The sequence below is a fragment of the Aquabacterium sp. genome, from assembly GCF_036273115.1.
Classification (GTDB): domain Bacteria; phylum Pseudomonadota; class Gammaproteobacteria; order Burkholderiales; family Burkholderiaceae_C; genus Aquabacterium.
In genome coordinates, this window is sequence record NZ_DASUIN010000024.1 from 56601 (window position 1) to 169155 (window position 112555).

At 60.1% G+C, this 112555-nt stretch carries 110 protein-coding genes and 1 tRNA gene (2 of these 111 only partly in view); 49 read left to right on the top strand and 62 right to left on the bottom strand.

Features of this window, described 5'->3' with window-relative positions:
• Positions 1 to 366 carry the 5' end (the start) of a metalloprotease PmbA gene (gene pmbA, locus VFW72_RS10430; RefSeq protein WP_329674232.1) on the bottom strand. The gene continues 1020 nt to the left of window position 1, outside the view, so only the first 366 of its 1386 coding nucleotides appear in the window; its start codon is at positions 364 to 366; its stop codon lies beyond the left edge, outside the window.
• 41 nt (positions 367 to 407) lie between these two features.
• Between pmbA and yjgA the strand changes: the two genes are divergently transcribed.
• Both yjgA and mog read left to right on the top strand, forming a co-directional pair.
• Positions 408 to 1007, top strand: a complete 600-nt coding sequence (gene yjgA, locus VFW72_RS10435; RefSeq protein WP_329674233.1) for a ribosome biogenesis factor YjgA — start codon at positions 408 to 410, stop codon at positions 1005 to 1007.
• Positions 1004 to 1594, top strand: coding sequence for a molybdopterin adenylyltransferase (gene mog / locus VFW72_RS10440; protein WP_329674234.1), 591 nt, complete (start codon positions 1004 to 1006; stop codon positions 1592 to 1594). Before yjgA ends, mog begins: the two co-directional genes overlap by 4 nt.
• A gap of 11 nt (positions 1595 to 1605) precedes the next feature.
• On the opposite strand, the gene sigJ is transcribed toward mog, so the two are convergent.
• The 5 genes from sigJ to VFW72_RS10465 all read right to left on the bottom strand — a co-directional run bounded on the left by sigJ (position 1606) and on the right by VFW72_RS10465 (position 5231).
• Positions 1606 to 2538, bottom strand: coding sequence for an RNA polymerase sigma factor SigJ (sigJ, locus tag VFW72_RS10445; RefSeq protein ID WP_329674235.1), 933 nt, complete (start codon positions 2536 to 2538; stop codon positions 1606 to 1608).
• Complete coding sequence (locus tag VFW72_RS10450) at positions 2535 to 3077, bottom strand: hypothetical protein (protein ID WP_329674236.1); 543 nt, start codon at positions 3075 to 3077, stop codon at positions 2535 to 2537. Before VFW72_RS10450 ends, sigJ begins: the two co-directional genes overlap by 4 nt.
• A gap of 1 nt (position 3078) precedes the next feature.
• Positions 3079 to 3507 (bottom strand): hypothetical protein, encoded by a 429-nt coding sequence (locus VFW72_RS10455; protein WP_329674237.1) that lies wholly within the window; start codon positions 3505 to 3507, stop codon positions 3079 to 3081.
• Positions 3508 to 3583: 76 nt separating this feature from the next.
• Positions 3584 to 4378 (bottom strand): serine O-acetyltransferase, encoded by a 795-nt coding sequence (cysE, locus tag VFW72_RS10460; RefSeq protein ID WP_329674361.1) that lies wholly within the window; start codon positions 4376 to 4378, stop codon positions 3584 to 3586.
• A gap of 109 nt (positions 4379 to 4487) precedes the next feature.
• Positions 4488 to 5231 (bottom strand): RNA methyltransferase, encoded by a 744-nt coding sequence (locus VFW72_RS10465; protein WP_329674238.1) that lies wholly within the window; start codon positions 5229 to 5231, stop codon positions 4488 to 4490.
• A gap of 212 nt (positions 5232 to 5443) precedes the next feature.
• On the opposite strand from VFW72_RS10465, the gene VFW72_RS10470 reads away from it, so the two are divergent.
• The 3 genes from VFW72_RS10470 to VFW72_RS10480 are packed head-to-tail and all read left to right on the top strand — an operon-like array spanning position 5444 to position 9974.
• Positions 5444 to 6427, top strand: a complete 984-nt coding sequence (locus VFW72_RS10470; RefSeq protein WP_329674239.1) for an inositol monophosphatase family protein — start codon at positions 5444 to 5446, stop codon at positions 6425 to 6427.
• A gap of 38 nt (positions 6428 to 6465) precedes the next feature.
• Positions 6466 to 9150, top strand: coding sequence for a DNA mismatch repair protein MutS (mutS, locus tag VFW72_RS10475; protein WP_329674240.1), 2685 nt, complete (start codon positions 6466 to 6468; stop codon positions 9148 to 9150).
• Positions 9147 to 9974 carry a proteasome-type protease gene (locus VFW72_RS10480; RefSeq protein ID WP_329674241.1) on the top strand — a complete coding sequence of 276 codons (828 nt, stop codon included), beginning with the start codon at positions 9147 to 9149 and terminating at the stop codon, positions 9972 to 9974. Before mutS ends, VFW72_RS10480 begins: the two co-directional genes overlap by 4 nt.
• Here VFW72_RS10480 and VFW72_RS10485 read toward each other — a convergent pair.
• The 3 genes from VFW72_RS10485 to VFW72_RS10495 are packed head-to-tail and all read right to left on the bottom strand — an operon-like array spanning position 9955 to position 12931.
• Positions 9955 to 10680, bottom strand: coding sequence for a 1-acylglycerol-3-phosphate O-acyltransferase (locus VFW72_RS10485; protein ID WP_329674242.1), 726 nt, complete (start codon positions 10678 to 10680; stop codon positions 9955 to 9957). The genes VFW72_RS10480 and VFW72_RS10485 overlap by 20 nt on opposite strands.
• A 12-nt stretch (positions 10681 to 10692) precedes the next feature.
• Positions 10693 to 11784 carry an iron-sulfur cluster-binding domain-containing protein gene (locus tag VFW72_RS10490; RefSeq protein ID WP_329674243.1) on the bottom strand — a complete coding sequence of 364 codons (1092 nt, stop codon included), beginning with the start codon at positions 11782 to 11784 and terminating at the stop codon, positions 10693 to 10695.
• The gene (locus tag VFW72_RS10495) at positions 11777 to 12931 is read right to left on the bottom strand and encodes an acyl-CoA desaturase (RefSeq protein WP_329674244.1); all 1155 of its coding nucleotides are present in this window, start codon (positions 12929 to 12931) and stop codon (positions 11777 to 11779) included. Before VFW72_RS10495 ends, VFW72_RS10490 begins: the two co-directional genes overlap by 8 nt.
• A gap of 162 nt (positions 12932 to 13093) precedes the next feature.
• Here VFW72_RS10495 and rocD point away from each other — a divergent pair, with 162 nt between their 5' ends.
• The 8 genes from rocD (at position 13094) to VFW72_RS10535 (ending at position 20789) form a co-directional block, all read left to right on the top strand.
• The gene (gene rocD / locus VFW72_RS10500; protein ID WP_329674245.1) at positions 13094 to 14317 is read left to right on the top strand and encodes an ornithine--oxo-acid transaminase; all 1224 of its coding nucleotides are present in this window, start codon (positions 13094 to 13096) and stop codon (positions 14315 to 14317) included.
• A 60-nt stretch (positions 14318 to 14377) separates the two neighbouring features.
• Complete coding sequence (locus VFW72_RS10505) at positions 14378 to 16021, top strand: CTP synthase (RefSeq protein ID WP_329674246.1); 1644 nt, start codon at positions 14378 to 14380, stop codon at positions 16019 to 16021.
• A 44-nt stretch (positions 16022 to 16065) separates the two neighbouring features.
• Entirely contained in the window at positions 16066 to 16920 is an 855-nt protein-coding gene (gene kdsA / locus VFW72_RS10510) for a 3-deoxy-8-phosphooctulonate synthase (protein WP_329674247.1), read from the top strand.
• Between the two features lie 89 nt (positions 16921 to 17009).
• On the top strand, positions 17010 to 18293 hold the full coding sequence (gene eno, locus VFW72_RS10515; RefSeq protein ID WP_329674248.1) for a phosphopyruvate hydratase: 1284 nt from the start codon (positions 17010 to 17012) through the stop codon (positions 18291 to 18293).
• Between the two features lie 73 nt (positions 18294 to 18366).
• Positions 18367 to 18684: a cell division protein FtsB gene (gene ftsB, locus VFW72_RS10520; RefSeq protein ID WP_329674249.1), complete on the top strand. Its 318-nt coding sequence runs from the start codon at positions 18367 to 18369 to the stop codon at positions 18682 to 18684.
• Positions 18684 to 19367 (top strand): nicotinamide riboside transporter PnuC, encoded by a 684-nt coding sequence (gene pnuC, locus VFW72_RS10525; protein WP_329674250.1) that lies wholly within the window; start codon positions 18684 to 18686, stop codon positions 19365 to 19367. The genes ftsB and pnuC overlap by 1 nt, the downstream gene beginning before the upstream one ends.
• Positions 19364 to 20029: an ATP-binding protein gene (locus VFW72_RS10530; RefSeq protein ID WP_329674251.1), complete on the top strand. Its 666-nt coding sequence runs from the start codon at positions 19364 to 19366 to the stop codon at positions 20027 to 20029. Before pnuC ends, VFW72_RS10530 begins: the two co-directional genes overlap by 4 nt.
• Positions 19992 to 20789, top strand: a complete 798-nt coding sequence (locus VFW72_RS10535) for a pseudouridine synthase (RefSeq protein ID WP_329674252.1) — start codon at positions 19992 to 19994, stop codon at positions 20787 to 20789. Before VFW72_RS10530 ends, VFW72_RS10535 begins: the two co-directional genes overlap by 38 nt.
• On the opposite strand, the gene VFW72_RS10540 is transcribed toward VFW72_RS10535, so the two are convergent.
• Both VFW72_RS10540 and VFW72_RS10545 read right to left on the bottom strand, forming a co-directional pair.
• Positions 20731 to 21711 carry an Hsp33 family molecular chaperone HslO gene (locus VFW72_RS10540; protein WP_329674253.1) on the bottom strand — a complete coding sequence of 327 codons (981 nt, stop codon included), beginning with the start codon at positions 21709 to 21711 and terminating at the stop codon, positions 20731 to 20733. The two genes, VFW72_RS10535 and VFW72_RS10540, sit on opposite strands and share 59 nt — an antisense overlap.
• Complete coding sequence (locus tag VFW72_RS10545) at positions 21708 to 22262, bottom strand: gamma carbonic anhydrase family protein (RefSeq protein WP_329674254.1); 555 nt, start codon at positions 22260 to 22262, stop codon at positions 21708 to 21710. The genes VFW72_RS10540 and VFW72_RS10545 overlap by 4 nt, the downstream gene beginning before the upstream one ends.
• Before the next feature lie 118 nt (positions 22263 to 22380).
• Here VFW72_RS10545 and VFW72_RS10550 point away from each other — a divergent pair, with 118 nt between their 5' ends.
• From VFW72_RS10550 to VFW72_RS10565, 4 genes are all read left to right on the top strand, one after another.
• Positions 22381 to 22938 carry a peroxiredoxin gene (locus VFW72_RS10550; protein WP_329674255.1) on the top strand — a complete coding sequence of 186 codons (558 nt, stop codon included), beginning with the start codon at positions 22381 to 22383 and terminating at the stop codon, positions 22936 to 22938.
• A gap of 27 nt (positions 22939 to 22965) precedes the next feature.
• Positions 22966 to 23742 carry a peroxide stress protein YaaA gene (yaaA, locus tag VFW72_RS10555; RefSeq protein WP_329674256.1) on the top strand — a complete coding sequence of 259 codons (777 nt, stop codon included), beginning with the start codon at positions 22966 to 22968 and terminating at the stop codon, positions 23740 to 23742.
• A gap of 17 nt (positions 23743 to 23759) precedes the next feature.
• Positions 23760 to 24599 carry a 2OG-Fe(II) oxygenase gene (locus VFW72_RS10560; protein WP_329674257.1) on the top strand — a complete coding sequence of 280 codons (840 nt, stop codon included), beginning with the start codon at positions 23760 to 23762 and terminating at the stop codon, positions 24597 to 24599.
• Positions 24600 to 24717: 118 nt separating this feature from the next.
• Positions 24718 to 24903: a hypothetical protein gene (locus VFW72_RS10565; protein WP_329674258.1), complete on the top strand. Its 186-nt coding sequence runs from the start codon at positions 24718 to 24720 to the stop codon at positions 24901 to 24903.
• A gap of 103 nt (positions 24904 to 25006) precedes the next feature.
• Here the strand turns inward: VFW72_RS10565 and VFW72_RS10570 are convergent, their stop codons facing one another.
• Complete coding sequence (locus VFW72_RS10570) at positions 25007 to 26368, bottom strand: DEAD/DEAH box helicase (RefSeq protein ID WP_329674259.1); 1362 nt, start codon at positions 26366 to 26368, stop codon at positions 25007 to 25009.
• A 296-nt stretch (positions 26369 to 26664) separates the two neighbouring features.
• On the opposite strand from VFW72_RS10570, the gene dnaX reads away from it, so the two are divergent.
• Genes dnaX through VFW72_RS10590 form a run of 4 tightly spaced genes read left to right on the top strand, consistent with a single transcriptional unit; the run spans position 26665 to position 30104 of the window.
• Positions 26665 to 28710, top strand: coding sequence for a DNA polymerase III subunit gamma/tau (dnaX, locus tag VFW72_RS10575; RefSeq protein ID WP_329674260.1), 2046 nt, complete (start codon positions 26665 to 26667; stop codon positions 28708 to 28710).
• A gap of 49 nt (positions 28711 to 28759) precedes the next feature.
• On the top strand, positions 28760 to 29086 hold the full coding sequence (locus VFW72_RS10580; RefSeq protein WP_329674261.1) for a YbaB/EbfC family nucleoid-associated protein: 327 nt from the start codon (positions 28760 to 28762) through the stop codon (positions 29084 to 29086).
• Between the two features lie 22 nt (positions 29087 to 29108).
• Complete coding sequence (gene recR / locus VFW72_RS10585; RefSeq protein ID WP_329674262.1) at positions 29109 to 29696, top strand: recombination mediator RecR; 588 nt, start codon at positions 29109 to 29111, stop codon at positions 29694 to 29696.
• Positions 29697 to 29711: 15 nt separating this feature from the next.
• Positions 29712 to 30104, top strand: a complete 393-nt coding sequence (locus tag VFW72_RS10590) for an MAPEG family protein (RefSeq protein WP_329674263.1) — start codon at positions 29712 to 29714, stop codon at positions 30102 to 30104.
• A gap of 81 nt (positions 30105 to 30185) precedes the next feature.
• Here the strand turns inward: VFW72_RS10590 and VFW72_RS10595 are convergent, their stop codons facing one another.
• Both VFW72_RS10595 and gloB read right to left on the bottom strand, forming a co-directional pair.
• On the bottom strand, positions 30186 to 31889 hold the full coding sequence (locus VFW72_RS10595) for a transglycosylase SLT domain-containing protein (protein WP_329674264.1): 1704 nt from the start codon (positions 31887 to 31889) through the stop codon (positions 30186 to 30188).
• A gap of 2 nt (positions 31890 to 31891) precedes the next feature.
• Positions 31892 to 32671 carry a hydroxyacylglutathione hydrolase gene (gene gloB, locus VFW72_RS10600; protein ID WP_329674265.1) on the bottom strand — a complete coding sequence of 260 codons (780 nt, stop codon included), beginning with the start codon at positions 32669 to 32671 and terminating at the stop codon, positions 31892 to 31894.
• On the opposite strand from gloB, the gene VFW72_RS10605 reads away from it, so the two are divergent.
• Together VFW72_RS10605 and rnhA are read left to right on the top strand one after the other, a co-directional pair.
• Positions 32670 to 33518: a class I SAM-dependent methyltransferase gene (locus tag VFW72_RS10605; protein ID WP_329674266.1), complete on the top strand. Its 849-nt coding sequence runs from the start codon at positions 32670 to 32672 to the stop codon at positions 33516 to 33518. The two genes, gloB and VFW72_RS10605, sit on opposite strands and share 2 nt — an antisense overlap.
• Positions 33519 to 33529: 11 nt before the next feature.
• Positions 33530 to 33964 (top strand): ribonuclease HI, encoded by a 435-nt coding sequence (rnhA, locus tag VFW72_RS10610; RefSeq protein WP_329674362.1) that lies wholly within the window; start codon positions 33530 to 33532, stop codon positions 33962 to 33964.
• Between the two features lie 18 nt (positions 33965 to 33982).
• Here rnhA and VFW72_RS10615 read toward each other — a convergent pair whose 3' ends face one another.
• The 12 genes from VFW72_RS10615 to queF form a co-directional block, all read right to left on the bottom strand.
• Positions 33983 to 34531 carry a GNAT family N-acetyltransferase gene (locus tag VFW72_RS10615; protein ID WP_329674267.1) on the bottom strand — a complete coding sequence of 183 codons (549 nt, stop codon included), beginning with the start codon at positions 34529 to 34531 and terminating at the stop codon, positions 33983 to 33985.
• Complete coding sequence (gene mobA / locus VFW72_RS10620; RefSeq protein WP_329674268.1) at positions 34518 to 35117, bottom strand: molybdenum cofactor guanylyltransferase MobA; 600 nt, start codon at positions 35115 to 35117, stop codon at positions 34518 to 34520. Before mobA ends, VFW72_RS10615 begins: the two co-directional genes overlap by 14 nt.
• A 6-nt stretch (positions 35118 to 35123) precedes the next feature.
• Positions 35124 to 36191 (bottom strand): GTP 3',8-cyclase MoaA, encoded by a 1068-nt coding sequence (gene moaA / locus VFW72_RS10625; RefSeq protein ID WP_329674269.1) that lies wholly within the window; start codon positions 36189 to 36191, stop codon positions 35124 to 35126.
• 5 nt (positions 36192 to 36196) lie between these two features.
• Positions 36197 to 37006, bottom strand: a complete 810-nt coding sequence (locus VFW72_RS10630; RefSeq protein WP_414638790.1) for a C40 family peptidase — start codon at positions 37004 to 37006, stop codon at positions 36197 to 36199.
• A gap of 132 nt (positions 37007 to 37138) precedes the next feature.
• Complete coding sequence (locus VFW72_RS10635; RefSeq protein WP_329674270.1) at positions 37139 to 39121, bottom strand: ABC-F family ATP-binding cassette domain-containing protein; 1983 nt, start codon at positions 39119 to 39121, stop codon at positions 37139 to 37141.
• The gene (prmB, locus tag VFW72_RS10640; protein ID WP_329674271.1) at positions 39118 to 40020 is read right to left on the bottom strand and encodes a 50S ribosomal protein L3 N(5)-glutamine methyltransferase; all 903 of its coding nucleotides are present in this window, start codon (positions 40018 to 40020) and stop codon (positions 39118 to 39120) included. The genes VFW72_RS10635 and prmB overlap by 4 nt, the downstream gene beginning before the upstream one ends.
• The gene (gene dapE / locus VFW72_RS10645; protein ID WP_329674272.1) at positions 40017 to 41171 is read right to left on the bottom strand and encodes a succinyl-diaminopimelate desuccinylase; all 1155 of its coding nucleotides are present in this window, start codon (positions 41169 to 41171) and stop codon (positions 40017 to 40019) included. Before dapE ends, prmB begins: the two co-directional genes overlap by 4 nt.
• Before the next feature lie 12 nt (positions 41172 to 41183).
• Complete coding sequence (locus VFW72_RS10650; protein ID WP_329674273.1) at positions 41184 to 42365, bottom strand: PilT/PilU family type 4a pilus ATPase; 1182 nt, start codon at positions 42363 to 42365, stop codon at positions 41184 to 41186.
• Positions 42366 to 42429: 64 nt separating this feature from the next.
• The gene (gene dapD / locus VFW72_RS10655) at positions 42430 to 43248 is read right to left on the bottom strand and encodes a 2,3,4,5-tetrahydropyridine-2,6-dicarboxylate N-succinyltransferase (RefSeq protein WP_329674274.1); all 819 of its coding nucleotides are present in this window, start codon (positions 43246 to 43248) and stop codon (positions 42430 to 42432) included.
• Between the two features lie 25 nt (positions 43249 to 43273).
• Complete coding sequence (gene dapC, locus VFW72_RS10660) at positions 43274 to 44503, bottom strand: succinyldiaminopimelate transaminase (RefSeq protein WP_329674275.1); 1230 nt, start codon at positions 44501 to 44503, stop codon at positions 43274 to 43276.
• Positions 44500 to 45201 carry an energy-coupling factor ABC transporter permease gene (locus tag VFW72_RS10665; RefSeq protein WP_329674276.1) on the bottom strand — a complete coding sequence of 234 codons (702 nt, stop codon included), beginning with the start codon at positions 45199 to 45201 and terminating at the stop codon, positions 44500 to 44502. The genes dapC and VFW72_RS10665 overlap by 4 nt, the downstream gene beginning before the upstream one ends.
• A gap of 57 nt (positions 45202 to 45258) precedes the next feature.
• Positions 45259 to 45753 (bottom strand): preQ(1) synthase, encoded by a 495-nt coding sequence (queF, locus tag VFW72_RS10670; RefSeq protein ID WP_329674277.1) that lies wholly within the window; start codon positions 45751 to 45753, stop codon positions 45259 to 45261.
• A gap of 180 nt (positions 45754 to 45933) precedes the next feature.
• On the opposite strand from queF, the gene smc reads away from it, so the two are divergent.
• The 4 genes from smc to VFW72_RS10690 all read left to right on the top strand — a co-directional run bounded on the left by smc (position 45934) and on the right by VFW72_RS10690 (position 53321).
• Complete coding sequence (gene smc, locus VFW72_RS10675) at positions 45934 to 49449, top strand: chromosome segregation protein SMC (RefSeq protein WP_329674278.1); 3516 nt, start codon at positions 45934 to 45936, stop codon at positions 49447 to 49449.
• Positions 49450 to 49462: 13 nt separating this feature from the next.
• A complete protein-coding gene (locus tag VFW72_RS10680) occupies positions 49463 to 50509 on the top strand; it encodes a cell division protein ZipA C-terminal FtsZ-binding domain-containing protein (RefSeq protein ID WP_329674279.1) in 1047 nt (348 codons plus the stop codon).
• Positions 50510 to 50523: 14 nt separating this feature from the next.
• Positions 50524 to 52650, top strand: a complete 2127-nt coding sequence (gene ligA, locus VFW72_RS10685) for an NAD-dependent DNA ligase LigA (RefSeq protein ID WP_329674280.1) — start codon at positions 50524 to 50526, stop codon at positions 52648 to 52650.
• Positions 52651 to 52712: 62 nt separating this feature from the next.
• Positions 52713 to 53321, top strand: coding sequence for a MarC family protein (locus VFW72_RS10690; RefSeq protein ID WP_329674281.1), 609 nt, complete (start codon positions 52713 to 52715; stop codon positions 53319 to 53321).
• On the opposite strand, the gene VFW72_RS10695 is transcribed toward VFW72_RS10690, so the two are convergent.
• Both VFW72_RS10695 and VFW72_RS10700 read right to left on the bottom strand, forming a co-directional pair.
• The gene (locus tag VFW72_RS10695; protein ID WP_329674282.1) at positions 53296 to 53679 is read right to left on the bottom strand and encodes a DUF2237 domain-containing protein; all 384 of its coding nucleotides are present in this window, start codon (positions 53677 to 53679) and stop codon (positions 53296 to 53298) included. The two genes, VFW72_RS10690 and VFW72_RS10695, sit on opposite strands and share 26 nt — an antisense overlap.
• A gap of 24 nt (positions 53680 to 53703) precedes the next feature.
• A complete protein-coding gene (locus VFW72_RS10700; RefSeq protein ID WP_329674283.1) occupies positions 53704 to 54135 on the bottom strand; it encodes an NfeD family protein in 432 nt (143 codons plus the stop codon).
• Positions 54136 to 54292: 157 nt separating this feature from the next.
• Between VFW72_RS10700 and VFW72_RS10705 the strand changes: the two genes are divergently transcribed.
• Complete coding sequence (locus VFW72_RS10705) at positions 54293 to 56557, top strand: arginine/lysine/ornithine decarboxylase (protein ID WP_329674284.1); 2265 nt, start codon at positions 54293 to 54295, stop codon at positions 56555 to 56557.
• Here VFW72_RS10705 and VFW72_RS10710 read toward each other — a convergent pair whose 3' ends face one another.
• From VFW72_RS10710 to VFW72_RS10750, 9 genes are all read right to left on the bottom strand, one after another.
• Positions 56558 to 58234 (bottom strand): tetratricopeptide repeat protein, encoded by a 1677-nt coding sequence (locus VFW72_RS10710; RefSeq protein ID WP_329674285.1) that lies wholly within the window; start codon positions 58232 to 58234, stop codon positions 56558 to 56560.
• Positions 58235 to 58320: 86 nt separating this feature from the next.
• Positions 58321 to 58941: a HAMP domain-containing sensor histidine kinase gene (locus VFW72_RS10715; RefSeq protein ID WP_329674286.1), complete on the bottom strand. Its 621-nt coding sequence runs from the start codon at positions 58939 to 58941 to the stop codon at positions 58321 to 58323.
• Between the two features lie 5 nt (positions 58942 to 58946).
• Positions 58947 to 60587 (bottom strand): tetratricopeptide repeat protein, encoded by a 1641-nt coding sequence (locus VFW72_RS10720; RefSeq protein WP_329674287.1) that lies wholly within the window; start codon positions 60585 to 60587, stop codon positions 58947 to 58949.
• A 150-nt stretch (positions 60588 to 60737) separates the two neighbouring features.
• Positions 60738 to 61874, bottom strand: a complete 1137-nt coding sequence (gene dnaJ / locus VFW72_RS10725; protein ID WP_329674288.1) for a molecular chaperone DnaJ — start codon at positions 61872 to 61874, stop codon at positions 60738 to 60740.
• 94 nt (positions 61875 to 61968) lie between these two features.
• Positions 61969 to 63909, bottom strand: a complete 1941-nt coding sequence (gene dnaK, locus VFW72_RS10730) for a molecular chaperone DnaK (RefSeq protein WP_329674289.1) — start codon at positions 63907 to 63909, stop codon at positions 61969 to 61971.
• A gap of 111 nt (positions 63910 to 64020) precedes the next feature.
• Positions 64021 to 64602 (bottom strand): nucleotide exchange factor GrpE, encoded by a 582-nt coding sequence (gene grpE, locus VFW72_RS10735; protein WP_329674290.1) that lies wholly within the window; start codon positions 64600 to 64602, stop codon positions 64021 to 64023.
• 60 nt (positions 64603 to 64662) lie between these two features.
• Positions 64663 to 65052 (bottom strand): RNA-binding S4 domain-containing protein, encoded by a 390-nt coding sequence (locus tag VFW72_RS10740; protein WP_414638792.1) that lies wholly within the window; start codon positions 65050 to 65052, stop codon positions 64663 to 64665.
• 62 nt (positions 65053 to 65114) lie between these two features.
• On the bottom strand, positions 65115 to 67160 hold the full coding sequence (gene mnmC / locus VFW72_RS10745; protein WP_329674292.1) for an FAD-dependent 5-carboxymethylaminomethyl-2-thiouridine(34) oxidoreductase MnmC: 2046 nt from the start codon (positions 67158 to 67160) through the stop codon (positions 65115 to 65117).
• Between the two features lie 44 nt (positions 67161 to 67204).
• Entirely contained in the window at positions 67205 to 67987 is a 783-nt protein-coding gene (locus tag VFW72_RS10750; RefSeq protein WP_329674293.1) for a 3-hydroxybutyrate dehydrogenase, read from the bottom strand.
• 93 nt (positions 67988 to 68080) lie between these two features.
• On the opposite strand from VFW72_RS10750, the gene VFW72_RS10755 reads away from it, so the two are divergent.
• The 3 genes from VFW72_RS10755 to VFW72_RS10765 all read left to right on the top strand — a co-directional run bounded on the left by VFW72_RS10755 (position 68081) and on the right by VFW72_RS10765 (position 71482).
• Entirely contained in the window at positions 68081 to 69052 is a 972-nt protein-coding gene (locus tag VFW72_RS10755; RefSeq protein ID WP_329674294.1) for an alpha/beta hydrolase, read from the top strand.
• Positions 69053 to 69061: 9 nt separating this feature from the next.
• On the top strand, positions 69062 to 71353 hold the full coding sequence (locus VFW72_RS10760) for a bifunctional (p)ppGpp synthetase/guanosine-3',5'-bis(diphosphate) 3'-pyrophosphohydrolase (protein WP_329674295.1): 2292 nt from the start codon (positions 69062 to 69064) through the stop codon (positions 71351 to 71353).
• A gap of 52 nt (positions 71354 to 71405) precedes the next feature.
• Positions 71406 to 71482, top strand: a tRNA-Val gene (locus VFW72_RS10765).
• Positions 71483 to 71661: 179 nt separating this feature from the next.
• On the opposite strand, the gene VFW72_RS10770 is transcribed toward VFW72_RS10765, so the two are convergent.
• From VFW72_RS10770 to VFW72_RS10845, 16 genes are all read right to left on the bottom strand, one after another.
• The gene (locus VFW72_RS10770) at positions 71662 to 72075 is read right to left on the bottom strand and encodes a GNAT family N-acetyltransferase (RefSeq protein ID WP_329674296.1); all 414 of its coding nucleotides are present in this window, start codon (positions 72073 to 72075) and stop codon (positions 71662 to 71664) included.
• A gap of 16 nt (positions 72076 to 72091) precedes the next feature.
• Positions 72092 to 72583: a hypothetical protein gene (locus VFW72_RS10775; RefSeq protein ID WP_329674297.1), complete on the bottom strand. Its 492-nt coding sequence runs from the start codon at positions 72581 to 72583 to the stop codon at positions 72092 to 72094.
• Positions 72580 to 73785, bottom strand: coding sequence for an exo-alpha-sialidase (locus VFW72_RS10780; RefSeq protein ID WP_329674298.1), 1206 nt, complete (start codon positions 73783 to 73785; stop codon positions 72580 to 72582). The genes VFW72_RS10775 and VFW72_RS10780 overlap by 4 nt, the downstream gene beginning before the upstream one ends.
• A 121-nt stretch (positions 73786 to 73906) precedes the next feature.
• A complete protein-coding gene (locus tag VFW72_RS10785) occupies positions 73907 to 75013 on the bottom strand; it encodes an SDR family oxidoreductase (protein WP_329674299.1) in 1107 nt (368 codons plus the stop codon).
• A 164-nt stretch (positions 75014 to 75177) separates the two neighbouring features.
• Positions 75178 to 75432 (bottom strand): hypothetical protein, encoded by a 255-nt coding sequence (locus tag VFW72_RS10790; protein WP_329674300.1) that lies wholly within the window; start codon positions 75430 to 75432, stop codon positions 75178 to 75180.
• A gap of 89 nt (positions 75433 to 75521) precedes the next feature.
• Entirely contained in the window at positions 75522 to 77723 is a 2202-nt protein-coding gene (locus VFW72_RS10795) for a response regulator (protein ID WP_329674301.1), read from the bottom strand.
• Positions 77724 to 77853: 130 nt separating this feature from the next.
• Positions 77854 to 78234, bottom strand: a complete 381-nt coding sequence (locus VFW72_RS10800) for a hypothetical protein (RefSeq protein ID WP_329674302.1) — start codon at positions 78232 to 78234, stop codon at positions 77854 to 77856.
• The gene (locus VFW72_RS10805; RefSeq protein ID WP_329674303.1) at positions 78219 to 79244 is read right to left on the bottom strand and encodes a hypothetical protein; all 1026 of its coding nucleotides are present in this window, start codon (positions 79242 to 79244) and stop codon (positions 78219 to 78221) included. Before VFW72_RS10805 ends, VFW72_RS10800 begins: the two co-directional genes overlap by 16 nt.
• Before the next feature lie 28 nt (positions 79245 to 79272).
• Positions 79273 to 79989 carry a hypothetical protein gene (locus VFW72_RS10810; RefSeq protein ID WP_329674304.1) on the bottom strand — a complete coding sequence of 239 codons (717 nt, stop codon included), beginning with the start codon at positions 79987 to 79989 and terminating at the stop codon, positions 79273 to 79275.
• 169 nt (positions 79990 to 80158) lie between these two features.
• Positions 80159 to 80557: an alternative ribosome rescue aminoacyl-tRNA hydrolase ArfB gene (arfB, locus tag VFW72_RS10815; protein ID WP_329674305.1), complete on the bottom strand. Its 399-nt coding sequence runs from the start codon at positions 80555 to 80557 to the stop codon at positions 80159 to 80161.
• A gap of 143 nt (positions 80558 to 80700) precedes the next feature.
• Positions 80701 to 81201, bottom strand: coding sequence for a hypothetical protein (locus tag VFW72_RS10820; protein WP_329674306.1), 501 nt, complete (start codon positions 81199 to 81201; stop codon positions 80701 to 80703).
• Between the two features lie 752 nt (positions 81202 to 81953).
• Entirely contained in the window at positions 81954 to 82577 is a 624-nt protein-coding gene (locus VFW72_RS10825; protein WP_329674307.1) for a cold shock and DUF1294 domain-containing protein, read from the bottom strand.
• Positions 82574 to 82828, bottom strand: a complete 255-nt coding sequence (locus VFW72_RS10830) for a DUF4282 domain-containing protein (RefSeq protein ID WP_329674308.1) — start codon at positions 82826 to 82828, stop codon at positions 82574 to 82576. Before VFW72_RS10830 ends, VFW72_RS10825 begins: the two co-directional genes overlap by 4 nt.
• 326 nt (positions 82829 to 83154) lie before the next feature.
• Positions 83155 to 83700: a hypothetical protein gene (locus tag VFW72_RS10835; RefSeq protein WP_329674309.1), complete on the bottom strand. Its 546-nt coding sequence runs from the start codon at positions 83698 to 83700 to the stop codon at positions 83155 to 83157.
• 218 nt (positions 83701 to 83918) lie between these two features.
• Positions 83919 to 84833: an EcsC family protein gene (locus VFW72_RS10840; protein ID WP_329674310.1), complete on the bottom strand. Its 915-nt coding sequence runs from the start codon at positions 84831 to 84833 to the stop codon at positions 83919 to 83921.
• A 234-nt stretch (positions 84834 to 85067) separates the two neighbouring features.
• Positions 85068 to 85868, bottom strand: coding sequence for a DUF3800 domain-containing protein (locus VFW72_RS10845; protein WP_329674311.1), 801 nt, complete (start codon positions 85866 to 85868; stop codon positions 85068 to 85070).
• Positions 85869 to 86160: 292 nt separating this feature from the next.
• On the opposite strand from VFW72_RS10845, the gene phaR reads away from it, so the two are divergent.
• On the top strand, positions 86161 to 86766 hold the full coding sequence (gene phaR, locus VFW72_RS10850) for a polyhydroxyalkanoate synthesis repressor PhaR (protein WP_329674312.1): 606 nt from the start codon (positions 86161 to 86163) through the stop codon (positions 86764 to 86766).
• Here the strand turns inward: phaR and VFW72_RS10855 are convergent.
• A complete protein-coding gene (locus VFW72_RS10855) occupies positions 86749 to 87354 on the bottom strand; it encodes an arylesterase (RefSeq protein WP_414638793.1) in 606 nt (201 codons plus the stop codon). The two genes, phaR and VFW72_RS10855, sit on opposite strands and share 18 nt — an antisense overlap.
• Positions 87355 to 87435: 81 nt before the next feature.
• Here VFW72_RS10855 and VFW72_RS10860 point away from each other — a divergent pair, with 81 nt between their 5' ends.
• A complete protein-coding gene (locus VFW72_RS10860) occupies positions 87436 to 88116 on the top strand; it encodes an ABC transporter ATP-binding protein (protein WP_329674314.1) in 681 nt (226 codons plus the stop codon).
• A gap of 30 nt (positions 88117 to 88146) precedes the next feature.
• Positions 88147 to 88887: a 23S rRNA (guanosine(2251)-2'-O)-methyltransferase RlmB gene (rlmB, locus tag VFW72_RS10865; protein WP_329674315.1), complete on the top strand. Its 741-nt coding sequence runs from the start codon at positions 88147 to 88149 to the stop codon at positions 88885 to 88887.
• Between the two features lie 12 nt (positions 88888 to 88899).
• Here the strand turns inward: rlmB and VFW72_RS10870 are convergent, their stop codons facing one another.
• The 5 genes from VFW72_RS10870 to bfr form a co-directional block, all read right to left on the bottom strand.
• On the bottom strand, positions 88900 to 90120 hold the full coding sequence (locus VFW72_RS10870) for an MFS transporter (protein WP_329674316.1): 1221 nt from the start codon (positions 90118 to 90120) through the stop codon (positions 88900 to 88902).
• A gap of 23 nt (positions 90121 to 90143) precedes the next feature.
• The gene (locus tag VFW72_RS10875; protein ID WP_329674317.1) at positions 90144 to 91151 is read right to left on the bottom strand and encodes a D-2-hydroxyacid dehydrogenase family protein; all 1008 of its coding nucleotides are present in this window, start codon (positions 91149 to 91151) and stop codon (positions 90144 to 90146) included.
• Between the two features lie 63 nt (positions 91152 to 91214).
• Entirely contained in the window at positions 91215 to 91778 is a 564-nt protein-coding gene (locus VFW72_RS10880) for a hypothetical protein (protein WP_329674318.1), read from the bottom strand.
• Positions 91779 to 91902: 124 nt separating this feature from the next.
• Complete coding sequence (locus VFW72_RS10885; protein WP_329674319.1) at positions 91903 to 92133, bottom strand: (2Fe-2S)-binding protein; 231 nt, start codon at positions 92131 to 92133, stop codon at positions 91903 to 91905.
• Between the two features lie 106 nt (positions 92134 to 92239).
• A complete protein-coding gene (gene bfr / locus VFW72_RS10890; protein ID WP_329674320.1) occupies positions 92240 to 92716 on the bottom strand; it encodes a bacterioferritin in 477 nt (158 codons plus the stop codon).
• 296 nt (positions 92717 to 93012) lie between these two features.
• Between bfr and carA the strand changes: the two genes are divergently transcribed.
• From carA to VFW72_RS10910, 4 genes are all read left to right on the top strand, one after another.
• Complete coding sequence (gene carA / locus VFW72_RS10895; protein ID WP_329674321.1) at positions 93013 to 94191, top strand: glutamine-hydrolyzing carbamoyl-phosphate synthase small subunit; 1179 nt, start codon at positions 93013 to 93015, stop codon at positions 94189 to 94191.
• The gene (gene carB, locus VFW72_RS10900) at positions 94184 to 97459 is read left to right on the top strand and encodes a carbamoyl-phosphate synthase large subunit (protein ID WP_329674322.1); all 3276 of its coding nucleotides are present in this window, start codon (positions 94184 to 94186) and stop codon (positions 97457 to 97459) included. The genes carA and carB overlap by 8 nt, the downstream gene beginning before the upstream one ends.
• Positions 97460 to 97632: 173 nt before the next feature.
• On the top strand, positions 97633 to 98109 hold the full coding sequence (gene greA, locus VFW72_RS10905; RefSeq protein ID WP_329674323.1) for a transcription elongation factor GreA: 477 nt from the start codon (positions 97633 to 97635) through the stop codon (positions 98107 to 98109).
• 21 nt (positions 98110 to 98130) lie between these two features.
• Positions 98131 to 98583: a DUF4149 domain-containing protein gene (locus VFW72_RS10910; protein WP_329674324.1), complete on the top strand. Its 453-nt coding sequence runs from the start codon at positions 98131 to 98133 to the stop codon at positions 98581 to 98583.
• Here VFW72_RS10910 and VFW72_RS10915 read toward each other — a convergent pair whose 3' ends face one another.
• Positions 98584 to 99051, bottom strand: a complete 468-nt coding sequence (locus tag VFW72_RS10915) for a YhbY family RNA-binding protein (protein WP_329674325.1) — start codon at positions 99049 to 99051, stop codon at positions 98584 to 98586.
• Positions 99052 to 99068: 17 nt separating this feature from the next.
• On the opposite strand from VFW72_RS10915, the gene VFW72_RS10920 reads away from it, so the two are divergent.
• From VFW72_RS10920 to glmM, 4 genes are all read left to right on the top strand, one after another.
• Complete coding sequence (locus VFW72_RS10920) at positions 99069 to 99743, top strand: RlmE family RNA methyltransferase (protein ID WP_329674326.1); 675 nt, start codon at positions 99069 to 99071, stop codon at positions 99741 to 99743.
• 226 nt (positions 99744 to 99969) lie between these two features.
• Positions 99970 to 101874, top strand: coding sequence for an ATP-dependent zinc metalloprotease FtsH (gene ftsH / locus VFW72_RS10925; RefSeq protein WP_329674327.1), 1905 nt, complete (start codon positions 99970 to 99972; stop codon positions 101872 to 101874).
• Between the two features lie 75 nt (positions 101875 to 101949).
• Positions 101950 to 102792 (top strand): dihydropteroate synthase, encoded by an 843-nt coding sequence (folP, locus tag VFW72_RS10930; protein ID WP_329674328.1) that lies wholly within the window; start codon positions 101950 to 101952, stop codon positions 102790 to 102792.
• Between the two features lie 50 nt (positions 102793 to 102842).
• Positions 102843 to 104174, top strand: a complete 1332-nt coding sequence (gene glmM / locus VFW72_RS10935; protein ID WP_329674329.1) for a phosphoglucosamine mutase — start codon at positions 102843 to 102845, stop codon at positions 104172 to 104174.
• A gap of 74 nt (positions 104175 to 104248) precedes the next feature.
• On the opposite strand, the gene VFW72_RS10940 is transcribed toward glmM, so the two are convergent.
• On the bottom strand, positions 104249 to 104752 hold the full coding sequence (locus VFW72_RS10940) for a fasciclin domain-containing protein (protein WP_329674330.1): 504 nt from the start codon (positions 104750 to 104752) through the stop codon (positions 104249 to 104251).
• A 238-nt stretch (positions 104753 to 104990) separates the two neighbouring features.
• Here VFW72_RS10940 and pstS point away from each other — a divergent pair, with 238 nt between their 5' ends.
• The 7 genes from pstS to phoR all read left to right on the top strand — a co-directional run bounded on the left by pstS (position 104991) and on the right by phoR (position 111702).
• Positions 104991 to 106025 (top strand): phosphate ABC transporter substrate-binding protein PstS, encoded by a 1035-nt coding sequence (pstS, locus tag VFW72_RS10945; protein WP_414638791.1) that lies wholly within the window; start codon positions 104991 to 104993, stop codon positions 106023 to 106025.
• A 185-nt stretch (positions 106026 to 106210) separates the two neighbouring features.
• A complete protein-coding gene (gene pstC / locus VFW72_RS10950; protein ID WP_329674365.1) occupies positions 106211 to 107170 on the top strand; it encodes a phosphate ABC transporter permease PstC in 960 nt (319 codons plus the stop codon).
• A complete protein-coding gene (pstA, locus tag VFW72_RS10955) occupies positions 107167 to 108024 on the top strand; it encodes a phosphate ABC transporter permease PstA (RefSeq protein ID WP_329674331.1) in 858 nt (285 codons plus the stop codon). Before pstC ends, pstA begins: the two co-directional genes overlap by 4 nt.
• 39 nt (positions 108025 to 108063) lie before the next feature.
• Positions 108064 to 108849, top strand: a complete 786-nt coding sequence (gene pstB / locus VFW72_RS10960; RefSeq protein WP_329674332.1) for a phosphate ABC transporter ATP-binding protein PstB — start codon at positions 108064 to 108066, stop codon at positions 108847 to 108849.
• A gap of 51 nt (positions 108850 to 108900) precedes the next feature.
• Positions 108901 to 109608, top strand: a complete 708-nt coding sequence (gene phoU, locus VFW72_RS10965; RefSeq protein WP_329674333.1) for a phosphate signaling complex protein PhoU — start codon at positions 108901 to 108903, stop codon at positions 109606 to 109608.
• A gap of 36 nt (positions 109609 to 109644) precedes the next feature.
• A complete protein-coding gene (gene phoB, locus VFW72_RS10970; RefSeq protein WP_329674334.1) occupies positions 109645 to 110346 on the top strand; it encodes a phosphate regulon transcriptional regulator PhoB in 702 nt (233 codons plus the stop codon).
• 24 nt (positions 110347 to 110370) lie between these two features.
• Complete coding sequence (phoR, locus tag VFW72_RS10975) at positions 110371 to 111702, top strand: phosphate regulon sensor histidine kinase PhoR (protein ID WP_329674335.1); 1332 nt, start codon at positions 110371 to 110373, stop codon at positions 111700 to 111702.
• Between the two features lie 46 nt (positions 111703 to 111748).
• Here the strand turns inward: phoR and VFW72_RS10980 are convergent, their stop codons facing one another.
• On the bottom strand, positions 111749 to 112555 hold the 3' end of the coding sequence (locus tag VFW72_RS10980; RefSeq protein WP_329674336.1) for a hypothetical protein. 912 nt of this gene lie beyond the right edge of the window; the window shows 807 of its 1719 coding nt (coding positions 913-1719); the start codon falls outside the window, past its right edge; the stop codon is at positions 111749 to 111751.

Here is a 112555-nt window from a genome sequence, read left to right on the forward strand (position 1 = left end):
AGCGAGGTCCTCTACATCTGGCAGGCCGGCGGCGGGGTCTTCTGCGGTGTAGCGGGCAATGTCGTAAGCCGCGCGCACCGTTTGCTCGATGGCCTGCGGCGAGAAGTCAGAGGTGGACGCATTGCCGCGGCGCTGCCCCACAAATACCGTGATACCGATGGTCTTGTCGCGGTTGCGCTCGACATTCTCAAGCTTGCCCTTGCGAACAGACACCGACAGCCCCACGCCTTCCGAGACTTCGGCTGCAGCGTCGCTTGCTCCCATCTTCTGGGCGATCGAAAGCGTGTCTTCAATCAGTTGCTGAAATTGATCGTGGCTGTAAGCAAAGCCAGATTGCGGAGATTTCGTCGATTGTTTGAGGGCCATGTTCGCGACTTGTGTGTAGGCCCCCGTATCATAGCGAGGACATGAATTCGAACCATTTTGATCAAGACGAGGGATTACCCCTCGAAGACGAAAACGGCTATACCCGTCCGAGCAAGAGTGCGCTGAAACGACAGTCGCATGAGTTGCAGGACTTGGGCGAACAATTGCTGGCCATGCCCGACTCGCGTCTGGCCGACATTGACATGCCCGAACGCCTGCGCGACGCCCTGGCCGACTACAAGAAAACGCGTTCTTTCGAAGGCAAGCGCCGCCAGCTGCAATACATCGGCAAGGTGATCCGTTCCGTGGACGCCGAGCCTTTGCGCGAAGCTGTTGCGCTCTTCCAACTGGGGCACGCGAAAGACCAGTTGTCCTTGCACGAGGCTGAGCGTTGGCGAGCCGAACTGATTGCCGATGAAAAGGGGGCGTTGAGCCGCTGGGTGGAAGAGTTTCCCGATTCGGACCTGCAGCAGTTGCGTGCCCTGATTCGCAATGCCAAGAAAGACGCCGCCCTGGAACCTGAAAAGCGCAGTGGCCGAGGCTTCCGCGAGCTGTTCCAGTTCATCAAGCGGGCGCAAGAAGATCAGAAGGCGGCTGCCAAGCAGGCGCCTTTGGCAGACGCAGACCACGACGAGGAATGACCGTGAGCTTGGATCCCGTCAAGATCGGTGTGGTCTCTATCAGCGACCGAGCCAGCACCGGCGTGTACGAAGACAAAGGTCTGCCAGCCTTGCAAGAGTGGCTGGGCCGAGCCGTGCGCAACCCGATCACCTGGGTGCCTCGCTTGATTCCCGATGAGCGTGCTGGCATTGCTCAAACCTTGCGTGATCTGGTCGATGTCGAAGGGTGCCACCTGGTGTTGACCACCGGCGGAACTGGCCCTGCGCCGCGCGACGTCACGCCCGAGGCGACACTGGATGTGGCCGACAAGGAAATGCCCGGCTTCGGTGAGCAGATGCGCCAAATCAGTTTGCGCTTCGTGCCCACAGCCATTCTGTCGCGCCAGACGGCGGTGATCCGTAAACAGGCCTTGATTCTGAACCTGCCAGGTCAGCCAAAATCGATTGCAGAGACCCTGGAAGGGTTGAAAGATGCCGACGGCAAATCCATCGTGCCCGGCATCTTTGCGGCGGTGCCCTATTGCATTGACCTGATTGGCGGCCCCTATATCGAAACCGATGCGGCGGTATGTGACGCTTTTCGCCCCAAATCTGCCCGCCGGTCCTGATTGGGCCGCGTTCAGGCCTGTCCTGCTGGCCGGACGTGCTGGAGCTTGTCCGGGTTGCGCATCACGTACAGGCCTGCCACCAGGCCGTCGGCATTGATGTCGATGGCCATGGTTTGAACCACATGCCCCTCCGGTGCGATGAAGATGGCTCCAGGCAGGCCGTTGATGACGGCTGGTTGAACGGTACCTGGGTTTTTTGCCCACAAGTGAGCGAAACCGACCAGGGCTTGCGCGACTTTGGTGGCCCCTTCCAATGGGCGGGGCACTGCATTGGCTTTCCCTCCGCCATCTGACAGGAACACGACGTCTTGCGCCAAGGTCTTGGCGAGTTGGTCGACATCACCCAATTGCAGCGCTTGTGCAAAAGCGGCTGCTACGAGCATTTCCTGTTGCGTGTCTCTCGCTCGCCGCATTGTCATCCGGCGTGGTTTGGTTGGTGTGGATCCAGCCTCGCCGGAAAGGTGTTGCCTGGCCCGTTGCGCAAGTTGACGACAGGCCGCGGGGCTGCGATCTAGCATTTGGCTGATGGCGTCAAAATCCCAATCGAATACTTCGTTGAGCAGGAACACAGCGCGCTCCGCTGGCGTCAGACGCTGCAGCACCAGCAGGAATGCAATCTCCAGGTCTTGAGCGAGAGACAGGGTTTCGTCCGCGCCAGGCGCGGGGGGGAGCCAGGCATCCACCCAGGGTTCAGGTAGCCAGACGCCAAAGTAGCTCTCGCGTTGATGCTGGGCTGACTTGATGCGGTCCAGGCACAGGCGCGTCGCCGTTTGTGCCAGGAAGGCACGCGGTTCAACAATGGTGTGGTGGGGGACATCTCGCCACCGAAGCCAGCAGTCTTGCACCACGTCTTCTGCCTCAGCTACTGAGCCCAGCATGCGGTAGGCCAAGCCGCGCAGGAAGGAGCGGTGGGTTTCAAATTGCTGCGTCGAGGTGTCAATCATGATTGGTCCCAGTCAAGAGCTTGGCAGCTGCCTTGGTGCCCCAACGCACGTTTGATGAGAGGGAAGCTGCGCGCCCCGGTCATTGCCAGCGTAAGCGAGACCAAGCCGCGCGGCCCCCATTTTTCAAGAATGCGTTCTCGAAGGGCCTGACTGTTGGCGTCGAAATCGGGGTGGACGGTCGATTTTGCCCATTCATAGACCAACGCAATGTCTGCAGGCAACGCGGCCACGTGGCCTTCACTGATGGCTTTCATGGTCGATATGGGTAGGCCTTCTTCTCGACCCATGTTTACCAGCAACTGCAGGCACGAACCACAATCTTCTCTCTCTGTTGCCACCCATTTCGCCGTAAACCATGGGCCGAATGGCACCACTTGGCGGTGTGATGCCAGCTTGAACAGGCCAGAGAATGCGCTGAATTCCTTCAGGCCAGAGGAGAGAATGGCTTGGGCGTAGCCCATGTCGTATTGATATTGGCGTTCAAAGGCACGGAGCTGACGCCGGATCAACATGCTAGCAAGTGCTCGAATGAATTTCATCTCAAGCTCCTTGACGTTGTGTAGCGCTGTGTCCGCCAAGCGCCGAGTCATTCGTTTTTGACCAGGTGATCCAAGCGGCCAGCAGGGCTGGAGCCGTGACCCCCGGGGCCGACTCCAGCCAGGTTTGCCAGCCGCACATATTCGTGGCGACCTCGTACAGGTGAATCAAGGCATGGAGAACAAGAAAGGCGCTGGGCCATGCCATCGTCCGCAAGCCGATCTGAGGCTTGAGTGACGCTTGCATGAAGGCCAAGCCGCTCACCAGGTAGGCGGAGCCCACATCGCGCACCAGATGGGCGTTCAGTGGGCCGGTGAGTGATACGGTGGGAACATGCCGGAACCAGAGTTCGGGGGCAATGAGCATGGCGGAACCGTTGGCCAAAAGCCCTGATCCCAGCAGGCAGGCCGCCTTGGCCTTGATGGATGTCATCTGTAGTCTCGTCATGGAAGTGGTCATACCTTCATGACGAGTCAGGCTTGCATTGTGTGACGCGAAGCCTGAAAAATCAAACCAAGCGGTTCAGCCCCTCTGCATCGAAGTGCTCGGTGGTTTGTGCATCGGTGGGCAAACAGGCGCGTGCGTCTTCGGTGCGAGCTTCTTTGGCCAGTTTTTCAATGGCCTGCCACAGCAGCATGATCTGGTGTTCGTGGCCCGAAGCGTTGTCAATCAAGCCCTTCAGTGCTTGCGACAGCGGGTCGTCGCCTTCCGTCACCCCGTAAGCAGAAAAGCCGAGCTTCGCGGCCAGGGCTTCGCGTTCGGCTTGTTTCTCATCCAGCACCTGGGCCTTGGCCACGATGATGCGGGCGGGGTTGCCCACGGCCGTGGCGCCAGCTGGTACAGGCTTAGTGACCACGGCATTCGATCCCACGCGGGCGCCGTCGCCCACTGTGAACCCGCCCAGAACCTGCGCGTTGGCGCCCACGATCACCCCTTTGCCCAGAGTGGGGTGGCGCTTGGCTCCCTTGCTCAGGGATGTGCCGCCCAGGGTCACGCCCTGGTAGATGGTGCACTCGTCGCCGATTTCAGCCGTCTCGCCAATCACCACGCCCATGCCATGGTCGATGAACACACGTCGGCCCACTTTGGCGCCCGGGTGAATTTCTATGCCAGTCAGGAAGCGCGAGAGATGGGAGATCCAGCGCCCCAGCCATTTGAAGCCGTTCGTCCAGCAACGGTGCGCCAGACGGTGCATGGCCAAGGCATGCAATCCGGGGTAACAGGTCAGCACCTCCCAGGCCGTGCGTGCGGCGGGATCACGTTCCAGAATGCAGGCGATGTCTTCTCTGAGGCGGGCAAACAGCATGAACAGCTTGGCTTATGCGTTTTGGGTATGAACAGCTTGTCAGTGTAAGGGCTGGCTCAATAACCGGCCGCGCAACAAGGGTGGCGAACGATGCTTGATTCCTCGCTCAGGGCTTGCTGCAACGCGCCAGCATGGCCTTGGCAATGCCTCGCAAGATGTGGATTTCCTCCTGACGCAACTCTGCCCGGTTGAACAATTGATTCAGTCGGGGCATGAGTTTCTTGGGCGCGGCGGGGTCAAGAAAACCAATGGCTTTCAGGGCTTCTTCCCAGTGGGTGAGGGCACCTTGCACGGCTCGGCCATCCGCCAGTTGTGGGTCAGCTGTGCGCGCTTGCACCGGAAACCCGCCCAGGGCCTGTCGCCATTCATATGACAGCACCTGAACGGCTTGCGACAGGTTCAATGAGCCGTAGTCAGGGTTGGTCGGAATGCTGATGACGGCATGGCAACGGTACACATCTTCGTTGCTCATGCCATAGCGCTCGCTGCCAAACACGAATCCAACTTTGTGAACGGGTTGATGGCGGGCCAGTTCTTCCAACCCTTCCCGAGGGGTGAGGGTGCGTGGACCGAAGTCGCGCGGGGTCATGGCCGTGCCAATGGCGTAAGTCACTCCTTCCAGGGCCTCCTCCAGGGTCGAAACCACCTTGGCTCGAACCAGAATGTCGGCCGCGCCGCTGGACATGGCCACCGTTTCCTCGTGAACCAGCACATCGTCAAAGCGCGGGCGAACCAGCACCAGTTCAGAAAAGCCCATCACCTTCATGGCGCGGGCTGTGGCGCCCACATTGCCTCGGTGGCTGGTGTCGACCAGGATAAAACGCGTGGGATCGGGGCTGGATTGGGTCATGGGGTGGGGGAAATACTTCACAAACTGGCGATAAACCCTTGATTCGGCAAGACTCTTTGCCTAGGGCATTGCAAAAAGGGGTGTACAAAATCAGGGTTATCGATACAATGCGAGATTCTCCCTCGTTCTTTGATCACTGCTGCGCCCTTTTCACCGCCGGCTGCGCTTGTTTGCGTGCCGCGGGTATTCCTATCGGTTTCCGAGGTCTGACCATGTCTCAAACTCTGCATCCCATGCTCAACATCGCCATCAAAGCTGCCCGCGCGGCTGGTGCGATCATCAACCGAGCATCGCTCGATGTGGAGCGTCTGACCGTCAGCGCCAAGTCGCACAACGACTTCGTGACCGATGTGGATCGGGCGGCGGAAGAAGTGATCATCGACACCATCCTGGAAGCCTATCCAGGGCACGGCATCCTGGCCGAAGAATCCGGCCGTGAGCGCGGTGCCAAGCACAGCGACTACGTCTGGATCATCGATCCGCTCGACGGCACCACCAATTTCATCCACGGCTTCCCCGTTTACGCGGTGTCCATCGCGCTGGCTTTCCGTGGTCAGGTTCAGCAAGCCGTGGTGTACGACCCCACCCGCAACGACCTGTTCTATGCTTCCAAGGGCAAGGGCGCCTACCTGAACGACCGCCGCATCCGCGTGTCCAAGCGTACCCGCATGCTCGAGGCCCTGATCGGTACCGGCTTCCCCTTCCGCAAGGGCGACAACTTCCAGCGCTACATGCGCATGTTCGAAGACGTGATGGTGCAGTGCGCTGGCGTGCGCCGCCCCGGCGCTGCCTCGCTGGACCTGTGCTACGTGGCCGCAGGCTACTACGACGGCTTCTTTGAAACCGGCCTGAGCCCTTGGGACATCGCTGCTGGCTCGCTGATGATCACCGAGGCCGGTGGCCTGGTGGGCAACTTCACGGGTGAATCCGACTTCATGTACCAACGTGAAATCGTGGCCGCCACACCGCGCATCTATGGCCAATTGGTCAAGACCTTGGCACCTTACACCCGTGTCATCGCCGACGCCCCCGTCAACGGTGAGGCCGCTGAGGGCGAACAAAGCGACGAGGCCGTGAAGGCCTTGGCTGAGGCTGAAAAGGCGGCTCAGAAACAAGCAGAAGAGAACAAGCCCAAGCGCATTCGCATTTCGGCACCCAAGGCCGACGGCGACCAAGGCAAGGACGCGCCGTTCTGATTATTTGAATTTCCCTTTGCTTGCGGGGCATTTCGCCGATGGACTTCAGCGCACACACCCCCATGATGCAGCAGTACCTGCGCATCAAGGCGGAGTATCCCGAGACCCTCGTGTTCTATCGCATGGGGGACTTTTACGAGCTGTTCTTTGACGACGCTCGCAAAGCCAATCGGCTGATCGACATCACGTTGACAGTGCGCGGCCAGTCTGCCGGCGAACCGGTGGTCATGGCGGGTGTCCCGGTGCATGCGGTGGAAACCTACCTGGCCAAGCTGATCAAGCTGGGTGAGTCTGTCGCCATCTGTGAGCAGGTGGGCGAGGTCGGGGCCAGCAAGGGGCCTGTGGAGCGCAAGGTGGTGCGGGTGGTCACGCCCGGCACCTTGACTGATTCTGAACTGTTGTCCGAGCGCGCCGATTCCTTGTTGCTGGCCGTGGTCATGGACAAGCGTGGTAACCGGGCCGAGCACATGGTGCCCTGTGGCTTGGCCTGGCTGGGTTTGTCCAGCGGTAATCTGGGCCTGACCGAATGCACCGAGCGGGAGTTGGCTGGCTGGCTGGCCCGACTGCAACCCGCTGAGATTCTGTTTGACCGCGAGCGCATGCCGCCTTCGCTGCAGCCGCTGTTGACGCAAGGCCGTGGTGTAGCCATGACCAGTCGCCCCAGTTGGCAGTTTGATCCCGGGCTCGGCCTGCGCAAGCTGTGCGATCAGCTTGGGGTGAAGGGCTTGCAGGCCTATCAGGCGCAAGACCTGGAATTGGCCCATGCAGCCGGCGCCGCCTTGTTGAGCTTTGCCGAACACACACAGGGCAGGGCCTTGGCCCACGTGTCGACCCTGCAGGTGCCCCGGGCCAGCGACCTGATCGACCTGCCAGCAGCCACTTTGCGTAATCTGGAGTTGACCCAGACTTTGCGCGGTGAGGACGCTCCCACCCTCTTGTCGCTGATCGACACCTGTCGCACCGGCATGGGCAGCCGGGCGCTGCGCCAATGGCTAACCCAGCCCTTGCGCGATCGCACGGTGGCGCGGGCCCGGCATGACGCCATTTCAGTTTTGCTGGCGCCTGAGCGGCTGGAGATGGGCTATGAATCGCTACGCGAAGCCTTGCGCGGCATGAGCGATGTCGAGCGCATTACCGCCCGCATTGCTTTGAGACAGGTTCGCCCGCGCGAGTTGGCCGGCCTGCGTGAAACCCTGCTGGGTTTGCCCGCTTTGCGCGACAAGGTACCCGACGCCTCGCCTCTGTTGGCGCAATTGCGCGAGGCCCTGCAGCCCGACTCGGTGGTGGCGAACACCCTGAGTGCCATGCTCATGGACACGCCCGCTGTGCTCCTGCGCGATGGTGGCGTCATTGCCACCGGTTTTGATGCGGACCTGGACGAGCTGCGCGCCATTTCGCAAAACTGCGATGCCTTCTTGCTTGACCTGGAAGCGCGTGAGCGTGAGCGCACCGGCATCAGCAACCTGCGGGTGCAATTCAACAAGGTGCATGGCTTCTACATTGAAGTCACCCAAAGCCAGGCTGACAAGGTGCCCTTGGATTACCAACGCCGGCAAACCCTCAAGAATGCCGAGCGGTTCATCACCCCTGAACTCAAGGCGTTCGAAGACAAGGCCTTGTCGGCACAAGAGCGTGCCTTGGCTCGCGAGAAGTTCCTGTTCGAACAGCTGATCGATTTTCTGCAAGGCCACATCCAGATCTTGAGTCAGTTGGCTCGTGCGCTGGCCTCGGTTGATGCCTTGTGCGCTTTGGCTGAGCGCGCTGCGACCCTGTTGTGGACTCGGCCTGACTTTGTGCCTCACCCCTGCATTGAGATCGAAAAGGGTCGCCACCCAGTGGTCGAGGCGCGCCTGATGGAGACCACCGGCACCAGCTTCATTCCAAACGACTGCAAGCTGGACGCCAACCGTCGCATGCTGATCATCACCGGCCCGAACATGGGCGGTAAGTCGACTTTCATGCGCCAGGTGGCCTTGATTGCGGTGTTGGCCGCCATGGGGTCTTACGTGCCTGCCACGGCCTGCCGATTGGGCCCGATGGACGCCATTCACACTCGCATTGGCGCGGCAGACGATCTGGCCAACGCCCAGTCCACCTTCATGCTGGAAATGACCGAGGCTGCAGCCATCGTGCATTCGGCCACCGAGCACTCCCTGGTGCTGATGGATGAGATTGGTCGAGGCACCTCTACTTTTGATGGTTTGGCATTGGCCGGCGCGATTGCCAGCTACTTGCACGACCGCAACAAGGCCTTCACGCTGTTTGCCACCCACTACTTCGAGCTGACGCAGTTGCCGCAGAAGCACCCGCGCTCGGCCAATGTGCACGTGGGTGTGGCCGAATCGGGTGACGACATTGTCTTCCTGCATGAACTGCAACATGGCCCGGCCAGCCGAAGCTACGGCGTGCAAGTGGCCCGCCTGGCTGGCATGCCGCACACGCTGATTCGCCAGGCGCGCGCCACACTCGAGGCGCTGGAAACCCAGCAGCGTGAAGCCGATCAGCAGATCGATCTGTTTGCCGAAGCCATCGGCGGAGGCTCCGGGCTGGATGTGGAAGCCTTGGTGGCATCAGGCACGGCACTTGCTGCACCTGCGGGAGACGCCTTGTCGCCCACCGAGGCGCAGGCGTTGAGCTTGCTTGCCAGTATCGACCCCGATACCCTGACCCCACGTGAGGCGCTGGACGCCCTGTACAAACTCAAAGCGGTGATTTCGTCATGACCTACTGTGTTGCGATGCGCCTGAACTCAGGCCTGGTGTTTCTGTCGGACTCGCGAACCAATGCGGGAATGGACCAGATCAGCACCTTCCGCAAGATGACGGTGTACGAAAAGGAGGGCGATCGCGTTCTGGTACTACTGTCTGCCGGCAACTTGGCGATTACCCAGGCGGTGAAGCAGTTGCTGGGCACCGAGACCATTGAGGGCTCAGATGGCGAGCCGGTCACGATCTGGACAGCCAAGAGCCTGTTCGATGTGGCTCGCATCGTAGGTAGTGCGGTTCGCACCGTTCATGCTCGCGATGCCGAGGCTCTGAAAAAACACGGCATCGATTTCAATTGCAGCCTCATCATCGGCGGGCAAATCGGCAGCGAAACCATGCGCCTGTTCAACGTCTATGCCGCTGGCAATTTCGTTGAGGCTGGCATTGATGGCGTGTGCTACTTCCAGATTGGTGAGTCGAAATACGGCAAACCGGTGATCGACCGTGTGGTCACGCCCAACACGCCTCTTCAGGAGGCAGCCAAGTGCGCCCTGATTTCGATGGATTCGACCCTGAAGTCGAACCTGTCGGTGGGCTTGCCCTTGGATTTGCTGGTGTACGAAGCCAATGCCTTGAAGGTGGACAAGCTCATCAACATCGATGAAAGCAACACCTACTTCCGCATGATTCGCTCTACCTGGGGGCAACGCCTGCGCCAGGTCTTTGACTCCATTCCCGAACCCACCTGGAACGGCGACGCTGCCGACATGGGCTCGCATGCGGTGCCCAGCCAGGCTCAGGCCATGAATCCGCTGAGCAAGATCATCGCGCCAAACGGCTGACTTCCTCGTCCAGTTCGGCAATGCACGCCGCCATGTCGGCGTGAATCCGTGCCATCAGGGCGGGCATGTCATCCATGGTCAGGCCCGCGGTGGGAACCGGGGGCAACGAGCGAATGATCACGTCGCCGCTGTGCCAGCGATTCAGTCGCATGGTCTTTTTGTAGGTGCTGCAACACAGTGGCACGATGGGTACGCCGGCCGTGATTGCCATCTGGAAAGCGCCTTTCTTGAAAGGCTTGAGGCCCTTGCCCAAGTTGCGGGTGCCTTCGGCAAATACCCAGATGCTGGTGTCCTTATGTTGCAGCGTGTCAGTGGTGGTCAGCATCGCCTGTTTGGCCTTGATGGCATTGCCGCGGTCAATCAGCACGTTGCCCGAAAGCCAGTAGATCTGTCCAAACAGCGGCAGCCACTTCAGGCTCTTTTTGCCAAGCGACACCGTCCGCGGGGGTACCACGCTGCCCAGCACAAACAAATCGTAGTTCGACTGATGGTTGGCCACCACCACATATGACCGGGGCTGATTCATCAGCCCGTCCACTTCTCGGCGCACTCGCAAACCCAGAATGCGCGTGGCTGGCAAGCTGTAGAGGCGACCGAAAATGCGGCTGTTGTCGGGGTTGAAGGGGCGGAACAGCACGAACAGGCCGGCGAATCCGACCAGAACGAACTGAACGACCAGTAGCAGCATGCGCAGCGCAAACAACATGGTGAGCTTTCGTCAGGTATCAAGAACAAGTTTGCGCGAGGCTGGGTAAGCCGTGCACAGGTAAACCGCATGCCCCAGCACGTTGCCGCTGGCCTGGCCCGACTTGAGCGTCAGCTTGCACGTACCGCACATGCCTTGGCGGCACCCCACTTCCAGGTTGAGCTTGCGTGAATCTGCAATCTCCATCAGTGTGCGGCCACGGTCGGCTTCATTGAGGCACACATGGGCATCGATGTGCTGGAAGTACACCTCAGCACCAACTGGATCGAACGTCTCGTCGGGGGCTTGCTCGAATGACTGCGCCACGAAACGCTCGCAATGCAGGCGCGACAGGTCGTAGCCAGCCTGGGTCAGCATGGCAATGACCTGATCCATGAAGCCCTGCGGGCCACATAGGTACACGTCGCGCTCTAGCAGGTCGGGGTACTGTTCCAGCAAGCTGCTGGTGTGTAGCAGTTGGCCCGGTTCATGGGCTTCGTGCGAATAGGCCACGCGCACATCAAACCGGGTCTTCCATTGAGCCAGGTCTTTTGCAAAGATGGTGTCGGCCTTGCGCGCGAACTGTGCGTACAGAGCCATGTCTGGCGCAGACTTGCCTTGCAGCAGGTCTGACACGATCGAGTAGCAGGGCGTGATGCCCGAGCCTGCGCAAACGAATAGCACCTTGGGCTGCTGACGGTAGGTGAATTGCCCCTCAGGGTGGTGCAACGTCAGCGTGGCACCTTGTCGGACATGGTCGTGCAGCCAATTCGACAGCAGCCCACCGTCCTTGCGCTTGACGGTGATGGTGAAGCGCCCCCGTTGCATGGGCGACAGGCTGTAGAAACGGCTGACGGTTTCCCCGTTGATCTGGGCGCTCACCTCCACGTGCTGGCCTGCCTGCATGTGCTTCCAATGCTGGTTGGGCAGCAGCGTGAAGGTTTTGACGCCATCGGCCTCTGAGCGAATGTCCACCACCAGGGCTTTGAGTTCGTACGTCCACAGAAAGCCATTCACACGCCGATTCAAATCGGTCATCGTGTTGCTGACGATGTAATCCATCCAGCGACGGCCCACATGTTTCAGGGCCAGTCGGTTAATCTGATTCAGGCCGCGCTCAAGCATGGTGTTCTCGCGTAGTCGATGTGGCCTGAGCAGGCGGGAAGGAATACTTCCACATCACCCCCACGTAGTTGCGAATGGCCGCAAACCAGTTTGGGTTCAACTTGTAGTCAATGCCGTATTTGGCACACACGGCCTTCACTTCGCGGGCCATGTCAGGGTAGCGGTGCGAGGGAATGTCGGGAAACAAGTGGTGCTCGGTCTGGTAATTGAGATGGCCCCACAAAACGCTCATGCGGCGGCTGCCCTTGAAGTTCACCGACGAATCCAGTTGTGACAGGTACCAGCGGCCTTTGTGCTTGATGGCATCGGCCGGCTGCAAGGGCTCGGTGAAATGGGTGGCCTGAATCGTCATGCTGATCCAGTAATTGTTGATGGCATCGGCCAACAGGTTGCCGAGGAACACCTTCCAGAACGAAAAGCCAGTTGCCAGGGCCAGCAATGGGAACACGGCATATTCCTTGACCAGCACGCGCAAGATCGACAGGCGATGGCGTTTTTCCAGTTCCTGGTCAGATACCCCTGGGTGAGTCACGCAGGCGTAGCCCTCGTTACCGCGAGGAAAGTGTTTCTCGCGAAATTTTTGGCCAAACCCCAGGTTCTGCGAGTTGAACTGGTACAGCATGGTGGGGTAGGCCGCCAACAGATATGTCGGTACCTGAAACAGGTGGCGGCGGTTCCATGGCGTCTGCTCGTTGGTGCGCAAAATGCCATGGTTCAGGTCCGGGTCCATTTCATACACATTGGTGTGCACGTGGTGCATGGCATTGTGTTCGCGGCGCCAACCTTCCTCGTCTACCGGCGCCTTCCACTTGAAGTTGTGCGAGTGGAATTGGGGAATCTCGTCGAAATAGTCGTACTGGCCATGCAGCACGTTGTGTCCAATTTCGATGGATTCGAGGTTGCGGTGCAGCCAAGTAAAAAACACACCCAGGCTGAAGGTGATAGGCTCGGGGCTGATCCACAGCAAGCCGCGGCCGATGACCTCGAACAGGCGTGACTTGGTGCGCAGGCCCTTGATGTAGCGCACGTCCTTCTCGCCCAAATCATCGCGGTGACGCTGCTTGATCGCTTCAATGTCGCGCTCGATCAAATCAAAGAGTGCGGGGTCAACTTTGGACAGAACCGAGGGGCGCGAAGAGGGATTCATTCAATGCGGAGGCGAGGGAAACCGCGCAGTATAGGGGTGTCATCTCACGCCGAATCTTGTGGAATTCATCAATTTCTCCCTCGTCGTTTCAAAAAAACCGCTTTTCTTGATGCCTATCTAAAGCCACACTGGATTTGTCACGTCAAGGAAGCGGAGTCCGCCATGGGCAAAAGCCGTGAATTGATCGAACTCGATCTGGAAAAGGGGGCTCACAACTACCATCCCGTCGAGGTGGTGTTGACTCGGGCCAAGGGTAGTTTCCTTTGGGATGTGGAGGGGCGCCGCTACATCGACATGATGGGGGCGTACTCCACCGCATCGCTGGGGCATTGCCACCCGAAGATCATTCGCTCGCTGGTGCGGCAGGCGCGCAAGTTGGACGTGACCAGTCGCGCGTTCTACAACGATCAATTGCCGACCTGGCTCGATGATCTGACCCGACTGGCCGGTGCTGATAAGGCTCTGCCGATGAACTCCGGTGCGGAAGCCGTGGAAACGGCGATCAAACTCGCTCGCAAATGGGGCGAAACCGTCAAAGGCATACCGACTGATCGCAGCGAAATCATTGGCTGCGAGGGGAACTTTCATGGCCGCACGCTGGGCTTGATCAGCCTGTCGACCGAGCCTCAATATCGCGCGAATTTCGGCCCGTTGCTACCTGGCATGCGCACCGTACCGTATGGCAATTTGCGAGCTTTGGAAAAAGCCATCACGCCGCGCACGGCTGCGTTCATCATCGAGCCCATCCAGGGCGAAGCGGGCATCCGGGTGCCACCACCCGGGTATCTGGCCAAGGCCCGTGAGTTGTGTCGTCGGCACAATGTGCTGTTCATCGCTGACGAAATTCAGTGTGGTCTGGCACGCACCGGGCGGCTGTTTTGCTACGAGCACGATGGCATCCAGCCCGATCTGGTCATTTTGGGCAAGGCGCTGGGTGGCGGTGTGTATCCGGTTTCGGCGGTGGTCGGGCGGGGCGACGTGCTGGGGGTGTTCAAGCCGGGGGACCACGGCTCCACGTTTGGTGGGAACGCCATTGCGGCCGCAGTCAGCCAAACAGCCTTGAAACTGCTGAGTGACCCGGCCTTGATTGCGCGGGCCGATCGACTTGGCCAGTGGGCTCAAGCGTATTTGCGCAAACATTTGGCCAACGCGTCTGTCGTTCGCGACATTCGGGGCAAAGGCTTGCTCATCGGGGTGGAGGTGGCGCCAGAGATCGGCGCACGCCCCTTGGTGGAGGCCTTGAAAGAAGAGGGTGTGCTGACCAAAGACAGTCATGAGGTGGTGATTCGCCTGGCACCCCCCCTTAATATTCGCAAAAAGCACCTCCGCCAGGCGCTGGAAGCTGTGACGAAGGTTGTGCAGAAAGCGCGCGCGGCGCCCGCGTAAACACCTATAATGCCGCTTTACCACCGCAGCGCCCCTCCCTAAGGCGGGCGCTATTGCGCAATGACCAAGTTTGTCTTCGTCACGGGCGGTGTGGTGTCCTCGCTTGGCAAGGGCATCGCCGCTGCGTCTTTGGCCGCCATTCTCGAATCGCGTGGCCTGAAAGTCACCCTGATCAAGCTGGATCCCTACATCAACGTGGATCCCGGCACGATGTCTCCGTTCCAGCACGGTGAAGTGTTCGTCACAGACGACGGCGCCGAAACCGATCTGGACTTGGGCCACTACGAACGCTTCATCACCACCCGGATGAAGAAGGCCAACAACTTCACCACCGGCCAGATCTACAAGTCGGTGCTGGAGAAGGAACGCCGTGGCGACTATCTCGGCAAGACCGTGCAGGTCATCCCTCACATCACCAACGAAATCCAGGATTTCGTGCGCCGTGGCGCGGGTGTGGGCACGCCTGAGGCCGTCGATGTGGCCATCGTGGAAATTGGTGGCACCGTGGGTGACATCGAATCGCTGCCCTTCATGGAAGCCGCGCGTCAGATGAGCCTGAAGTCGGGCCCCAGCAGCACCGCCTTCGTGCACCTGACCTATGTGCCCTTCATCGCCGCTGCAGGCGAGTTGAAGACGAAACCCACCCAGCACACCGTGCAGAAGCTGCGTGAAATCGGTATCCAGCCCGATGCGCTGCTGTGCCGTGCCGATCGCGCGATTCCTGAAGACGAGCGCGGCAAGATTTCGCTGTTCACCAACGTGCCCGAAACCGGCGTGATTTCGGTTTGGGATGCGGACACCATCTACAAGGTGCCTCGCATGCTGCACGAGCAGCACCTCGACGACCTGATCTGCAACAAGCTGCAGCTGCAGACCAAGCCCGCCGATCTGAGCCGTTGGGACAACCTCGTCAACGAGGTCGAGAACCCACAAAGCACCGTTACCATCGCGATGTGCGGCAAGTACACCGACTTGTCGGATTCGTACAAGTCACTCAACGAAGCGCTGCGCCACGCCGGTATCCACAACCATGCTCGCGTCAACATCGAGTATGTTGACTCTGAAACCCTGACCTCGGAAACCGTCAGCCAACTGGCTCAGTACGATGCGATCCTGGTGCCGGGTGGCTTCGGTAAGCGCGGTGTGGAAGGCAAGATCTGCGCGGCTCAGTTTGCCCGCGAAAACCGCATTCCTTATCTGGGCATCTGCCTGGGTATGCAAGTGGCCACCATCGAATACGCCCGCCACAAGGCAGGTCTGACCGATGCCAATTCCACCGAGTTCGAGCCCAACACGCCCCACCCAGTCATCGCCTTGATCGACGAATGGCTGGATGCCGATGGCACTGTGCAAAAGCGCGATGCCTCGTCTGACCTGGGCGGCACCATGCGTCTGGGCGCACAGAGCTCTGACGTGAAGCCCGGCACCATCGCCTATGACATCTATGGCCCCGTGGTCACTGAGCGTCACCGTCACCGCTATGAAGCCAACGAGCGCTATCTCGATCGCTTGCAAGAAGCGGGGCTGGTCATTTCGGCCATCACTCAGCGTGAAAAGCTGACTGAAATGGTGGAGTTGCCCAAGTCGGTTCACCCCTGGTACGTGGGCGTGCAGTTCCACCCTGAGTTCAAGTCGACGCCATGGGATGGCCACCCGCTGTTCATCAGCTACATCAAGGCTGCGCTGGCTCGCAAGATCTCCTGATCGCGCGACAGCAACCACAACTGAGCGACACCTGAGGACACTCGATGAAACTGTGCGGCTTTGACGTTGGTCTGAACCACCCGTTTTTCCTGATCGCTGGCCCCTGCGTGGTCGAATCTGAACAACTTCAGATGGACACCGCGGGCACCTTGAAGGAAATCACCAGCGCGCTGGGCATTCCTTTCATCTTCAAGTCGAGCTACGACAAAGCCAACCGCTCCAGCGGTACGTCTTTCCGTGGCCCAGGCATGGAAAAGGGCCTGGAAATTCTGGCCAAGGTCAAGCGCGAGTTGAACGTACCCATCCTGACCGATGTGCACACCGAAGCCGAGATCCCTCTGGTGGCTTCTGTGGTCGACGTGCTGCAAACGCCCGCCTTCCTGTGTCGCCAGACCGACTTCATTCACGCGGTGGCCCAGTGCGGCAAGCCCGTGAACATCAAGAAGGGCCAGTTCCTGGCCCCTGGTGACATGAAGAACGTCATCGACAAGGCCCGAGCTGCCGCCAAGGCCAAGGGTTTGAATGAAGACAACTTCATGGCCTGCGAGCGCGGCGTCAGCTTTGGCTACAACAACCTCGTGTCCGACATGCGTTCGCTGGCCATCATGCGTGAAACCGGCGCCCCGGTCGTGTTCGATGCCACCCATTCGGTGCAGTTGCCAGGCGGGCAGGGCACTTCGTCGGGTGGCCAGCGCGAGTTTGTGCCGGTGCTGTCGCGGGCTGCCGTGGCAGTGGGCATCTCGGGTCTGTTCATGGAAACCCACCCCGATCCCGCATGTGCCATGTCTGACGGCCCCAACGCCGTGCCGCTCAAGCACATGAAGGCCTTGCTGGAAACGCTGGTCGAACTCGACCGCGTCACCAAGAAAAACGGCTTCCTGGAATCGAATTTCTCCTGATGTAAGCTCGGCCGATCAAGTTTTTAGCCTGGTCGGCCGAAACTGTTTTTTCGTCTTTTAATTTTCAAATCTCTTTGAGGAAAACATAGATGAGCGCCATTGTTGACATCATCGGCCGTGAAGTTATCGACAGCCGCGGAAACCCCACCGTGGAATGCGACGTGCTGCTGGAAAGCGGCGTGATGGGCCGTGCTGCAGTGCCCTCCGGTGCGTCCACTGGTTCGCGCGAAGCCATCGAACTGCGTGATGGCGACAAGAGCCGTTACCTGGGCAAGGGCGTGCTGAAGGCCGTTGAGCACATCAACACCGAAATCGCCGAAGCCGTGCTGGGTCTGGATGCCTCCGAGCAAGCTTTCCTGGACAAGACTTTGATCGACCTCGACGGCACCGAAAACAAGGGCCGCCTGGGTGCCAACGCCATGCTGGCCGTGTCGATGGCCGTGGCTCGCGCTGCAGCTGAAGAAGCGGGGCTGCCCCTGTACCGTTACTTCGGTGGCATGGGTGCAGTGCAGCTGCCCGTTCCCATGATGAACGTGATCAACGGTGGTGCGCACGCCAACAACAATCTGGACCTGCAAGAGTTCATGATCCTGCCCGTGGGTGCTCCTTCGCTGCGCGAAGCCCTGCGTTATGGCGCTGAAGTGTTCCACGCGCTGAAGAAGATCATTCACGACAAGGGCATGTCCACCGCCGTGGGCGACGAAGGTGGTTTCGCTCCTTCCGTGGCCAGCCACGAAGCAGCCATCCAGCTGATCCTGGAAGCCATCGAGAAGGCTGGCTATGTGGCCGGCGAACAAATTGCTCTGGGTCTGGACTGCGCTGCTTCCGAGTTCTACAAGGACGGCAAGTACCACCTGGAAGGTGAAGGCCTGACCCTGACCGCCGAACAGTGGACCGACATGCTGGCCACCTGGTGCGACAAGTACCCTATCATCTCGATCGAAGACGCCATGGCCGAAGGCGACTGGGATGGCTGGAAGCACCTGACCGAGCGTCTGGGCAAGAAGGTTCAATTGGTGGGTGACGACCTGTTCGTGACCAACACCAAGATCCTGAAGGAAGGCATCGAGAAGAACATTGCCAACTCGATCCTCATCAAGATCAACCAGATCGGCACCCTGACCGAAACTTTCGCTGCCATCGAAATGGCCAAGCGCGCTGGTTACACCGCCGTGATCTCGCACCGTTCCGGCGAAACCGAAGACAACACCATCTCCGACATCGCAGTGGGCTTGAACGCTGGTCAGATCAAGACCGGTTCCATGAGCCGTTCTGACCGCATGAGCAAGTACAACCAACTGCTGCGCATCGAAGAAGATCTGGGCAACGTGGCCGTGTACCCCGGTCGTAGCGCCTTCTACAACCTGCGCTGATCACAGCACTCCCTCTGAGTGGTGAGAGCGGGGCCTTCGGGCCCCGTTTCCATTTGGTGGATAATCTCAGTCTATGCGAGTTGTCACGCTGATTCTGGTGGGCCTGTTGGCTGTCATCCATGCCGAACTGTGGTTTGGCAAGGGGGGCGTGCCGCGTGTGTGGTCACTGAAGTCCCAGGTTCAGCGTCAGCAATCGATCAACGCTGAAGCGCAAGCTCGCAACGAACAATTGGAAGCCGAAGTACGCGATCTCCAGGAGGGCCTTGAAATGGTCGAGGAAAAAGCGCGTACCGAACTGGGCATGGTCAAGCCCGACGAGGTGTACGTGCAACTCACCACCCGTTTGCCCAGCGTGCCGGCTCCTGCCGCTTCCGAACCTCCAGTGCATTGATGCAGTCGACTTCGCTGGCTGATTTGTTCAGCTGGGCTGATCCTGCCCTTGTTCCGCTATTCCATTTTCTAGGTGCGCCGGTCACGACGCTGGAACTGCTCGCTTTTTTGCTGTCGTTGTGGATGGTGGGCTGCAACCTGCGTGTTCATGTTGCCGGGTGGCCTTTGGCCATCGTCAGCTCCTTGCTCTACGGTGTGTTTTTTGCCCGAGGCAAGCTGTACGGCGAGGCCTGCCTGCAACTGGTTTTTGTGGCGGTTTCCATCTGGGGTTGGTGGCAATGGTTGGCCCCTGCGCATGCGCGTGCGATGGAACTGACAGGATCCGGTGGGCTACCTGATCCCGCTAACCGAGGCGTTCAGATCATGAGCCGTCGGCAAAGGTGGTTGTGGATAGCGGCTGCCCTGGCGCTGTGGCCGCTGATGGGGGCTACGCTTGATCATTTCACCGACTCTGATGTACCGTATCTCGATGCCTTTCCCACCACCTTCAGTCTGCTGGGGCAGTATTTGCTGGGGCGCAAGTGGGTTGAAAACTGGCCTATCTGGGTGGTGGTGAACGTGGCCAGCATGGGCTTGTTTGCCCATCGCGGTTATTGGCTGACTGTGGTCCTGTACAGCATCTTTGCGGTGCTGTCTGTCTGGGGCTGGCGTCAATGGTTGCAACTGTCCAAGAGGGCTGCATGAACGCACCGTTCAAGTTGCCCAAACCGAACCAAGGGCTTCTGGTCACCATAGTCGGAGCCGAGAGCACAGGCAAAACCACACTGGCTTTGGAGCTTGTCGAGCAGCTCCAGGTGAGGGGGCATCGCGCAACGATGGTGCCAGAGGTGCTGCGTGAGTTTTGTGATCGAGAGGGGCGCACCCCGCACAAACATGAACAACTGGGGTTGGCTCAGGCTCAAACTCAGCGAATTCAAGCAGCCCGCGCAGAGCATGACATCGTGGTGGCAGACACCTCGGCCTTGATGATTTCGGTCTACAGCGAATTCATCTTCGGTGATGTGTCATTGCATGCCATGGCGTTGGAGGCGCATGCTCAGTCAGACCTGACTTTACTGACCGCGGTTGATCTGCCTTGGGTCGCCGATGGGTTCGTGCGCGATGGTGAGCACGTGCGCGCCCCTGTTGATGCTCTCATTCGAAGCAAACTGATCGAAGCCGGGCTGAGTCACTCCGTCATTGGCGGAACAGGGGCCCAACGCGGCGCGGCCGCCCTGTCGGTGGTGGAGCATGCGCTTCACGTGGCAGAGCTGCAGCGCAGTGGTCAGCCGCGCAAACCCTGGCGCTGGATCTGCGAGAAGTGCGACGATGGCGATTGTGAACAGCACGGGCCTGTTGCCGCTTGACCCGGAGGTCAACCCTGGCTGTTTGCCGGTCTTGTACCGTGACGAACACCTGGTGGTGATTCACAAGCCCGCAGGCTGGTTGGTGCACCGCACGGGGCTTGATGCGGGCGAGACTCGTTTTGTGGTTCAGACCCTGCGCGACCAGTTGGGCCAGCACGTATTCCCGGTTCACCGGCTTGACAAGGGGACCTCGGGTGTCCTGGTGATGGCGTTGTCGTCCGAAGCGGCCCGAGGGTTGGTGCAATCCTTTGAGCGACAGGAAGTCCGCAAACGCTACCTGGCCATGGTCAGAGGCTGGCCTGCGGAACACATCGAAGTGGACCATGCGCTCAAACCCGATGACGCCCCGGCTCATGCGCCTGCTCAACCTGCCCGAACCCGGTTCGAGCGCGTGGCCACACTGGCTCTACCGGTGCCGGTTGACCGATACCCTGAAACTCGCGTTGCTTTGGTGCGTGCAGTGCCGCTGACAGGCCGCCGGCATCAGATCCGGCGCCATCTCAAACACGTGAGTCACCCCATCGTGGGCGATGCAACCCATGGCAAAGGTGCCCACAACCGTTGGTGGGCTCAGTACCTGGGCATGCAGCGTTTGTGGCTGCATGCCTGCAGCCTGACGTTCACGCACCCGATCTCGGGGCAGTGTGTGGAGGTGACTTCCCGCTTGGACCAGTCCTTCAACGAGGACTGGCAGCGCTTGCTCACTGAAGGCTGGACGATCCGGGCGGATGATCCGGACCTTGGGCAAACAACTCGGTAGCGTCCACCGAGTCGAACTGATAGCGGGCGCCACAGAAGTCGCAGCCCACATCGACCTGGCCTTGCTCGGCGATGATGTCCTTGATCTCTGCTTCACCCAAGCCGCGTAGCATGTTGCCGACGCGTTCGCGTGAGCAGCTGCACTCGAACTTAGGCCCCATGGCGCCTTGCTGAGGCTCGAAGCGAACCAGTTTTTCTTCCCAGAACAGGCGGTGAAGAATGGTGTCGGCATCCAGGCTAAGCAGCTCCTCGCGCTTCAGGCTCGAAGCCAACACGGCAATGCGGTTGTAGTCTTCGTCGGCTTGTGCCTTGTCGGTCTTGCCTTCGCCTTCCAGATTGCCTTCGCCTTCCAGCGGCAGGCGTTGGATCAGCAGGCCGGCTGCAACGTCGTCGTTGGCAGCCAGAACCAGCGTGGTTTCCAGTTGCTCAGACTTGAGCATGTAATGCTCCAGCACTCGCGACAATGAGCTCAGGTCTTTTCCGTCGTCATCGCGCAGTGACACCACCCCTTGGTAGGGCTGCTGACCGGGTAGACGGTCTTTCGGGTCGAGCGTGATGGCGCAGCGCCCCTGACCGTGTACGTTGACCATGGCGTCCAGAGGCAGTCCGCCCGTGTCAGACGCGGGAACGTCGCCCACAACCTTGGCCGTGGTGCGGAAACCCAGATCTGGTGAGACCTCACTGACGGCCACTTTGACAGGGCCGTCGCCAAAAATCTGCAGCACCACCGAGCCATTGAATTTGATGTTCGACTGCATCAGTACGCCAGCGGCGGCCATTTCGCCCAGCAATTGGCGAACCGGAGCAGGGTAGGGCTCGCTGGCCTCGCGGCGGCTCAGAACCTCGCGCCAGCCGTCGGTCAGACGCACCAACATGCCTCGTACGGGCAAGCCTTCGAACAGAAACTTGTGCAATTCACTCATTCAGATGCTTTCAGCGGTGCGTCAATGCGCACCAATTCTTTCTTATATCGGGCCGATCGATCCACATACAAGGCCGTGCCCGCATGCATGCGGTCGAGCTCACCTTGGGTCAGAGGGCGAATGGCCTTGGCGGGGCTGCCCAGAATCAGCATCCCGTCTTCAAACACCTTGCCTTCAGTGACCAGTGCCCCGGCGCCCACCAGGCAGTTCTTGCCAATGACCGCGCCATTGAGCACCACGGCTTGAATGCCGATCAAGGCGCCATCTTTCACGGTGCAGCCATGCAGCATCGCCTGGTGCCCAACGGTCACGTCTTGGCCTATGACCAGAGGGAAGCCGATATCGGTATGCAGCACCGATGATTCCTGGATGTTCGAGCGTGCGCCCACGGTGATGGGTTCGTTGTCACCCCGAAGGGTTACATGTGACCAGACGCTTGTGTTTTCTGCCAGCCGCACATCGCCAATCACGTCGGCCGAGTCGGCCACGTAAGCGGTTTCGTGAACGGAGGGGCTCAACTCCTGCTGGCCGGTGATGCGATAAAGCGCCATGGTGTGTGCTTACAACTGTGTTGACCCAAAGGTCTCGATTTTATGAGGTATGGTCAGTTATCGTTGGGAGTAAGCTCATTTCAGACCCATTCGGGTCTTGGCAGATTCAGGAGAAAGCATGAAAACCGTTGGCGACAAGCTTGAGCCGTTCAAGGTGGTGGGCGTCAAACCCGGCTTCAATGAGTTCATGGAGCACGGCAAGTCGGCGTTTGAAGACATCACTGAGCAAAGTTTTCCCGGCAAGTGGAAGGTGATCTACTTCTACCCCAAGGATTTCACCTTCGTGTGCCCCACTGAAATCGTCGGCTTTGACAAGTTGACCAAGGCGTTTTCCGACCATGACGCCGTGCTGATGGGCGGTTCGACCGACAACGAATTCAGCAAGCTGGGCTGGCGCCGTGAGCACCCCGAGCTCAGCCGTTTGAGTCACTACAGCTTTGCCGACCAAGGCGGTGCGCTGCCTGCGCTGGTCGATCAACTGGGTGTGCGCGATCGCGAAGCCGGTGTGGCCCTGCGTGCGACCTTCATTGTTGACCCAGACAACGTCATTCGCCACGTGTCCGTGAATACGCTCAACGTCGGCCGCAATCCTGAGGAAGTTCTCCGTGTTCTGGATGGGTTGCAAACCGGTGAGTTGTGCCCCAGTAACCGAGCTGTGGGTGGCGAAACGCTTTGATTGTCAGACGCTAGGATTTTCGCGCCCATGTTGTTTTTGTTGTCGCCCGCCAAGAGTCTGGATTACGACACCCCGGCTCATGTTTCCAAGCACACGCTGCCGCAGTTCATTGAGGAGTCTGCTGCCCTGATTGATGTGCTGCGGCCCTACACGCCAGCCCAGATTGCCTCGCTGATGGATCTCAGTGATCCCTTGGCCACGCTCAATGTGGCGCGGTATGCGGCCTGGAGCCCCCAGTTCTCGGCTTCCAACAGCAAGCAAGCCATCCTTGCATTCAACGGCGATGTCTACGAGGGACTGGATGCCCGCAGCTTGTCAGCCGCCGACCTTGACTGGGCTCAGGAGCACGTGGCCATGCTCAGCGGTCTGTATGGCATCTTGCGCCCACTCGACTGGATGCAACCCTACCGGCTCGAAATGGGCACCAAGTTGACCAATCCACGAGGCAAAGACCTGTATGCGTGGTGGGGTGATCGCTTGGTCGACCACCTCCACACGCAGTTGGCCGCGCAGCACGACGATGTCATCGTGAACCTGGCCTCGCAAGAGTATTTCAAGGCCGTCAAACGCAAGAGTCTCAAGGCGCGCGTGGTGGAGTGCGTGTTTGAAGACTGGAAGGGCGGGGCCTGGAAGGTCATCAGTTTCCACGCCAAACGGGCGCGAGGCCTGATGGCCCGGCATGCCATTCAGACCCGAGCAAAGAAGGTGGAGACGCTTCTGTCTTTCAACGCCGAGGGGTACGCTTACGATGCGGCGGCTTCCGAGCCGAACCGCCTGGTGTTCAGGCGGCGTTTGGCCGATTGATCCGAGTGGAGGGCAACATGACAGTTCGCCAGGAAATCACCCCGGAACTGCGTCAATGGATCATTGACCAGGCCACCGCAGGGCACAGTGTTCCCTCTGTGCTCGAAGCGATGAAAGCCAGTGGTTGGGACGAAGAGGTTGCCTTGCAAGCCGTTGAGGAAACGCTGGCGGCCGAGGTGGCGCGTCGCCAGCTTTCGGAGTCAAAGGTGCCAGACGTCGTGGGGGCGCCCGATGCGTCTTTCGTCTGGGCTCACGATAAGCAGGTCAAGGTGTTGTTGCGCCTGAAACATCCGAAGGTCGTGGTGTTTGGTGACTTCCTCTCGGCTGAAGAGTGCGAGGCCTTGAAGCAGGAAGCCAGCAGCCGTTTGGCGAGGTCAGAAACTGTTCAAAACGCCAGCGGTGGGAACGAGGTCAACGAAGCGCGCACCAGCCAGGGCATGTTCTTTCGGCGTGGCGAGAGTGAGTTGTGTCAGCGCATTGAAGCGCGCATTGCCGCGCTGGTGAACTGGCCGGTAGAAAACGGCGAGGGCATTCAAGTCCTGCGTTATGCGCCTGGAGCCGAATACAAACCCCATTACGACTATTTCGACCCAGACCAACCCGGTACGGCCTCCATTTTGAAGCGAGGCGGGCAGCGGGTGGGAACCGTGGTGATGTACCTCAACACGCCTGAGCAAGGTGGGGCAACCGTATTCCCCGATATTGGCCTAGACGTGCACGCGGTTCAAGGCAATGCGGTGTTCTTCGCCTATGGTGTTCCGACACCGGCCACCTTGACGCTGCACGGCGGTGCTCCGGTGGTGCAAGGCGAGAAATGGGTGGCGACGAAATGGATGCGTGAGCGCGCATTCGAATGATTGCAAAATTTTTTTGAAATCCTGTCAACGCGATCATTTTCGACTCCGTTAAGGGAGTACAGGCTTGCTGGAGCAAGTCTGAAAACCAACCAAGTTATTTATTTTTGGAGTCATTTCCATGAAAAAGCTGATTGCTGCCCTGGTCGCTTCGATGTTTGCTGTTGGCGCTTTTGCCGCTGAAGCCGCTGCTCCTGCTGCTGCCTCCGCTCCTGCCGCTTCGGCTCCTGCTGCTGCCAAGAAGCACGCCAAGAAGGCTCACAAGGCCAAGAAGGCTGAAGCTGCTGCGTCCGCTGCCTCCAAGTAATTTCTCGCTTGGCGCGTGAGGCGAGCTGGCAACGGCTTGCCTCCGAAACAAAAAGCCCGACATCGTTTGATGCCGGGCTTTTTTCTTGGATCGACGTGATGTATCAGGGCCGTGCGGAACGGGGTTTGCCCTGCGCTTGCTGTTGAGGCCGACGTCCCCCTGGCTGGCCTGGGCGCGAAGACGGACGCTGTTGGCCGTTGCCTGCCGCTCTCGGCGCATTGTTTCCTTGTCCGCCGCCAGATCGACCGCCACCCGAGCGCTGAGTCGCTCCGCCATGCAGCACGCGTCGGCCCAGTTGAATGGGTTCGGCCTTGGCATTCGGATCGGGTTCGAAACCGGAGACCACCTCACGGGGGATGCTGCGCTTGATCAGCTTTTCGATGTCGGCCAGGAAGCCTTCTTCGTCAATACACACCAGCGACACAGCCTCGCCTTCGGCGCCAGCACGGCCTGTGCGACCAATGCGATGCACGTAGTCTTCGGGAACGTTGGGCAACTCGTAATTGACCACATGGGGCAATTGGTCGATGTCGATACCGCGCGCAGCGATGTCGGTGGCTACCAGGGCTTGCAACTCGCCAGACTTGAACTCGCTCAGAGCCTTGGTCCGGGCACTTTGGCTCTTGTTGCCATGGATGGCCATCGCGGTGACACCTTGCTTGTTCAGGAACTCAACCAGGCGGTTGGCGCCGTGCTTCATGCGGGTGAACACAAGAACCTGATGCCAGTCGTTGCTCTTGATCAGGTGGGTCAGCAGTTCCTTTTTCTTGTCGCGGTCGACAGGGAACACCTTCTGGCCAATGGTGTCGGCGGTGGCGTTGCGACGCGCCACTTCGATGACCTTGGGGTGGTCGAGCAGTCGCTCAGCCAGGGCCTTGATGTCATCAGAGAACGTGGCCGAAAACAACAGGCTTTGCTTTTGTTTGGGCAAGACCGCCAGCACACGACGAATGTCGTGAATGAAGCCCATGTCGAGCATGCGATCGGCTTCGTCGAGCACGAAGTACTCGACCTGAGACAGGTCAACCGTTCCCTGCTGATGGTGGTCCAGCAGGCGGCCAGGCGTGGCCACCAGAATGTCGACACCACGACGCAGAGCGTCGATTTGTGGGTTCATGCCGACGCCGCCGAAAATGACCAGAGAACGCAGAGGCAGATATTTGCCGTAACTGCGAACACATTCTTCAACCTGTGCGGCCAGTTCACGTGTGGGCGTGAGGATCAAGGCACGAACCGGGCGTTTGGCGCCGGCGCCATTTTTCTCAAGCTGTAGCGCCAGTTTGTGAAGCAGGGGCAAGGTAAAACCGGCGGTCTTGCCGGTGCCGGTTTGTGCGCCGGCGAGAAGATCTCCGCCAGAGAGAACGGCGGGAATGGCTTGAGCCTGAATGGGGGTGGGCTCGGTATAACCCACCTCATGAATGGCTTTTAGCAGGGGTGGAATCAACCCCAGGGATTCGAAAGACATGACTGCTGGCCCAATGAAGGTTTTTAGCGGCGACTGCACTCACCTGTCCGGGCCTGGAGTGGATGAGTCAACCGCATGAGAGTCGGCCGGCTGCGATCTGTCGAAGCCACCGCGGGTCCATGCGAAACATTGCATGGAATTCCGAAATTGTAGGTCTGAGGTCTGGTATTTCCTAGCTTTTCGGCCACGTATCAACTCGGGGTGGCAAATGATAGCGTAACAATATGTATCTTAATTTGTCTGATCAGTCAGATGTCTGCCAGATCGGACGCTCGCCAGCCTCTAGAATCATGGCGATGAGTTCCATGGTTCTTGCTCGTAAATATCGGCCGCGCGGTTTTGACAGCATGGTGGGTCAGGGGCACGTTGTGCAGGCCTTGACCAACGCCTTGATTCAACAGCGTCTCCACCACGCCTATTTGTTCACCGGAACACGCGGGGTGGGGAAGACGACCGTGTCCCGCATTCTGGCGAAATCGCTGAACTGTGTGGGGCCGGATGGAGAGGGCACCATCACGCCACACCCTTGCGGGCAATGCCAGCCTTGCCGCGACATCGATGCAGGTCGCTTTGTGGACTATGTCGAGTTGGACGCCGCTTCAAACCGGGGGGTCGAAGAGATTTCTCAGTTGCTTGAGCAAGCGGTTTACAAGCCGGTGGTAGGCCGATTCAAGGTCTACATGATCGACGAAGTGCACATGCTGTCGAACACGGCATTCAATGCCATGCTCAAGACGCTTGAGGAGCCGCCCGAGTATTTGAAGTTCGTCCTGGCGACCACCGACCCGCAGAAGGTACCGGTCACCGTGCTGTCGCGTTGCCTGCAGTTCAACCTGCGGCCGATGGCGGCTCAGACCGTATTCGAGCATTTGCAGAATGTGCTGAAGGAAGAGCACATCGAGTTTGATCTCGGGGCCTTGCGCCTGCTGTCGCGGGCTGCCCGTGGCTCCATGCGCGATGCCATGTCCTTGTCCGATCAGGCCATTGCCTTTGGGGGGGGACGGCTCGAAGAGGGCACGGTGCGACAGATGCTGGGCTCAGTGGATCGGCAGCACGTGCAACGTATCATCGAAGCCGTGGCGGCAGGCGATGGCGCTGGTCTGGTTGCGGCGGTCGATGCACTGCGTGATCTCGGGCTGTCGGCAAGTGGCACCTTGGAAGAGTTGGCCACAGCACTGCAGCGTATGGCGGTGATTCAGGCGGTGCCTGATACGCCAGCCCAGGATGACCCCGACTCATTGGTCTGGCAAAACCTGGCGCCGCTGCTGGCCCCGGACGAAACGCAGTTGTTTTACAGCTTGTGCCTACAAGGGCGCGCCGAGCTGAGCCTTGCTCCCGACGAGTACAGCGGGTTGCTGATGCTGCTGCTGCGGCTCCTGGCTTTCAAGCCCTCTGCCGCGGAAGGGCAGTCGCGCCCAAAAGCTGAGGGCTCGACCCGGCCGGTGAGCCAGGTCGGGCCCCAAAGCCAGGTACCTCAGTCCTCGCCGGTATCGGCCCGCCAGCAACCGGTCCACCCAGAGCCAGTGGCGCATGCCCCTGCGCATCGGGGCCATGGCGTTGCAAGCGTTGCGACGGAGCCTGCCGCGCCCCGTCTGGCGCCAGCACCCGTTCGCGCCGATTCGACGCAGCCGCAGGCACGGCCTGAGCAGATGGGGCAAGCGGCCCATGTGACCTCCAAGGGACGTGATTCTGTGCCGCCTTGGGAAGACGCCCCGCCTCATTCAGCTGGGTCGACCTCGCCCTCGGCAGAGCCCGATGGCGAGCCTGACTATTTGCGCGATGTGCCGGTGTTCGAGGAGGCTGCTGGTGATGCGGCTCCCATGCCTGGCGATCAACCTTCTGGCGAAGGTGAGGCGGCCCCCGTCCGTGCCCTTGCGAAGCCGCAGGGCTACGTTCCTGCGCTGGCCGAGGGGCTAGGCGTTCGACTGCCGACCGAACCCGATCCTTTGTCTGACCGTTGGGCCGCGCTGGTGGCTCAATTGCAAGCCAAGGGTTTGATCGCCGCGCTGGTGCGTGAGTTGGCCATGCAGGCCCAATGCATTGGGCAAAGGGAAGAGGCGGGCAGCAGCCATTGGGTGCTGCGGGTCGAACGAGAAAGCCTGCGAACCGACTCTCAACGCGACAGGTTGACCCAGGCCATGACCCAATTGCTGGGGCACGCTGTCGTACTGGAACTGGTGCCTGGTGTGGCCGTTAACACGCCCGCTCAACGCGATCAGGCCGCACGTGAGGCGCTACAGCGCCAGGCCGAACAACTCATCACAACCGATCCCCTGGTCACTCGCTTGTTGGATCAGTATCCCGGCGCTCGGATTGTTCCCAACTCCATTCGGCCACTGTGAATCAGTGGCGACCATTTCACCATCTCGTTTTTGACGGAAAGGATTCAAGATGCTCAAAGGACAACTCGCTGGCTTGATGAAGCAAGCCCAGCAAATGCAGGACAACCTCAAGCGTGCTCAGGAGGAACTGGGCAACATTGAGGTGGAAGGCCAATCGGGCGCAGGCCTGGTCAAGGTCGTGATGACCTGCAAGAACGATGTCAAGCGTGTCACCATCGACCCCAGCTTGCTGGCCGATGACAAGGACATGCTGGAAGATCTGGTGGCCGCCGCGTTCAATGACGCCGTGCGTCGCGCAGAGGCCACCTCGCAGGAAAAGATGGGCAAGCTCACGGCTGGCTTGCCTTTGCCTCCCGGCATGAAGTTCCCATTCTGATTGGCTCAGGCAGAGGCAATTCATGGCTGACGCGTTGCTGGATGGCTTGATCGACGCTTTGCGGTGCTTGCCGGGCGTTGGGCAGAAGTCTGCGCAGCGCATGGCCTTTCATTTGCTGCAGCACGACCGATCTGGTGCTTTGCATCTGGCCCAGGCTTTGCGCGAGGCGGTGGAGGAGGTTGGGCATTGTCAGAAGTGTCATACCTTCAGCCGCCAGCCTGTTTGCGATGTATGTCTGGACGTAGACCGTGACCCGCACTTGCTGTGTGTGGTCGAAACGCCAGCAGACCAAGCAGCCCTGGAGCGGACGGGGAGCTACAAAGGACAGTACTTTGTGCTGATGGGGCGCCTGAGTCCGCTAGATGGCGTCGGTGTGCGTGACATCGGCATCGGTGCCTTGATGGAGCGGGTCTCTGACGGCTTGGTTGAGGAGGTCATTCTGGCCACCAACTTCACCGCAGAAGGAGAGGCCACAGCCCATGTTCTGAGTGAGCAACTCAAGGCGCGTGGCATCAAGGTGACCCGTCTGGCCCGTGGTGTACCGGTGGGCAGTGAACTTGAGTATGTCGATTTGGGTACCATCGCTCATGCGTTCATGGATAGACGCTGATACAAAGGAGACAAGATGACTATTGCAAACTGGTGCGTCGTTGCTGCGGCGGTGCTCCCCATTCTGACGGTTGGCATGGCCAAGGCGAGCTCTCGTGGCTCGCGCAAGAATGGTGGCTATGACAACAACAATCCGCGCCAATGGGAAGAAAAGCTGCAAGGCTGGAAACAGCGTGCGGTGGCGGCGCAGAACAACGGGTTTGAGGCCTTGCCGCTGTTTGCGGCTGCCGTGCTGATGGCACAGCAAGCGCATGCCGATCAGTCACGCATTGACCAATTGGCGCTGGGCTTCATCGTGGTTCGCCTGGTCTATGTGGCGTTGTACCTGAAGGACCTGGCCACGCTGCGCAGTCTGGTTTGGGCCATTGGCTTGGGCATCAGCATCACGCTGGTGGCCATGGCGGCCTGAGCCAAGCCGGCGAGTTCTGAACCAAGCAAAAGGGGCGCTTTACAGCGCCCCTTTCTTTTGTTCGTTTGAACGCAATCAGGTTCAGCGGGCGCTCGCCACGCGCACCCGAGCATTCATGCGAGGGGCTGGCGCTGCACGGCCCTTGCTGCGAGTAGGGGCAGGTGACGCTTTGGCTACCCGGGCCACCACGCGTTGTTTTGCTGCCGGGGCCGAAGCCTTGGCCAAAACTGGCTTGTTGGCAACGTAAACCACAATGGTCTGACCTTTCTTGAACGTGGCGGAGGCGCTCACCTTGTTCCAGTCGGCGACCTGTTGCGGTTTCACCCGATAGCGCTTGGCGATCATGGCAACGGTGTCGCGCTTGCCGGCTTTGAGCGTCATCCGCTTGAGCGGCGGGACATCCGGTGCCAGCGCCATCATGGCGTTGTCAGCGACCGATTCGGACACGTCTTGTGTGCGATGTTGAGAGCGCGGAACCAGCAGGGCCGAGCCAGCTTTCACCAACATTTTGGGTGGAATATGGTTCACCTCACGCAGGGTCGATTCATTCATGCCCACTTCGCGAGCGGCGTCGGCAGGGCGCATGGTGCGAGGCACCACCCAAGCAGTCCAGCTTGCCAGAGGGCCTTTGTGCTCGGCCAGATTGTGGGCAAAGAGGCTGGCGTTGTCGTAGGGTAGGAGCACCTGTGGTGTACCTGCGGCCAGGATAACGGGCTTGTTCATAGAGGGGTTCAAGGCCTTGAACTCGTCAATCGGCAAACCAGCCAGACGGGAGGCCAATGCTGCATCGATGTCGCGTTGAATGGGAACGCTGACAAAGTAGGGGTGGTTTTCAATCGGGGTCAAAGTCAGACCGTAGACCTCGGGGCGGGCGATGATGTTACGCACCGCATGCAGCTTGGGCACGTAGTTGCGTGTCTCCGCCGGCATGTTGATGCTCAGGTAGTCGGTCGGCAGACCTGCGCGCTGGTTCTTGTTGATGGCGCGCTGAACATTGCCTTCGCCCCAGTTGTAGGCAGCCAAGGCCAGGTGCCAATCGTTGAACTGGTTGTACAGACGTTGGAGGTAATCAAGCGCTGCACGGGTAGAGGCCAGCACATCGCGGCGATCATCGCGGAACAGATTCTGTTTGAGTTCGAAGTCCTTGCCGGTTGCGGGCATGAACTGCCACATGCCCGAGGCGCGTGCCGAGGACATGGCCTGTGGGTTGAAGGCACTTTCAATGAATGGCAGCAAGGCCAACTCGGTTGGCATCTTGCGGCGCTGAATTTCCTCAACGACGTGGAACAGGTAGCGGCTGGCGCGGCCTGTCATTCTTTGAACATAGTCGGGGCGATTCGCATACCACTGAACGTGATCAGCCACCAAAGGCGATTGCAGTTCTGGCAAGCCATACCCCAGTCGAATGCGAGCCCAGAGGTCTTGATTCGCGCTCAGGTCTGACAAATCGAGGGATGCGTCCGGGCGAAGCGGGTCGGTTGGGGTGCCGATGGCCTCGGCGGGGTTGCCATCATCGCTGTCGATAGCTTGCACCGAAGTGGCCGCAGCTGAGGTCACGCCACGGTCAATGCGTGTGCTGGCAGGTGCCGCTGCGGGAGGAGCCTGGCGCACGATGGCTTCGGGATCCAGGGACGTGGCCACCGGGCGCTGGGCGGCGCCGGCAGAAAGGGTCGACAACTTCAGAGAGTGTGCCGAGGCGAAGGTGGGGGCGGGTGGCTTGGGGTTTGCGCAGCCCATGAGGTAGACGCTGCTGACCAAGGCAGCCGGTAGCCAGATTCGTTTCATGCTCAGAACGTGTTTTTCCAAGATCGCAGGGCCAGAAACACATCCAAAGCGCTTTCGGATGCTGCTCCGTGTTGCAACGCTGCTTGCTTGATTTGTTTTTCCGTCAAACGTAGAAAAGGATTGATCTGGCGCTCGACGGACAAAGTGGTAGGAAGGGTCGGCATCAGCCGGCCGCGTAAATTCGTACAGTGGGCAAAATAGTCCTCTCGCAACGGGTTGTCGGGCTCTGCAGCTCTCGAGAAAGCCAGATTGCTCAAGGTGTATTCATGCGCAGGACATATTTTAGTTTGTTCAGGCAGATGTGCCAATCGATTCAAACTGAAATACAGGGATTCAGGTTCGCCGTCAAAGACGCGACCGCAGCCTGCAGAAAATAAGGTATCGCCGCAAAATAGAACAGACTCGGTTTGATTTTCGAGACTCAGGTTGCGGCACCAAAACGAGATGTGTTCTCGGGTGTGCCCAGGCGTTTCCAAAACTTCGAAGACGGCCTCTCCAAAAGCCAGCGAATCGCCCTCGGTGACGGCGGTAGCAGACAAGTCGCGAGCCAGACTGGTCGGCGCGTAGATGGGGCCGTTCAAGTGTGGTCGCAGGGCATCAAGTCCCGCAATGTGATCCGCATGTCGATGGGTCACTAGAATGGTGACCAAATTCAGTTCACGCTGCTGCAGCGCCTGAATGACGACCGAGGCTTCACCCGGATCGACCACCAGGGCATCGTGCCCGTTGTGGAGCATCCAGATGTAATTGTCGGTGTATGCGGGTAAGGCCAGTAATTCCATGACAAAAGTCGCTCCGATTATAGAGTTGCACCCCTGGTTGGCCTTGCCGCCAGGCCAGGCCTTGCTTGAGTGGGAGCAAGCTCAGTTCGATCGCCTCGTGGCCGATGTGTTTGGGTTTCATGCCATTCAGTTGGGCTTGCCCGAGCTGGATGGACTTCGAACCAATCGCATGCAGCACCGCTGGTTGGCGCTCGATGCCAGTTACGACGACTGGATGGTAACGAGCGAAGACGTGGTCAGGCGTAACTTGTTGCTAGGGAATGTAGACCAGGTTGATACCGGGGCATTGTTGAGCTTGCGCTGCGACTTTGAGTCCTTGCCTTTTCCCAGCAACAGCCTGGATCTGGTTGTGCTGCCTCATGCGCTGGAATTGGCTCATGATCCCCACCGAACCTTGCGCGAGGTGGAGCGTGTTCTCGTGCCCGAAGGCAAGGTGGTGATTTCGTGTTTCAACCCGGCCAGTCTGTGGGGAATGTATCAACGGTTGGGGCAGTGGGGCATGAACAAGTCTGCGGTGTTGCCTCAAGGCGAGTTCATTGCCCACTGGCGCTTGCGGGATTGGTTGCGGTTACTCGACCTGGAGGTGGCTGGCGGCGGCTTTGGTTGCTATCGTCCCTTTGTGACCAATGAGTCGTGGTGGACGCGACTGAGATGGATGGAGTCGGCTGGGGAGCGCTGGTGGCCCGTATTGGGCTCGGTGTATTTTCTGGTCGCGGTCAAGCGCGTGCGTGGCATGCGTCTGGTCGGAAAAATCAAGAAGGCGCGCCTGAACAAGGCGCCAGCACCCGCCGTGGTGGCCCAGCGGCACCAACGTCAGGGTGTGACCCAACAGGATGTAAACGGATGACAGAAACAAAGATGCCCTCGGTGACGATCTATACCGATGGTGCATGCAAGGGCAACCCTGGTCGCGGCGGTTGGGGCGTGTGGATGATCAGTGGCACACACCAGAAAGAGATGTGGGGTGGCGAGCTGCAGACCACCAACAACCGCATGGAGCTCACGGCCGTGATTCAGGCCTTGACCTCACTGAAGCGCCGTTGCCAAGTGGTGATTTACACCGACAGCGAGTACGTGCGCAAAGGCATCACGGAATGGATTGGTGGCTGGAAGCGCCGCGGCTGGAAAACGGCCGACAACAAGCCGGTGAAAAATGCCGAGTTGTGGCAACAACTGGAAACGGCGGCCTCGGCTCACGATGTGGATTGGCGTTGGGTGCGCGGCCACGCCGGCGACCCCGGTAATGAAAAGGCCGACAGCCTGGCTAACCGGGGCGCAGAAGAGGCGCGCTGAACCGAGTCTGCTGATGCCTCAGAGCATCAGCACCATGGTGAGCTTGTCGAAGTAGCGCACCTGACCGGGGCCATCAACCAGGCGCAGGGCGTGAGGCACGATGCCGCAGGACTTGAAGCCCGCGTGCTCATACAGGCGGATGGCGCTGGAGCTGGATGTGCTGACCCGCAGAATGATCTGCTCCAGCCCAATGGCCTTGCGGGCTTCGGCAATGCAGGCTTCCATCAGCATGCGTCCGACGCCGTGGCCGGTGTGCGAGGGGCGCACCATCATGCTGTTGAGTTCGGCGCTGTGGCGCAGCTTTTGCAGCGATTGGCGCTCCAGACCGATCATGCCGACCATCTGGCGGTCCATCCAGGCGCCCAGCAGAAAGGAGCCCCCCAAAGGCTCGCCCAAACCGAGTCGTCCGATGAAGCTTTCGGGCGGGCGGGCTTGCTCGCTTTCAATGTCGGCATCGAATGCGTCGGGGTGCAGGCGCAAAGCCTCGTCACGCAGGGCTTTGTAGGCGCCCAGATCGGCCGGTGCAATACGGGCGATGCGAAGGCCGGAAAACTCAGACACGGCCATGCAAGGACTCCAGGGTGTTCATGTTGGCAAAAGCGGATCGGTCGTCAAAGGATACCTTGGTCCAGGACATGGATTGGATGAAACGCCCGACTTTGCGTTCACCTTTCACGAACTGGTCTACCAGTTTAGGATAAACCCGCTTGTGAATCAGGCTGCAGACCCAGTGAATGCGCTCTCCGCCATCTGGGTCGAAGGTTGCAGGCGTGGCAATGTCGGCCTGGGCTGCCGTTGCGGCCTTGAGCAGGCGAGCGACCAGGTCTGCCGGCAGGTGCGGGCTGTCGCAGGGGCAGACCATGATCCAGTCGTCAGGGGCCATCGCAAGTCCAGTCAGGATGCCAGCCAGTGGGCCGCTGTTTTCTGGCCATTGAGAATCGTCAGGCCAGATATTCCGGGCTGACAGCAAGTCTTCATATTGGGCTCGATGGCGGTTGGCGCTGATGCCAAGCCAATCGACCTGTGGTCGCAGCGCGTCAATGACCCACTGCGCCAGAGGGTGCCCTTGATAGAGCTGGAGACCTTTGTCCAGCCCGCCCATGCGTTGGCCCTGGCCGCCAGCCAGCAGCCATCCAGATACTGTGCTTGGCATGCGGGCTCAGCCTCCGATGTAGCTCATTTCAATCCGCTTGGTCTCAAGCGGTTGTATGGGAATGATGCGCGAGGCCTGCGTGAGCTGGCTGCGCAACTGTGAGTATTGGTCAATGCGCGCGTGCCACACCCCGGTCATGGCCTCGACCAAACCCTCGTCGGTGAGGCCCGAGCGCATGAGTGCTCGCAAATCAAACCCTTGGCTGGCAAACAGGCAGGTGTAGAGCTTGCCTTCGGTCGACAGCCGAATCCGATTGCAGTCGCCACAGAAGGCCTGGGTGACACTGGAAATGAAGCCAACCCGACCTTGACCGTCGGCATAGTCCCATTCTTCGGCGGTGATGCCGGGCGGCGCATCAGATCTCGCCACCAAGGGGAACTCGGAATGGATGCGTGCTTGAACTTCGGAAGAGGGCACCACGTGTTGCTGCTGCCAACCGTTGGTCGAGCCCACATCCATGTATTCGATGAAACGCAACTCGATGCCAGTTCCGCGGAAATGCCGGGCCATGGGCAGAACTTGGTGCTCGTTCACGCCTCGCTGTACCACCATATTGACTTTGAGTGGAGCCAGCCCGGCACGCTGTGCGGCTTCAATGCCCGCCAGCACGTCATGCACATGCCAATCGCTATCCGACATGCGCTGAAATGTGGGGTCGTCCAATGCATCCAGGCTGACGGTGACACGCTTGAGTCCGGCGTTCTTCAGGCTGTGAGCCTTGCGCGGAAGAAGGATGCCATTGGTCGTCAGCGTCAGGTCAACTTCCTGGCCGTCTGGGGTGCGCAGCTGAGCGAGTTGCTCGACCAAGGCTTCCAAGTCTTTGCGCAGCAAGGGCTCTCCGCCGGTGAGGCGAATTTTTCTGACTCCGGTTTGGACCAGCAGCTCTGCCACACGGCTGATCTCCTCGAAGCTCAGCACGTCTTTGTGGGGCAGGTAGGCGTGGTCAGGCCCGAACACCTCGCGCGGCATGCAGTAGGTGCAGCGGAAATTGCACCGGTCGGTGACGGAGATGCGTAGATCCCGCAGGGGGCGTGAGAGCTGATCGAAAAGCACGGGAAGAGACGAGGCAGACAACAGCGTTATTGTTGCGCCTGCGAGGTCTTTGTGCTGTTAGCCCCATTGTTTTGACGGGCATTGATGCTCGGAGCGCGGCGGGCGCCGTCAAAACGCTTTTGCCAGTAGGCTTCGCGGATGTCTTCCACGCGCACGGAGCCGCCCGCACGCGGGGAGTGGATGAACTTGTTGTCCCCCACGTAAATGCCGACGTGCGAAAACGTGTGGCGCAAGGTGTTGAAGAACACCAGATCTCCTGGCTTGAGTTCGTTGCGGGAGACCGGAACCAGGTCAGGCGAATTGGCCTGCTCGATGGCGCGTCGGGGCAGGATCAGGCCTACCGAGTTCTCAAAGACGTGGCGAGTGAAGCCGCTGCAATCAAACCCGGTTTCTGCCGATTCCCCGCCTCGGCGGTACTTCACGCCGAGAAAATCCATGGCGGAAGTGACCAGCCGGGAGGCCATGTCAGAGGCTTTGTCGCGCACCTGTTGGGCCAACTCGTACACGGGGGTGGTGTCAAGTAGCCCCTTTTCAACCAGGAAACGGGATACGGGATCGTTAGCCAGCGGTGTGTTGGCGGCTGAATTGGCCGGAGCTGGAGGCCCCATCAGCTGCGCCGCCAGTGCTGCCGAACTGGCGGAAGGGCTGGGCTGGGGCACTTGCTGTGCGTGCGCTGAATGCAGCGCGCACGACAGGGTCAGGACTACGGTCAAGTGGCTGACGAGCGGGCGACTGACGTGGAACGCCTGCAAAAACCAATGCGAGTACGGACGCGACAGCGCCCACTCGCCAGTGGCGAGCTTGTGCAGGGGCGCGAGTAACTTCCTGTCGGGCATGGGGCGCAAGCGTAGGGTGCCAGTGGCAGCCCGTCAATCTCCAATCGGGTAACAGATGTCGAGCGTAGCACCGATTCCGGGGCATATTTCTCGGGGAAGTCGTGGGGGATGATTCCACGAAATTTGTGACTGTCAGGCGGAGGATGCTCCCAGCTGCTCGATCGCGTCGGTCAACTCCAGCCAGCGGTTTTCGAGTTCTTCCAGCTCGTCACCCAGCGATTTCAGCCGCTTTCCGAGTTCGGCATGCTGGGCACCAGACAGGCTACCGTCCAGCAGGGACTGGGTCAGTTGCTCCTGTTCCTGGGTGGCGGCCGCCATGCGCTCGTCGACCTTTTTGAGCTCGGCCTTGAGTGGCTTGGCCTGTTCGGCAATGCGCTGACGGGCTTGAGCTTGCGCTTTGCGGTCTTCTCTGCGGTTGCCCCCGCCGTTGTCTGCAGAGGCGTCTGATGGTGTCGCCGCCTGCTTTTCGGCATCGCGGGCGGCCCGGGCCGCCAGGGCGACTTCACGGGCCTGCTCCTGAAGCCACCGCTGGTAGTCATCCAGGTCGCCATCGAAGGTGGACACAGCGCCCTTGGCCACCAGCCAGAACTCATCGCACACTTCGCGCAGCAAGGCGCGGTCGTGACTGACGAGCATGACGGTGCCTTCGAACTCGTTGAGCGCAATGCTCAACGCTTCGCGGGTGGTCAGGTCCAGGTGGTTGGTGGGTTCGTCCAGCAGCAGCAGGTTGGGGCGCTGCCAGACCACCAGGGCCAGCACCAGGCGGGCTTTTTCGCCGCCGCTGAATTGGCCCACGGGCTGCATGACCATGTCGCCGGTGAAGCGGAATCGGCCGAGGAAGTCGCGCAGTTCCTGCTCGCGGGCTTGGGGGCTGACTTGCTTGGCCAGACGAATCATGTGTGCCAAGGGCCCCTCGTCGGGGCGCAGCACGTCCAGTTCCTGCTGGGCGAAGTAGCCAATGCTCAGCCCCTTGCCTTCGGTGATCTGACCAGAGACCGGCGCCATCATGTGGGCCAATGTCTTGACCAGGGTCGATTTACCTTGGCCATTGGCTCCCAGGATGCCGATGCGTTGGCCAGGCAGAACCGAGCGGTTGATGCCGGACACAATGGTCAACGGCGGCTGTTCGCTTCTTTCATAGCCACAAGCCAGCTCTTTGAGTGAGAGCATGGGGTTGGGCAGGCTTTCGGGGGCGGGGAACTCGAATTCAAAGTCACTCGCCGTCAGCACCGGGGCCAGCTTTTCCATGCGCTCCAGGGCCTTGACCCGGCTCTGCGCCTGTTTGGCCTTGCTGGCCTTGGCCTTGAAGCGGGCGATGAACTTGTTCAGGTGCGCAATGCGATCCTGTTGTTTGTCGTAAGCGGCTTGCTGTTGACTCATGCGTTCGGCACGCATGGCCTCGAATGCGGTGTAGCCACCGGTGTAGCGGGTCAGTTTGCCGTCGTCCAGGTGCAGGGTCACCTTGGTGATGGCATCGAGAAACTCGCGGTCGTGGCTGATGATCAGCAGGGTGCCTTCATAGCGCTGCAGCCAGCCTTCCAGCCAGACCAGGGCATCCAGGTCCAAGTGGTTGGTGGGTTCGTCCAGCAGCAACAGCTGGGCAGGGCACATCAGCGCCCGGGCCAGTTGCAAGCGCATGCGCCAGCCTCCCGAGAAGCTGTTGACCGGTGCCTCGGTTTGCTTGAGCTGGAAGCCCAGGCCCAGTAACAAAGCCTGTGCGCGTGCGGCCGCATCGAAATGCCCGGCTTCAGCCAGGGCTGCATGGGCTTCGGCCATGGCATGGCCATCGCCTGCGGCTTCGGCTGCGGCGAGGTCGCTGCGCGCTTTCATCAGCCGGGTGTCGCCCTGCAGCACAAATTCGGTGGCCGACTCATCGGTTTCCGGCATGTTTTGCGCCACTTCGGCCATGCCGCCGGGTTGCAGCCAGCTGGGGGGGATGTCCACATCGCCCGCGTCAGGGTGCAGGCGGCCAGCCAACAAGGAAAACAGCGAAGACTTGCCAGCACCGTTGCGGCCGATCAGGCCCACCTTTTCGCCTGGGTGAATGGTGGCGCTGGCGCCGTCCAGTACCGGTTTGACCCCACGCAGCAGGGTCACGTTCTTGAGCACGATCATGGCTGGGGTTCTTCAGTCTGGTGGTCCAGCAGCAGGGCTTCTCGGGTGACCAGCAGCAGTTGATCTGCGCCCGAAGTGGTCTCCAACCAAGTCACAGCCAGATCAGGAAAGGCTCGCTCGAAATGGTCTCGCTCGTTGCCGATCTCGAGAACCACCACGGCGTCTTCGCTCAGATAACGATCGGGGTCGGCACGCAATGCGGCAAACAGCTCGCGGGTGAAATCCATGCCATCTTCACCCGATGCGAGTGCCAATTCGGGCTCGGCGCGGTACTCGGCGGGCAAGGCCTGCATTGATTGGGCATTCACATAGGGTGGGTTGCACAAGATCAGGTCGTACGGGCCTTGAAGGGCCTTCAGGCCGTCGCTTTGCAGCAAAGTGATGCGGTCGGCCAGACCATGCTGATCGACGTTGATGCGCGCCACCGCCAGGGCGTCCGCGTTGATGTCGGCGGCGTCGACCACCACATCGGGATAGGCCATGGCGGCCAATACGGCCAGGCTGCCATTGCCGGTGCACAGGTCGAGCACGCGGTGGGTGCGGTCGCTGAGCCAGGCGTCGATGCTGCCATCGGCCAGCACCTCGGCAATGAAAGAGCGGGGCACGATGACGCGCTCGTCCACATAGAACGGCACGCCCTGAAGCCAGGCTTGTTGGGTCAGATAGGCGGCGGGCTTGCGCGTGCTGATGCGGGTCTCGATGAGTGACTGCACTGCAGCGACATCGGCGGCACTCACAGGCTGTTGTGCAAGCTCATCGAGGGCATCCAGGGGGTGGCCCAGCTTCCACAGCGTCAGCCAAGCGGCTTCGTCAAAAGCGTTGGTGGTGCCGTGTCCGAAGGCAACCTGGCCTTCGAGGCGCTGAGCGCCTTGTTCGATCAATGCGAGAACGGTGGTCACTTGAGCAGTCGCTCCAGGGTCTGGCGGTAGATGTTCATGAGCGGTTCGATGTCGGCCACGGCGACATGCTCGTCAATTTTGTGGATGGTGGCGTTGACCGGCCCGAATTCAACCACCTGAGGACAAATCTGGGCAATGAATCGGCCGTCAGATGTGCCGCCGGTGGTGGACAGTTCGGTCTCAATGCCCGTCACATCGGCGATGGCGGCAGCCAAGGCGTCGACCAGGGGGCCGCGGCGGGTCAGGAAAGGGCGCCCTCCCAAGGTCCAGTCGATGGTGAATTCGAGCCCGTGGCGGCGCAGCACCTCTTCCAGGCGGGACTGCAGCCCCTCCGGGGTGGATTCGGTCGAGAAGCGGAAGTTGAAATCAATCACCAGCTCGCCGGGGATCACGTTGTTTGCGCCGGTGCCTGCATGGATGTTGGACATCTGCCAGCTGGTGGGCGGGAAGTGGTCGTTGCCCTGGTCCCAGACAATCGAGGTCAACTCGGCCAGGGCGGGAGCCGCCTGGTGAATCGGGTTGCGAGCCAGATGCGGGTAGGCGATGTGACCCTGAACGCCTTTCACTCGCAGCTTGCCAGACAGTGACCCACGGCGCCCGTTCTTGATCATGTCGCCCACTTGCTTGACCGACGTGGGTTCACCCACGATGCAGGCGTCGAGGCGCTCGCCCTTTTGCTGCAGCCATTCGCACACTTTCACGGTGCCGTCGACCGACGGGCCTTCTTCGTCGCTGGTCAGCAAGAAGGCCACGCTGCCACGGTGGCCCGGATTGGCCGCCACAAACTCTTCGCACGCCACCACCATGGCTGCCAGCGAGGTTTTCATGTCGGCAGCGCCGCGGCCATAGAGCATGCCGTCACGGTAGCTGGGTGTGAACGGGTGGCTGGCCCAGTTTTCCAGTGGGCCGGTGGGCACCACATCGGTATGGCCCGCGAACACGAGTGTGGGGGCTGCGCCGCCGTGGTCCGTGCCGCGTCGGATGGCCCACAGGTTGGTCACCGGGGCGGCTTCAGGCCCGTAAACCAGGGTCGTGCATTCGAAACCCAAGGGCTTGAGGCGGGACGCGATGAGGTCCTGGCAGCCGCCATCTTCGGGTGTCACGGAGGCGCGAGAAATCAGCGCCTCGGTGAGGCGCACGGTAGCGGTCATGGCAGTCAGCGATTAAAAACGGGTGGAGGAGAAACCGCGGTCTTCCGGGCGCACGTCCAGCGTGATCTCGGTGAACGACGGGCCGTCATCCACCTCCTCGGGTTTCGGGGTCAGCTTGGTCACGGCGGCGGCTTCGTTTTGCAGTCGCCACATCAGGTTGGTGGGCGAGTCGGCGTAGGCCAGCCCCTCGTCGCGGGTAACCAGTCCTTCGTTGATGAGGCGAGCCAAATCTTCTTCGTAGGTCTGCGATCCTTCGGCCATGGACTTTTCCATGGCTTCTTTGACCCCAGCGAAGTCACCCTTGCTGATCAGTTCAGAGATCAGTTGGGTGTTGAGCATCACCTCGACAGCGGGCACGCGCCCACCGCTGGTCGAGCGCAAAAGGCGTTGAGACACAATGCCTTTGAGGCCTGCAGCCAGATCGCTCAACAACGCGGGGCGGGCTTCGGGCGTGTAGAACGACAAAATGCGTCCCAGCGCGTGATAGCTGTTGTTGGCGTGCAGGGTCGACAGCACCAAGTGGCCGGACAGCGCATATGACAGCGCCGCTGTCATGGTTTCGCGGTCGCGGATTTCGCCGATCAGGATGCAGTCTGGCGCCTGGCGCAAGGCATTGCGCAAGCCCACCTGCAGCGATTGGGTGTCTCGCCCGACCTCGCGCTGGTTGACGACCGACTTCTTGTTGTTGAACACAAACTCCATCGGGTCTTCGATGGTCAGGATGTGTCCCGCCAGATTCTGGTTGCGGTGCTCCAGCATGGAAGCCAGTGTGGTGCTCTTACCTGCACCGGTGGCGCCTGCCAGCAGAATCAACCCGCGCTTTTGCAGCACGATGTTGGCGAGGGTGTCGGGCACGTTCAGCGAGGCCAGCGGCGGGATGTCGCTCGGAATGTAGCGAAACACCGCAGCGATCGAGCCGCGCTGTTTGAACGCGCTCAAACGATAAATGGCCACCCCGGGAATCGACAAACCGATATTGAGTTCGCCGGTTTCCTCCAGTTCTTCCATTTGCGTGGGCGAGAGCATCTCGGCCAGCAGTTGGCGGGGCTGGGTGGGGGTGAGAACCTGATCGGTCAGCTGCAGGATCTGCCCATTGATCTTGATGAGGATGGGGGTCTTGGCCGACAGAAAAACGTCAGAGGCCCGCTTTTCCGCCATCAGGCGCAGGACCTTTTCAAGATTGCCACCGCTCATCAATAGTTCTCCCGGTTGATTGGGTCAATGGACAGACCGCTCAGGCCTGGTTGGGCCTGTCGGATCAGGCGCCGCGCAGCAGGTCGTTGATGCTGGTCTTGGAGCGGGTCTGGGCATCCACGCGCTTGACGATGACGGCGCAGTACAGGCTGTACTTGCCATCAGCCGAAGGCAGGTTGCCCGACACCACCACCGAACCAGCGGGGATGCGGCCATAGCTGACTTCGCCGGTGGCGCGGTCGTAAATCTTGGTGGATTGGCCGATGTACACGCCCATCGAGATCACGGAGTTCTCTTCCACGATCACGCCTTCGACCACTTCGGAGCGAGCGCCGATGAAGCAGTTGTCTTCGATGATGGTGGGGTTGGCCTGCAGGGGTTCCAGCACGCCGCCAATGCCCACGCCGCCGGACAAGTGCACGTTTTTGCCGATCTGAGCGCACGAGCCCACGGTGGCCCAGGTGTCAACCATGGTGCCTTCGTCCACATACGCGCCGATGTTCACGTAGGAAGGCATCAGGATCACGTTCTTGGCCTGGAAGCTGCCGCGGCGGGCCACAGCTGGAGGCACCACGCGCACGCCGGTGGCCTTCAGTTGGTCAGCAGTCATGCCGGCGTACTTGGTGGGGACCTTGTCATAGAACTGCAGAGGGCCGTCGCCCATGGGCACGTTGTCGTTCAGACGGAAGGACAGCAGCACTGCCTTCTTGACCCACTGGTGGGTGACCCACTGGCCATCGATCTTCTCAGCCACGCGAGCCTTGCCGGTGTCCAGCTGGTCGATGATGTGGTTGACGGCATCACGCACTTCAGCGGGAGCGCTGGCAGCCGACAGTTCGGCACGTTGTTCCCAGGCCTGGTCGATGATGTTTTGCAGACTCATGCTTGTTCTCTAGTCAAAAAAGAAATCAGATGGATTGAATGAATGCGCGGATGCGCTCAGCGGCTTCCACGCATTCCTCGACGCCAGCCACCAAGGCCATGCGAACGCGGCCCGCGCCAGGGTTCACGCCATGGGCTTCGCGGGCCAGATAACTGCCAGGCAGAACTGCCACATTGTATTGAGCCAGCAGTTCACGCGCGAACCATTCGTCGCTGCCGCCGCCACACTTGTCGGGCACTTTTGCCCACAGGTAGAAACTGGCGTCAGGCAGCGCCACATCCATCACCGACGCGAGGATGGGGGTAACACGTTCGAACTTTTCGGCGTACAAGCGACGATTTTCCACCACGTGGGACTCGTCATCCCAGGCGGCGATGCTGGCGCGCTGCACCACAGGGCTCATGGCGCTGCCGTGGTAGGTGCGGTAGAGCAGGAAAGATTTGATCAGGTCTTTGTCACCCGCCACGAAGCCAGAGCGCAAGCCCGGCACATTCGAGCGTTTCGACAGACTGGTCAAGGCGATCAATCGTTTGAAATCGGTACGACCCAGCTTGTGGGCGGCTTCCAGGCCACTCAAAGGGGCTGCGTCGGGGCCGGTGCGGAAATAGATTTCGGAATAGCACTCGTCAGAGGCGATCACGAAACCGTACTTGTCGCTCAACTCGAACAGGCGTGCCCATTCGTCCAGCGGCATCACGGCCCCGGTAGGGTTGCCTGGCGAGCACACGAACACCAGCTGGGTGGTCGCCCAGACGGATTCGGGGATGCTGGCCCAGTCGGCGGCGAAGTTCTTGGCAGGGTCGGAGTTGGCAAACACCACCTCGGCACCAGCCAGCAAGGCCGCCCCTTCGTAGATTTGGTAGAAGGGGTTGGGGCTGACCACGGTGGGGGTAGCTTGGCCATTGCGCCCGGCCTGGGTGGGGTCAATCACCACCTGAGCCAAGGCAAACAAGGCTTCGCGCGAACCGTTGACCGGCAGAATTTGAGTGGCCGGGTCAAGGTCAAGCGCATAGCGGCGCTTCAGCCAGCGCGAGCAGGCTTCGCGCAAGGCGGGTTCGCCTGCGGTGGCCGGGTAGGAAGCCAGGCCATCGAGCGATTGAGTCAGGGCCTGTTTGATGAACTCAGGCGTGGCGTGTTTGGGCTCGCCAATACCCAGGCTGATCGCACGATAGGTCGGGTTGGGGGTGACACCAGCCGTGAGACCGCGCAGGCGCTCGAACGGGTAGGGCTGGAGTTTCTTCAACAATGGATTCATAGGGGGCGATTATCCCTTGGCAGGTAGCGGGCGTCGGAATAGGTCAGCAGCCAATGCGGTTTGAATGCCACGAAGATGGCCGTGAGCATGCCGGTGCTGATGGCTTCACCCCAACCCAGCAGCCAATGGCCGAGCAGCCATTCTTCGGTGTTCATGGAAGGCGGAATGCGGCCAGCCAACCAGCCCAGCACGCCCGTCAAACTGATGGCCAGCGCTGTGCCAAAGAAACCTCGGCCCAGAATGTAGACAAACAGATGCTTGGGCGCCCAACGGCGCATGGCCAGCCCGATGCCCAGGGCCAAGGTGCCGGGGATGACGCCCGTCCAGACCATGGTGGCCCCCAATTGGAGCCACACTTCGAGCCATTGTTCCCAGGCAGGCGCCGCGGAAGTCAGTAGCTTGTGTCCGAATTGTGGGCCCCAGATCTGCATCAGCGAGGTGATGGCAGCGATCAGGGGCAAGCTGCACATGGCCAAGGGCCATCCGACCATGAGCACCAGCATGCAAATGCCACCAAGCCGCAAAGCCACACCGCTGGGCAGCAGTTGCTGCAGCCACCAAACCCAAGGCAGGATCACCATGGCCGCCAGCCAGGGGTTCTGCAAAGGCCGGTGCTTGAGCACCAGCCACGGCTTGAACACAAGGGCAATGCCCAAGGTGGCAACCACAAGGGCCCAATAAGCCCACTCAGGCGTCATTTCAGGAATCCGTTGGGGCGTGTCGGGTCAGAAGTGGGCTGACTCATTCACGCAAGATCACAAGCCGAGCAGGCCGGTTTCGCTGCTGTGTTGGGGCAGGTCAACGCGAGGGGCAGGCTTCCAGCCCTTCTTGCGGTGTTCCACCACCACGTTCGTGTAGATGCCGCCGCGCACGTACCACTTGGCGGTGATGCGCAGGTAGCGCGGGTTGATGGCCTTCACCATGTCTTCGAGAATGTCGTTGGTGACCTTCTCGTGGAACGCGCCCTCGTTGCGGTAGCTCCACATGTACATCTTCAGACTCTTGAGTTCGATGCACAGCTTGTCGGCGATGCAGTCGACGGTGAAGTGCGCGAAGTCAGGTTGCCCGGTCAGGGGGCAAAAGCAGGTGAATTCCGGGATCTGGAACTGGATGACGTAGTCGCGCCCGGGGTTGGGGTTGTCGAACACGTCGAGCTTGCGCGAGGGCACTGAGGGGGGGGTGTCAGGCTTGACGCGTTCGCCCACGGTCAGTTGGGCTTGAGCAGTTTTGGCGGGGGCTTTTTTGGCCATGGTCAACAGCAGCGAAGGGTTGTGCGCAAAGGCACAACACCGAACAAACAAGATGGGGAAGCCGCAATGCTATCATCTTCGGTTGATTTTGGCTCGCGAAATTGCAGTTTTTGTTAAATAAATCAAAGACTTAGCTGCCAGTTTTTCGAGTATTTCTGTCCGGTTGAACCCGCGAACCGCATGCGCCTGAATTCCATCAAGCTCTCTGGCTTCAAATCCTTTGCCGAGCCAACCCATTTCCACCTGCCGGGTCAACTGGTCGGTGTGGTCGGCCCCAATGGGTGCGGCAAGTCCAACATCATGGATGCGGTGCGCTGGGTGCTGGGCGAGTCGAAGGCGTCTGAACTGCGTGGCGAGTCCATGCAAGACGTGATCTTCAACGGCTCGGGTAACCGTAAACCCGCCAGCCGTGCCAGCGTCGAACTGGTGTTCAGCAACGAAGACGCCCGTGCTGGCGGGCAGTGGAACCAGTTCGCTGAAATCGCGGTCAAGCGGGTGCTGACGCGTGACGGCACCTCCAGCTATTTCATCAACAACCAGCCTGTGCGACGTCGTGACGTGCAGGATGTGTTCCTCGGTACCGGTCTGGGGCCGCGTGCCTACGCCATCATCGGCCAGGGCACCATCAGTCGCATCATCGAGTCCAAGCCCGAAGAGCTGCGATTGTTCCTGGAAGAAGCGGCAGGCGTGTCCAAATACAAGGAGCGCCGCCGCGAAACCGAGAACCGCCTGAAAGACACCCGCGAGAACCTCACCCGGGTGGAAGACATCTTGCGCGAGTTGAACAACAACCTCGACAAGCTGGAAAAGCAGGCCGAGGTCGCCACGCGCTATCACGCCTTGCAAGAGCAGGGCACCACCAAGCTGCACCAGTTGTGGTTCCTCAAACACCGTGATGCCTCGACCGAATCGGCTCGCGTCAAGCAGGCCATTCTGGAAGCCACCAATGCGCTGGAAGGGCGCATGGCCGAGTTGCGCCACGTTGAGGCGGAGCTGGAGCACGTTCGCCAGGATCACTATGCAGCCAGTGACGAGTTGCACACGGCGCAAGGCGTGTTGGCTGAGGCCAATCTGGAAGTCAGCCGCCTGGAAGAGCGCATTCGCTATGTGGTCGAAGGCCGGCAGCGGGTTGAGCAACGCTTGGCCGAACTGAAGGCGCAAAACGACCAATGGGCCGAGCGCCGAGCGCAAGCCGAAGACGAGCTGGAGACCTTGGCCGAGCGCATGGCCGCCGCTGAAGAGCAAGCCGAAATTCTGGCGGCACAGGCTGAAGAGCTGGCTGGCAACGTGCCCAATTACGAAGACGCAGTTCGTTCGGCCACGCAGCGCGCCAATGAACAACGCGGCGTGGCGGGCCAAGTACAGCAACAAATTCAATTGCTGGCGGCCGAGTCCCGCAACGTGGATGAGCAATCACGTCAGCTCAATATGCGGCGTGAGCGCCTGAGCGCTGAAAAGCAGGGCTTGGCATCGCCCGACGAGGCTCGGCTGCAGGACATGCGCGTCCAACTGGAAGCGTGTGAAGAAGAGCAGGCCATGCACGAAGCCCAATTGGGCGAACTGACCGAAACTGTGCCCGCTCTGGACGACGCCCGCAAAGAGCAGCAGCAAAAGGCCAATGCCGAAACGGCACGCCATTCGGAGTTGGCGGCCAAGCTGGAGGCCTTGCGCACGCTGCAGGAAAAAGTGCAGACGGAGGGCAAACTCAAGCCCTGGTTGGCCAAGCACGGTCTGGATGGCCTGCAAGGCTTGTGGACCCGCATTCACATTGAACCCGGCTGGGAAAACGCGCTGGAGTCAGCACTGCGTGAACGTTTATCAGCGCTGGAAGTCGGCCGAGTGGAAACCGTGCGCGCATTTGAAAACGATGCGCCCCCGGCCAAACTGGCGTTCTACAGCGTGCCAGCAGGGCAGATTCAAAACACCCACCACACCTTGCCGCGTCTGTCAGACCTGCTGCGCCTGAGCGATGCAGGACTCAAGGCCCTGATGAACGATTGGCTGGAGGGTGTGTACACCGCCGCCTCGATGGAAGAGGCACTGGCCAACCGTAGCAAGCTCACCCACGGTGAAGTGATCATGACCCAGGCTGGGCATGCGGTCAGCCAGTTTGCGGTCACTTTCTATGCGCCTGATTCCGAACAGGCCGGCATGCTGGCGCGCGCACAGGAAATTGAAAACCTGGAAAAGCAGGTGCGTGCTCAGGGCATGATGGCCGATGATGCCCGCGCTGCGCTGATTCGCGCAGAAGCAGCTTATTCGGAGGCCTCGCAACGTTTGGCCACCTGCCGGCGCGAGGCAAGCGAGATTCAACAACGGACCCACCAGTTGCAGGTGGAAGTGCTGCGTTTGACTCAGCAAGCCGAGCAGGCCAATACCCGTCGCGATCAGATCGCGTCGGAGTTGGCTGAAATCGACGCGCAACTGGAAGAGCTTCAAGAGCGCCGCGCGACCGGTGAGGCCCGCTTCGAAGAACTGGACCTGAGCCTGGCTGATGCGCAGGAAAAGCATGCCCAACTGGAAGAAGCGGTGATCGAGGCCGAGCGCAAGCTCAATCAGGCCCGCGAGCAGTCGCGTGCCCTGGAGCGCCAGGCGCAAGAAGCCCAATTCAGCGCCCGATCGATGGCCGCGCGCCGGGGTGAGCTGCAACGCAGCATCGAGACCGCGACTCAGCAGATCCAGGCCAACCAGGCTTCGGCAGAGCAACTGCAGGAAGAACATGCTCGACTGAGCGATGCCACGGCCCAGACTGGCCTAGACGATGCGCTGGCCGTGAAACTGGAAAAGGAAAACCTGTTGGCGCAGACGCGCAGTCGTTACGACGACTTGTCTGCCCAACTGCGCCGCGCCGACGAGCAGCGCATGGAGTTCGAGCGCAGTTTGCAACCCTTGCGTGACCAGATCACCAAGCTGCAACTGGAAGAGCAAGCGGCCTCGCTGGGCGGCGCCCAGTACATGGAACAGCTCACTGCGGCCGAGGTCAACCTCGAAGCGCTGGCTGCGCAAATCGAGCAAGACGGCGTCAAGCTCTATGGGCTGCAAACCGAGATCGATCGCATCCAGCGCGAAATCGCTTCGCTGGGCGCAGTGAACCTGGCGGCCCTGGATGAACTGACCGCAGCTCGCGAGCGCAAGGGCTTCCTGGACTCGCAAAACGCCGACTTGATGGATGCGATCACCACGCTGGAAGACGCCATTCACAAGATCGACCTGGAAACCCGCGATCTGCTGGGTTCTACCTTCAATACCGTCAACGAGCACTTCGGTCGCATGTTCCCCAGCCTGTTCGGTGGTGGCAGCGCCAAGCTGGTCATGACGGGCGACGAAATCCTCGACGCTGGCGTGCAGGTCATGGCCCACCCGCCAGGCAAGAAAAACAGCACCATTCACCTGCTGTCGGGGGGCGAGAAGGCACTCACCGCCATCGCACTGGTGTTTGCCATCTTCCAGCTCAATCCCGCGCCGTTCTGCTTGCTCGACGAAGTGGATGCGCCACTGGACGACGCCAACACCGAGCGCTACGCCCGACTGGTGAAGAACATGTCCTCCGGAACCCAGTTCCTCTTCATCTCGCACAACAAGATTGCGATGGAGATGGCCGAACAGCTGGTCGGGGTGACGATGCAAGAACAAGGTGTCTCCCGCATTGTGGCGGTGGACATGGAAGCCGCCATGAGCATGGCTCACGCAGCTTGAAACGGACCACATCATGAACAACAACCTGACGATGTCGCTGGCGATCCTGGGAGGGGTTGTGCTGGCGGGGGTCGTGGCCCACGGGGCCTGGACTTCGCGCAAGTTGGCACGCCTGCAACCCAAGCGGGCTGGGCTGGAACCGGTGTCTTCGGACCTGGACCCATCCATGGCTGACACCATTCCTGCCGAAGCCGATGCTGATACGGCGCCGCCGCCTTTGCCACTTCCGCGCAAGGGCGGAGCCAAGCTCGATGCGCTGGTCGATGCCATTGCCACGATCAATGTCGAGCACCCACTCAGCGGCGACATGATCCTGGCGCATTTGCCCGCCACCCGGCGTGCCGGCAGCAAACCGGTGCTCGTTGAGGGCTTGCGCACCGACTGTGGTGAATGGGAATTCCCGCAAGCGGGTGTGACCTACAGCGAAATTCAAGCCGGCGTGTTGCTGGCCAATCGAACCGGGGCGTTGAACGAAATCGAGTATTCCGAATTCGTGCAGAAAATTCAGACCATGGCCGATGCCTTGGGCGGGGCGGTGGTGTTTCCCGACATGCTCGATGTGGTCGCGCACGCCAAAGAGCTGGATTCCTTTGCTTGCGATCACGACGCGCAACTGGCCCTGCGCCTCTACGCCCGCGGCAGCGCCTGGTCGGTGGGTTACGTACAGCAGCAAGCTGCCCGGCATGGCTTTGTGCCCGGTGCCTTGCCCGGTCGCCTGGTGCTGCCATCCGGTGAGGAGGGGGCTCCGCCTGTCTTGACGCTGCAATTCGACGCTCAGGCTGCGTTTGCCGACGACCCCGACGAATCGACTTTGCGTGAACTGGTGCTGGCATTCGATGTGCCCCAAACCGCCGAGTCCCAAGAGCCTTTCAAGGCTTGGTGTGCAGCCGGTGAAGCCTTGGCCATGGGCTTGGACGCGACCTTGGCAGACGACAACGGCAACCCCTTCACCCCGGCAGCGTTCGCCTCGATTGAAGGTGAACTGGTGCGTCTCTACCAATCTTTGGCAGCACGCGACCTGGCGGCCGGATCGGCTGCGACCCGTCGTCTGTTCAGCTGATTCGGCACAGAGGCATGGCTCAGACAGACTTGTTCGGTTCGGCCCAGGGGCAGCCTGATTCTGGCGAACCGCATGCGCGTGCCCAGGCCTTGCGTGAGGCCCTCCATCACCACGCCCATCGGTATTACGTTCTTGACGAACCCGAGATTCCCGATGCCGAGTACGACCGCCTGTTTCAGGAACTGAGCCAACTTGAAGAGGCGCATCCCGAACTGCGTACGCCTGATTCACCCACGCAGCGTGTGCTGGGGCGTGTGCTCGATGGTTTTTCGCCAGTGCGCCACGCTGTGCCCATGCTGTCGATTCGAACCGAAACCGACACCGAAGCCAGTGGTGCCGAGGCCTTCGATGCCCGTGTACGCCGCGAACTGGGCTTGCGAGAGGAAGACCCGCCGGTCGAATACGCCGCCGAGTTGAAGTTTGATGGCCTGGCGATCAACCTCCGCTATGAGCAAGGCGTTCTGGTGTGCGCCGCCACCCGGGGTGATGGCGAGGTGGGTGAAGACGTGACCCAGAACATTCGCACCATTGGCCAGATTCCCTTGCGACTCAAGGGCGTGGCACCCGCCGTGCTGGAGGTCAGGGGCGAGGTCTACATGCGCCGAGACGACTTCGAGCAACTCAACGAGCGTCAACGCGCCAAAGGCGACAAGACCTTTGTGAACCCACGCAATGCTGCGGCGGGTGCCGTTCGGCAGTTGGACCCTGCCATTGCGGCGCAGCGCCCTCTGAGCTTCTTCGCCTACGGCCTGGGGCAGGTGGATGGTTGGGCCATTCCACCCACGCACAGCGGCCTGCTCGATGAACTGGCCCAAATGGGGTTTCCAGTTTGCGAGCACCGCACAGTGGCCTTGGGAGCCCATGGCCAGGGTGAAGTCGGGGGCTTGGTCGCGTTTCATCGAGCCATGGGGCAAGTGCGAGATCAGCTGCCCTTTGACATCGACGGCATTGTCTACAAGGTCAATCGCCGTGATCTGCAGGAGCGCCTGGGCTTTGTGACCCGCGAGCCACGCTGGGCCGTGGCGCACAAATATCCGGCGCAGGAGCAGCTGACTCAGGTCGAGGCCATCGACATTCAGGTTGGCCGCACGGGAAAACTCACCCCCGTGGCGCGACTCAAGCCCGTGTTCGTTGGCGGTGTCACGGTGACCAATGCCACCTTGCACAACCTGTTCGAATTGCGCCGAAAACGCGTTCGAGTGGGCGACACCGCCATTGTTCGGCGCGCGGGTGATGTCATTCCCGAAGTGGTGGGCGTGGTGGCCGGTGAGCGGCCTGCCTACGTACCGAACTTCCGCATGCCCGCCCATTGCCCCGTGTGTGGCAGCGATGTGGTTCGCGAGCCAGGTGAGGTCGACCACCGCTGCACCGGTGGGCTGTACTGTGCTGCCCAACGAAAGCAGGCCTTGCTGCACTTTGCCCAGCGGCGCGCCATGGACATTGAAGGCTTGGGTGAGAAGCTGGTTGACCAGTTGATCGACGGCGGCCTCGTTCGCACCTTGCCAGACCTGTACAAGCTCGGGTTGTTGAAGCTGGCCGCGTTGGAACGCATGGCTGACAAGAGCGCCAACAACCTGCTGGAGGCACTGGAGCGCAGCAAGCACACCACCTTGCCCAAGTTCCTGTTTGGCCTGGGCATTCGCCACGTGGGCGAGGCCACGGCCAAAGACTTGGCCAAGCATTTCGGTCAAATTGATCGCTTGATGGATGCGAGTGTGGAGCAGTTGCTGCAGGTGAACGATGTGGGGCCGGTGGTGGCCCAAAGCATTCGCACCTTCTTCGACCAGCCTCACAACCGCGAGGTGGTAGAGCAACTGCGTGCGGCCGGTGTGCAATGGCCCGAGCACGAGCCCACCCAGCTTGACCCCACCCAGTTGCCTTTGCATGGCATGACCTTGGTGTTAACAGGCACCTTGCCGACCCTCTCTCGTGAGGAAGCCAAGGCCATGATCGAAGCCGCGGGCGGCAAAGTGGCCGGTTCTGTATCCCGCAAGACCCATTACGTGGTGGCAGGTGCCGAAGCGGGCAGCAAGCTAGACAAGGCGCAATCGCTGGGCGTGCCTGTACTCGATGAAGATGGGCTGCAGCGCTTGCTGGTAGGGGCTTTGGAGCAGGGTGGGGCCGCCCCGGCTGCGGAGTAAGTCGCAGCCTTCAGGTAGTTCTCCCGAGTCAACGCCTGCCTGGGCCTCGCACAATGGCTGGCATGAGCCATGATTTCGCGTCGGCCTTCATTTTGTTGCTGCTGGTGCTCGACCCGTTCGGCACCTTGCCCATATTCCTGTCGGTGATGCGGGGGGTGGAGCCCCGACGCCGGTTCGTGGTGGCCCTGCGTGAGGCGTGTATCGCTTTCGGGGCATTGCTGGCCTTCATGGTGGGCGGCAACAGCTTCCTGCACCTGATGCGCCTGTCCGAGCGTTCGCTCGAGGTGGCCGGTGGGGTGATTCTGCTGCTCATCTCCATTCGCATCATCTTTGCGTCGGGCCAACGCTTGTTTGACGAAGGATCTGACGCGGCCCCGGCACGCGAACCCTTCATCTTCCCGATTGCCATTCCGCTGTTGGCCGGCCCGTCGGCCATGGCCACGGTGCTGCTTTTGGCCTCACGCCAGCCAGAACAACTCTTGCAATGGGTGGGCGCCCTGTCTGCCGCCATGTTCGTGTGCGCAGCGGTATTGCTCTCGTGCCACAAGCTGCATCAATGGCTGGGCGACTCAGTGATCGCTGCCCTCGAAAAGCTGATGGGCCTGATCCTGTGCGCCGTGGCGGTGGAAATGATCCTGGCCGGACTCAAACGCTACTTTGGGGCCCTGTGAGCGCGTGTGCCTGCAATACCTCCAGGGGGACGGCATCCAGCGCATTTTCGTGAGTGCACTCCAGCACCACGGGTGGGGCCACGCCGGCTTCCAGTGCTTCCAGCCATCTGTGAACACTCAAACACCAGCGAGAGCCTGGCTTGAGGCCTGGAAAACGCCATTCAGGGCGAGGCGTGATCAGGTCATTACCTCGCGACAGGCTGAAATCCAGAAAAGCCTGAGTCACTCGCGCACAAACCAGGTGTTTGCCAATGTCGTGCGGGTGAGGGCGGCAGCAGCCGTCGCGGAAATAGCCGGTCAAGGGGTCGTAGGCGCACGCCCGCAGCGGACCGCCCAGCACATTTCGACCTGAAGTCAATTCAACCGCCATGATCGCTACGGCTCAAATCTGTTCCAGCATCACGACAAAGCCATCCACTGACTTGATTCGGTGCCGCCCCAACGCGGGCAGGTGCGGGCCGAAATGACGCCCTACACAGACGACACCGTGGTGATGAATTTTGCAGGTCCCGTCGGCTTCCCAGTGATCGACCTCGACATGGGCCCCGATTTCAACCTGGGGCAACTCGGAGGCAAAACCGGTGCTGTCCGGCAGTGGGCCCCTTTTCAGAAGGTGAAAGTGCCAGGCGACAACCCCAACGCCTCCCACCCCTGCGGCGGCCACCAATTGAATCGACTGGGGCACGCCAAAGTTGGCCAGCATGGCGGCGGCCGCGGCGCCCAGCCCGAGCATGAACAGGTACGCCGACCTGGTCAGAAGCTCCAGGCTGACGAAGAAACCGGTCACGATCAACCAGACAGTGGCCTCGCTCATGTGCTCCAACCCCGTGTTGGAGCAAGTGTACGACCCTTGCACACAGAATCACAGCATTTCAGGTCAATTTCCGCCTTGGGTCAACAAAACCGACCCCGAGAGACCCTACACTTCGCGATCCTGATTTTTTCGTTGCCTAGCCTTGAAGGAGCTGGCCATGCTGCGCTTCCATTTTCCTGTTGTCATCATTGACGAGGACTTCCGTTCGGAGAACACCTCCGGTCTGGGCATTCGCGCCTTGGCCGACGCGATTCAGAAAGAGGGCTTCGAAGTTCTTGGCGTGACCAGCTATGGTGACCTGGCTCAGTTTGCTCAGCAACAAAGCCGCGCCAGTGCCTTCATTCTCTCGATTGACGACGAAGAATTCACGCCGGGCCCTGAGTTGGACCCCGCCGTCCTGAACCTGCGCAAGTTCATTGAAGAAATCCGCTTCAAGAACGCCGACATTCCTATCTATTTGTACGGCGAGACGCGCACTTCCGAGCACATTCCCAACGACATCCTGCGTGAGCTGCACGGCTTCATTCACATGTTTGAAGATACGCCCGAGTTCGTGGCGCGTCACATCATCCGTGAAGCGAAGAGCTACCTCGACGCCTTGCCTCCACCCTTTTTCAAGGCCTTGATGGACTACGCTCAGGACGGCTCCTACTCCTGGCACTGCCCTGGGCACTCGGGCGGGGTGGCCTTCCTCAAGAGCCCTGTGGGCCAGATGTTCCACCAGTTCTATGGTGAAAACATGCTGCGCGCCGACGTGTGTAATGCTGTGGAAGAACTGGGCCAGTTGCTCGACCACACGGGCCCCGTGTACGAGTCCGAAAAGAACGCGGCGCGCATTTTCAATGCCGACCATTGCTTCTTCGTCACCAACGGCACATCCACCTCCAACAAGATGGTGTGGCACCACACCGTGGCGCCGGGCGACATCGTGGTGGTGGACCGCAATTGCCACAAGTCCATCCTGCACAGCATCATCATGACCGGGGCCATTCCCGTGTTCATGACGCCCACGCGCAACCACTACGGCATCATCGGCCCCATTCCGAAGAGCGAGTTCGAGCCCGCCACCATTCGCAAGAAGATCGCAGCCAACCCGTTGCTCAAGGGCGTGGATCCCAAAAAGGCCAAGCCACGCATCATGACCTTGACGCAGAGCACCTACGACGGCGTGCTCTACAACACCGAAAACATCAAGGCGACCCTGGACGGCTGGATCGACAACCTGCACTTCGACGAAGCCTGGTTGCCTCACGCTGCCTTCCACAAGTTCTACGGCATGTACCACGCCATGGGCAAGAATCGCCCACGCCCGAAGGAGGCCGTGGTCTATTCCACCCAGTCCATCCACAAGTTGCTGGCTGGCATCTCGCAGGCTTCGCACGTGCTGGTTCAAGAATCACAAAACGTGCAACTTGACCGTAACCTCTTCAACGAGGCTTACCTGATGCACACCTCCACCTCGCCGCAGTACGCCATCATCGCCTCGTGCGACGTGGCTGCGGCCATGATGGACGCCCCTGGTGGCACCGCCCTGGTGGAAGAGAGCATCAAGGAAGCGCTCGACTTCCGCCGCGCCATGCGCAAGGTCGACAAGGAATACGGCAAGGACTGGTGGTTCAAGGTCTGGGGCCCGGACAAAATCGCCGCCGACGACATTGGCAAGCCGTCTGACTGGGTGCTCAAGGCCAATGAGAAGTGGCATGGCTTCGGCAACCTGGCCGAAGGCTTCAACATGCTCGACCCCATCAAGTCGACCATCATCACCCCGGGTCTGGATGTGTCTGGCAAGTTTGCCAAGACCGGCATCCCTGCGTCCATCGTTACCAAATACCTCGCCGAGCACGGCGTGGTGGTGGAAAAGACCGGCCTGTACAGCTTCTTCATCATGTTCACCATCGGCATCACCAAGGGCCGCTGGAACACCATGCTGACCGCGCTGCAGCAGTTCAAGGACGACTACGACCGCAACCAGCCTTTGTGGCGTGTGGTGCCAGACTTCTGCAAGAAGTATCCGAAGTACGAGCGCATGGGCCTGCGTGACCTGTGCCAGAGCGTGCACGAAGCCTATGCCAAGGGCGACATCGCACGCCTGACGACCGACGTGTACCTGTCAGGCCTGGAGCCGGCCATGAAGCCGTCTGATGCCTACGCCTGCATTGCCCGTCGTCAGACCGAACGCGTGGAAATCGACCAGCTGGAAGGTCGCATCACGACGTCGCTGCTCACGCCTTACCCACCCGGTATCCCGCTGTTGATTCCTGGTGAGCGCTTCAACAAGAAAATTGTTGACTTCCTCAAGTTCGCCCGCGACTTCAACACGGCCTTCCCAGGCTTTGCCACCGACGTTCACGGCCTGGTCGCCGAAGAATTGCCCGGTGGTGGGGTGCGCTACTACGTGGACTGTGTGAAGGGCGAGGGCTGATCAGGCCGCCATCTCGGGCTGGGGCTTGATCTCAGCCTGCGACTTCTGAATGCGCAGTGAAAGGCCGCCGCTCTGGCGGCCTTCTTCATTGCCCAGCGGCAACTTGCTGGGCTTGCCAGAAAAGGCGCCTTTCAGTTCCTTGATCATCGAGGCCAGTGCATCGGCATCTGCAATATGGGCCTTGTGGCGCTCCAGAGCATGGTCTGCCATTTCTGCCCATTTGGCATTGCGCCACTTCTTGGCCAGGGTGATCAACTCGACCACCGTTTGGCGGCGTTCGCCCGTCACCGCATAGGTCATGGCGTTTTGCACCGCGGCCTGAGCCTGGGCGAGAACCGCCAGAACTTGATCATGTTGTTCTGGCAGCTTGTCGCTGGCTGCAGCCAGCAACTGACCCGCAGCCTTGCTTCCGCTGAAGCGCCAGGTGAGTGCCTCAACCCACTGCGTGGCCCGTTCTCCCCGAGCTGTTTCAGAAGGCATGCGCGACAGCATCGAGAGAATGTTGCAAGCGCCTTCCACATCCAGGTCGGGGGCATCCATGTGGCGCCCCAGGGTGAACATCTCTGATTTGGCCGCCTCCATGTGCTTGTCTGCCAGCATGGTGACGATTTTCACGATCTCCAGCTGGCGCTGCACACGCGGGTCACCCGGAGTTTTCTGCAAAGTATGTTCGAGGTTGCTCAAGCAGCGCCGAACGCCTTTGGCATCTTTGGCGTCATACCGTACGAACGACAAGAGAACCAGCGATTCAGTGTCGAACATCTTGGAGCCGGAGCCCAGGGCCGCACTACGTTCCAGCGGACGCTTGGCTTCTTCCGACTCGCCCATGTAGAACGTGATGGCGCCGAGTTTCGCGTTGCGGGTGATCGAGCTTGGGGTGATCTCCCAGGCGTTCTTGTAGGTGTCGAGTGCCTCGGTCAGGTCGCCTTGATCCACCTGGAGTTTGCCGAGCAAGTCGTGGCCTTCTGCAAATTCCGGGCTGTCTTTGACCAGCCCCTCCAGAATTTTCTTGGCTTGTGGTGCCTGCTGACTTTCAAACAGAGTACGTGCCAGCCCCAACCGAGCCCAAGCCGGCGGCGGCGTGCGCTCCATCAGTTTTTGATAAAGCGCCTTGGCCTCATCAAATCGGTTCTGCCGCAGAAACAGCTCGCCGCCAATGCGGGCGGCATACAAGCCATAGGGCAGGCCATCAACGTAACGCTGTACACACAAGGCGGCGGCCTGTTCGGTTTCGCCCGCTTCCAGTGCTTCAAATACTTTCGCCAGAGCCAACTTCCGCTTGCGAGCCAGAATCAGGCGCTCGGCCAAAGACATCGCGGTATAGGGTTTGACGATGTAGCTATCCAGGGCTGACTCGGCCGCTTCGGCCACCTTGTTGTAACTGGCTTCGCCCGTCACCATGATGAAGGTGGTGAAGTAGGGCAGCAGTTGCTCTCGGCGAAGGTCGTCGAGCAAGTCCTGACCGCTGTATTCGCAGTGCTCGAAGTGGTAGTCGCACAGAACGATGTCGAACGTGGCGTGTTCGAGGCGGCCTCGGGCGTCCTGCGGTCGGCTGCTTTGCACCACGGTACCGACGCCCATGTCGCGCAACTGGGCGGCCAAGATGCTGCGTGACGTGTGGTTGCCGTCAACGATGAGCGCTCGACATTCTTCGATACCGGGATAAAGGGCGTCCATAGGCTGCCTCTGCAAGAAAATTTCAGATTCCCGTTAAACCCATGGGGAATGAGGGTTTTTCGGCAGATGAACAGCAGACTTGAATGTCAGGGAATCCAGAGTTCAAAACGCGTCCCTCCTTGCGGGCGATGGCGCAGCTCAATGCGGCCCTGCCGGGTGCCGCTTCGATGGGCGCGAGCGACCGCGCGGCACAGCTCTGTACCCAGTCCGGTCGAATGCGGCCCACCATCGCTGCCCTGCGGGCCTGGTCCGTCGTCTTCGATCACAAACACCAGGTAATCGTCCTCCAGGTGCAGCACGAGGGTGATCTGGCTGCGAGCGAAGCGGCTGGCGTTGTGCAACGCCGCATCCAGTGCCATTTGAACCAGCCTTTGGTCGAAATACCAGTAGGGGGGCTCACCTGCGCGGCGCTCAACGGACATTTTTGGCGAATGGGCGTGGGGCGCGTACTTGGATTGGCCTGCCCGGCACACCGATTCGAGTACGTCTTGTGGCGACTCATCCTCACAGTAGGCCCGCAGCTCGCTGCCGGTGCCATACACCATCAGGAACTGGATGAATTCGCGCTTCAGGTCCACGCAGCGCTGGTAGGCCGTGCGAGCACCGTCTCTCGTGGGCTCGGCTGCCAGCGCTTCGAGCTCGCCTTCAAGGGCCCCCAGGGCATTCTTGAGGTCGTGCGCAATCAGCGTGGCAGGGGTGCTTTGCATGGCGTTCAGACGCTGGCGGTGGCGTGAGCCAGGTCGCTCTTGGTTTCGCGGAAGTAGCGCCGCATCTTGCCCACCCGATCGTTGCCAGGCATGAGCTGATCCAGGCGTACCAGGTACTGGTGAACGCGCTCGATCATCGCCGGGTTGTATTCCTTCTTCAGGCGCAATGCCATGCAGTTGATCTGTGTGGCCTGCAGCAGCACCCCGGTGTTTTCCGGGAAGGCCTCCACGGCAGCCTCAATGGCCTCCACGGCCTCATCGATCTGGCTGTCGCGCAGCAGCTTGCGGGCGTCTTGCACCTTGGCTTCCATGGCAGCGGCTCGTCCCACCACCACATCGTGAACCTTGTCGCCGTGACCGGTCACGATCAGCGCATTGCTGACCATCTGCTTGATGCGGCCGTTTTCGTGGTCTGCGCTGACCACGCTGTTGAGGATGCTCAGCCCCTTTTCTTCGTTGCCAGCCATCAATTCGGCCTTGGCCAAGGCCAGAGAGGCAAAATCGGCCTTGCCCTTGCGCAAGGTGGCTCGGGCCTTTTCCAGGGTCTTTTCAGCCTCTGCTGTTTTGCCTGCTTTGCATTCGGCCTGCGCTTGAATCGCCAGAGACACGGTGGCGAAGGCAGCATTGTTTCGGTGCTCGGGTGCAGCCTCCTGCAGCAGCTTCAGCGCTTCCCCCGGCTCATTGCTGTCGACCAAGGTTTGCGCCAGCATCAAGGCGTCTTGCGCTTGTGCCACCACCGAGCCCTTGGTGGCTTTGTGCGCTTTGGTCAGCAAGGTTTTGGCTGTTTCCAGGTCGCCGTTGCGGTAGGCGCTTTCACCTGCCAGCCGTTGCCGACGGGCCGACGGGATGACCGTGGCGGCATCTCGCAATGCCCACATGGCCGCCTGGGCATCGCCCTGGGCTTCCAGGGCCTCGGCCACGATGTCGTAAGCCGCCACATTTTTTTCGCCCTCGGGCGATTCGATGATTCTGCGTGCCTGGCTCAGGGCTTCGTCATACTGACCCAGTGCTTTGTAGGCCCTGGCCAGACCCAGTTGGGCCCATAGCAGTTCAGGGCGCTTGTCCAGCACTGAGCGGTACAAGGCTTTGGCCTCTTCGTTCTTGCTCAGCTTCAGCAGGGTTTGGCCTTTGAGTTGCAGGGCTTGGGCCAGCCATCGGTTCTGGGCGGCAATCAGGTTGTCGCACGCCTGCAGCGCACCGACAAGGTCGTCACGCTTGAGTTTTTCCGTGATTCGCAGCAACCCGGCACGTTTTTCCAACTGGGCTTTCAGCCGGTCGCCAATGTCGGCTGCGGTGGCAGGCTTGAGCAGATAGGCATCGGGGTGATGCTCTGTGGCGGCGGCCACCGAGGCATAGCTGCTCTCTGCCGTGATCATGAAAAACAGGCAATCAGGTGGCAGCAGGTCGTTGTCGCGCAGGTATTCAAACACCTGTTGACCGTCGGTTTTCTGATTCAGGTTGTAGTCGCACAGAATCAAGCCATAGCGGCGGCTCTTGACCAGGCGAACCGCATCTTGCGGGTTGCTGGCGACGTCGGCTTTCGCAATGCCCAGCAACGACAAATGGCCTCGCAGGGTCGACTGCTGAGCTGCCATGTCATCAATGATCAAGGCTTGTATCCCGGAAAAAGGGGTCTGAACAGTCATGGCTTGGGTCCGGCAGTGCTGAGACGGATGATCGGAATCGGTCGTTCAGATGTCGGCTAAGTCTGACCACAACTTGAGGCAAACGCGGTCGCTGCAGCGCTCAAAATGAAAAAAGGCACCCGAAGGTGCCTTTTCATGTGGTGAATTGACTCACTTGAAGATGTTCTTCACCCGGTCGGTCCAGCTTTTGGCGTTAGGCGAATGCTTCTCGCCGCCCTTCTTGAACGACTCGTCCAGCTCCTTGAGCAGCTTGCGCTGATGCTCGGTGAGCTTGACCGGCGTTTCCACCTGGATGTGGCAGTACAGGTCGCCAGGGTAGCTGGAACGCAGCCCCTTGATGCCCTTGCCGCGCAGGCGGAAGGTCTTGCCGTGCTGGGTGCCTTCTGGAATTTCGATTTCGGCCTTGCCACCCAGCGTGGGCACTTCAATGGTGCCACCCAGGGCAGCAGACGTCAGCGGCACGGGAACTGTGCAGTGCAGGTCGTCGCCATCGCGCTCGAAGATGTCGTGCTGCTTGATGCGAATCTCGATGTAGAGGTCGCCAGCGGGCCCGCCATTGGTACCGGGTTCACCATTGCCTGCCGAACGAATGCGCATGCCTTCGTTGATGCCGGCGGGAATCTTGACTTCCAGGGTCTTGGTCTTCTTGATCTTGCCTTGGCCGTGGCAGCTGGTGCACGGTTCAGGAATGATCTTGCCCGAGCCGCGGCAGTGCGGACAGGTTTGCTGCACGCTGAAAAAGCCCTGGCGCATGTGCACCGTGCCCGAACCGTTACAGGTGGAGCAGGTCTTGGCGCTGGTACCGGGCTTGGCGCCCGAGCCGTGGCAGGTTTCGCATTCGTCCCAGGCGGGAATGCGAATTTGCGTGTCTTTGCCCGCAGCCGCTTCTTCCAAGGTGATTTCCATGGCGTACGACAAGTCGCTGCCACGGTAAACCTGAGGGCCTCCGCCGCCACGACGGCCGCCACCTTGGCCGAAGATGTCGCCAAAGATGTCGCCAAAAGCGTCGGCAAAGCCGCCACCGAAGCCACCCGCGCCGCCGCCACCCATATTGGGATCGACGCCGGCATGACCGAATTGGTCATAGGCCTGACGCTTCTTGGGGTCGGAGAGCATCTCGTAGGCCTCTTTGACCTCCTTGAACTTCTCTTCGGCTTCCTTGGCCTTGTCACCCTGATTGCGGTCAGGGTGATATTTCATGGCCAGCTTGCGGTAGGCCTTTTTGATTTCGTCCTCGGATGCGCCCTTGGCGAGGCCGAGAACTTCATAAAAATCGCGTTTTGCCATGATGTGTTGGTTTGCGGTCCAGATCCGACAAAGGCACAGGGCATGAGCGGGACGCTCACACAGCCTGTGCCCCTAGGCGAAAGCCTTAGTCAGATCAGTCCTTCTTGACTTCCTTGAACTCGGCGTCGACCACATTGTCGTCGGCAGGCTTGGCTTGCTCGGCACCGGCCTGAGCGCCAGCACCTTCGGCACCAGCAGCGCCTTGGGCAGCTTGCATGTCGGCGTACATCTTCTCGCCCAGCTTCTGCGAAGCGGTCATCAGGGCATTGGTCTTGGCCTCGATGTCGTCCTTGTCTTCACCCTTGAGGGCTTCTTCGACGTCCTTGATCGCGGCTTCGATCTTTTCCTTCTCACCGGCGTCGAGCTTGTCACCGTACTCGGTCAGCGACTTGCGCACGCTGTGAACCATGCCATCGCCTTGGTTCTTGGCTTGCACCAGTTCCAGCTTCTTCTTGTCTTCGGCGGCGTTCAGCTCGGCGTCCTTCACCATCTTCTGGATTTCGTCTTCCGACAGACCCGAGTTGGCCTTGATGGTGATCTTGTTTTCCTTGCCGGTGCCCTTGTCCTTGGCGCTCACGTGCAGGATGCCGTTGGCGTCAATGTCGAAGGCCACTTCGATTTGTGGCACGCCGCGTGGTGCGGGTGGGATGCCTTCCAGGTTGAACTCGCCCAGCATCTTGTTGCCCGAAGCCATTTCGCGCTCACCTTGGTAGACCTTGATGGTCACGGCCGGCTGGTTGTCGTCGGCGGTCGAGAAGGTTTGAGCGAACTTGGTGGGGATGGTGGTGTTCTTGCTGATCATCTTGGTCATGACACCGCCCAGAGTTTCAATGCCCAGAGACAGAGGGGTCACGTCCAGCAGCAGCACGTCGGTACGGTCACCGGCCAGCACCTGGCCTTGCACAGCGGCGCCCACGGCCACGGCTTCGTCAGGGTTCACGTCCTTGCGTGGGTCCTTGCCGAAGAACTCCTTGACCTTTTCTTGCACCTTGGGCATGCGGGTCATACCGCCGACCAGGATCACGTCGTCGATTTCGCTCACGCTCACGCCGGCATCCTTGATGGCGGTGCGGCAAGGGGCAATGGTGCGCTCGATCAGGTCTTCCACCAGCGACTCCAGCTTGGCGCGGGTCAGCTTGATGTTCAAGTGCTTGGGGCCAGTTGCGTCAGCGGTGATGTAAGGCAGGTTCACATCGGTCTGCGACGAGTTCGACAGCTCGATCTTGGCCTTTTCAGCGGCTTCCTTCAGGCGTTGCAGGGCCAGCACGTCCTTGGTCAGGTCCACGCCAGACTCTTTCTTGAACTCGCTGATGATGTAGTCGATGATGCGCTGGTCGAAGTCTTCACCGCCCAGGAAGGTGTCGCCGTTGGTCGACAGCACTTCGAACTGCTTTTCGCCGTCCACGTCAGCGATTTCGATGATGGACACGTCGAAGGTACCGCCGCCCAAGTCATACACGGCGATCTTGCGGTCACCCTTGCCAGTCTTGTCCAGACCGAAAGCCAGTGCAGCAGCGGTAGGTTCGTTGATGATGCGCTTGACTTCCAGACCAGCGATACGGCCTGCGTCCTTGGTGGCTTGACGTTGTGCGTCGTTGAAGTAAGCGGGCACGGTGATGACGGCCTCGGTGACTTCTTCACCCAGGTAGTCTTCAGCGGTCTTCTTCATCTTGCGCAGCACTTCGGCCGACACTTGAGGGGGCGCGTACTTCTTGCCGCGCACTTCCACCCAGGCGTCACCGTTGTCGGCAGCGGCAATGGTGAAGGGCATCAGGTCGATGTCCTTCTGAACTTCCTTTTCAGTGAACTTGCGGCCAATCAGGCGCTTCACTGCGTACAGGGTGTTCTTGGGGTTGGTCACAGCCTGGCGCTTGGCCGAGGCGCCCACCAGAATTTCACCGTCTTCTTGATAAGCGATGATGGATGGGGTGGTACGAGCGCCTTCGCTGTTCTCGATCACCTTGGTGGTGTTGCCTTCCATGATGGCCACGCACGAGTTGGTGGTGCCCAAGTCAATGCCAATGATCTTGCCCATTATTTGTTTCTCCTGGAAAACTGAGGGAAGCGCTGTTGCTTCCGGTTGTTCCTAAAGTGATGTTTTAGAAAGGGTTTTCAAGAGCTGCCCAGCAGCTTTTTTGAAAATTTTTTACTTCGGTGCGGCCACGGTGACCAGAGCAGGGCGCAGCACGCGGTCGGCGATCAGGTAGCCCTTTTGCAGCACGCCCACAATGGTGTTGGCTTCTTGATCGGCGGGCACCATGCTGATGGCCTGGTGCTGGTGCGGATCGAACTTGGTGGTCGCCGGTGGGTTGATTTCGATGACCTTGTTGCGCTCAAAGGCCGATGCCAGTTGGCGCAGGGTGGCGGTCACGCCTTCCAGCACGGTTTCCACGGGGGTGTCGGGCTTGGCTGCGTGCGAAGCCAGCGCGGCTTCCAGGCTGTCTTTGATGGGCAGCAGGCTTTCTGCAAAGCTTTCCACCGCAAATTTGCGGGCCTTGGCGATTTCTTCCTCGGAGCGACGGCGCACGTTTTCGGCTTCTGCCTTGGCGCGCAGGTAGGCATCCGAGACTTCAGCGTGCTTGGCCTGCAGCTCGGCCAGTTGCTGTTCCAAGGTGGCGCCAGCGGCTTGTTCGGGCGCTGCGGCTCCGTTTTCAGGGGCCATTTCCGGGGTTGCGGGCGTATCGCTCATGTTCGGTTGATTGGGTTGATTTCTCAAAACCCTGCGCATGTCAGGGCAAAGTTCGGGGTTTCAAGACCCCGAACGCAAAAAAACTTTGTAACAGCGGAATCAGTCGTCAGAGCTGGCTGACCAGCGCTCCCAGCTCGCCAATTGGCGCCGGTCGCGCTTGGTGGGGCGGCCTTGCTCAATGGTCGAGGCGGGCTCCATGGCGTTCTTGCGCTGTTCGGCCCATTGCTCTCGGCGGGTCACGCTCTCGGGCGTTTCTTCGTACAACTGCTGGGCATGCACGGCTGGCCCGCGAATGGTGCTCAATGCCTTCACCATCACGGTTTGAGTCAGGTAGCCCTGGCGAATGTCGATGCGGTCACCCGCTTTCAGTTCGCGCGAGGCTTTGGCCACCTGTTCGTTGACCATGATGCGCCCCTTGTCGATCTCGTCCGCCGCCAGCGCACGGGTCTTGAAAAACCGCGCCGCCCAAAGCCATTTGTCCAGCCGCATGCGTTCGGTCAGGCCGGGCAGGGGGCGCTGATTGGCGTCAACAGGAATGAAAGCAGCCTTGCTCATGGGCCGGATTGTGCCTGCTGGCGGGCCAGGAAACGCGCGGGGTCGAGGGCATCGCGCAGGTCGGCTTCAAGTGGGCAAGGGGTGCCTGCCACCCAATGCGCCAGCAATTGCCCAGCCAGAACAGACCAGGTAATGCCTCTCGAGCCCAGGCCCGTGATCGCAAACAAACCGCCTGACTCGTTGCGTTCACGCGGAATCATGCGGGTCTGATCCAGGCGCAAGCGGCCAGGGGCTTGCGCCAATCGATCTCGGCGCCAGGGCAGGGCGCCCACCAGGGGCAGCCGGTCGGGGGTGGCCGCCCGCCAGCCTACGCGGCCCCAGGTCTGACTGGATTGCGCCAAGGTTTCCAGCACATCGGTCTGATCGTCAGGAATCAGCGCGCCGAGCTTGCTTGCCTGCCGCAAGTTGTGCGCATGGTCGGCTTCGCGCACGGTCGCGCAGTGGTCATGGTGTTGGGTGGTGGCGCCACAGAGCAAACGGCCATCGGGCAAGGTCAGGGCATAGCCGCCGCCTGCCACGGGCAACTTGGGCAGGTGAGCATGTTGAGCCGAAGCGTGTGGGTTCAGCACCGTGACTTGCCCCCGTATGGCCGACATCGGCATGGGCTCGACCGCGTGCGAGTCGGGCAAGGTCTGCAGCAGCTCATTGGCTCCATGGGCGTTGGCCAGCACCACACTGTGAACGTGCACAGCGCCACGGGTGGTGTGCACCCACCAGCCTTCGGCGCTGTTCGGGTTGGGTTCCAGCCGATGAACCGCCTCGCCCAATTTCAGGTTCAGCGGCTGGCCATGCAACTGGGCCCAGCGTTGCGCCTCTTTCACCAGGCATTGCGCCAAGCCAGCTGGGTGCAGCCAACCGGCCTGCTTGAATAACCATCCACCACTGTTAACGGGCAGGCCAGAGGCCATGGCGGCATCGGCTTGTTCCAGCCATTCAACGTAGGAGTCAGGCAGGCCAAGCTTGCCGATCAGGTTTTGCGCCTGTGTTGCATCACAGCGCGCATCCAGTCGCAACAGCCCCTGCAACTGCCCAGCCAAGTCGCCGTGCTCGATCCAGGGTTGCACCGCCGCGCTGACCGCCAAGGCCGCAGCCCGATGCGCCCGGGCATGAATGCCGTCTTCACCATGAACAATGGCGTGAAACATGCCGCCTGGGTTGCCCGATGCTTCGCTGGCCGCTTGGGGGTGCTTGTCAAACAGCGTCACCTGCCAGCCCGCACGTGCCAGTGCCCAACAGGCAACAGCGCCAGCCAGCCCTGCACCCACCACGGCGGCGTGGCGGTGCTCAGGGCGTGGAGCAGGGCGATGGCCACCGGCGGGAGGCTGGGGCACATACCGGGGTTCGTAAACCGCACGAATCATGTCGCGCTTGCCCCCAAAGCCAGGCGCACGGTGCACCGTGAAGCCGGCACGGGTCAGGCCATCGCGCACACTGCGGGCTACAGACCAGGTCGCCGCCGTGCATCCAGGTGCCGCGAGGCGGCCCAGGCGAGACAGCAACTGTTCGTCCCACATCTGTGGGTTCTTGGAGGGAGCAAAGCCATCCAGAAAGAAGGCATCCACCTGCATGACCAGGGCCGGCAGCAGTTCTGCCACGTCGCCCAAGCCCAATAGCAAAGTAACTTGCCCATTGGGGTCGTCAAACTGCAGGGTGTGGATGCCTGGTGTCAGCACCGGCCAAGCTTGTACCAGTCGTTGCGCGAACTCGTCGCTGTTCTGATGAACCTGGGCCAGGTCAGCCAGGGTCAAAGGGTGTTTTTCTATGGACACGAAAAACAAGCGTGAACAACGCTTGCTGTCTTCGCGCCAGGTTCGCCAGGTCTGAAGAAAGTTGTTACCCAGACCGAAGCCCGTTTCCAGAATCACGAACTGGTCGCGGTCTTGCCACCGCTCAGGCAAGCCATTGCCTCCCAAAAAAACGTACCGGGCCTGTTCGGCCGCCCCCGCTACGGCGTGATACACGTCGTCATACAGGGGCGAATACGGTACGCCGGGCGCCTTGCCCGAGGGGCTCTCGCCCAATCGGGCTACATCCAAACTCATGATGCGTGGCTACGAAGGCCTGGGAAAACGTCTTTCTGCGCGTGTTACTGGGCCAACCAGCCGCCGTCCATGTTCCAGGCAGCACCGCGCACGTTGTCGCCGCCCGGCGAGCACAGGAACACCGCCAGATCACCCAACTGGGCTGGCGTCACAAACTGCAGGGAAGGTTGCTTTTCACCCAGCAGGCCCACGCGGGCTTGGTCTTGGGTGATGCCTTCTTTTTCTGCACGCGCATCGATCTGCTTTTGCACCAGTGGGGTCAGCACCCAGCCTGGGCAAATGGCATTCACGGTCACGCCGGTGGTGGCGGTTTCCAAGGCAGCAGCTTTGGTCAAACCCACCAACCCGTGCTTGGCAGCCACATAGGCCGACTTCCCGGCCGAAGCCACCAGACCATGGGCCGAAGCCAGATTGATGATTCGCCCCCAGTTCTTGGCGCGCATGTGCGGCACAGCCAGGCGCATGGTGTGGAAGGCTGAACTCAGGTTGATCGCAATGATCGAGTCCCACTTTTCAACGGGAAACTCTTCCACAGGCGCCACGAACTGAATGCCCGCGTTGTTGACCAGAATGTCAACGCCGCCAAACTCGGCTTGGGCGTAGGCCATCATGGCTTCGATCTCGGCGGGCTTGCTCATGTCGGCCCCGTGGTAGCCCACCTTGATGCCGTGGGCTTTGCCCGCAGCCAACACACTGGCTTTGGGGGCTTCGACGTCGCCAAACCCGTTCAAAATGACATTCGCACCTTGAGCAGCCAGCTTTTCGGCAATACCCAGACCGATCCCGCTGGTTGATCCGGTAACCAGCGCTGTTTTTCCATTCAACATTCGGGGCCTCCTGTCGGCAAGAACAATCACAATGTGAGATGCCCCATTATCTGCTTATGGCCCGCCTAGAGCCGTTCGAATCAAACAGAAACCATGCCCGCAATTGAAGCCCACGCCCAGCCCGTTCTGAAGTATGTGACCTGCCCAGGCGGCAGCAAGTCTGATCCGAACACGCACCGCATGGCCTACTGGCAGTGGGGCGACGAGCGCAACCCACGCATCTTGCTCTGCGTGCACGGGCTGAGCCGCCAGGGCCGAGACTTCGACACCCTGGCTCGCCAACTGTCCGAGCACTACCAGGTCATCTGCCCTGATGTGGTGGGCCGTGGCCAATCTGACTGGTTGGCAGACCCGGCGGGCTATCAAGTCTTCACTTATGTGGGCGACATGGTGGCGCTGATGCAACAGTTGCGAGCGCAAGTGCAAGGTGGGCAGCCAGGAGGACAAGTTTCCCAGGGTGCGCAAGCCCCAGAGCCCCTGACCATCGATTGGGTCGGCACCTCCATGGGCGGCCTCATTGGCCTGGGCTTCTCCAGCCTGCCTCCTCAGGTTTCTGGCGCACGCATTCGCAAGTTCGTGCTCAACGACGTGGGGCCGCGCCTGCGCATCGAGGCGCTGACCCGCATTGGCGAATACCTGGGCCAGCCCTTGCGCTTCGACAACGAGCAACAAGCGGCTGATTACCTGTGGAGCATCTCCACCGGCTTTGGCCCGCACACGCCTGAGCAATGGCTGGCCTTGTCGCGACCTTTGCTCAAGCCCGCCCCAGATGGGCAAGGCCTCGTCCTTCACTACGACCCCAGCATCGCCACGCCGTTCAAGTCCATGACGGCTGAAAGCGCCACATCAGGCGAGGCGGCGCTGTGGCAGGTTTATGAAGCCTTGACCTGTGAGGTGCTGCTCTTGCGCGGCAAGAACTCTGATCTGTTGGACGCTGACACCGCCAAGGGCATGACCGAGCGCGGCCCCAAGGCCCGCCTGGTCGAGTTCGACGGCGTGGGCCATGCGCCCACCCTGATCACCGAATCGCAAATCGAGCCCATTCGCCAATTCCTGACCGCATGAGTTGAGCTCATGAAAACTGGACAACATCTGCCACAGACCATGTCGCCGCAGGGGGCCGCGGGCACCCACGCCACCATCGTCGACCTGGCAGATTGGGGCGCTCCGCGCGACGAGAACGGTGCGCCAGCGAGCGATCAAGTTCGCAGCAAGGCACGCGCCTTTGCTGAGCCCCTGCTGTATTCGCAGACATTCGATACCGGCGAAGATGCCCTCACGCATGCCGATGGCGTGGCCCTGACCTTGCAGAACATGGGGGCCTCGCCCTCATTGCAGGCCGCGGCCTATCTGGTTTACGCGGCCGAATACCTCAACCACCCGGAAGAGGTCATCAGCCGCAGCTTCGGTGCCGAAGCGGCCACCCTCGTCATGCATACGCTCAAGCTGGTTCGCGTTCAGCGCAGCGCGCGCGACGCTTTGGGCGACGAAGCCGAAGGCCCTTTGAACGCCGAGCAAATCGAGCGCATTCGCAAAATGCTGCTGGCGTTCTCGCGCGACCTGCGCGTGGTGCTGCTGCGTCTGGCCTCGCGCATGACCACCTTGCGCTACTACGCCAACAGCAAGCTGCCATGCCCCAAGGCATTGGCTCGCGAGTCCTTGCAGGTGTTTGCGCCGCTGGCCAACCGCCTGGGCATCTGGCAAATCAAATGGGAAATGGAAGACCTGTCCTTCCGCTTCCTCATGCCTGATGTCTACAAGACCATCGCCAAGTCGCTGCAAGACAAGCGCCTGGAGCGTGAGCGCCACGTGGAGCAAGTGCGCCAGGAACTGGCCGCTGCGTTGCAAGCCATGGGCTTGAAGGCGGAAGTGCAGGGCAGGCCCAAGCACCTCTACAGCATCTGGAAGAAGATGCAGGGCAAGAACCTGCCCATCGAACGCATCTTCGACATTCAGGCCCTGCGCGTCATTGTGGACGACGTACCCGCCTGCTACGCCGCCTTGAGCCGTGCGCATGAACTCTGGAAGCCCTTGCCAGAAGAGTTTGACGACTACATTGCCCGCCCCAAGGCCAATGGCTACCAAAGCCTGCACACCGTGGTGCTTGACGAAGCTGGCCGCCCCATTGAAATCCAGATTCGCACCCACGCCATGCACGAGCATGCCGACAGCGGCGTGGCGGCCCACTGGGCCTACAAAGAAGCAGGCAAAAAGGGCTATGGCGGAGCGGCACTGGCAGCGGGTGACTTCGAGCGCCGCGTGGCCGAGGCCCGCCAAACCGTGTTGCGCCAACTGCTGGCCTGGGAACGCGACCTGGCAGCCGCAGACGAAGCCCAAGGTGGCACCTCGAACAAAGGCTTGTTTGACGACCGCATTTACGTGTTCACACCGGGCGGAGAAATCATCGACCTGCCAAGCGGCGCCTCGCCGGTGGACTTCGCCTACACACTGCACACCAACCTGGGCCATCGCTGCCGCGGTGCCAAGGTCGATGGCGCCATGGTGCCCTTGAACACTGAACTGCAAAGCGGGCAGACCATCGAGATCATCTCCGTCAAAGAAGGTGGCCCCTCGCTGGACTGGCTTAACCCCGAACTGGGTTACCTCAAGAGCCAACGCGCTCGCGCCAAAGTGCGTGCCTGGTTCAACGCCCTGGCACAGCAGGCCACCATCGCTCGCGGGCGTGAAGCGGTTGAAAAGCTCCTCCAACGCGAAGGCAAAACCGCCACCAAACTCGACGACCTCGCAGAAAACCTCGGCTTCAAAACCGCCGATGCCCTGTTCGAAGTGGTGGGCAAAGACGAATACTCGCTACGCAACATCGAACAACTGTTGCGCCCGGCCGAGCCTGCACCCGACCCTGACCAGTTCATCGCCCAAAAGCTGCTCAAAGGCTCGACCGATGCGGTGGGTAACAGCCGCGGCATTCTGGTGGTGGGCATGGATTCGCTGCTCACCCAGCTTGCGCGCTGCTGCAAGCCCGCGCCTCCAGATGACATTGGCGGCTTCGTGACACGAGGCAAGGGCGTGGCCGTGCACCGCGTTGACTGCAGCAACTTCAAGCAAATGGCCACCACGCAGCCTGAACGAGTCATTCCGGTGACCTGGGGCAAGCAGGCGGGCGATGGCAAGTCAAACTATGCCGTTGATGTCATGGTTGAAGGACACGACCGCCCGGGTCTGCTGCGTGATGTGTGCGACGTTTTCGCACAAGGCAAGACCCATGTGCTGGCCATGCACAGCCAAACCCAACGCGACCGCACCACCATCACCTTGACGGTGCAAACCGACGACACCAGCAAGCTCAAAGGCGTGCTGGGAAAGGTGTTGCAAATTAACGGCGTTTCTCGCGCAAAGCGCAGGTGACTGGCTGATGACTTTGACAAAGTCGAAATTCATGCTACATTAATGGTCTTCCAGGCGCGTAGCTCAGCTGGTTAGAGCACCACCTTGACATGGTGGGGGTCGGAGGTTCGAGTCCTCTCGCGCCTACCAAATTGGTAGGAAGCCGGTAAGTTGAAAGACTTACCGGCTTTTTCGTTTTCTGTCGCGCTATAATTGAAGGCTACCCCTTGAATCGGTCGCCTGACCTTGGCGACCATCAAAAAAGGAAAGCCGCCCACAAGGCGGCTTTTTCTTTTGCAGCGTCTTTTTGGGGGCCGTTCGGCTCCAGGCTAAACCGCTGTTCTATTCAAGCGCATCAGTGCCATGTTGCCCACATCGGTTGTGAAGCCGAACTGCGCATAAAACTTCTGCAGTTCAGGCAGGCAGTACAACTCTATGTGGTGCACGTCTTTCAGCCGCGTGTCTTCCTTCACCAGCGTCACCAGCTTGTGGCCCAGGCCCTTGTCTTGGTGATCTGGGTGCACGATCACATCAAACATCAAGGCCTTGAAGGTGTAGTCGGTCAACACACGGGTGAACGCAACCAGGTTGTGTTGCTCGTCGACAAAGCCAAAGCACATGGTTGAGCCCTGGGCGCAACGACGGGTTTCATCCAGCGTGCGGTGGCGGGCCCACCATGCAAATTGGTACAGGCCATGTAATTGTTCGACCTGCTTGTCGGTCAGTTCAAAAATCGGGGTCATGGTGCTGCGAAAAACATCAGGGGGCCAGGGCTGCCTTCAGAACCTTGTCATTCAACACGCCAGACACCGCAGTTCGCTTGCCTTGGCCGTTGAACACATAGCTGCGCGGCAGCTCGCCTGCCCAGTTCGGGTCAAGCGCATAAGACAAAGCTTCCGGTAAGGCCGGGCCGTACACATAGTGGCGGCCGGGCAGGGCGTAACGTCCCAGCATGCCGGCCAAACCGCCTTGGTCAGGCTCAACTGCCACCGTGATCAAGTCTGGCTGTGCGCCTTGCTGCCAACGCTGGTGCAGCCACTGCAGGTTGCGCTTGCAGTGCCCACAGTCTGACGACCACAGCACCACCAAGGTTGGGCGCTTGTACTGGGCCGCGTTCAACAGCTGGCTGGCGTGCGCCTTATCCAGTGGCAGCAATTCCGGGGCAGACGCTGCCGCTTGCGCGGCACCACCTCCCACCAAGGTCATGGCGGCAGATGCCACCCCCAAGGTCAACCATTGGCGCTTGTTCATGGCAGCGGCCTTACACGAAAGCCTTCGCGCTCGGTGCGCCAGAAGGCAAACAGGGCATCGCCCTTGGCAATCAGGCTAGGCGTGCTTACTGCGCCGGCTGAGGTGTCTAACTCCACCGTGGCGCCAAAGTTCCGCCCGCCATCTGTGGACACCATGCCCAGCAAGCGCGTGGCCTCGCCATTGAACTCGGTCCAGATCACCGCCAGCTTGTTGCCTGCGGCCAATACATCGGCATGCGCTGCGCGGGCACCGCCCACGGCACGTTGGCCCTCTACCCGCAGCGCCTTGCCGGCGTCCACCAAACGGCCATAAAACACATTGGCCTGGCCGTCTTTCTGGTTGAACCACACCGCGTGCTTCACCCCGCGCTGGTCAACTGTCAGACCTGGCCCGTGGTGTGGGCAGCCATCCAGCTTCCAGCCATCAAAGGTGGCACGTTGAAGGGTTCGCAACTGACCATCGGCACCGAGCTTCGCCAGCGCGTGGTCACGCTCATTGGGCTCAAACACATGGCGCCACAGGAACAATGCAGATCCATCGCGGTCAACGGCAGAAGCCAACCGACAGCATTCACACGAATGGTCGGCCAGCTTGTATTCGCGGCCAAAGGTTTGTCCGCCATCGGACGACAGGGCCGCATAAATGCCCGCGCCACGATAGGCCGACCTGCGTGCTTTGGCTGCCTCGGCCTCGCGCTTATCAATCCAGGCCACCACCACCTTGTTGCCAGGCAAGGCCAGCATCGACTCGAAACGGTGCGTGATCTCAGCCTTGTCGCTGTGAACGGTAAAGGGCGCAGCAAAGTGTTCGCCATCAGCGGCTCGGGCCATGCGCACGGCGCCCGTATAGGGCTTGGGCAATGGCTGAGTCCATGAAATCAGCGCACTGCCGTCTGTGGCCAACGCAATTTTGGGGCGGTTCTGTCCATCGGCAGAAATGGCTTCCGCCTGCGTGTTCACTTTGATGGGCTCAGCCCAGGTTTGCCCCTCGTCGGCGCTGCGGTACAGCACCACATGGTCGCCATCTTTCGCGGCCACCAGCAACTGTCCGGTGGGGCTGAAAATGGCTGAGCTACCCAACTGCGGGCGGGCGTGTTGCGCGTGCATACCGCCAGCAGGCGCATCGGCCCAAGCGGGGCCAGCCAACAGGGCAAATGCCAACCCAGCAAAAGAATACAAACCTGCCTGAATCAAGGTGCGCATGCGGACCCCGGGGTATTGGAACCCGATGATTATGGCGTTGGTTTAAGCGTCGCCACCCCGGCAAGGGGGCGGCAACAGCACGGAAGTTTGTTGGCCATCAAACCCCGCATGGGCGCTGGTGTCAGTGCGCGGTAGTGTCTTCTGCTGGCAGGTGCTTCATGCCCTCGGCCACATAGGCCAGGAACTCTTCTTCGGTCACGCCGTGCGAGCGCGGAATCTTGCGTTCGAACTGCTTGCGCGAATTGATGTAGCTGGCATAGAACGACAGCTTGTCTTCCAGCACGCGCTCTAGCTTGTTCAGGGCGGTGTCTTCGCTGCGACGCACCAGCTTCAGGTTTTCCATGCCCAGTTGTTCGCAGATCATGCCAAACGAGCGCTCGGTGCGTGGGCAGAAGTCAGACGACAGGTGGTAGATCTCGCCGTCGGCCAGCCCCTGGTCCAGCACCAGGCCAATGTCGATCATCAGCTGATCAACCGGCACGAAGTTCACCTCACCATCGGGCATGCCCAGCACGCGAACGGTGTCGGTCATGCCACGCAGGGCGCCTTTCAGGCGGCGCACCTCGCGCATGAAGCCATACAAGGCTGTGTCGCTGCCGCCTGGGCTCTTGGTTTGCGAGTTGCCAATCACCATCGAGGGCCGGAAGATGGTCAGCGGCATGCCATTGGCTTGGCAGGCTTCCACCAGGGCATGCTCGGCATTGCACTTGCTCTCTTCGTAGTAGTTGGAAAACGGCGTTTCCAACGAGTGCAGGGCTTCCGGCACCGGGCCATTGCCCAAGCCACAGGTGTAGGCGGTGGAAATGTGCACGAAGCGGCCAATGCCGGCGGCCTTGCAGAAGTTGGCAGCAAACTTGGCACCATCAATATTGGTCGCCTTGATCATTTCGCGGCGGTGCTCTTCGTAGTTCAGCGAAGCGGCGAAATGCCAGAACTGGTCAATCTTGGCTGCGCGCAAGGCGGTCATTACCGGTTCGCTCACGCCAAAGTTTTCCTGCGAAATGTCGCCTTCCACAATGGTGACACGGCTCAGCAGCGCGTCGAGGTTGGGCATTTCGCGGTATGACTCACCCGCGAGCTTCAGTGCGCTCAACAACTTGTTGCGGCGAATTTCATCGCTGGCGCCACGAATCAGCACAAAGGCCCGCTCGAATCGTGTGCCAATGAAATTGATCAGGAAATGGCTTCCCAGAAACCCCGTTGACCCGGTGACAAACACTGTAGACATGCAACCTCCAACTGCTCGTTATGCAAAACAAAAATGACGCCACACTCTAATGGCATGGCGTCATTTGTTAAGGGTTACCTATGGAAACCGAGGGGTGCAAAAGGTGCTTACCCACCATCGCGCAATGCATTGACTGTGCGATGCAGAGCAGGGTGCAAGTTCACTTAACCCGCTGTTTGCAGCTTGTACAACACGAACATGCCGCCTATCAACAGCGCAAAGGCCCAAATCATGAAGCGGCCCGACGCGCCTTGGCGGCCGTTTTCCAGCTCGTGGCTCAGTTTGCGGCGGCCTAGTCTGGCCACTGCAAAAATGATCACGCTGCCTACCAGCCAGCCAATTGACTTGCCGGCAATGGCCGCCACCAGCGAAGCCATGGCCATCACGTACAGCCAAATGACGAAAGATACTCTTCTCATGTTTGCCAATCCAAGTCCCTGAAGACGTGATTTCGTCAGGCACTCGGGGCAACTTGAGGCAAGCCGTGCGTTGACCTCGCTCAGGCGAATCACCTCGCCGTGTTACTGCGCTTGGGAGCCCATTTTTCCAGGGTGAGCACCAGCTGCTTCACTTCAAAGGGTTTGCTCACAAAGTCGTTCATGCCAGCGTCATGACACGCCTGCTGGTCGGTCTGCATCACGTTGGCTGTCATGGCAATGATGGGAATGCCAGGCTGAATCCCTTCGCTTCGAATCTGGCGGGCGGCGGTCAGGCCGTCCATCTTGGGCATTTGCATGTCCATCAGCACGCAATCAAAAGGCTCGGTTCGCAGCAATTCAATGGCATCTAGCCCGTTGGCGGCTACCCGTACCGTGCAGCCTTGCTGCTCCAGAATGCTGGTGGCCAGCATTTGGTTCAGCGCGTTGTCTTCGGCCAGCAGAATTCGCATGCCTTGCAGTTGCAGGGCCAAGCTGCCCCCGCGCGGCTCGGCGGGTGCCGTTGCCACCAAGCGCAGGGCTTTTTCCAGCCTCACAGTGAACCAGAACTGGCTGCCTTGGCCCAACACGCTGCTGGCACCCACAGTGCCCCCCATCAGCGAGGCCAGGTTTTTGCAAATGGCCAAGCCCAGGCCCGTGCCGCCAAAGCGCCGCGTGGTGGAGTTGTCGGCCTGCTCGAATGCGTTGAACATGCGCCCCAGCGCCTCAGCCGGTATGCCAGGGCCAGTGTCAAGCACATCGACTCGCACCTCGGCGTACTGCTGGCTTTCAGACACCATACGCAGCCGAACTTCGACGCGGCCCTGCGCTGTGAACTTGATGGCATTGCTCACATAGTTGGACACGATCTGGCCCAGGCGAAGCGGGTCCCCCATCAAAGGCAGGTTGGCACTGGCATCCGTGTCAAACACCATGGTCAGCCCCTTCTGGCGGGCTTGATCAAGGCTTTGCTGCTCTACCGAGTGCAGAACCGAGGCCAAATCAAAGCGAATGTGCTCCAGGTTCAGCTTGTGCGCCTCGATTTTCGACATATCCAGAATGTCATTGATCAAGCGAAGCAACTGCTTGCCAGCCATCTGAATCTTGTCCATGAACTGCTGCTGGGCAGGGTCTTTCGTGCTCATGGCTGCCACCTGGGCAAAGCCCAGCACCGCATTCAACGGCGTTCTGATTTCGTGGCTCATGTTGGCCAGAAAATCAGACTTGGCTTCGTTGGCCGCTTCGGCGGCTTTTCTGGCCTCGTCGAGTGCGCGGGTGCGTTCCATGACGCGGCTTTCCAGCTCGGCTTCGCGCTGGCGCAACATGCGTTCCACCAAAATGAGCCGATCGCGTTCTTGAAGCAGCAAGGCCTGGCGCACAAAAGCCAAGCCCACCACCAGCACGCTGCCCAGTTGCACGCTCAAACGGGTGGAATGCCGAATGTGGCTCAAAGAGGTGGTCAGCAGCACCCCCACCGCGGCCATCACCACCAGCAACAGGGGCAGCATGCGCAAGGTGCCCTCGCAAAGCCGATCCCAGCGTGGGTTGTCTACCGTGTCCAGCCTATATCCGTAAGCCGCCAGGCCCAAGGCCCACGCCAGCACGGAAAACGACACGTTGGGCCAGCCGCCGTCTACATGGGTGTTGGTCAGCAATTGCAGGTTCCACACGCCCCAGGTCACCATCAGGGCAGCCGTGCAACAAGGCAGTAGCCATGCGCGCCAACCAAAGGGCGCCCGCAGCTTCAGCGCCAGAACCAAACCCAGGCCGGTTGGCAGCATCAGGCTGAACGGGTAGGCCGCCAGGGTCAACACCTGGGCCAGGCCGCTGTCTCCCTGCTTGGGTAGAAACAGGGCCAGGGTCAGGGCGGTGCCGGCGGTTACCAGTGCTGCGGCATCCAACTTGGTCGAACGCCAGTCGGTTTTCGGCAAACGCCGCTTGCCCAGGCGCCACAAGCCCACGCACATCAGCGGGCCAGTGGCCAGGAAAAACGGGTCTGATGGGTTGGGCACTGGCGTCCAGTTCAACGCGGCAAGCCCGTCCCAAATGGCTTGGCCCAGGAACAAGGCCGTGGCGCCCGCCAGTAACCAACGGCGGGTATGCCGCAGGCCTGCTTCCCATTCTTGCCGATAGCCCTGGTAGGCCAACACGGCGCACGCCAGAAAGCTGGTCGTCCAGTGCAGGTTGTCAAACCAGATAGCCAGGGAAAGGCTGCCCCACTGCAAGCCGAGCAGCCCGACAACTGTCAAACCCAGCAGCAGCCCCAGCAGCCAGCGAAACGCCCCCACACTCATCTCCGATCTCCGCCCTCCGAAGTCATGCCCCTGAAGACGAATCTCCCAAGCACTCAGGCATCGGCTTGTAAGTTAAACCTTACGAGCAATATATGGACTCTTGGGAATTGGGTCAATCTTGCGTTAACACCTAGTGCTGAATCACCGACACCCGCTCCACCCGGCCTTGCGGGTTGAAGAACACGTGCAGGTCGTCGTAGTCAAACCCTAAGCCGCTGCACATGCCCAGCACGTAGCGAAACTCGGTGGGCGAATGGAAATCAGGGCGGCCTAAAAGGTCGAGCACCTCTTGCGCGGCCATGCCGCTGCGCAAGACCCGGTCGCGAATGTCGTAGGCCATGTTGCCCCGGTAGCAAGTGCTATCGAGCTGGTCTGGCACCTTGGCGAGCCACTGGGTTTGGTCAAACCGGGCGGTGGAAAACACGCCGCTATGGGGCCACCACTTGAAGGACAGATAGGAGAGGGCAATGACGCCAACCAGCGCCACTGCTGCCACTACTTTCTTGCCCATCCGCTAAACCCCAAGTCGATCAACATCTTGCGCTGAGCCGAAGACGAATGCTTTGGCTCCATTTGCTGAAGCTGCGCCTGCCAAGTCAGTGCTTGATCGAAAAATACCGCCCCCGGCGAGCGGCGGTAAAAATAGGCGAAGGTCATCAGGTCAATCATCATCTTGGGGTAGGTCGATTCGTGGTTGGCCTTGGCGCTCAGTACCCCGGAAATCACGTCGGCGTTGTCTTCAGTGGCGCTTGTGTAGGCAAAGAAACCGCCTTGTGGGTTGATGATCGAATCTCTCAGTTGAAGCAAAGTATGTCGAGCCCACACATGCCCAAATTCGTGGAACAAAATGCCCCCGGCAAGCTGGGTAAAAATCTCAACAGACCGATCTAGTTCAGCCGGAGTGAGCATGGCATCTGGGAAGGCAAGTGGCGCGCTTGGCACGCAAAAGTTCGCAAAGCTAAGCTGCTGCGCCGCAGCCGTGTCCACGATTTGAGACAGGCTTGCCGACAACCTACCAGACGCTTTCATGGCCAGCCCATTCGCAATATCGGCCATCAGGTCGAGCAGTTTGCCGTCCAAATAAACAGCGTCTGCGCCGGCTATGCCCCCACCAAATGGCACGGGTGAGCACGCCAAGTCGTTGACCACCTGGGCATTCAGGCCATTGATTTGGGTTCGAGACGCCAACCGAGAAAGGGTGGCGCTGTACCGATCAGGAATCACGTTCGCGTACAGCATCCTCGTCAAATTCAAATCAGTCTGGAATAGCGCGGCAGGCTCGTTGACAGGGTAGGAAACCGGGGTGATTTCAGTGGTTCGTGTGACTGGGTTAACAGCCAGTTGCCGCGCCAGGCGAACCTCCGGGGCTGTAGATTGCGGCGACGGGCTCGGTAAGGGCTGCGGAACCGGGACTGGCTTCGGATTGGGGTCTCCTCCACAGCCTGAAACCACGGCGGCAAAGAGAGCAATAAGCAGCGCTTTGGCCAAGCGAGCGCCACGCACACCATTCGTGCCAAACATAGATCCCCCCAAGGTCTGAACGTTAATCTCAATAGTTACCGGCCAAGGCATCAAGCGGCATGCAAATGGGCGGCATACAGGGCTGAATGGTGTACGTGTGCATCTTCCATTCCCCGTTTTCCGCTATGGCGCCTGCCACCTCAACCCACACACCTGGTTTGCCTTTGAACCTTGATTGGTACGCATGAAATACAAATGGCCCTTTGCGGCCAGGTATTTCATCGGGATTGCTGCTGTTCCACAGATATGGACCAGCGCTTCGTTCTTTCAGCGGAGCCCTGACGTTCTGCAGCAACTGGGTGTACGAATCGAATGGGATGGTCGCCTGCTCCTTGTCCGAAAACATGGCGTAGGCATCTCGCGAATTGCCGTGGTCACTGGTCGACAAAAAGCGCTCTATGTACTTACGTGCGTCTTCAATCGGCGGGGGGGCAATGCCATCGATCGCAAACTTAGCTGGGTTGGTGAACCAAATCGTGGCGAACAACCCAATCGCACCACCAAACCGAATCATGCCTTGGTGCGGCAGCGTCTGTTGAAGGTGTATCAAGCCCGGAATCAGTGCGCCAATGCCCGAAGCGGCCAAAGCCAATGTCAAGCGAAACGCAAAGAACTGGGCCGGCGTGGGCTTAGGAATGGCAACAACCAATACCAAAATGGATATGAGAAACACGATGCCGAAAAGAAAAACGGCATACCTCTCAAGATCCCCCCTGGGCACCTGCTGTGGTGTGGTGGTCTTCATTATTGAGCCTCTGTGCCATTCGACTGCAAGAGCCGGGCGAAACACATACGCAAGCAGGAGAGAAGACCACCCCTCCGGTTTGACGTTCGGGAAACCAAAACAACCGGTCAGTCAGATCGTGACTTAGTTCAAGTATTTAATCAACAGCCGCACGTGACCTGGGTCAACCTCACGCAAAAACCTTGCCACGCCCCGACTTGATACTCGATCGAAGCGACTTGCCCTCCAAACGCCGCTGCTTGGAGGCATACGTGGGCTTGGTTGCGCGCCGGGGAGGGTGCTCGAACGTGGCGGCGGCAATGAGCTCTTCCAGTCGCGCCAACGCTTCGGCCTTGTTCTGGTCGCGGCTGCGCGACGTTTGCGCCTTGATCACCACCACCCCGTCTTTGGTGATGCGCTGGTCGTCCCACTGCAGCAGCTTGTCTTTCACCGCCTGCGGCAGCGACGAACGGCGAATGTCAAAGCGCAAATGCACGGCGCTAGACACCTTGTTGACGTTCTGCCCGCCCGGGCCTTGCGAGCGAATGGCGCTGAATTCAACTTCGCGGAGGAGGAGGGCGTGGGGCATGGTGTGCTGATCTTGCCACCGAACAATGGCCATGAAAATGCCGGAAGCCATAGCCCGTATGGCTTCCGCTTTTAACTGACTGCAAGCCAGAAGGGAAGGCGCTGTGTTGCGTAGGCAAATTTTAATTTGCCTAGCATGTCAGCTTATTTACTAGATATCTTTTCTGTGACCGGCTTGTTCGTCACAGCATCTTCAATCCAGACGATCGAATGCCCTTTGGACAGCGTCCCAACAACAGCGTATTTTCCGTTGGGCTCGGGGGTGAAGTCGACGACACCCTCCACTTCAAAAAACATACCGACTGCTCTATTGACGATTTCGTAAAGTGGCGCGCCTGTTATATGGCTTCCGCGAATTTTCACCTTCATTTTTTTCGCGGGAACTTGGCGATCTATAAGGGTTAAGCGAAGCTCCGCGCCACGATTTCGGCTTGCCGCGCGACTGGCACCAAAGCTGTCTGGAATACTTTTGCCGTCAATTTCTGTGATGGCAAATATTGCGGCCGACGAAAAATCTTCCGATTGACCTGTGTCGGCAACACTGGCTGTCGGTCCGGTGTAGCCATCAGGGATGGGCTTGTAGGTGGCGCATCCGGAAATTGAGAATGCCAATAGGGCGGCTACGATTGATTTCGTGAAATTCATCGGTTTGCTTTTTTAGGTGGAAGGGTACTATGGGGCGCACCGCCGCGTGAACTGGATAGAAGTTTGAACACACGGCGAGCTTCATGTCGGCCAAAGTTGTGATGTCGCATGCCGAGGCGGATGCTCAAAACCAGCTGCGGCAACCAGTTCTTACTTTAGCGCCTGCGGAGCCGGCCAGCCAGCCAGCCAACCACAGGCGGCTGGCGGTTGTTAAGACGACTGACTATTTCCATGTTGAACGCTCAAGCCTTAGGCAGCATCAATGGCCATTTCGGGATGCCCGCCTCACGCATGAGCCTGGTTAGCAACGCCACAAAGATGACTGCAATGGCGTTGACCCCAACCAGTAGGCCCGAGCGACCAAGACAGCCAATAGAGCAACTGAGCGCCAAAAGGGCGATGGTTCCAAAACTGCCAACTGCCGTAAATGGCCGCAGCAATCTGCGCGAGCAAGAGCAGCCAGGCCAAGGCAGACATGAGGTCAAGCGACACGCCGTTCAGTCTGGGCAGGGTGGTGATCAGTCCGAACAGCCCCCCCCAAAAAGATACGTTACAGCAAACGCCTTTTGGGCCATGCTTCGAGAGGGTGACACAGGCTCGGTTGTCTCGCCGCCGCTTCCGTCTGTTAACGGCGCGCCAGTTGCTGAGGCTACAGGTGTCTTCCGCAGCAAAAAGATATTGATTTCCCCCTGAAAAATCTGGCTAGATTGATGTTGTTCGATCATTTTTAGGTCGCTTGTACCTCAATTAGCTCAGTTCAAGGCTTTGCTGACCTCGCTGCCCATGGGTGAGGCCAAAACCAAAAATGCCACCACGTTGATCACCACGGTGCCCCAAAAGGCGGCCCGAAATTCAGCCTTGACCGACTTGTGGCGCAAAACCTGTTGAGCAACGAGTGCACCGGGCCACCCGCCAGCCAGAGCCAGCATGTGCAAAGTGCTTTCCTGTGTGCGCCAGCCTCCCGATTTGGCCGCGCCCTTGTCAATGGCATAAGCAAAGAAGGTGACGATGCTGGCCCCCAGATAAACCGCAGCGCTCCACCGTGGTGGGTTACCCAAGATGTGAGCCCCCAGCAAGACGACCAGAAACGCCGGAATGGCGAACAGTGAAGCGCCGCCCCATTGCGCTGGGGTGCTGGCGCGAGCGCCTTTGGCAGGCGAGGGGCGGGTTTGAACAAGGCTCACCTTGGTCGCGCGCTTCTTGCCTTGAGGGCCAAGCTCAACTTCGAACGTGACTCGCTGACCTGATTGCGGGCGACCACGCAGGCCATTGAATGCCTTGATGTGAACAAAAATTTCCTGGCCGCCTTGGGTGGGTTCGATGAAACCGAAACCGCGATCGTCGTTCCAGGTTTTGATGATGCCGTCGAATCTCATTTATGGCGAATGTCTTGAAGCGCTTCGTTCATTTTGAAAAGCACAATCAAAAGCTCACACCAGATTCTGGCGGCGAGAGTTCCGCAAGCTGCATAAAAAATACCTAGGAAAAATTTCCCAAGGGTGAAGCCTTCAAAGCCGCCAAACATAGAACCAACGCCACCCACGATAGAGGCAAGGAGTAAAAGCCAATACACCAGAGTGATCAGCTTGGGGGTGAGCATGTTTTCGAAGTGAAGAAAATCTTTCATGGGATTCCTTTGTTTGTGTGTATTTATGGTGACACCCTTTATCGATACGAATCGAGAGCGTGCGGCGTCTCAGGCTATGTAGGCCGTGACGAGCGCCAAACGCCAAAGTTAACCGGCGACGGAGCGCGAAGCGCGGAGGGAACCAAGACTGGCCATATAAATGGCGAAGCCATGGCCAGAGTTGGCGTCCGCGTTGAACCGCCAGTTAGGCTGCGGCGCGTAGTGGAAGATTGTTCTGGCCAGCATGACCTGCTTCTTGTGCGTTGCACTTGAAATTTGAATCCACACTGCGAGTGTGATTTCGGTTGTGACACAAAGTTTTCGACCTAGTCCCACAATGCCTTTGGTAGTGAAATTCGATATCCAGTCGCCAGCTTTGACATACGAGCATTCAGTTGTTCATAGTCTGCCCTCTTCTCCATCTTGGCCCATGCAGCGCGCAATTCCTTAATTTCTCTATCAGTCGCCTCAACTGAAAGTACGGTTATGCGTTGATTAAAAGAAGCATTCATCTGTAGGACGATAAAGCTGCTTGAGATTATGTAGATGGATGCTGGAATTACGTATGCAACAGCCAGAATGGAGAGTATTTTTGTCCAAGAACGGCCTTCTGAAGGCTGCTTGCGCGCTTCTCGTTTGACGTGTCGTGCATAGAAGGCTCCTGTAGTTACCCCTAACATTGCCGCCAGGAGGAAAATGAGCACCATGAACGAATACATCTCTCTGAGGCCTAATGCTGCACTTGTGTAGATGGAGCCTGTTACCCCGGAGTAGATGTTTTCTCCAAGCCACATCAGTGCTTTCGATACGAGCTTCAGCAGCGGCTCAATGAAGATCAGCACTAAAACGGAGGTGACGATGCTAACGGTCAAGTTCTTCTTGAAGTCGGGGTCGTTGAGCATAACTGTGTAAATATGGAATGGTTGTTCTTCAGACCATCGCAGAGCGCTGCAATTGCGTGTTAGGCCTGACGCTCTAGTTAACCGGCGCCGGAGCACGCAGTGCGGAGGGCTCCACGGTATGCCAGAAAATGCCGAAGGCATGGCCTGCCGTGGCGTCCGCGTTGAACGACCAGTTAGCCATCACTCGCTTAAGGATGTTGTGACTCTTCGAAGTCAGGCGTTAGCGTTGATGCTGGAGGTACAGTAATTTCTATAATATCCACTCCATAGCGCCTTGCCAGGAAGCGTTCGCGATATAGATAGAAAGCAGCCTTGCAAACCTTGTCTGTGAAGTAGGCGTTATACCCCCCGCCGATAACGGCGCCTGCGGCAGGAATTACGTTGCCAAGCTTTGCCTTAGTTAAGCGAATACCAAGAGCCTTTGCAATTTGTTGGATGGCCTGAACGAACAAATGTTCTTCCAGTTGTTTCCACGTTGCCTTTGATGCAACATCCCTGGCAATTCGAACGAGTTGAGCAAGTGCTGCCTGCTTGGCAACATCGGTTGAGCTGGATGAATAAGCCAGAACATTGAGTGCGAACAGGCGCTCCTCTTGGCTCGATATGTCGAATCCACAATACGTAGCGTATTCACCGATAGCCCGTAGATTTAATGTCAGTAGAGCTACGAGATCGGTTGGAATGGCAGCTAAGGCGACCATGGGATTTATAACGGCTGAGCCTCCAACTGCGGCACCCTCAACGAGGGCGAGTCCCTCGTATTTGGTATCAAGCCACCCCATTGCTTTGTCAACAACATGCAAGTCCAGATTGCATATATCCTTGAGCGATGGCGTATGGCCCCCGTTCAGGATTTTGTAGTCGTCAAGGACTGCATTCACTCTGACGGTGTAATGCGCACCATCGTTTAGTAGTCCAATGATTCCGGTTGTCGCTTTACCGACGACATCTTCGAATCCAGGAACTTGTGCAACAACGTCGCCAACTTTTTGTACAGGCCAAGAAATTACATCGGAAGCAGTGTCGAGCCAAGTCCGTCGGGGGTTCTTCCACAAATGGATCTGTTGAATGGCGGAACGCTCATATTGAGAAGGTGATGGCATAACGGATGCTTGTTGTGAGGGCTAACGCCCAAGGTAAGCTGCGCCGTAAGGAGCGCAGCGACTGAAGGGCACCAACATGGGCCAGGATAATGGCGAAGCCATAGCCCATGTTGGCGTCCGCTTGACCGCCCAGTTAAGCTTGTGAATAGATGCGCGGTAATGCAAGTTCACGGCAACTCCATTAGGTTCGAGTGTCCACAAAAGTTAGACAAACCCCAACAGGTTGCACCTGCCTTAGTTTGGCCACCAACATTCCGTTCCTCCAGGAGAAGCGAAGTTTCGTAGAAGTGATTCATGCCCTAGGATGGCTCGGGCAAATACGTCCCCGAACTTTTCTTCTGCAAAATATCGCCTAAACCCGTAAGCGCAAGCGTCAGCCACTTGAACTAGTGGGTCTTCAGATTTTTCAACGAAATGAACGGAATTCCGAATTCTTGCAATTCGCAGTTCGCCGCGTTGAGTGCTATAGCCAGCCTCTTTGTCTTGAGGTGTTTCTCTTAAATGCTCTGGTCGGCAATGAAAAGGATTTTCTCGATACATTTTTGGAACGATCTTTAAAAACCTTCTCATCTCCGGAATGTCTTCGGCCACGACTGACGCAACTTCGTTTGGATGTGCGTGTCTCCGAATGTTTCGATCTGCTATAGCCAAACATTCGCCGAAAGCCATGACATGCTCAAACTGGGATTGAGATAAACGTAGCGGCTCCGCTAACTCTGTGTGATCAACCGCGTTTCGCCAGCGCGCAGACAATGTAATGGCCATTCCAATTCGGCGGGGAACACTCATCATCGATTCAAGAAGGTGTAGCCGATCATTGAACAGCCAATCGGATTGATAGCGCTTGTCACCAAAAACCCTGGTGGCATGAAAGGTGAACTGCTTCCTGTGCTGTAGCGGTACGCCTTGAAGTATTTCACTGACAAGGTTCTCAGCAGCTCGGACATGCTGGTCAGCATCCGCGATGATGCCGACCACCACGGTAACTGGTTCATGCGCGGAGGTTCCAGCTTCATCTACGAATATGTATCGCATTGGTTTTTCAGCAATGTGAGTTCAAGGGGAAGCGTAAATATTATTTAGGGATCAAACTGATGGCAATAACCATTTAGGCCCCCCCCCCCCGCGATCCCTAACTCCCCCAGAAACATCACCCCATTCTGTCCCCCCAGCCCCCAAAATCAATCCCCCACCCAGCCCCAGCCCTCAAGTTGTCCCAAAGCCCTAATCCCCGGTGGGCTCATCTGTTGCGCCCAAACCAACACAAAGCTTTCGTCACAAGGGTTAACACCTTCTACAATCAGTGCGAACCCATCAGGAGCCGGTAATGGCAACGTCACCCAAGAAACGCCGTGTTGAAACCGCAGACGCCGAGGCAGCCGCACCCCAGGCCGCCAACGAGCAGGCCGATGCGCCCACACCAGTTGGCGTGCGTGCCATCAAGAAGTACCCCAACCGCCGGCTGTACGACACGAAAACCAGCAGCTACATCACGCTGACCGATGTGAAGAACATGGTCATGGCGTGCGAGCAGTTTGTGGTGGTAGACGCGAAAACAGGTGAAGACCTGACGCGCAGCATCTTGCTGCAGATCATTCTGGAAGAGGAAACAGCGGGCGTGCCCATGTTTTCAACCCAGTCGCTGGCGCAGATCATTCGCTTTTACGGGCACACCATGCAGGGTCTGATGGGCACGTATCTGGACCAGAACATTCAAAATTTCATTGACCTGCAGGGCCGCCTGGCCGAAAACTCGGTCATGAATTTGCAAAACCCATTGATGCAAAACTTCATGGGTGGGTATTTGGAGCAAACCCAAAATATGTTTGCCCAAATGCAGCAGCAAATGAGCAAGCAGGCCGAAACGCTGATGGGTAACCTCAGTGCCGGTTTGGCGCCTGGCTTGGCACCCGGTTTAACGCCCAAGAAGTAAGGGCCGCAACTCGGCCATCACGTTGCGCGCCACCACGGGGTGCGCTTTGGCCAGGGGGTGCAGCCCGTCGGGCTGGAACCATTCCTTGGCATCGGGCCGGTCGGCCACGTCTTTCAGCAAAAAGGGCATCAGCCGCGTTTGCTTGGCCTGGGCCACGTCGGCAAAAGCTTTGGCAAAGTCTTCGGTGTAGCGCTTGCCGTAGTTGGGTGGCACTTGCATGCCAATCAGCAGCACCTTGGCTTTGGCGGCTTGGGCAGCGGCAACCATGGCTTCTAGGTTGGCGCGGGTAGATCGAATGTCCAGCCCACGCAGGGCATCGTTGGCGCCCAGTTCAATCACCACAAACTGGGGCTGGTGCTGGGCCAGCAGGGCGGGCAGGCGGGTGCGGCCACCGGCGGTGGTTTCGCCGCTGATGCTGGCGTTCACCACGTTCACCGGAGTTTTCTTGAAGGCGCTGTCTTGCTTCAACTGGTCTTGCACCAGCTGCACCCAGCCCTGGCCACGCGCAATGCCGTATTCGGCTGAAAGGCTGTCGCCGGCCACCAGCACGGTCAGGCCGGTGGGGGAACTTCCGTGGGCAAACGGCATCACCCAGAAAAGACTGGCGGCAAGCAGCCGGCTCAAGAGTCGCTTACAGTCACTGCGCATGTTTTTACAGGAATCGGTTGGATGTCAGTTACGCCCGTTTTGGCCGTTCAGGGTTTGAGCAAGTCTGTTCAAGACTCCAGCGGCGTCCTCACCATTTTGCACACACTCTCGTTCCAGGTTCGACAAGGGGAATCGGTGGCCATTGTGGGGGCTTCGGGTTCGGGCAAAAGCACCTTGCTGTCGCTGTTGGCCGGGCTGGACACGCCCAGCACTGGCAGCGTGCTGATGTGTGGAAAAAACCTGGCCACCATGACCGAAGACCAGCGCGCCGCCCACCGGGCGCAGCACGTGGGCTTTGTGTTTCAGAACTTCCAGCTCATTGCCCACCTGACCGCGCTGGAAAACGTGATGCTGCCGCTTGAACTGCGTGGCGACCGCGATGCCCGCAAGAAAGCCACGGCCATGCTGGAGCGTGTGGGCCTGGGCGCGCGGCTGCAGCACAAGCCCGTGGTCATGTCAGGCGGGGAACAGCAGCGCGTGGCGCTGGCGCGGGCCTTTGTGGTGCAGCCCGATGTGCTGATGGCCGACGAACCCACCGGCAGCCTTGACCACGACACCGGCGTGGCCGTGATGGACCTCATGTTCAAGCTGAACCAGGAAAAGGGCACCACGCTGATTCTGGTCACCCACGACGAGGAAATTGCCCAGCGCTGCGGCCGCCGGCTGCACATTCATGGCGGGCACCTGCAGGCCGACCACTGAGAGAGCGGCGCCAGCGGTTACGATGCGCGCATGAGTTTGAAATTGCTATTCGGCTTCCACGCCGTGACCGTGCGCCTGAAGGTGGCGCCTAAGTCCATCAAAGAGCTGCATGTGGATGTGTCGCGCCGCGACCAACGCATGCGCCAGTTCCTCGACAAAGTGGCCGAGGCTGGCATTCGTGTGGTGGAAAGCGACGACGACCGCCTGCAAGCCCTGTGCGGCACGCACCGCCACCAGGGCGTGGTGGCCCGTGTGGAGCACATTCAACAGGCCCGCTCGCTGGATGACCTGCTTGACGAACTGGCCGAGCCGCCATTGCTGCTGGTGCTGGATGGCGTGACCGACCCGCACAACCTGGGCGCCTGCCTGCGCGTGGCCGATGGCGCCGGTGCGCATGCCGTGATTGCCCCCAAGGACCACGCCGTGGGCATCAATGCCACGGTGGCCAAGGTGGCCAGCGGTGCGGCAGAAACCATGCCGTACTTCATGGTGACCAACCTGGCCCGCACCCTGGGCGAACTGAAGGAACGCGACATCTGGATCGTGGGCACCTCTGACGACGCGCCCGGCACGCTGTACGAAGCCGACCTGAAAGTGCCCACCGCCTTGGTGTTGGGCGCCGAAGGCAGTGGCATGCGCCAGCTGACCCGCAAGAACTGCGACCAGCTGGTCAGCATTCCCATGCTGGGTTCGGTGTCTAGCTTGAACGTGTCGGTGGCCAGTGGCGTGTGCCTGTACGAGGCACGCCGCCAGCGTTTGACCCAAGGCTGAACCCAGGCGGGTTCAGCGGCGCGGCACCACGGTACGCGCCAGCCCGCGGCGGCGGGCATCGCGGTGTTGCTGGCGCTTCATGGCCCAGGCACTGAGCGCCAAGGCCACCACCATCCACACCATGCCCAACCAGGGCAGGGAAGGGTAGCTGGCCACACCCAGCACCCAACCGCCGCCCGTGGCGCCTGCGGCATGGCCCAGGTAAATGCCTGAGGTGTTGAGCGCCAACAAGGCCGGCGCCAGGCGGGGCGACAAAGCCCCCAGCCGCGCTTGTTGACCCGAGTTGGTGGCAAAGCCACTGATGGACCAGGGCACGATGATCACCGCCAGCCACACCAGGTTCACGGCCAATGGCCAGATGGCCATGCTGAACAGCATGAGCGACAGCGTGATGGTGACCGCCCGCGCCGCGCCAATGCGGTCTATGAAGCGGTTCAGCAGCAGGTTGCCCGTTAGCGCCAAGCCGCCAAACCAGGCAAACATGACGCTGATCTGTTCCGGCGAAGCGCCGTAGCCAAACTTGAAGTAGGGCGCGGCATAAGCCAGCACGGTTTGTTGCCCGGCACTTTGGCAAGCCGTGACCAGCACCACGGCCATCATCAAGGGCGAGCGAAACACCCGCTGCCAGGCCCGCAGGCTGAGCGCCGGGGTGCGAATGCCGCGTGGCAGCCCCCACATCAACCAAAACGCGGCCAGGGCCGAACCACAGGCCACCATGCCCATGGCCGTACGCCAGCCCAGGCGTTCGCTGACCCACGCAGCCAAAGGCATGCCCACCACCGAGGCAATGGACCAGCCCATGAACACGAAGGTGATGTTGCGCCCGCGGTGCTCAGGCGGGCTGATATGGCCCACCGTGGCCGCTGCCTGCGGCGTGAACACGGCGGCGCCCAGCACCGTCAGCGCCCGCACGGGAATGAGGGCGGCGTAGTCAGACATCAGGGCGCACAGACCATGGCCCACGGCATACCAGGCCAGAGAGCCCACCAGCAGTTGCCGCCGGTCGAGCTTGGACACGAGGTAGGCCAGCACGGGGGCGCCCACGCCCATCATCACCGCCGCCACAGCTATGAGATGCCCACCTTGGGCAATGGAAATGCGCAGGTCGTGAACCAGGTCGTTCAAGCCGCCCGACACCACCATGACCCCGCAGCCAATGAAGAAGTTGCCCACCAGAAAAGCCCAAAGGGTGTGGGCTTGGGCTTGGCGGGCCGGCGTCAAAGGGGCATTCATGGCGCCAGGGGGCTTCACCACACTCAGCGCTTCACGTGCAGCGCTTCAGGGTTGACGATGTTGGTGGGCTTGCCGGCAATGTAGGCCAGCAGGTTGTCAAACGCCTCGCTGAAATAGGCTTCGTAGTTGTCTTGTTCCACGTAGCCAATGTGCGGCGTGCACACCGCGTTTTCCAGGCGCAGCAGGGGGTGGCCCTGCAAGATGGGTTCGCTTTCAAACACGTCGATGGCCGCCATGCCGGGGCGCCCGCGGTTCAGCGCGTGCACCAGGGCGCCGTCTTCGATCAGCTCAGCGCGCGAGGTGTTCACCAGCAAAGCGGTGGGCTTCATGCGGGCCAGGTCGTCGGCGGTGATCAGGCCACGGGTGGCGTCAACCAGGCGCAAATGCAGGCTCAGCACATCGGCGGTTTCGAAAAAAGCTTCGCGGCTGTCGGCTGCCTCATAGCCATCGGCCACGGCATGCTTTCTGGACGACTCGCTGCCCCAGATCACCACCTTCATGCCAAAGGCTTTGCCGTAACCGGCCACCAGCTTGCCGATGCGGCCGTAACCCCAAATACCCAGGGTTTTGCCATGCAGCACCATGCCCACGCCAAAGTTGGTGGGCATGGACAGCGACTTCAAGCCAGCCTGCTGCCAGGCCCCGTGCTTGAGGTTGCCAATGTATTGGGGCAGGCGACGCATGGCGGCCATGACCAAGGCCCAGGTCAGCTCGGCCGGCGCAATGGGCGAACCGGCGCCTTGCGCCACGGCAATGCCCAGTTGGGTACAGGCGTCAATGTCGATGTGCGAGCCCACGCGACCGGTTTGGCAGATCAGCTTGAGCTTGGGCAGCTTTTCCAGCAGGGAACGATTGAAATGGGTGCGCTCGCGGATCAGAACCAGGGCTTCGGCATCGCGCAAGCGAATGGCCAACTGGCCTGTGCCTTTGACGGTGTTGGTAAACACCTTGGCTGACAGGCCATCCAGCTTGGATGCGCATTGAAGTTTACGGACGGCGTCTTGGTAGTCGTCCAGGATGATGATGTTCATAGGGCTGCACGCGATTCAGCCCTCCATTGTGCTACGGTGAACCGGCGTTCACACGGCCACACGTTACCAAGTTGTGACCTTCGTATTGCGCGTGTCTTCGTTGCGACGCGAGGCGCGCACGGGGAAGTGGGCGTCCAGCGCTTCCATGCGCAGTTCGGCTTCGGCCTGGCCGCGGTGCAGAGCCACGACACGGAACACGTCGGCACGCAGGTGCCACAACTCGCGCAATGAGCGGGCCTGGCTGATCAGGTCGCGCACCTGGTTGGCGCGGACCGATTGCAGATCCCACATGGCGGTGTTGAATTCGTTTTTCACCGCGTCCATGCCTTGCAGGGGCTCGGCATGGGCTTCGCCAACAACCTCGTCCAAGTCCCACAGCCAGCGCCAGGCGCCCACGATCCAGTGTTTCCAGGCGGGGCGGGTACGGGTGAACAGGGTGGGGGGCTGAACTTCGGCGCGGCGTTGGCTCAGGCTGCTGGACCAGATGCTGTCGCCTAGGTCAGAGGCGCGACCGTTGCCGGGCTGCGCGACATGTTGAACACCGCCTTTGACCAGCTTCAGCCCCCGGCGGGGTGCTGCTGGTTCTTCAACCTGCGAGTCTTGCTGGGTGTAGAAAAACGATGCCATCTTGCCCTCTCAGCCGCTGCCTGAATGCAGCGTTCACAGGGGTAAGGATCGGCAATTTTTGGCAAGTCTGAAGGGCAAAATTGCAACGCGCGCTGCCTTCAGTTCGTGCCCTGCAATTCGTGCTTTATTTCACACTTGTTGCAGCCTGCTTAGGCTGGGGGTGGGGTTCCTGCATGAGCGCCACGGTGCCGGTGGCCACTTTGGCTTGGGTAAACACCTCGCGAGCGCAGTCTTCGCAGCGGCCGCAGCAGGTCGACACGCCGGTGTCCATTTGCAGTTCGTCGAACGATGAGCAAGAGGGCGCCACGCGACGAATGTCGCGATCTGAAATTCGATGGCAAACGCAAACGATCATGGCGGCTCCGTTTCAACAACGCTGCCACCATTCTAAATGAGAATAATTCGCAGTCAATAGACTACAAGAACCCCTGAACTCGTCAGGGGCACAGAAGAGCCTGGCCTCAGCCCAGTTCGCCCATTTGCGATTGCAGGTAGTTGTGCAGGCCCACCTTGTCGATCAATTCCAGCTGGGTTTCCAGGAAGTCGATGTGCTCTTCGGTGTCGTTCAGGATCATCTGCAGCAGGTCGCGCGACACGTAATCACGAACCGACTCGCAGTGGGCAATGCCGTCTTTCACGGTGCCCTGGGCGGTGGTTTCCAGCTTCAGGTCACAAGCCAGCAGCTCAGGAACGTCTTCACCAATCAGCAACTTACCCAGGTCTTGCAGGTTAGGTAGGCCGTCAAGCGCAAAAATGCGCTCCATGAGCTTGTCGGCATGCTTCATTTCGCCGATGGACTCTTCGTATTCTTTCTTGGCCAGCTTGTCGAAGCCCCAATGTTTCAGCATGCGGTAATGCAGAAAGTACTGGTTGGTCGCAGTGAGCTCGTTTTTCAGCTGTGCGTTCAGGAACTCGATAACCTTCGCGTCGCCCTTCATGATGTGCTCCAGTGCTGGTCAGTCAAATGATTGGAAAACCACGGATACAGGCCATCGTACAGGGAGCGAACTCCGTTTTTTGCCCCTTGTCGTGGCTGATGCACGGTCACAACTCTGTAACCTGCCACCGGGATCGGGTATACTCCTAAGGTTTACCCGCAATCAACCCCCCGCCTAGCGAAACCCGAACCGTTTCCTTCACTGGACTCGAACTTGTCGCGCCTGCCCTCTGGCTACCAGAAGGCCTGCAAGACAAGGGCAGAGCTGGGCGCGCACTACAAACGGAGAATGAACCCGTGCTGCCCGTACTGCCCCAAGCTCTTCTGGCCCTCGCAGACGGCACGGTCTTTCTAGGCACTTCGATCGGCGCTGCCGGTCACACAGTTGGCGAAGTGGTGTTCAACACCTCTATCACCGGCTACCAGGAAATCCTCACCGACCCGAGCTACTGCAAGCAGATCGTCACCCTGACGTATCCGCACATCGGTAACTACGGCGTGAACGGTGAAGACGTCGAAGCCTCGAAAGTCCATGCCGCTGGTCTGATCATCAAAGACCTGCCCATCCGCGCATCTAACTTCCGCCAGAGCCAAACGCTGTCGCAGTACTTGCAAGCCGAAGGCACGGTGGGCATTGCCAACATCGACACCCGTAAGCTGACCCGCATTCTGCGCACCAAGGGTGCCCAGAACGGTTGCATCGTGGCCTTGCCCGCTGGCGAAAAAGTCACTGATGCCGTCATCGCCGACGCAGTGGCCAAGGCCAAGGCAGCCCCCAGCATGGCCGGCCTCGACCTGGCTCAGGTCGTGACCCGCACCGACGTGGCCGACTGGACCGAAACCGAATGGAAACTGGCCAACCCCCAACTGGGCGGCAAGCCTGGCTTCGGCAAGGTTGAAAACGCCAAGTTCCACGTGGTGGCTTACGACTTCGGCGTGAAGCGCAACATCCTGCGCATGCTGGCCGAGCGCGGCTGCAAGGTCACTGTGGTGCCTGCCAAGACCCCCGCAGCCGAAGCGCTGAAGTACAACCCCGATGGCATCTTCCTGTCCAACGGCCCTGGCGACCCCGAGCCTTGCGACTACGCGATTGCCGCTGCCAAGGAACTGATCGAAACCGGCATTCCCACGTTCGGGATCTGCCTGGGTCACCAGATCATGGCTTTGGCCTCGGGTGCCAAGACCTACAAAATGCCTTTCGGCCACCACGGCGGCAACCACCCCGTGAAGGACTTGGACACCGGTCGCGTCAGCATCACCAGCCAGAACCACGGTTTTGCTGTCGATGCCAAAACCCTGCCTGCCAACATGCGCGCCACGCACATCTCGCTGTTCGACGGCACGCTGCAAGGCCTGGCCCGCACCGACAAACCCGCTTTCTGCTTCCAGGGTCACCCTGAAGCCTCGCCCGGACCGCATGACATCAGCTATCTGTTCGATCGCTTCGTGGCATTGATGGAGAAGAAGAATGCCTAAGCGTCAAGACATTAAAAGCATCCTGATCATTGGTGCCGGCCCGATCATCATCGGTCAGGCCTGCGAATTCGACTACTCCGGCGCCCAAGCCTGTAAGGCTCTGCGCGAAGAGGGTTACAAGGTCATTCTGGTCAACAGCAACCCTGCGACCATCATGACCGACCCCAACACGGCCGACGTCACCTACATCGAGCCCATCACGTGGCAAGTGGTCGAGCGCATCATCGCCAAGGAACGTCCTGACGCGATCTTGCCCACCATGGGTGGTCAGACCGCGCTGAACTGCGCCCTCGACCTGCACAAGCACGGCGTGCTGGACAAGTACAAGGTCGAGATGATCGGTGCCAACGAGCACGCGATCGAGAAGGCCGAAGACCGCCAGAAGTTCAAGGAAGCCATGACCAAGATTGGTCTGGATTCCGCCAAGTCGGGCATTGCCCACTCGATGGAAGAAGCCTGGGCGGTGCAAAAGCGCATTCAGGCCGAAATCGGTGGCTCTGGCTTCCCCATGGTCATCCGCCCCAGCTTCACGCTGGGCGGCACCGGCGGCGGCATTGCCTACAACCCTGAAGAGTTCGAAGAGATCTGTAAGCGTGGTCTGGACCTGTCGCCAACCAACGAACTGCTGATCGAAGAATCGCTGATCGGTTGGAAAGAGTACGAAATGGAAGTGGTTCGCGACAAGGCGGACAACTGCATCATCGTTTGCTCGATCGAAAACCTGGACCCGATGGGCATCCACACCGGTGACTCCATCACCGTGGCCCCCGCCCAGACACTGACCGACCGCGAATACCAACTGCTGCGTAACGCCTCTATCGCCATCCTGCGCGAAATCGGCGTGGAAACCGGCGGTTCGAACGTGCAGTTCTCGATCAACCCCGACAACGGCCGGATGATCGTGATCGAAATGAACCCACGTGTGTCGCGTTCGTCGGCCCTGGCCTCCAAGGCCACCGGCTTCCCGATCGCCAAGATCGCAGCCAAGCTGTCGGTTGGCTACACCCTCGACGAACTCAAGAACGACATCACTGGTGGTGCTACCCCCGCCTCGTTCGAGCCTTCGATCGACTACGTGGTCACCAAGATTCCTCGTTTCGCGTTCGAGAAGTTCCCCGCTGCTGACAGCCGTCTGACCACTCAGATGAAGTCGGTGGGTGAAGTGATGGCCATGGGCCGCACCTTCCAGGAATCCTTCCAGAAGGCCCTGCGTGGCCTGGAAACCGGCATTGATGGCCTGACCGAACGCAGCAACGACAAGGACGAAGTGATCGAAGAGATCGGCACCCCCGGTCCCGAGCGCATCCTGTTCCTGGGCGACGCTTTCCGTCTGGGCATGAGCCTGGAAGAAGTCTTTGAAGAAACCAAGGTCGACCCCTGGTTCCTGGCTCAGATCGAAGACATCATCAAGACCGAAGCCGACGTCAAGGCCCGCAAGCTGGAGTCGCTGACCGCTGAAGAGCTGCGCTATCTGAAGAAGAAGGGCTTCTCGGATCGCCGCCTGGCCAAGCTGATGGGCACCGACCAACACGCTGTGCGCAAGGCCCGTCACGCCCTGGGCGTGCGCCCCGTGTACAAGCGCGTGGACACCTGCGCGGCCGAATTCGCCACACAAACCGCCTACATGTACTCGTGCTACGAGAACGAAGGCGGCGAGTGCGAAGCCGAACCCACCAACAAGAAGAAGATCATGGTGCTGGGCGGTGGCCCGAACCGCATCGGTCAAGGTATCGAGTTCGACTACTGCTGTGTGCACGCTGCACTGGCCATGCGCGAAGACGGTTACGAGACCATCATGGTCAACTGCAACCCCGAGACCGTCTCGACCGACTACGACACTTCCGACCGCCTGTACTTCGAGCCCGTGACGCTGGAAGATGTGCTGGAAATCGTCGACAAGGAAAAGCCGGTTGGCGTGATCGTGCAGTACGGCGGTCAGACGCCTTTGAAGCTGGCCCTCGACCTCGAAGCCAATGGCGTGCCCATCATCGGCACCTCGCCTGACAGCATCGACATCGCCGAAGACCGTGAACGCTTCCAGGCTCTGCTGCACAAGCTGGGCCTGAAGCAGCCGCCCAACCGCACGGCGCGTACCGAAGAGGCTGCCCTGCAACTGGCGCAAGAGATCGGCTACCCCCTGGTGGTGCGTCCTTCTTACGTGCTGGGTGGCCGCGCGATGGAAATCGTGCACGGTGACAAGGACCTGGAGCGCTACATGCGCGAAGCCGTCCGCGTCTCCGACAAGTCGCCTGTGCTGCTGGACCGCTTCCTCAACGACGCCGTTGAAGTGGACGTGGACTGCATCTCCGATGGCGCCGACGTCATGATCGGCGGCATCATGGAGCACATCGAACAAGCAGGCGTGCACTCCGGTGACTCCGCCTGTTCGCTGCCTCCGTACACGCTGTCGCAAGCCCTGCAGGAAGAGCTGCGTCGCCAGACCGCCCTGATGGCCAAGGCCCTGAACGTGGTTGGTCTGATGAACGTACAGTTCGCCATCCAGGGTGACGTGACCAAGGGTCTGGACGACGCCACGGTCTACGTGCTGGAAGTGAACCCCCGCGCTTCGCGTACGGTGCCGTACGTGTCCAAGGCAACGGGTCAGCCCCTGGCCAAGATCGCAGCGCGCTGCATGGCTGGCCAGAAGCTGGGTACGCAGAAGTCGCCGGATGGCAAGGCGCCTCGCGAGGTCGTGCCGCCTTACTTCACCGTCAAGGAAGCCGTCTTCCCGTTCAACAAGTTCCCGGGTGTGGACCCCGTCCTCGGCCCTGAAATGCGTTCGACCGGTGAGGTCATGGGCGTGGGCGTCACCTTCGGTGAAGCCATGCTCAAGAGCCAGCTGGGTGCCGGTTCGCGTCTGCCTGAAAAGGGCACCGTGTGCATCTCGGTCAAGGATGGCGACAAGGCTCGTGCCGTGAACGTGGCCCGCGAACTGGTGGCCCTGGGCTTCAGCGTGGTGGCCACCAAGGGCACGGCTGCGGCGATTGCCGAGGCCGGTGTGCCTGTCAAGCCGGTCAACAAGGTCAAGGATGGTCGTCCGCACATCGCTGACGCCATCAAGGCCGGTGAAATCCAGTTGGTCTTCACGACCGTGGATGAAACCCGTACGGCCATTGCCGACTCGCGCAGCATCCGCACGGCCGCCCTGGCCAACCGCGTGACGTACTACACCACCATGGCTGGCTGCGAAGCCGCTGTGGAAGCCATGAAGCACCAGGATGATCTGGTGGTGTATTCACTGCAAGAGTTGCACGCCAAACTGCACTAAACTGCTGTTTCTGACAGGGCTTTTGCCTCCTGTCAGAGAAGCAGACAAGCTACGAGGGCCGCGCCCGGCACCGTCTTCAGGATGGTCAGGTCGCGGCTCCGTTCATTTGTGAGGCCCTGTTCACGTTGTTGATGGAGCAGGGCGCCTGATTCGAGCCAAGAGAGACACGCACTATGTCCACGATCCCCATTACCAAGCGCGGCGCAGAAATGCTCAAGGAAGAGTTGCAGCGCCTCAAGCACGTTGAGCGCCCTGCCGTGGTGCAGGCCATCGCCGAAGCCCGTGCCCAGGGCGACCTCTCTGAAAACGCCGAGTACGACGCCGCCAAGGACAAGCAGGGCTTCATCGAAGGCCGCATTCAGGAGATCGAAGGCAAGCTGTCGGCCGCCCAGATCATCGACCCCAGCTCCCTGGACGCCGGCGGCCGGGTGGTTTTCGGCGCCACGGTCGAAATGGAAGTGGAAAGCACCGGCGATGTGGTGGTCTACCAGATCGTGGGTGATGACGAGGCCGATCTGAAGGACGGCAAGATCTCCATTGGTTCTCCCATTGCCCGTGCCTTGATCGGCAAGGAAGCCGGCGACGTGGCCACGGTGCAGGCACCGGGTGGCGCGCGCAACTACGAAATCATCGAAGTTCGCTACGTCTGATCGCGGTCGGGGCACCTCAGCATGAAGTTGTTGCGCTTTCAAGCATGGCTGGCCGCCACCTGGACAGGTGTGATGCTGGCTGTGGGCGGTGTGGCTGCGCCCAGCCTGTTCATGGTGCTGGAGCGAGAACTGGCAGGCAAGGCAGCCGGGCGCATCTTCACCGTCGAGGCGAAGCTCAGCCTGGCTTTCGCCATCGTGCTCTTCATGATCGAGCGTCGTCGGGTTCGGGATCTGGCCGAATCAGGCAAGACGACCACGGTGATGACCGGCAATCTGCTGATCATCCTGGGGGCCTTGTTCCTGGCCATCTTTGGCGAGTTCGTGATGCACCCGATGATCGAAGCGGTCAAGGCAGGGCAGCCTGCCAGGCTGTCCTTCGGGGCGCTGCACGGAATATCGTCCGTGCTGTACTGGTTGCGTGCCGTGCTCGTTGGCTGCCTGGCATGGCGCCTGACAGCCAATCGAGCAGATTGATCAGCCCGGCTTCTTGCTGGCCACGCGCTTCTTGGCGCGCTTGATCAGGCCGCCGGCAGTTACGCGCTGGTTGCCCATGACCTGAACCTTCTTCACCTCAGGGCGACGCAAGCCGCTCTTGGAAAACTTCAGGATCTTGACCTCGCGCGGGCCGGCGCCTCGGTCCTCACGGGCTTCGGCGGGGGCTTTTTCGGGAATGGGGCGCCACAGCACCAGCAATTTGCCGATATGCTGGATTGGTGCGGCGTCGAGCTTGTCGCACATCTGGGCGTAGATCTCTTCACGGATGGCGCGGTCATCGCCCAGCACGCGCACTTTGATCAGGCCATGGGCCTTGAGTGCGTTGTCGGCTTCCTTCAGTACGGCGGGCGTGAGGCCATCTCCGCCGATCATCACGACGGGGTCAAGGTGGTGCGCATCAGCCCGATAGGCTTTGCGCTCGGCAGTTGTCAATTGAATAGCAGGCATCCCTCTATTATCGAGCCATGAAAGTCCAAACGAAAAGCAAAAAAGTGAACAAAGCATGGTTGCACGACCATGTCCACGACACTTACGTCAAATTGGCAGGTAAAGAGGGCTACCGTTCGCGCGCCGCTTACAAGCTCAAGGAGATCGACGAGGCCCTCCATCTGCTCAAACCCGGCCAGTTGGTGGTGGACCTGGGTGCCTCACCCGGCGCCTGGAGCCAGTACGTGCGCCGCAAGTTCGCACCGAAGGACGCCGGAACGGGTGGGGCGGCGACCGGTCAGCTCAACGGCACCATCATCGCGCTGGACCTGCTGGATTTCGAGCCTGTGGACGGCGTGCACTTCATTCAGGGCGATTTCCGCGAGGACGCGGTGCTGGCGCAGTTGCGCGAAGCCGTGGGCGACCGCCCGGTTGACGTGGTCATCTCCGACATGGCGCCCAATTTGAGCGGCATCGAGTCGTCAGATAGCGCCCGTATCGCGCATTTGATCGAACTTGCCATCGATTTCGCGCAAAACCATCTCAAAAAGGACGGTGCATTGGTATGCAAGGTGTTCCACGGTAGTGGTTACAGCCAGCTGGTCGAACTGTTTCGCGAGCACTTCCGTGTGGTCAAGCCCATCAAGCCGAAAGCCTCGCGCGACAAGTCGGCGGAAACCTTCCTCGTGGGTATCGGGCTCAAAAACCGATGAATTTTCTTGATCGGCGTCTTTTAAGTGCTGAAAAGCGGTGCTTCACTGGGTATCGAAATCTGCAGGGTCTCTCTTGACTGATCTAGAATTGTCCCCATGTACCGCGAAGATTGCGTCCAGCGTTTGTCAGATTGGCGAATTCAGATGTGATTTTTGAGACCTGTCGCGGTGGGTTGATGCATACAGTGTCAGTCGCGGCGGGTGTGAATGGATTGAAGGAGCCGCGGTGAACAATCAATGGTTCTCGAAGATTGCTGTCTGGCTGGTTGTGGCGCTGGTGTTGTTCACCGTGTTCAAGCAGTTCGACCGTGCCAGTACGGGTGGTAGCCAGATCGGCTACTCGGACTTCCTTGAAGAAGTTCGCGCCAAACGCATCAAGAGCGTCACGCTCCAGGAGGGCGGCGGCGGCACCGAGATCATTGCAACCACCACCGATGACAAGCGCATCCGCAGCACGGCCACTTACCTGGACCGTGGCCTGGTGGGTGATCTGATCAACAACGGTGTCAAATTCGACGTCAAGCCCCGCGAGGAACCCTCGCTCATCATGAGCCTGCTGGTGTCCTGGGGCCCGATGATCCTGTTGATCGGCGTGTGGATCTATTTCATGCGCCAGATGCAGGGCGGCGGCAAGGGCGGGGCTTTCAGCTTCGGCAAGAGTCGCGCTCGCATGCTGGACGAGTCCAACAACAACATCACCTTTGCGGATGTGGCGGGTTGTGACGAGGCCAAGGAAGAAGTCAAGGAACTGGTGGACTTCCTGCGTGACCCGCAGAAGTTCCAGAAGCTGGGCGGTCGCATTCCACGTGGGGTGCTGATGGTCGGCCCTCCCGGTACCGGCAAGACGCTGCTGGCCAAGTCCATCGCGGGCGAAGCCAAGGTGCCGTTCTTCACCATTTCCGGTTCCGACTTCGTGGAAATGTTCGTCGGCGTGGGCGCTGCCCGCGTGCGCGACATGTTCGAGCAAGCCAAGAAGAATGCGCCTTGCATCATCTTTGTGGACGAAATCGACGCCGTGGGCCGCCATCGTGGCGCAGGCCTGGGTGGTGGTAACGACGAACGCGAGCAGACCCTCAACCAGATGCTGGTCGAGATGGACGGCTTCGAAACCAATCTGGGTGTGATCGTGATTGCCGCGACCAACCGCCCCGACATCCTGGATCCAGCCTTGCTGCGCCCAGGTCGTTTCGACCGTCAGGTCTATGTGACCCTGCCTGATGTTCGCGGTCGCGAACAGATCCTGAATGTGCACATCCGCAAGGTGCCAGTCGGTCAGGACGTGCGTGCCGACATCCTGGCGCGTGGTACCCCTGGCTTCTCTGGTGCCGATCTGGCCAACCTGGTCAACGAGGCTGCTTTGTTTGCCGCACGTCGCAACGGTCGTGTGGTCGAAATGCAGGACTTCGAAAAGGCCAAGGACAAGATCATGATGGGCCCCGAGCGCAAGTCCATGGTCATGCCAGAGGAAGAGCGCAAGAACACGGCTTATCACGAAGCTGGTCACGCCCTGGTGGCGCGCCTGCTGCCCAAGACGGATCCTGTCCACAAGGTCACCATCATCCCGCGTGGTCGCGCGCTGGGCGTGACCATGCAGTTGCCTGAAGGCGATCGCTACAGCATGGACAAGACCCGCATGCTGGACACCATCTCGGTGTTGTTTGGTGGTCGCATTGCCGAAGAAGTCTTCATGAACCAGATGACCACGGGTGCGTCGAACGACTTCGAACGTGCCACGGCCATCGCCCGCGACATGGTCACCCGCTACGGCATGACCGATGAACTGGGCCCTGTGGTGTATGCCGACAACGAAGGCGAAGTCTTCCTGGGTCGCTCGATCACCAAGACCACCAACATGTCTGAAGAGACCATGCAGAAGGTGGACAAGCAGATCCGCAAGATCATCGATGAGCAGTACGCCACCGCGCGCAAGCTGATCGAAGACAACCAGGACAAGATGCACGCGATGGCCAAGGCCCTGCTCGAATGGGAAACCATCGACGCCGATCAGATCAATGACATCATGGAAGGCCGTGATCCCCGTCCTCCCAAGGACTGGACGCCGCCCACCAACCGTCCCAACGGTGGCAACAAGCCCCCGGTGAGCACGGACGGCGCACCAGCTGCAGTCTGATCCAGCAGCTTTTGGTACACACTGACGGGGCTTCGGCCCCGTTTTTCATGGCGGCTTCCATTTCTGATCGAGCACATGAGCATCTGGCAAACCTCCCGCTTTCACCTTGATCTGGCGCGGCCTCTCATCATGGGCATCGTCAATGTCACGCCGGATTCGTTTTCCGACGGTGGTAGATTCCTGAGCGCCGACAGCGCCCTGGCCCAATGTGAGCGGCTGATTCAGGAGGGGGCCGACATCCTCGACATCGGCGGCGAATCCAGCAGGCCCGGCGCACCAACACTCACCGTGGAAGAGGAGTGGCAGCGCCTGGAGGGTGTGCTGAAGGTGGCCGTGAGCCTGGGTGTGCCGGTCTCTGTGGATACGTGCAAGACCGAGGTCATGAGGCGTGCGCTGGACCTGGGGGTCGACATCATCAATGACATCCGCGCGCTGGAAGCACCTGGCGCAGTGGACCTGATCGCATCTCACGGGCAATGCGGCGTGTGCCTCATGCACATGCAGGGGGACCCGGCCACAATGCAGGCTCGCCCCTGCTATCCGGATGTGGTGGACGAGGTGCGGCAGTACCTGTCACAGCGACTCGATAGCCTGCGCCAGGCCGGTGTGGCTGAGGCGCGCATCACCCTGGATCCGGGTATCGGCTTTGGCAAGACGCCAGCGCACAATATCGAACTGTTGAAGCGTCAGGCAGAATTGCTGGATCTGGGCCGCCCTTTGTTGCTGGGCTGGTCTCGCAAATCAACCCTGGGTCAGATCACGGGCAAGCCCGTCGAGGAGCGTCTGGTGGCCAGCGTGGCTGCGGCGCTGGCTGCTGTCACGCGTGGTGCGCGCATCGTTCGCGTTCACGACGTCGGCGCGACGGCGGATGCCCTGAAGGTCTGGCAGGCATCAAATTTGTGTAACTCACATATATGAGCGGGGGCACAATGTGCAGCTCGGCATCGTGCGAATTCATTCAATAAAACATGGCTCGACAATATTTTGGGACTGATGGCATCCGCGGCACAGTGGGGCAGGCACCGATCACGCCTGATTTCGTGCTGAGGCTTGGCCACGCTGTGGGTCAGGTGCTGCGTCGCACCGAGAAGCGCCCGACGGTGCTCATCGGCAAGGACACGCGCATCTCCGGCTACATGCTGGAATCCGCACTGGAGGCCGGTTTTGCCTCTGCAGGGGTCGATGTGCTGCTGACCGGGCCGCTGCCCACGCCAGGCGTGGCCTATCTGACCCGCGCATTGCGATTGAATCTGGGGGTGGTTATCAGCGCCTCTCACAACCCGTTTGCCGACAACGGCATCAAGTTCTTCTCGGCCAAGGGCGAGAAGTTGCCTGACGAGTGGGAGCAGGAGGTTGAGGCGGCCTTGAATGATGCGCCCAGCTGGGTTGATTCGGCGAACCTGGGCAAGGCCCGCCGACTCGAAGATGCGCGGGGCCGCTACATCGAGTTCTGCAAGAGCACCTTCTCGTCCAACATGTCGCTCAAGGGCCTGAAGCTGGTGGTGGATGCCGCTCACGGCGCCGGTTACCAGGTGGCGCCCGAGGTGTTCCATGAGCTCGGTGCGGAAGTCATCTCGATTGGCTGCGCGCCGACCGGCCTCAACATCAACGAGGGCGTGGGCGCCACGCATCCCGAAGCGCTGGTCAAGGCTGTCGCGGAACATGGCGCACATTACGGCGTGGCGCTCGATGGGGACGCCGACCGTCTGCAGCTGGTGGATGCCCAAGGGCGCTTGTACAACGGCGACGAACTGCTTTACGTGATGGTGGCCGATCGCCTGGATCAGGGCGAGGCCGTGCCGGGCGCGGTGGGTACCCTCATGACCAATATGGCCATCGAGCTGGCCTTGCAAAATCGAGGTATCGATTTCGTGCGCGCCAAGGTGGGTGACCGCTACGTGCTGGAGGAACTGGTTTGCCGTGGCTGGCAGTTGGGCGGGGAGGGCTCCGGCCACCTCATCGCACTGGACCGCCACACCACCGGTGACGGCATCGTCAGCGCCTTGCAGGTTCTCCAGGCGGTGGCGCGCAGTGGCAAGTCTCTGGCTCAATGGCTGGATGGGGTCAACCTGTTCCCGCAGCGCCTGATCAACGTGCGACTGCAGGCTGGTCAGGACTGGCGCAACAGCGCCAAGCTGGCCGACACCCAGAAGACCGTGCTGGCGCAATTGAACGGGCGTGGCCGCGTGCTGATTCGTCCCTCGGGTACGGAGCCTTTGCTGCGTGTGATGGTGGAGGCGGAAGACCGCGCTCTGGCCGATCAATGTGCGCAAGCGCTGGCTGACGCCGTGAAGTCCTGATCGGATTTCTTCGGGCGAAAAAAAGCCGGCCCTCAAAGCCGGCTTTTTTCATGGGCGAGTGGGCTGCGACTGTCTTACTTCTTCGGAGGCGTCAGCAGGCGATCGATGACGTGGATGACGCCGTTGCCGGTGGCGATGTCGGCCTTGGTGACCAGTGCGTCATCAATGGTGACGAAATCGCCAGCCTTGGACACGGTGGCCTTGGCGCCGTTGACCGTGGCGATCTGCTTGCTGCCTTCAACGTCGGCAGCCTTCATCAGACCAGGCAGCACGTGGTAGTTCAGCACGGCTTTCAGCTGCGCCGGATCCTTGGCCAGCTTGTCCAGGGCTGCGGCCGGCATGGCCTTGAAGGCCTCGTCGGACGGTGCGAATACTGTGACAGGGCCAGCGCCTTCGAGCGTGCTTTCGAGTCCCGCCTGCTTGATCAGTTTGGCGAAAGTGCTCAATTCAGCGTTGCTGCTGGCGGCGGCCACCACGTTGGCGGGTGTCGAGGCGACCTCGGTGCTGGCGCAGCCCGCGAATGTGACGGTCAAGGCGATCAGGCTGCTCAGCAGGAGGTGGGGGCGGCGAATGGTCATGAGGGGTCTCCGTACAAGGTGTTTGCTCCCTGGGATGTCTGGGGGCACGCCGGCACGATAGATTTGTCATGTGACGGTAACGTGACCAATATGTGACTGTCCTGTCACGAAAACCATGGCCCATAGGGGCTGTGTTTTTATGACGATTGTGAAAATCGGTGTCACAGACGCGTCACAATCGCGCTCTACAGTTCGCCGCATGGAAATTTGTCTGTCACATGACAAGAAAGGCGTTCACATGAACTTCAAGATGATTCGCACCGCCGCGGCTGTGGCCCTGGCTCTGGTTTCCGGCGCTGCTATGGCCGAGGACGTCACTGGTGCTGGCGCCACCTTCCCCGCGCCGCTGTATGCCAAGTGGGCTTCGGCGTTCAACACGGCCACCAACGTGCGCATCAATTACCAGTCCGTTGGTTCGGGCGCTGGTATCAAACAGATCAAGGCCAAGACGGTTGATTTCGGTGCATCCGACATGCCGCTCAAGGATGAAGAGCTGGCCAAGGACGGCCTGGTGCAGTTCCCCACCGTGATCGGTGGCGTGGTGCCTGTCGTGAACATCAAGGGCATCACCCCTGGCCAACTGAAGATGACCGGTGAAGTGCTGGGCAACATCTACCTCGGCAAGATCACCAAGTGGAATGATCCCGCACTGGTCGCTCTGAACCCTGGTGTGGCGCTGCCTGATGCCGCCATCGCACCTGTTCGTCGCGCAGACGGCTCCGGCACCAGCTTCATCTTCACGAACTACCTGTCCAAGGTGAACGCCGAATGGAAGGCCAAGGTTGGTGAAGGTACGGCCGTGAACTGGCCTACTGGTGCGGGTGGCAAGGGCAACGAAGGCGTGTCGGCTTTCGTGCAGCGCCTGCCCAACTCGATCGGCTATGTCGAGTACGCCTACGCCAAGCAGAACAAGATGTCGCACGTGGCCTTGAAGAATGCCGCCGGCAATTTCGTCGAGCCTGATGATGCGACCTTCAAGGCAGCGGCCGCGGCAGCCGAGTGGAACAAATCGTTCTACCAGGTGCTGACCAACCAGAACGACAAGAACGCCTGGCCACTGAGCGGTGCCACCTTCATCCTGATGCACAAGTCGCAAGACAAGCCTGCTCAAGCTTCGAGCACCCTGAAGTTCTTCGAGTGGGCCTATGTCAACGGTGACAAGACCGCTTCGGAACTCGAGTACGTGCCGCTGCCCGCATCGGTCAAGGACCTGGTGCGCAAGCAATGGTCCAGCATTGCCGACACCGCAGGCAAGGCCGTTTCGTACAAGTGATCGACCTTCGCTGATGTGTCGAAGCTGCCGGGCACTTGTTTCGCAGGTGTCCGGCGCTGTTTTTCTTTGAAGTAGCCAATGATCCGGATGTTCCCCGCCAACGGAGGCAATCGATGACTGCCATTCTTCCCGCTGACATGGATGATGCCAACGCTCAGCCTTCTCGTGGCACCAAGGGCCGCCCCATGACGAATCCTCCCTCACGCCGCGTGAATGCTCCCTGGGCCGATGCCGTTTTCGCCGGCCTGGCGCGTGCTGCTGCCTTGCTGACGCTGGCGCTGTTGCTGGGCATCATCGGCTCCCTGATCGTGGGCGCATGGCCTGCCATCAAGACCTATGGCATCAGTTTCCTGTGGCGCACCGAGTGGGATCCCGTCCAGGAGCAGTTCGGTGGCCTGGTGATGATCTACGGCACGCTGATGACCTCGTTCATTGCGCTGTTGATCGCGGTGCCGGTGTCGTTCGGGATCGCCATGTTCCTGACCGAGTTGTCGCCTTCGTGGTTGAAGCGCCCGCTGGGTATTGCCGTTGAATTGCTGGCAGCTGTTCCCTCCATCGTGTATGGCATGTGGGGCTTGCTGGTGTTCGGTCCACTGCTGGCTACCTATGTGCAGCAACCGCTGCAAAGTGCCACACAGGGTGTGCCTTATCTGGGCGCACTGTTCAGCGGTGCCCCGGTTGGCATCGGCATTTTGTCGGCCGGCATCATCCTGGCCATCATGATCATCCCCTTCATTGCCTCGGTGATGCGCGATGTGTTCGAAGTGACGCCTCCGCTGTTGAAGGAGTCGGCCTATGGCCTGGGCTCCACCACCTGGGAGGTCGTGTGGAAGGTCGTGCTGCCCTATACCAAGACCGGTGTGGTGGGTGGTGTGATGCTGGGGCTGGGCCGTGCCCTGGGCGAGACGATGGCGGTTACTTTCGTGATCGGCAACATGAACCAGCTCAACTCGCTGTCCGTTTTCGAGGCGGCCAACAGCATCACGTCTGCCCTGGCCAACGAATTTGCGGAGGCCGGTGAGGGACTGCATCAGGCCTCGCTGATCTATCTGGGCTTGATCCTGTTCTTCATCACCTTCGTGGTCCTGGCTTTCTCCAAGGTCTTGCTGGCCCGTCTCAAGAAGTCTGAAGGAGCGCGAGCATGAGCGCCGAACTGCAAGCACTGCGCGCCCGTCGTCATGCCGGCCGCAAACGCACCAATTTCATTGCCCTGACCCTGTCCCTGGCTGCCATGGCTTTCGGCCTGGTGTGGCTGATCTGGATCCTGGTCGAGACGGTTCGCCTGGGCGTGGATGGCCTGACCCTGGCCACCTTCACACAGATGACGCCCCCTCCACAGGAGGCTGGCGGTCTGGCCAATGCCATCATGGGTTCGCTCATGATGGTCGGGCTGGCCACCCTGATCGGCACGCCGGTGGGCATCATGGCCGGCGTCTATCTGGCCGAGTATGGCCAGAAAGGCTGGCTGGGCAGCGTCACCCGTTTCATCAACGACATCCTGCTGTCTGCGCCATCCATCGTGGTGGGCCTGTTCATCTACTCGATGGTCGTGGCGCGCATGCACTCGTTCTCGGGTTGGGCTGGCGTGCTGGCACTGGCGCTGATCGTGGTGCCGGTGGTGATCCGCACCACGGAGAACATGCTCTCGCTGGTGCCCAATGCGCTGCGTGAGGCTGCTTATGCGCTGGGAACCCCCAAGTGGCGCGTGATCCTGACGATCACCCTGAAGTCGGCTCGTGCAGGTGTGATCACCGGCATCTTGCTGGCGGTGGCGCGCATTTCCGGTGAAACGGCGCCCTTGCTGTTCACGGCCTTGTCCAACCAGTTCTGGTCGGCAGACCTCAGCCATCCGATGGCCAGCCTGCCTGTGACGATTTTCAAATTCGCGATGAGCCCCTACGAGAACTGGCAGAAGCTGGCCTGGGCTGGGGTGTTCCTGATCACGGCCGGCGTGCTTGTGCTCAACATCATCGCCCGCACGATGTTCCGTCAGCGCTGATTGGCGCGGCTTCACAAGTTTCACGAAAGACCCTGCACCATGGATGCCAAGGTTCAAACCCAGACCCCCGCCAAGGCCAAGCTGGCCGTGCGCAATCTGAACTTCTATTACGGCAAGTTTCACGCGCTCAAGAACGTGAACATGGAATTGCCCGAAAACAAGGTGACGGCCTTCATCGGCCCATCGGGTTGCGGCAAGTCAACGCTGTTGCGCACCTTCAACCGCATGTTCGAGCTCTATCCCGAGCAGCGCGCCGAAGGGCAGATCCTGCTGGACGGCCAGGACATTCTGAAGACCAAGGAAGACGTGTCGCTGATCCGTGCGCGCGTCGGCATGGTGTTCCAGAAGCCGACACCGTTCCCCATGTCGATCTACGAGAACATCGCCTTCGGTGTGCGCCTGTTCGAGAACCTGTCACGCGTTGAAATGGATGAGCGCGTGGAATGGGCGCTCAAGAAGGCTGCGCTGTGGAACGAGGTGAAGGACAAGCTCAATCAGAGCGGCTCCGGTCTGTCGGGTGGTCAACAGCAGCGTTTGTGCATCGCACGCGGCATTGCCATCAAGCCCGAAGTGCTGCTGCTGGACGAACCTTGTTCCGCCCTGGATCCGATCTCGACCGGCAAGATCGAAGAGCTGATCCACGAGTTGAAGAACGATTACACCGTGCTGATCGTGACCCACAACATGCAGCAGGCTGCACGTTGCTCGGACTACACGGCCTATATGTACCTGGGCGAGTTGATCGAATTCGGTGCCACCACCGACATCTTCATGAAGCCCAAGCGTACGGAAACCGAGGACTACATCACCGGCCGCTTCGGCTGATGAAGGTTGATCCCACCAATATCAAAAACAGGTTTTCAAAGGAATCTTCGTATGTCCGAGAAGCATTTGTCCAGCCAGTTTGATGTCGAACTCAGCGGCATTTCCACACGCGTGCTGGAAATGGGTGGTCTGGTTGAATCTCAGGTCGCGCAGGCCATCTATGCCTTGACGCATTTCAGCGGTGACACGGCCACGCAGGTGCTGCAGGGCGAGGAGCGCGTCAACCAGATGGAGATGGACATCGACGCAGATCTGTCCACCATCATCGCGCGCCGTCAACCCACCGCACGAGACCTGCGTCTGCTGATCGCGATCTCCAAGACGATTGGCAACCTGGAGCGCGTAGGCGATGAGGCCGCACGCATTGCACGCACGGTGCAGCGCCTGATCAACACGGGTGTGTCGAGCCGCCTGCGTCTGCCCGTGAGCGATGTGTCGTTCGAGGCCTCGCTGGCCACGGCGTCGCTGCGTCGTGCACTGGATGCGTTTGCGCGTCTGGACACGCAGACTGCCCTGGAGGTCATCAAGAGCGACAACGAGATTGACGCCGAGTTCGATGGCCTGATGCGCAAGCTCATCACTTACATGATGGAAGACCCACGCACGATCTCTGCGTCGATCGACCTGGTGTTCGTGGCCAAAGCCATCGAGCGCGTGGGCGACCATGCCAAGAACCTGGCCGAGCAGGTCATCTACATCGTCAAGGGTACCGATGTGCGGCACAACACGCCCGAGGCGGTTGAGTCGATCATCAAGTAACTCAACCCACTAAAGCGCAAGCACGGAGAACACTTCATGAGTCGTGTGCTGGTTGTTGAAGATGAAATGGCGATCGCCGAGTTGATCGCCCTGAACCTGCGTCATTCGGGCTTTGATGTGGTCGTGGCCCACAACGCCGATGAAGCGCAGAATGAACTCGACAAGGTTCTGCCCGATCTGGTCCTGCTGGACTGGATGCTGCCAGGGCAGTCGGGGCTGGCATTGGCCAAGCGCTGGCGTGGTGCCACACGCACCCGCGATCTGCCCATCATCATGCTCACGGCGCGTGCCGAAGAGGTGGACAAGGTGGCTGGCCTGGATGCCGGTGCCGATGATTACCTGACCAAGCCCTTTTCGACGCACGAGCTGATGGCCCGTGTGCGGGCCGTCCTGCGTCGCAAGGCGCCTCAGGCACTGGACGCAGCGGTGGAAGTGGCAGGCCTGCGCCTCGATCCAGCCACGCGTCGCGTTTGCCGCGGCGAGCATGAAATCAAGATCGGGCCGACCGAATTCAAGCTGCTGCACTTCTTCATGACGCATCCCGAGCGTGTGCACAGCCGTGCGCAGTTGCTGGACCGCGTCTGGGGTGATCATGTCTTCATCGAAGAGCGTACCGTGGACGTGCACGTGAAGCGTCTGCGCGAGGCTTTGTCACCCGTTCAGCGTTCACAGCTGATCGAAACGGTACGGGGCGCAGGTTATCGCCTGACGCAACAGGTGGCGGACGCTGCTGCCTGAGTTTCCTCTTCATAAAGAGACATCGTGGATACAAGCGATTCGTGGCTGTTGTCACGTGTGGGCGCGCGCCTGTTGGCGGCGTCGGCTGGTGGTTTCGCGGGTTGGTGGTTTGGCAAACAGATCGGGTACCCGGCGACCACGTGCATGGCGGCAGCGGCTTCAGCGGTGCTGATCCTGTCCGTGAACGACACGCTCAAAGGACACAGGCTGCTGGACTGGCTGCGCACGCCTGAGGCGGCACCACCGGCACTGCCTGGCATGTGGGGCGAAGTGGCATACCGTGTTCAGCGCGTGGTTCATCTCAAAGACGAGCGCATTGCCCAGGAGCAGGCGCGTCTGCATGAGTTTCTGTCGGCCATCGAGGCTTCGCCCAATGGCGTGATGCTGCTGGATGCAAATGACCAGATCACCTGGATCAGTTCGGCCGCCGCCGATCACTTTGGTTTGAACCCGCAGAGAGACCTGATGCAACGGGTGACCAATCTGGTTCGCCAGCCTGCTTTCGTGCAGTATCTGGCTGCCGGTGATTACCGGGATGTGGTGAAGTGCCAGATGAGCCATGGCACGCAAACGGTGCTGCAGATTCTGGTGCGCGTGTATGGCGATGGTTTGAAGCTGGTGCTGTCTCAGGACATCACGGAGCGGGAACGTTCGGACACCATGCGCAGGGACTTCGTGGCCAACGTGTCTCACGAGATTCGCACGCCCCTCACCGTCCTCAACGGTTTCATCGAGACTTTGGGTTCCTTGCCCTTGACGGAAGTTGAGCGCAAGCGCGTGATCACCTTGATGACACAGCAGGCCGATCGCATGCAGGGGCTGGTCAGCGATCTCCTGACGCTGGCTCAGATCGAAGGCAGCCCCCGGCCGGCATCAGACCGGTGGATCAAGGTCGATGCGCTCATGGAGCGCATTGAAACCGACGGCCGCGCCTTGTCTCGTGAGCGCCACCCCATGCATTTCATCACCGAGACTGGTGGCAAGCACTGCGAGATCGCGGGCATCGAAAGCGAATGGCTCAGCGCCATGGGCAACCTTGTGTCCAATGCCGTGCGCTATACCCCTGAAGGCAAAGGCATCGACGTGAAGTGGCTGAGCCTGCCGGACGGAGGCGCGGAGTTCAGTGTGAAGGATGGTGGCATTGGCATCGCGCCCGAGCACATCCCGCGCCTGACGGAGCGCTTCTACCGTGTAGACGGCAGCCGATCGCGCGAAACTGGCGGCACCGGGTTGGGCCTGTCCATCGTGAAGCACGTGGTTCAGCGCCACGGCGGCGAGTTGCGCATCACCAGTGAATCGGGCAAGGGCTCGACGTTTACCTTGAGCGTTCCGAGCGTGCGGGTTCGCCTGGTTTGAGCTGCCCGGCGGCTGGCTGGCTCAACGTCAGTCAGCAGCGCGCAGCTCAGTCCTGGGTGGCTGCACCACGTGGCGCGGCGCGCTTGTAGATGACGATCTGCTCGGAGTTGTGCGTGCGCTGGTTGTATTGAACCACCTTGTGCCAGTTCGCCACGGCGGGCGCGGCAGTATGTGCAGGGATGCGCAGCACGAGCCATGGGCAATTGGCCTTGCCGCCCAGCTCGGGCTGAGGCAAACCGTTGACGCGGTAATGCCCGAAGTACTCCATGGCCGTCAACAGGCCGACGGGTGCGTCTGGCGCGCAGATCTGGTTGCCTGAGGGTACATGTGGGGCCATGCGTACAAGCGCCAGTCTGTAGCTCCTGGCCTGGTCAAGCAACGGCAGCCACAAGGTCATGAACAGGAGCCAGCACAAGGCCACGCCACCGGCTGGCAAGACGAGGCTCTTCCAGAGCGCATGGGCCTGCCTGGCCGTGCGCCACCTCACCAGACCCAGCCACAGCAGCGTGCCCAGAACGGCAGGGATCAGGGCCAGCCAGGAAAAGTGTGAGACGTAACCTGGCACCAGCTTGGCCACATTGGCGGCCACCTTCACTGGCACGCCCTTGTGCATGGCCAGGTAGATGAGCCAGATGCCGCCCGCACAGGCGGTGAAGAAACACACCGAGAACCAGTCGATGGCGGATCCCAGGCTGCGCTGCAGGATGGGCAGCGCGAAAGCGGCGAGCACGGCCAGCGGAGGCAAGGCTGCCAGCAAGGCACGCTCGTTGGCCCCCATGGCGATGGACGCGGCAAAGCCTACTGCAGCAGCCAGAAGCGGCACCGCAATGTGACGCCGCCAGATCTGCCTGCG

Bases quoted from the DNA above. Each gene is read 5' to 3' on its own strand.
- yjgA (WP_329674233.1), top strand. From the start codon at position 408: ATGAATTCGAACCATTTTGATCAAGACGAGGGATTACCCCTCGAAGAC.
- mog (WP_329674234.1), top strand. From the start codon at position 1,004: ATGACCGTGAGCTTGGATCCCGTCAAGATCGGTGTGGTCTCTATCAGC.
- sigJ (WP_329674235.1), bottom strand. From the start codon at position 2,538: ATGATTGACACCTCGACGCAGCAATTTGAAACCCACCGCTCCTTCCTG.
- VFW72_RS10450 (WP_329674236.1), bottom strand. From the start codon at position 3,077: ATGAAATTCATTCGAGCACTTGCTAGCATGTTGATCCGGCGTCAGCTC.
- VFW72_RS10455 (WP_329674237.1), bottom strand. From the start codon at position 3,507: ATGACATCCATCAAGGCCAAGGCGGCCTGCCTGCTGGGATCAGGGCTT.
- VFW72_RS10465 (WP_329674238.1), bottom strand. From the start codon at position 5,231: ATGACCCAATCCAGCCCCGATCCCACGCGTTTTATCCTGGTCGACACC.
- VFW72_RS10470 (WP_329674239.1), top strand. From the start codon at position 5,444: ATGTCTCAAACTCTGCATCCCATGCTCAACATCGCCATCAAAGCTGCC.
- mutS (WP_329674240.1), top strand. From the start codon at position 6,466: ATGGACTTCAGCGCACACACCCCCATGATGCAGCAGTACCTGCGCATC.
- VFW72_RS10480 (WP_329674241.1), top strand. From the start codon at position 9,147: ATGACCTACTGTGTTGCGATGCGCCTGAACTCAGGCCTGGTGTTTCTG.
- VFW72_RS10485 (WP_329674242.1), bottom strand. From the start codon at position 10,680: ATGTTGTTTGCGCTGCGCATGCTGCTACTGGTCGTTCAGTTCGTTCTG.
- VFW72_RS10490 (WP_329674243.1), bottom strand. From the start codon at position 11,784: ATGCTTGAGCGCGGCCTGAATCAGATTAACCGACTGGCCCTGAAACAT.
- VFW72_RS10495 (WP_329674244.1), bottom strand. From the start codon at position 12,931: ATGAATCCCTCTTCGCGCCCCTCGGTTCTGTCCAAAGTTGACCCCGCA.
- rocD (WP_329674245.1), top strand. From the start codon at position 13,094: ATGGGCAAAAGCCGTGAATTGATCGAACTCGATCTGGAAAAGGGGGCT.
- VFW72_RS10505 (WP_329674246.1), top strand. From the start codon at position 14,378: ATGACCAAGTTTGTCTTCGTCACGGGCGGTGTGGTGTCCTCGCTTGGC.
- kdsA (WP_329674247.1), top strand. From the start codon at position 16,066: ATGAAACTGTGCGGCTTTGACGTTGGTCTGAACCACCCGTTTTTCCTG.
- eno (WP_329674248.1), top strand. From the start codon at position 17,010: ATGAGCGCCATTGTTGACATCATCGGCCGTGAAGTTATCGACAGCCGC.
- ftsB (WP_329674249.1), top strand. From the start codon at position 18,367: ATGCGAGTTGTCACGCTGATTCTGGTGGGCCTGTTGGCTGTCATCCAT.
- pnuC (WP_329674250.1), top strand. From the start codon at position 18,684: ATGCAGTCGACTTCGCTGGCTGATTTGTTCAGCTGGGCTGATCCTGCC.
- VFW72_RS10530 (WP_329674251.1), top strand. From the start codon at position 19,364: ATGAACGCACCGTTCAAGTTGCCCAAACCGAACCAAGGGCTTCTGGTC.
- VFW72_RS10535 (WP_329674252.1), top strand. From the start codon at position 19,992: ATGGCGATTGTGAACAGCACGGGCCTGTTGCCGCTTGACCCGGAGGTC.
- VFW72_RS10540 (WP_329674253.1), bottom strand. From the start codon at position 21,711: ATGAGTGAATTGCACAAGTTTCTGTTCGAAGGCTTGCCCGTACGAGGC.
- VFW72_RS10545 (WP_329674254.1), bottom strand. From the start codon at position 22,262: ATGGCGCTTTATCGCATCACCGGCCAGCAGGAGTTGAGCCCCTCCGTT.
- VFW72_RS10550 (WP_329674255.1), top strand. From the start codon at position 22,381: ATGAAAACCGTTGGCGACAAGCTTGAGCCGTTCAAGGTGGTGGGCGTC.
- yaaA (WP_329674256.1), top strand. From the start codon at position 22,966: ATGTTGTTTTTGTTGTCGCCCGCCAAGAGTCTGGATTACGACACCCCG.
- VFW72_RS10560 (WP_329674257.1), top strand. From the start codon at position 23,760: ATGACAGTTCGCCAGGAAATCACCCCGGAACTGCGTCAATGGATCATT.
- VFW72_RS10565 (WP_329674258.1), top strand. From the start codon at position 24,718: ATGAAAAAGCTGATTGCTGCCCTGGTCGCTTCGATGTTTGCTGTTGGC.
- VFW72_RS10570 (WP_329674259.1), bottom strand. From the start codon at position 26,368: ATGTCTTTCGAATCCCTGGGGTTGATTCCACCCCTGCTAAAAGCCATT.
- dnaX (WP_329674260.1), top strand. From the start codon at position 26,665: ATGAGTTCCATGGTTCTTGCTCGTAAATATCGGCCGCGCGGTTTTGAC.
- VFW72_RS10580 (WP_329674261.1), top strand. From the start codon at position 28,760: ATGCTCAAAGGACAACTCGCTGGCTTGATGAAGCAAGCCCAGCAAATG.
- recR (WP_329674262.1), top strand. From the start codon at position 29,109: ATGGCTGACGCGTTGCTGGATGGCTTGATCGACGCTTTGCGGTGCTTG.
- VFW72_RS10590 (WP_329674263.1), top strand. From the start codon at position 29,712: ATGACTATTGCAAACTGGTGCGTCGTTGCTGCGGCGGTGCTCCCCATT.
- VFW72_RS10595 (WP_329674264.1), bottom strand. From the start codon at position 31,889: ATGAAACGAATCTGGCTACCGGCTGCCTTGGTCAGCAGCGTCTACCTC.
- VFW72_RS10605 (WP_329674266.1), top strand. From the start codon at position 32,670: ATGACAAAAGTCGCTCCGATTATAGAGTTGCACCCCTGGTTGGCCTTG.
- gloB (WP_329674265.1), bottom strand. From the start codon at position 32,671: ATGGAATTACTGGCCTTACCCGCATACACCGACAATTACATCTGGATG.
- rnhA (WP_329674362.1), top strand. From the start codon at position 33,530: ATGCCCTCGGTGACGATCTATACCGATGGTGCATGCAAGGGCAACCCT.
- VFW72_RS10615 (WP_329674267.1), bottom strand. From the start codon at position 34,531: ATGGCCGTGTCTGAGTTTTCCGGCCTTCGCATCGCCCGTATTGCACCG.
- mobA (WP_329674268.1), bottom strand. From the start codon at position 35,117: ATGCCAAGCACAGTATCTGGATGGCTGCTGGCTGGCGGCCAGGGCCAA.
- VFW72_RS10630 (WP_414638790.1), bottom strand. From the start codon at position 37,006: ATGCCCGACAGGAAGTTACTCGCGCCCCTGCACAAGCTCGCCACTGGC.
- VFW72_RS10635 (WP_329674270.1), bottom strand. From the start codon at position 39,121: ATGATCGTGCTCAAGAACGTGACCCTGCTGCGTGGGGTCAAACCGGTA.
- dapE (WP_329674272.1), bottom strand. From the start codon at position 41,171: ATGACCGCTACCGTGCGCCTCACCGAGGCGCTGATTTCTCGCGCCTCC.
- VFW72_RS10650 (WP_329674273.1), bottom strand. From the start codon at position 42,365: ATGAGCGGTGGCAATCTTGAAAAGGTCCTGCGCCTGATGGCGGAAAAG.
- dapD (WP_329674274.1), bottom strand. From the start codon at position 43,248: ATGAGTCTGCAAAACATCATCGACCAGGCCTGGGAACAACGTGCCGAA.
- dapC (WP_329674275.1), bottom strand. From the start codon at position 44,503: ATGAATCCATTGTTGAAGAAACTCCAGCCCTACCCGTTCGAGCGCCTG.
- VFW72_RS10665 (WP_329674276.1), bottom strand. From the start codon at position 45,201: ATGACGCCTGAGTGGGCTTATTGGGCCCTTGTGGTTGCCACCTTGGGC.
- queF (WP_329674277.1), bottom strand. From the start codon at position 45,753: ATGGCCAAAAAAGCCCCCGCCAAAACTGCTCAAGCCCAACTGACCGTG.
- smc (WP_329674278.1), top strand. From the start codon at position 45,934: ATGCGCCTGAATTCCATCAAGCTCTCTGGCTTCAAATCCTTTGCCGAG.
- VFW72_RS10680 (WP_329674279.1), top strand. From the start codon at position 49,463: ATGAACAACAACCTGACGATGTCGCTGGCGATCCTGGGAGGGGTTGTG.
- ligA (WP_329674280.1), top strand. From the start codon at position 50,524: ATGGCTCAGACAGACTTGTTCGGTTCGGCCCAGGGGCAGCCTGATTCT.
- VFW72_RS10690 (WP_329674281.1), top strand. From the start codon at position 52,713: ATGAGCCATGATTTCGCGTCGGCCTTCATTTTGTTGCTGCTGGTGCTC.
- VFW72_RS10700 (WP_329674283.1), bottom strand. From the start codon at position 54,135: ATGAGCGAGGCCACTGTCTGGTTGATCGTGACCGGTTTCTTCGTCAGC.
- VFW72_RS10705 (WP_329674284.1), top strand. From the start codon at position 54,293: ATGCTGCGCTTCCATTTTCCTGTTGTCATCATTGACGAGGACTTCCGT.
- VFW72_RS10710 (WP_329674285.1), bottom strand. From the start codon at position 58,234: ATGGACGCCCTTTATCCCGGTATCGAAGAATGTCGAGCGCTCATCGTT.
- VFW72_RS10715 (WP_329674286.1), bottom strand. From the start codon at position 58,941: ATGCAAAGCACCCCTGCCACGCTGATTGCGCACGACCTCAAGAATGCC.
- VFW72_RS10720 (WP_329674287.1), bottom strand. From the start codon at position 60,587: ATGACTGTTCAGACCCCTTTTTCCGGGATACAAGCCTTGATCATTGAT.
- dnaJ (WP_329674288.1), bottom strand. From the start codon at position 61,874: ATGGCAAAACGCGATTTTTATGAAGTTCTCGGCCTCGCCAAGGGCGCA.
- dnaK (WP_329674289.1), bottom strand. From the start codon at position 63,909: ATGGGCAAGATCATTGGCATTGACTTGGGCACCACCAACTCGTGCGTG.
- grpE (WP_329674290.1), bottom strand. From the start codon at position 64,602: ATGCGCAGGGTTTTGAGAAATCAACCCAATCAACCGAACATGAGCGAT.
- VFW72_RS10740 (WP_414638792.1), bottom strand. From the start codon at position 65,052: ATGCGGCTGGACAAATGGCTTTGGGCGGCGCGGTTTTTCAAGACCCGT.
- mnmC (WP_329674292.1), bottom strand. From the start codon at position 67,160: ATGAGTTTGGATGTAGCCCGATTGGGCGAGAGCCCCTCGGGCAAGGCG.
- VFW72_RS10750 (WP_329674293.1), bottom strand. From the start codon at position 67,987: ATGTTGAATGGAAAAACAGCGCTGGTTACCGGATCAACCAGCGGGATC.
- VFW72_RS10755 (WP_329674294.1), top strand. From the start codon at position 68,081: ATGCCCGCAATTGAAGCCCACGCCCAGCCCGTTCTGAAGTATGTGACC.
- VFW72_RS10760 (WP_329674295.1), top strand. From the start codon at position 69,062: ATGAAAACTGGACAACATCTGCCACAGACCATGTCGCCGCAGGGGGCC.
- VFW72_RS10770 (WP_329674296.1), bottom strand. From the start codon at position 72,075: ATGACCCCGATTTTTGAACTGACCGACAAGCAGGTCGAACAATTACAT.
- VFW72_RS10775 (WP_329674297.1), bottom strand. From the start codon at position 72,583: ATGAACAAGCGCCAATGGTTGACCTTGGGGGTGGCATCTGCCGCCATG.
- VFW72_RS10780 (WP_329674298.1), bottom strand. From the start codon at position 73,785: ATGCGCACCTTGATTCAGGCAGGTTTGTATTCTTTTGCTGGGTTGGCA.
- VFW72_RS10785 (WP_329674299.1), bottom strand. From the start codon at position 75,013: ATGTCTACAGTGTTTGTCACCGGGTCAACGGGGTTTCTGGGAAGCCAT.
- VFW72_RS10790 (WP_329674300.1), bottom strand. From the start codon at position 75,432: ATGAGAAGAGTATCTTTCGTCATTTGGCTGTACGTGATGGCCATGGCT.
- VFW72_RS10795 (WP_329674301.1), bottom strand. From the start codon at position 77,723: ATGAGTGTGGGGGCGTTTCGCTGGCTGCTGGGGCTGCTGCTGGGTTTG.
- VFW72_RS10800 (WP_329674302.1), bottom strand. From the start codon at position 78,234: ATGGGCAAGAAAGTAGTGGCAGCAGTGGCGCTGGTTGGCGTCATTGCC.
- VFW72_RS10805 (WP_329674303.1), bottom strand. From the start codon at position 79,244: ATGTTTGGCACGAATGGTGTGCGTGGCGCTCGCTTGGCCAAAGCGCTG.
- VFW72_RS10810 (WP_329674304.1), bottom strand. From the start codon at position 79,989: ATGAAGACCACCACACCACAGCAGGTGCCCAGGGGGGATCTTGAGAGG.
- arfB (WP_329674305.1), bottom strand. From the start codon at position 80,557: ATGCCCCACGCCCTCCTCCTCCGCGAAGTTGAATTCAGCGCCATTCGC.
- VFW72_RS10820 (WP_329674306.1), bottom strand. From the start codon at position 81,201: ATGAATTTCACGAAATCAATCGTAGCCGCCCTATTGGCATTCTCAATT.
- VFW72_RS10825 (WP_329674307.1), bottom strand. From the start codon at position 82,577: ATGAGATTCGACGGCATCATCAAAACCTGGAACGACGATCGCGGTTTC.
- VFW72_RS10830 (WP_329674308.1), bottom strand. From the start codon at position 82,828: ATGAAAGATTTTCTTCACTTCGAAAACATGCTCACCCCCAAGCTGATC.
- VFW72_RS10840 (WP_329674310.1), bottom strand. From the start codon at position 84,833: ATGCCATCACCTTCTCAATATGAGCGTTCCGCCATTCAACAGATCCAT.
- VFW72_RS10845 (WP_329674311.1), bottom strand. From the start codon at position 85,868: ATGCGATACATATTCGTAGATGAAGCTGGAACCTCCGCGCATGAACCA.
- phaR (WP_329674312.1), top strand. From the start codon at position 86,161: ATGGCAACGTCACCCAAGAAACGCCGTGTTGAAACCGCAGACGCCGAG.
- VFW72_RS10855 (WP_414638793.1), bottom strand. From the start codon at position 87,354: ATGCCGTTTGCCCACGGAAGTTCCCCCACCGGCCTGACCGTGCTGGTG.
- VFW72_RS10860 (WP_329674314.1), top strand. From the start codon at position 87,436: ATGTCAGTTACGCCCGTTTTGGCCGTTCAGGGTTTGAGCAAGTCTGTT.
- rlmB (WP_329674315.1), top strand. From the start codon at position 88,147: ATGAGTTTGAAATTGCTATTCGGCTTCCACGCCGTGACCGTGCGCCTG.
- VFW72_RS10870 (WP_329674316.1), bottom strand. From the start codon at position 90,120: ATGAATGCCCCTTTGACGCCGGCCCGCCAAGCCCAAGCCCACACCCTT.
- VFW72_RS10875 (WP_329674317.1), bottom strand. From the start codon at position 91,151: ATGAACATCATCATCCTGGACGACTACCAAGACGCCGTCCGTAAACTT.
- VFW72_RS10880 (WP_329674318.1), bottom strand. From the start codon at position 91,778: ATGGCATCGTTTTTCTACACCCAGCAAGACTCGCAGGTTGAAGAACCA.
- VFW72_RS10885 (WP_329674319.1), bottom strand. From the start codon at position 92,133: ATGATCGTTTGCGTTTGCCATCGAATTTCAGATCGCGACATTCGTCGC.
- bfr (WP_329674320.1), bottom strand. From the start codon at position 92,716: ATGAAGGGCGACGCGAAGGTTATCGAGTTCCTGAACGCACAGCTGAAA.
- carB (WP_329674322.1), top strand. From the start codon at position 94,184: ATGCCTAAGCGTCAAGACATTAAAAGCATCCTGATCATTGGTGCCGGC.
- greA (WP_329674323.1), top strand. From the start codon at position 97,633: ATGTCCACGATCCCCATTACCAAGCGCGGCGCAGAAATGCTCAAGGAA.
- VFW72_RS10910 (WP_329674324.1), top strand. From the start codon at position 98,131: ATGAAGTTGTTGCGCTTTCAAGCATGGCTGGCCGCCACCTGGACAGGT.
- VFW72_RS10915 (WP_329674325.1), bottom strand. From the start codon at position 99,051: ATGCCTGCTATTCAATTGACAACTGCCGAGCGCAAAGCCTATCGGGCT.
- VFW72_RS10920 (WP_329674326.1), top strand. From the start codon at position 99,069: ATGAAAGTCCAAACGAAAAGCAAAAAAGTGAACAAAGCATGGTTGCAC.
- folP (WP_329674328.1), top strand. From the start codon at position 101,950: ATGAGCATCTGGCAAACCTCCCGCTTTCACCTTGATCTGGCGCGGCCT.
- glmM (WP_329674329.1), top strand. From the start codon at position 102,843: ATGGCTCGACAATATTTTGGGACTGATGGCATCCGCGGCACAGTGGGG.
- VFW72_RS10940 (WP_329674330.1), bottom strand. From the start codon at position 104,752: ATGACCATTCGCCGCCCCCACCTCCTGCTGAGCAGCCTGATCGCCTTG.
- pstS (WP_414638791.1), top strand. From the start codon at position 104,991: ATGAACTTCAAGATGATTCGCACCGCCGCGGCTGTGGCCCTGGCTCTG.
- pstC (WP_329674365.1), top strand. From the start codon at position 106,211: ATGACGAATCCTCCCTCACGCCGCGTGAATGCTCCCTGGGCCGATGCC.
- pstA (WP_329674331.1), top strand. From the start codon at position 107,167: ATGAGCGCCGAACTGCAAGCACTGCGCGCCCGTCGTCATGCCGGCCGC.
- pstB (WP_329674332.1), top strand. From the start codon at position 108,064: ATGGATGCCAAGGTTCAAACCCAGACCCCCGCCAAGGCCAAGCTGGCC.
- phoU (WP_329674333.1), top strand. From the start codon at position 108,901: ATGTCCGAGAAGCATTTGTCCAGCCAGTTTGATGTCGAACTCAGCGGC.
- phoB (WP_329674334.1), top strand. From the start codon at position 109,645: ATGAGTCGTGTGCTGGTTGTTGAAGATGAAATGGCGATCGCCGAGTTG.